Source organism: Erwinia typographi (genome assembly GCF_000773975.1).
GTDB classification, from domain to species: Bacteria; Pseudomonadota; Gammaproteobacteria; order Enterobacterales; family Enterobacteriaceae; genus Erwinia; species Erwinia typographi.
Genome location: NZ_JRUQ01000044.1, coordinates 1 through 115,343, shown reverse-complemented (window position 1 = coordinate 115,343; position 115,343 = coordinate 1). Strand labels below are relative to the sequence as shown.

The window sequence follows — 115,343 nt, the reverse complement described above, 5'->3', positions numbered from 1 at the left end:
GCGGTGGTCACCAGCATTGCGCTCGACCATACCGACTGGCTCGGGCCAGATCGCGAAAGCATTGGGCGTGAGAAAGCTGGCGTGTTTCGGGCCGGTAAACCGGCAGTGGTCGGCGAGCCTGACATGCCGCAAAGCATCGCGGACGTGGCCGATACCCTCGGCGCGCATCTTATCAGGCGCGGCCGGGACTGGTCATACGCCGTGGCCGACAACAGCTGGTCATTTACCGATACGCAGGGTTCGTTGAAAGCCTTACCAATGCCGCAGGTGCCGCTGCCGAATGCCGCTACCGCACTTGCCGCGCTGCGGGCTTCCCCGCTGCACGTTGAAGATGCGATTATCTGTCAGTGGCTGGATAAAGCGATTCTGCCGGGCCGTTTTGAAACGGTCAGCGAGTCGCCAAGGGTGATTCTGGACGTGGCGCATAACCCCCATGCGGCCAGCTATCTGGCTGGGCGTCTCGGCGAGCTGCAAAAAAGCGGCAAAGTTCACGCGGTGGTTGGTATGCTGCATGATAAAGACATCGCCGGTACGCTGGCGTGCCTGGCACCGGAGGTTGATTACTGGTACTGCGCGCCGCTTGAAGGGCCGCGCGGGGCCAGCGCTGAACAGCTGAAGGCGCATTTGCCGCAGGCTCAGACCTTTGCCAGCGTGGCCGATGCTTATCGCCACGCTCTACGGCAGGCGGAAAAGCAGGATATTGTGCTGGTGTGCGGCTCTTTTCACACCGTGGCACACGTAATGGAAACGAGGGAAACGGAGAACGGCAGTGGCCAGTAAGTTTCAAAACCGTTTAGTCGGGACCGTCATTATAGTAGCACTGGGCATTATCATTCTGCCTGGCCTGCTTGATGGTAAGAAAAAACACTACAAAGAAGAATTTGCCGCGATCCCGCTGGTGCCTAAACCGGGCGATCAGCAGGAAAACGATCTGGTGCCGCCGGTTACTCAGCCGCTGCCAGCACAGCCGCCGGAAGGGGCGGGCAGCGCGGTAGAAGGGCAGGACGGCGGCAACAGCTCACAGGCGGAAAGCGGGTCGACTGCGCCTCAGTCCAGTAATCATCCGGGCGTGATTGCGCCGCCGCCGGTAGTGGAGCCGAAGCCCGTTCAGCAGCCGAAGCCGGTAGAGAAGCCGAAACCGAAACCTAAACCGGTTGAGAAACCGGTGGAAAAACCGAAGCCGCAGCCGAAGGCAGAACCCGCGCCAGCGCCGGAGCCAGCCGCACCGGCTAAGCCGGAGAGTGCGCCGGGCGGTCAGGCTTACGTTGTGCAGCTGGGCGCGTTGAAAAACGCCAGCAAGGTGAATGAGGTGGTCGCCCAGCTGCGGCTCTCAGGCTACCGCGCCTTTACCGTGCCTTCCACGCCGGTTCAGGGGCAGATTACCCGTATCTACGTTGGGCCGGACGCGTCGAAAGCGAAGATGCAGGCTGCCGTAGGCGAGCTGAAGAGCATTTCCGGATTGGGCGGCGTAGTGAAGCCGTACGGCGCTAAATAATGCCTGATGCGGGCGGAACGCTTCTGCCCGCATCATGATAGCCTGGCTCTGTTACTGCGAGAGTCAGCTCCTTTTATCCTCTGGACGGTATCGCCTTGCGCAGGGCCGTTACCCGATGGAAATCAAAAGATTGCGGAACAAGGCTGACCGGGTGTCGCGGACAGCCGCCAGCAGGCATGAATGCTGGTTTTTTTGACACAATGGTTTAATTAAACTGGCAAAGGAAAACCCTACGCAAACGTTTTCTTTTTCTGTTAGAATTCGCCCCGAACTGGATGCAGGGGCACAGTCGCTGGAAGAGTTCATGGTCTGGATAGATTACGTCATTATTGCGATTATTGGTTTTTCGGCTCTTGTCAGCCTGATCCGTGGGTTTATTCGGGAAGCCTTATCTCTCGTCACCTGGGGTTGCGCATTTTTTGTCGCCAGTCATTACTACTCCTTCCTTGCCGTCTGGTTTACCGGTTTTGAAGACGAACTGGTTCGAAATGGGATCGCCATTGCGGTGTTGTTCGTTGCCACGCTGTTAGTCGGGGCTATCGTCAACTACGTGATTGGTTCGCTGGTTGAGAAAACCGGCCTGTCGGGTACCGACAGAGTGCTGGGAGTCTGTTTCGGGGCATTACGTGGCGTGCTGATTGTCTCCGCGATACTGTTTTTCCTCGATACCTTCACCGGCTTTTCCAAAAGCGCGGACTGGCAACAGTCTCAGCTGGTTCCCCAGTTCAGTTACATCATCAGGTGGTTTTTTGACTATCTGAAAAGCACGTCGAGTTTTTTGCCCCGGTAATAGAACCGGGGTTGCGGCTTATGAGGAAATAACCACATGTGCGGTATTGTCGGGATCGCCGGTTTCATGCCGGTCAACCAGTCGATTTATGACGCGTTAACGGTGCTCCAGCACCGTGGGCAGGATGCCGCAGGCATCGTCACCATTGATGCATTGAACTGCTTCCGGCTGCGTAAAGCAAACGGCCTGGTGAGCGATGTATTTGAAGCCCGTCATATGCAGCGGATGCAGGGCAACATGGGGATCGGTCACGTCCGCTACCCCACTGCGGGAAGCTCAAGCGCTTCTGAAGCGCAGCCCTTCTATGTGAACTCACCTTACGGCATTACGCTCGCGCACAACGGCAACCTGACCAACGCCCATGAACTGCGCAAGCAGCTGTTCGAAAGCGGTCGTCGTCACGTTAACACCACCTCAGATTCTGAAATCCTGCTCAATATCTTTGCTCAGGAGCTGGACCGTTTTCAGCACTACCCGCTTGAAGCCGATAATATTTTTGCCGCCGTGGCGGCGGTTCATCAGCATGTTCGCGGCGCCTATGCCTGCGTGGCGATGATTATCGGTCATGGGCTGGTCGCCTTCCGCGATCCTAACGGCATCCGTCCGCTGGTGATCGGCAAGCGCGGCATGAAGGACGGCCGCAGCGAATATATGGTGGCTTCGGAAAGCGTGGCGCTGGATACCCTGGGCTTTGAGTTCCTGCGCGACGTCGCGCCGGGTGAAGCGGTTTACGTCACCGAAAAAGGCCAGCTGTTCACACGTCAGTGCGCCGAGAACCCCAAATACAATCCGTGCCTGTTCGAATACGTCTATTTTGCCCGCCCGGACTCGTTCCTGGACAAAATTTCCGTTTACAGCGCCCGGGTGCGTATGGGCACCAAGCTGGGTGAGAAAATTGCCCGCGAGTGGGAAGACCTGGATATTGACGTCGTTATCCCAATTCCGGAAACGTCCTGCGATATCGCGCTGGAGATGGCGCGGATTCTGGATAAGCCTTACCGTCAGGGCTTTGTCAAAAACCGCTACGTTGGCCGCACCTTTATCATGCCGGGCCAGCACCAGCGTCGCAGCGCGGTTCGCCGTAAGCTGAACGCCAACCGTGCGGAGTTTCGCGGCAAGAACGTGCTGCTGGTTGACGATTCCATCGTTCGCGGCACCACCTGCGAACAGATCATCGAAATGGCGCGTGAAGCCGGGGCGAAAAAGGTTTATCTGGCTTCGGCCGCGCCGGAAATTCGCTTCCCGAACGTCTACGGCATCGATATGCCAAGCGCAACGGAGCTGATCGCGCACGGCCGTGAAGTGGAAGAGATCCGCCAGCTGATCGGCGCTGATGCCCTGATCTTCCAGGACCTGAACGATCTGATCGAAGCGGTCAGAGAAGAGAACCCGGATATCGTCCAGTTCGAATGTTCGGTGTTCAACGGCATCTACGTGACCAGGGACGTCGATCAGCAATATCTGGAGTACCTGCAGTCGCTGCGCAATGATGACGCCAAGGCGCTGGCGCGGCAGAATGAAGTGGAAAACCTGGAAATGCACAACGAAGGCTAATATTCTCAGGCGCACTAACTGGTCAGATGGGCCGGAAGAGATTCCGGCCCATTTCTTTTTTTACGCGCCAGATGCCATACTTCACTCTTTAAGCCCGCAGGATAGTTATGAAACGACTCATTATCGGCATCTCTGGTGCCAGCGGCGTCATTTATGGCGTTCGCGCGCTGCAGATTTTGCAGCAGATTAGCGAGGTGGAAACCCATCTGGTAATGAGCCAGGCTGCCCGGCAGACGCTGGCGCTGGAAAGTGACTATTCGCTGCGCGACGTGCAGGCCATGGCCGATGTGGTGCATGACGTGCGCGATATCGCCGCCAGCATCTCCTCCGGCTCGTTCAAAACCGACGGCATGATGATCCTGCCGTGCTCGATGAAAACCCTCTCCGGTATTGTGCACAGCTATACCGACGGTCTGCTAACCCGCGCTGCCGATGTGGTGCTGAAAGAGCGCCGCCGCCTGGTGCTGTGCGTGCGTGAAACCCCGCTTCATCTGGGCCATCTGCGGATGATGACCACCGCCGCCGAACTGGGGGCGATCATTATGCCGCCGGTCCCCGCTTTCTATCATCGCCCGGAAAATATCATGGATATCGTCGATCAAACCGTTAATCGGGTGTTCGACCAGTTTGATATCACGCTCGATAACGATCTGTTTACGCGCTGGCAGGGTGCATAACGGCAGCGGTTGTGCACTTTAATGGTGCAATGATTGGTGCTGAATCGCTTTTTGTGCATTGAGTGCACCAAAATGCAACATTGATGCCCCCTTTATTCTACAAACCTGTTATATATTTCCCCACAATCAAGGCGTTTGCGCCGTCAGAAGGCGCAAAAAGCTGATTGCGCAGCGATGGGGCAGGGCATGGAAAAACTGGCATGAAATCTGCAAATGACAACTGCTCTGACGACGCTAACAACATCACGATTGATATAATAAAAACCATCATTGAGGGTAATTTATGAAAAAGCAGGTCCTGGCTCTTTCTTTGCTGCTGGCTCTCTCAAGCGCGGGTAGCGCGTTTGCTGCGGTACCGAAAACGCTGCGTATCGGCACCGATCCTACCTATGCTCCCTTCGAGTCCAAAAACGCCCAGGGGCAACTGGTAGGCTTCGATATCGATCTGGCGAATGAGATCTGTAAGCGGATGGAGACCAAATGTACCTACGTGGAAAGTGATTTCGATGCGTTGATCCCCTCGCTGAAAGCGAAAAAAATTGATGCCATCATCTCCTCGCTCTCAATTACCGAAAAGCGTCAGCAGGAAATCGCCTTCTCGGAAAAACTGTACGCTGCAAACGCCCGTCTGATTGCGCCGAAAGGCTCTAAGATCCTGCCGACGCTGGATTCGCTGAAAGGCAAAACCATCGGTCTGTTGCAGGGCACCACTCAGGAAACTTACGCTAACGAAAACTGGCGTCCGAAGGGCATCACCGTTACGCCTTACGCTAACCAGGACCTGGTCTATCAGGATCTGACTGCCGGACGTATTGATGCTGCCTTCCAGGATGAAGTGGCCGCCAGTGAAGGCTTCCTGAAGCAGCCAGCGGGCAAAGACTTTGCCTTTGCGGGGCCTGCGGTGAAGGATGAGAAAATCTTCGGCGTGGGGACCGGTATGGGCATGCGTAAAGATGATGCCGATCTGAAAGCCGCTATCGATAAAGCGTTTGATTCCATCCGTAAAGATGGAACCTATGACAAGTTAGCAAAAAAATATTTCGACTTTGACGTGTACGGCGGTTAAGTAAAACCTGTCATGGGGGCCGACAGTCTGCGGACGGCGGCCCCCGTTTTGTACGCCACGGCGGATAAAACGCGAAGTTAATACAAAGGCAGGCCTATGCTGTATGGATATTCTGAAGTTATTTTAAAAGGTGCGCTGGTCACGCTGGAGCTGGCTCTCAGCTCGGTGCTGCTCTCCGTTATCCTTGGGTTGATTGGCGCCGGGGCCAAACTCTCCAACAATCGTCCGCTGCGGATGATCTTCGAAGGCTACACCACCCTGATTCGTGGCGTGCCCGATCTGGTGCTGATGCTGCTGATTTTCTACGGTTTGCAAATCGCCCTGAACCAACTGACCGATGCGCTGGGCGTGGATCAGTTCGATATTGATCCGATGGTTGCCGGTATCATTACCCTTGGCTTTATCTACGGCGCGTACTTCACTGAGACTTTCCGCGGCGCCTATATGGCGGTGCCGAGAGGTCAGATTGAGGCCGCGACGGCGTTCGGCTTTACCTCTTCCCAAACCTTTCGTCGGATCCTGTTCCCAGGCATGATGCGCTATGCGCTGCCGGGCATTGGCAACAACTGGCAGGTTATCCTTAAAGCGACCGCGCTGGTCTCCCTACTGGGACTGGAAGACGTGGTAAAAGCGACCCAGCTGGCCGGAAAAAGTACCTGGCAACCGTTCTATTTCGCGGTGGTGGCCGGGGTGATTTATCTGGTCTTCACCACGCTGTCAAACGGTGTGCTGTTGTGGCTTGAGCGCCGTTATTCGGTGGGTGTAAGAAGGGCAGACTTATGATCGACATTATTCACGACTACTGGAAAGCCCTGCTGTGGACCGACGGTTACCGTTTCTCCGGCGTGGCGATTACCCTCTGGCTGCTGATTATTTCCGTGGTACTGGGGGGATGCCTGGCCGTGCTGCTCTCAATTGCCCGCGTCTCTTCCGTCACCGCGGTACGCTTTCCGGTATGGCTGTTCACCTATGTATTTCGCGGCACGCCGCTCTATGTCCAGCTGCTGATCTTCTATTCCGGCATGTACACGCTGGAAATCGTCAAGGGCAACGATTTGCTGAACGCCTTTTTCCGCAGCGGCCTTAACTGTACTCTGCTGGCGCTGACGCTGAATACCTGTGCCTACACCACCGAAATCTTCGCCGGGGCAATACGTTCGGTGCCACACGGTGAAATTGAGGCGGCGCGCGCCTACGGCTTTTCCACCTTTAAACTTTATCGCTGCATTATCATGCCTTCGGCGCTGCGCACGGCGCTGCCTGCCTACAGCAACGAAGTGATCCTGATGCTGCACTCCACCGCGCTGGCCTTTACCGCCACGGTGCCGGACCTGCTGAAGGTTGCCCGCGATATTAACTCCGCGACCTATCAGCCGTTTGCGGCTTTCGGTATTGCCGCGGTGCTCTATCTCATTATCTCGTATGTGTTGATTAGTCTGTTCCGCAAGGCGGAAAAACGCTGGCTGAAGCACGTCAAACCCTCATCAACTCATTGAGCAGAACTATGGCCGACAATAAATTAAACGTAACTGAACTGCACAAGCGTTATGGCGAGCATGAGGTGCTGAAGGGCGTATCGCTCCAGGCGAATGCCGGGGATGTTATCAGCATCATTGGCTCTTCCGGCTCGGGAAAAAGTACCTTCCTGCGCTGCATAAACTTCCTCGAAAAGCCGAGCGAAGGCACGATTTCCGTCAATAATCAGATGATTAACCTGGTCCGCGACACGGATGGTCAGCTGAAGGTATCGAATAAGGAGCAGCTGCGCGAGCTGCGCACCAGCCTGACGATGGTGTTCCAGCACTTCAACCTGTGGAGCCACATGACGGTGCTACAAAACGTTATGGAAGCGCCAATCCAGGTGCTGGGCCTGAGCAAGGCCGAAGCGCAGGCGCGGGCGATTAAGTACCTCGATAAAGTGGGGATCGATCAGCACGCGCGCGGCAAATACCCGGTTAACCTCTCCGGCGGACAGCAGCAGCGCGTTTCGATTGCCCGCGCGCTGGCGATGGAGCCGGAAGTGCTGCTGTTTGATGAGCCGACGTCGGCGCTCGATCCTGAACTGGTGGGCGAAGTGCTGAAGATCATGCAGAAGCTGGCAGAAGAAGGGAAAACCATGGTGGTGGTTACCCATGAAATGGAGTTCGCCCGCCACGTTTCCAGCCATGTGATCTTCCTGCATCAGGGCAAGATTGAAGAAGAAGGGCCGCCGCAACAGCTGTTCAACAATCCTCAAAGCACCCGCTTACAGCAGTTTCTCTCCGGCGCGCTGAAATAATTCTCTGCGACTGGCCTGGCAGCATGAACCTTCAGAGACTTACGTCAGTAAGCTTCTGAAGGTTCATGCCTTCGCCGCCTGCCGGGAAGCCTGACTTTCTCAGCCCTACAGACGGCAGTTTACAGCACGTCTTCCAGTGCTTCTTCCAGTCGATACCAGCGGAAGGTGAAGCCAGATTCCTCCAGCCTCCTGGGCAGCACATGCTGTCCGCCAAGCACCAGAATCGCCGATTCACCCATGATCAGCTTAATGGCGGCCGCAGGCGTGCGCATAAAGGCTGGGCGGTGCATAGCCTCTCCCAGTGTCGCGGCAAACTGCTCGTTGCGCACGGCATAGGGCGCGACCATATTGAACGGTCCCCGCAACTCAGGGCTGTCCAGTAACCACAGAATGGCGCTCAGCATATCGTCCAGATGGATCCACGACATATACTGTTTGCCGCTGCCAATCGGGCCGCCAACGCCCATCCTGAAGGGCAGCTTCATCTTGCTCAGCGCGCCGCCTTCTTTCGCCAGAATCACGCCGGTTCTTAGCAGGCAGACTCGCGTTTGTTCACTTTCTGCCGCCTGCGCCAGTTTCTCCCAGTGGGCGCAAAGCTGGTGGGTAAACTCATCATGACCGGGGTCGTCCTCGGTGAGCACCAGATCGCCCGTATCGCCGTAAAAGCCGGTGGCGGAACCGGAGATCAGCACCGAGGGCGGCGTTGTGCTGGCATTGATTAACGTCGCCAGCCGCTCGGTGATTTGCCAGCGGCTTTCGCAGAGCAGACGCTTCTGCTGCTCCGTCCAGCGCTTATCGGCAATCGGCTCGCCCGCCAGGTTGATCACCGCATCGACGTCGTTCAAATCGCGCTGCTGATCCAGACCGGACCAGAGGTTAACCGCTTCACCCAGCCTGCTGCGGGCGGCCGCTACGTCGCGGGTTACCACGCTGACCTGCCAGCCCCGCTGTAGCAGAAGAGGGACCAGGTGGCTGCCAATCAGGCCGGTGCCGCCCGTCAGTAAAATATGCATGCTGTCCGTCCTTAAATCAGAGAAGTAAAAAATCCAACAGCCTGCTTTCAGCTTAGGTGAAGTTTGGGGGATTGCCTTTGTGCGAAAAAATGGGTAAACAGGTTGCAGACGCCGCCTTGTAAGGATATCAGGATGAACTACCCAAACGTAACGCTGTGGTCCGATGCCTGTTTTTTCAGCCCCTATGTGATGTCCGCCTTTGTCGCGCTCAGCGAGAAGGGCATTCCGTTCTCCATGCAGCGTATTGACCTCGCCAGCAGCGAGCATCTGCAGGAGGCTTACCGCGCTATTTCCCTGACCCGCCGGGTGCCTACCCTGGAAATTGAGAATTTCCTGCTTTCTGAATCTTCCGCAATTGCCGAATATCTTGAAGAACGTTTTCCGGCACCGGAATATGAGCGCCTCTATCCGCGCGATCGTGAGAAGCGGGCGAAAGCGCGTGAAATCCAGGCCTGGCTGCGCAGCGATTTTCAGCCACTCCGCCAGGAACGACCGACGGAAGTGTTATTTGCCGGAGAAACCTTTCCACCTTTAAGCGAGTCGGCGCAGGCGTCAGCGCAGAAGCTGTTTGACGGCGTTGAGCTGCTGCTAAAAGAGGGCCAGCAGAACCTGTTTGGCGAGTGGTCGATTGCCGATACCGACCTGGCGGTGATGATTAACCGCCTGGCACTGCACGGCGACGCGATGCCGGACCGCGTGGCGGATTACGCGCATTTCCAGTGGCAGCGCGCTTCTGTACAGCTGTGGCTCTCAGAATCGTCCAAGACCGGCTGCTAATCACACTGGTGGATTATAATTTTTCGATGGTCCGTGGCACACTGTGCGGGCAAAAGTAAACGAGCGCTGATGCGCCAGAACTAATAAGGGTTACGGATGGTGGAGCAAGAGAGCGGCACGGAGTGGGTAGACATCGTTAACGAAGATAACGAGGTTGTTGCACAGTCCAGCCGCGCGCAAATGCGGGCACAATGTTTACGCCATCGCGCGACCTACATCGTGGTACACGATGGGATGGGGAAAATTCTGGTACAGCGCCGTACCGAGATCAAAGACTTCATGCCTGGGATGCTGGACGCGACCGCCGGTGGCGTGGTGCAGAGCGGGGAAGAGATGCTTGAATCGGCGCGTCGCGAGGCGGAGGAGGAGCTGGGCATTGCCGACGTTCCGTTTGCGGAACACGGGCTGTTCTACTTTGAGGATCAGAACTGCCGCGTCTGGGGCGGCCTGTTCAGCTGCGTATCGCACGGTCCTTTCGCCATGCAGGAGGAAGAGGTAGATGAAGTCTTCTGGATGACGCCGGAAGAAATCACCGCCCGCTGCGATGAGTTCACCGACGATTCGCTGAAAGCGCTCTCGCTGTGGCTGAGCCGCAACAGTGAATCCGACCGCGTCAATCAGGATGCCAGCCGTTCGGCCTGAGTCGCAATCTGAGCCGCAAAGAAAAGGGGACGATGCTTCGTCCCCTTTTTTGCTTTAGCGTGAAGGTAGGTGCTGGATTTCTCAGTGTCCCGGGCTGGCCTGTCGCATCTTCTCGCCTCGCCTTCTTAGCAGCTCCATAGTGATTAGCAGGATTAAAGAGGCGCCGATCATAATCGATGCGGCAGCGGCGATGGTCGGGTCCAGGTTCTCCCTGATCCCGGCAAACATCTGGATGGGTAAGGTTCGCTGACGCGGGCTGGCAAGGAACAGCGTGACTACCACTTCGTCAAACGAGGCGGCAAAGGCAAAAAGCGCGCCGGAAAATACGCCGGGAGCGATCAGCGGAAGCGTCACCTTACTGAAGGTATAAAGAGGGGAAGCGCCAAGGCTGGCCGCCGCACGGGAAAGTGTGGTGTCATAACTTTTTAATACCGCGACTACAGTTATGACCACAAAAGGTACGCCAAGTAGCGCGTGGGCCAGTACCAGCCCGAGGTAGCTGTTCAGCAGCGAGAGCTTAGCAAAGAAGAAGAACATGCCGACCGCAATGATCACCACCGGCGCGACCATGGGTGAGATAACGATCGCCATCACGATACCTTTGCCCCGAAACTCACCCCGCACCAGTCCCATCGAAGCCAGAACGCCCAGCACGGTCGCCAGCAACGTTGCCATCGGCGCAATAATCAGGCTATTCCCCAACGCATTCAGCCACTCCTGCGAATGGAAGAATGTCTGGTACCAGCGCAGCGAAAAGCCGCTCAGCGGATAGCTCAGGAACGAGCTGGAATTAAATGACAGCGGCACAATCACCAGAATCGGTATTATCAGAAAAAGCAGCGCCGCCGCGCCATAAAAGTTAAAGAAGGCGTTCCACAGGCGCAGCAGCTGGCTTCCATTTTGTCTCATGATTGTCTCCTTAATGGGCTGCCGATTCGGCAGAGGTGCGGGTCACGCGGACATAAACCACGTACAGCAGCATGACAATAATCAGCAGCTGGCTACCCAGCGCGGCGGCCATTCCCCAGTTCATGGTGCTGTTGGTGAAGAAGGCGACGAAGTAGCTAACCATCTGGTCATCTGGCCCGCCTAACAGGGCTGGCGTCACGTAGTAGCCTATGGCCATCATAAAGACCAGCAGCGCGCCAGCGGTAATTCCGGCATAGGTCTGCGGCACGTAGACTCGCCAGAAGGCGAGAAACGGATGCGCGCCCAGGGAAACCGCCGCGCGCACGTAGGTGGGGGAAATTCCTTTCATCACCGCATACAAAGGCAGCACGATAAACGGCAGCAGAATATGGGTCATCGAGATAAAAACCCCGACACGATTGAACACCAGCGTCAGCGGATGATCGATGAGACCAATGCCCATCAGCGCCCGGTTAATCAGGCCGCCAGACTGAAGCAGCACGATCCAACTGGCGGTGCGGACAATCAGCGAGGTCCAGAACGGCAGCAGCACCAGAATCATCAGCAGATTGGCGCGGTTAGCCGGCTGCCTTGCCAGCCAGTAAGCCAGCGGATAGCCGATGCCGACGCACAGCAGCGTCACAACCAGCGCCATCCATAGCGTGCGCAGCAGCACGTTGACATACAGCGCCTGGTCGGCAGGGAGCGGCACAACCTCGCCGGTATTGACGTCCACCTTGCGGTCGAACACGGAAAGCAGGTAATAGCTGGTCAGCGGCTTAGCGGCACGCTGCAGGGTTTGCCAGGTAGAAAGTTCCCCCCACAGCGGCTGGCCGGCGATCATCGCTTCTTTCACCTGTTCGCCCGAGTCGGGAACCAGCCGCGGAGCGCTAACCATCAGGCGGCGGAAACTGGGATCTTCATAGCTCATGCGTTTGGCGACGGCGGCAATCTGGCCCTGCTCGCGTGCGGCCTTCAGCTCTTTACCAAGCGTAGCGTACAGCGCCTCGTCAGGAAGCGCTTTGCCTTACCACTCCGCCAGCGCGGCGCTGGTTGCCGGCAGGGTGTCCCGGAACTCGGGGTTTTCGACGCTTTTACTCAGGATGGAAGCTATCGGAAAGAGAAAACAGACCACGACGAAGATCAGCAAAGGCGCTATCAGCATCAGTGAGCGGTAGGTTTTTGCCCGGTCTATCCTGCGCAGACGCTGGCTGAGAGAGGGTTCGCCTTGCACTGCGTTGGGCATAATGGGCTCCAGAAGCGGATTTTGACTCATTGCTGACTCCTTAATACTGTGGCGGCCAGGCCCGGTAAAAGGCCCGGCCGTCCTGACTTACTTAGCCGCCCAGGCGTTGAAGCGCTGTTCAAGATCCTCGCCGTGTTCCAGCCAGAAATCACTGCTCACCTGCAACGATTTGGCCAGATTATCCGGCGCGGTAGGCAGAGTGCTCAGGCGCTCAGGGGCCAGCATTTTGCCAGCATGGATATTGGTCGGACCGTAAGGGATATTTTCGGCAAAGACTTTCTGGTTCTCGGGCTGGTTGGCGAAGGCGATAAACTGTTCCGCCAGCGCTTTATGCTTAGATCCTTTAACGATGGCCCAGTTATCCAGATCGTAGAGCGCGTTGTCCCAGACGATCTTAAAGTTGTGTCCTTCCGCCTGCGCGGCGCCAATACGGCCGTTATAGGCGGAGCTCATCACCACGTCGCCGGAAACCAGCCATTGCAGAGGCTGCGCGCCGGATTCCCACCACTGAATGTTCGGCTTAATCTGGTCAAGCTTCTTGAACGCGCGGTCGACGCCCGCAGGCGTAGCGAGGACTTTATAGATGTCTTCACGCTTTACGCCGTCGGCCATCAGAGCGATTTCCAGCGTGTATTTGGCGCTCTTACGCAGCGCACGCTTGCCGGGGAAATCTTTGGTGTCCCAGAAGTCAGCCCAGCTGGTTGGCCCTTTTTTCAGCCTGGTCGCGTCATAGGTCAGGACGGTAGACCAGACGAAAATCCCGGCGCCGCATTCGGTAACGGCAGCAGGGATAAAGTCGGCTTTCTTGCCCAGCTTGTTCCAGTCCAGCGTTTCAAACAGACCCTCTTCGCAGCCGCGCTGTAATTCAGGCGTTTCCAGCTCGACCACGTCCCAGCCGATCTGACCGGTTTCAACCATCGCACGGATGCGGGCCATCTCGCCGTTATACTCGCCGGCTTCAATGGTGCCTTTGCCCGCGGCCATAAAAGGTTTGTAGAAAGCCTTATCCTGCGCATCCTTGTTGGTGCCGCCAAAAGAGACTACGGTCAGCGTTTCTGCCTGAGCCTGTACGGCAAAAGCAGCCAGAATGAGTATTGCTAACTTGTTAACCATGCCAAAACTCCCGTCGTTATTGTTATCAGCAGACAAAGCTGCCGGTGCGTTAAATGCAGTATTTATGCCAGAGTGCGAGGTGTTCAGTCCCGCAGCAGCTCAGAGAGCAATGCCAGCGCTTTTTTGAACTGTGCGTCTGGAATGGTCAGCGGATAAAGGAAGCGGATCACGTTGCCGTGAACGCCGCAGGTCAGCAAAATCAGTCCCTGCGCCAGGGCTTTTTGCTGGATAGCTTTGGCGATTTCAGCGGAAGGTTTGCCGCTGGCCGGGTCGTTAAATTCGGCCGCCACCATTGAGCCTCTGGCGCGGACTTCGACCAGCGCCGGGTTGCCGCTGCCGTTCAGGGTTTCCACCAGTTCAGCCCCCAGGCGCAGCGCCCGTTCGCACAGCCTTTCTTCTTCAATCACTTCCAGTACCGCCAGCGACGAGGCAATAGCCAGCGGGTTACCGGCATAGGTTCCGCCGAGCCCGCCCGGGAGAGGGGCATCCATCACCTCAGCCCGGCCAGAGACGGCAGAAATGGGCAGCCCTCCGCCGAGGCTTTTCGCCATGGTTATCAGGTCTGGTTTGGCGTCCGGGTAGTAGTCGCTGGCAAACAGTCTGCCGGTGCGGGCAAAGCCAGTCTGAATTTCATCGGCAATCAGCAGGATGCCGTGCTGGTCGCACAGCTGGCGCAGCTGGCTGACAAACCCGGCCGGGGCGATATTAAAGCCGCCTTCGCCCTGAATGGGTTCGAAGATAATGGCAGCCACTTCCTGTGGGCTGATGTCGCAACGGAAAAGAGTTTCGAGGCTCTCCATCGCATCATCAACGCTGTAGCCATGCAGCTCGTTGGGATAGCGTGCGTGGAATACGGAGCCAGGGAACGGGCCAAAGCCGGTTTTGTAAGGGGCCACTTTGCCGGTCAGGCTCATGGTCATCAGGGTGCGGCCGTGGAAAGCGCCGGTAAAGGCGATAACGCCAGGGCGGCCGGTGGCGGCACGGGCGATTTTCACCGCGTTTTCCACCGCTTCCGCACCGGTGGAGAAAAAGGTCGTTTTGGCCGGACCGGCAACGGGCACCAGCTTGTTCAGACGCTCGGCCAGCAGCAGATAGTTTTCATAGGGGATCACCTGAAAGGCGGTATGCGTGAAGCACTCCAGCTGGCTGCGAACGGCTTCAACCAGCTTTGGATGGCGATGGCCGGTATTCAGTACGGCGATCCCGGCGGTAAAATCGGTATACTCTCGTCCCTGGTGGTCCCACAGCGTGGCGTTTTCCGCGCGAACGGCGTAGAAATCACACATGACGCCTACGCCGCGCGGCGTGGCAGCTAAACGACGCTGTTGCACTTCACTGTTCATGGTTCTACCTCATCAGATGTCATGGCGTGGGAGTGTCCACGCCGAATTGGGCTGACTAGTTTTTAACGTTTTGTGGGTTTTATAATCCAGAGCCAGTTTTTTTTATTTCGAGGTACCAATTTTGCGAACGTTACTTGGCGACCTGCTCGCACACCGCTTAAGCCAGGCTCCCGCAGGCGCGCTGGGCAAGCGCCTGTACGATGTTTTGCAATCGGCCATCCAGCAGGGAGACATCGCGACAGGTAGCCGTCTGCCCGCCTCGCGCGATCTGGCGAAAGAGCTCTCCGTATCGCGAAATACGGTGCTGTCGGCCTACGAGCAGCTCCAGTCGGAAGGCTATCTGCAAACCCGCACCGGCAGCGGCACCTTCGTATGCGAGCGTCTGCCTGAGATAGCGCCCGAAGCCAACGCGCCGGTGGCCGCGGCCGGGAAACCGTTTAACTATATCCGGCTCTCCAGCCGCGGTACGCGCGTGCTGACCCGCAGCGGAGCTGGCGCCTATCAGTGGGGGGCGTTTATGCCCGGCGTGCCGGACGTCAGCCATATGCCCCATGATATCTGGCGTAAAATTCAGCTGCGGCTGAGCCGCCGGATGCCGGTGGAGGCGTTGAGCTACTCCAACCACGGCGGCTGCGTGCAGTTGCAGCAGGCGCTGGCTGACTACCTGCGGGTAATCCGTTCGCTGAACTGTTCGCCGGACCAGATCCTGATTACCGCCGGCACGCATCAGTCGTTGGATCTGCTGGCGAAAATGCTCTGCGATCCTGGCGACAGCGCGTGGATTGAAGAGCCGGGCTACTGGGGATTTCGCAACGTGCTGGCGGTGAACGGCGTGGAACTTTTGCCGACGTCGGTGGATGAGCAGGGGATGGTGTTGCCGAACGTGGCGGATTTCAGCCCGGCAGGTCGCCCGCCAAGGCTGATTTGCGTGACGCCCTCGCATCAGTATCCGCTTGGTTCGGTGATGAGTTTGCAGCGCCGCCAGCAACTGCTGGCGCTGGCGAAAAATGCCGGAAGCTGGGTGGTTGAGGATGATTACGACGGCGAGTTCCGCTTTGGCGACAACCCCATCCCGGCGCTTCAGGGGCTGTCACCAGACGCGCCGGTTATCTATCTCGGCACGTTCAGCAAAACTCTCTATCCCGGCCTGCGCCTGAGCTACATGGTGGTGCCTAAACCGCTGGCCGCCAGAATGAAAATGGCCCATTCCGAGCTGTATCGCGGCGGGAATGGGCTGGTGCAGCTGACGCTGGCGGAGTTTATTCGCGAAGGGCACTATGCGGCCCACGTTCGGCGGATGCGCCAGCTCTACAGCCGACGTCGCGCCGCGCTGGTGGAGGCGATCGTCACCGGGCTTGGCGCTGACTTTCTGGCCCAGCAGAGCAACGCCGGACTGCACCTGATCCTGTCGCTGCCCGACAGCATCGACGATGTCGCCGTGGCGGCAGAGCTGGAGCAACAGGGGGTGCTGACACGTCCGCTGTCGGCCTATTACCTTCGCGGCACCAGCCGACGCGGCCTGCTACTGGGCTATGCCTGCGTCGAGGAGCAAAATATGGCAACCACCTTTGTCCCAGTGCTGCACTGCCTCAAGCGTCGGCTGAAGCCTGGCTGATGCTTTGCATTAAAAAAGGGCGTCTGCACGATTGTGGTGCATAAAAGATTGCCTGATTCTACGGCCTGTTGAATGACCGTAAATTTTAAAATATTTAAATATTATTTAAATTAGTGAGTTAGTTTGTGTTTATTGAGTTTTAGTCGGGGCGGGTTGTCAAATTCTGCTTGTGGAAAGGAAAAATGGTGTGGTAGAGCTAAAAGGGAGCTACCCCTTTGGCTCGCCGGGTTAACCGGACAGCCCTGAGACATTTTTCCTGCCTGGACGAGAGAATGCCATGAGATCACTGGTCAGTTTTAAGAACATCAAAAAGAGCTACGACGGCGAAAAGCTGGTGGTGCGCAATCTCAATCTTGACGTGCAGGAGGGGGAATTTCTCACCCTTTTGGGGCCTTCCGGCTCCGGCAAAACCACCAGCCTGATGATGCTGGCTGGGTTTGAAACGCCGACGGACGGCGAGATTTTCCTGCGGGATAAGCCGCTGCACACCTTGCCTCCGCACCAGCGGGATATCGGCATGGTGTTCCAGAACTATGCGCTGTTTCCCCACATGACGGTAGCGGAAAATCTGGCGTTCCCGCTGTCGATTCGCAAGTTGAGCAAAGCGGACGTAAAGGATCGCGTGGCGCGGATCCTGGATATGATCAAACTTACCTCGCTGGCCGACCGTTACCCGGCACAGATGTCCGGCGGGCAGCAGCAGCGCGTCGCGCTGGCCAGGGCGCTGGTGTTTGAGCCAAAATTGGTGCTGATGGACGAGCCGCTGGGCGCGCTGGATAAGCAGCTGCGCGAGCATATGCAGATGGAAATCAAGCAGCTGCATGAAATGCTCGGCCTGACGATCGTCTATGTTACCCACGATCAGAGCGAGGCGATGACTATGTCGAATCGCGTGGCGGTATTCAACGACGGCATGATCCAGCAAATGGACAGCCCGAGTCGCCTGTATGAGCAGCCTTCCAACGCCTTCGTGGCGCAGTTTATCGGTGAAAATAACAGTTTGCTGGCGACCCAGCTGGCTTCGCAGGGGGATTACTACCAGGTGCGGCTGGATGACGGAACCCAGCTGGACGCGTTAAAAGTCCGGCCCAGCTCGCCGGGAAAAAAAATCCAGCTCAGCATTCGCCCGGAGCGGGTTAACGTTAACGCGCCGGAAGCGGGCGATCAGCAGGTGTGCGCCAGAATTCAACAGTTTATCTATCTCGGCGATCACGTACGGATGCTGACGGAAGTCGGCGGCCAGGGGAACTTTATGGTGAAGTTGACGCCAGCCAAAGTGGACAGCCGCTGGAAGGCCGGAAGCGAGGTTACGCTCTCCTGGCAGCCGCAGCACCTGCGGGCGCTGGATGTAATGATCCAGTAGCGGATTATGCTGCTGAATATAAAAAAGGCCGCATAAGCGGCCTTTGGTTTTTTAGCTAAGCGAGCGGGCTTAGCCTTCAGCCTGCTTAGACTGAATGGCGGTCAGCGCGATAGTGTAGACAATGTCGTCTACCAGCGCGCCGCGTGACAGATCGTTTACCGGTTTACGCATCCCCTGTAGCATTGGCCCGATGGAGATCAGGTCGGCTGAGCGCTGTACGGCTTTATAGGTAGTATTGCCGGTGTTCAGGTCAGGGAAGATGAACACGGTAGCACGGCCCGCGACCGGCGAGTTTGGCGCTTTGGATTTAGCCACGTCGGCCATGATGGCGGCGTCATACTGTAATGGGCCGTCGATCACCAGGTCCGGACGTTTTTCCTGCGCGATGCGCGTAGCCTCACGCACTTTTTCCACGTCGCTACCGGCGCCAGAATCGCCGGTAGAGTAGGAGATCATCGCTACGCGTGGCTCAATGCCGAACGCCAGCGCCGAGTCCGCTGACTGAATGGCGATTTCCGCCAGCTGTTCCGGGTTCGGGTCTGGGTTGATGGCGCAGTCGCCATAAACCAGCACCTGCTCAGGCAGCAGCATGAAGAACACGGAAGAAACCAGCGAGCTGTTCGGCGCCGTTTTGATCAGCTGTAGCGGAGGGCGAATGGTGTTGGCCGTGGTGTGAATGGCCCCAGAAACCAGGCCGTCCACTTCGCCACGCTCCAGCATCATGGTGCCGAGCATGACGTTATCTTCCAGCTGCTCCTGGGCTACCACTTCGGTCATGCCTTTGCTCTTACGCAGCTCAACCAGGCGGGCAACGTAGTTCTCGCGCACCGCTTCCGGGTCGACAATCTCAATACCTTTGCCCAGCTCAACGCCCTGTACCGTGGCGACGCGCTGAATCTCGTCCGGGTTGCCCAACAGGATACAGCTGGCGATGCCGCGCTCGGCACAGATTGACGCCGCTTTAATCGTGCGCGGCTCTTCGCCTTCCGGCAGCACAATGCGTTTGCCTGCCTTACGCGCCAGCTCGGTAAGCTGGTAGCGGAACGCCGGAGGAGAGAGGCGACGGCTGCGCTCTGAAGCCGCGGTCAGCGACTCGATCCAGTCGGAATCGATATGGCTGGCGACATACTCCTGCACGCGCTCAATACGCTGCGTGTCGTCGCTGGGCACTTCCAGGTTAAAGCTTTGCAGGCTCAGCGAGGTCTGCCAGGTGTTGGTTTTCACCATAAACACCGGCAGGCCGGTCGCGAAGGCTCGCTCGCACAGCTTGCGGATTGGCTCATCGATCTGATAGCCGCCGGTCAGCAGGATGGCGCCAATCTCCACGCCGTTCATCGCGGCGAGGCAGGCGGCCACCAGCACGTCAGGGCGGTCTGCTGAGGTGACCAGCAGGGAGCCAGGGCGGAAGTGCTCGAGCATATGCGGAATGCTGCGTGCGCAGAAGGTGACGGATTTTACCCGACGGGTCTGAATATCCCCTTCGTTAATCACCTCGGCATTCAGGTGGCGGCACATATCGATGGCGCGGGTGGCGATCAGATCGAAGCTCCACGGCACGCAGCCCAGCACCGGCAGCGGGCTGTTGGCGAACAGCTGGTGGGGATCGATATTGGCTACGCTGGCTTTGGTCGAGTCGTCGAAAATCTCTGACAGGTCTGGACGGGTGCGGCCCTGATCGTCAACCGGCGCGTTCAGCTTGTTGATGATCACCCCGGTAATGCTTTTATTCTTGCTGCCGCCGAAGCTGCTTTGCGACAGCTCAATGCGCTCTTTCAGCTGGGCTGGCGAATCATTGCCCAGCGACATGACGAAGACGATTTCGGCATTCAGCGTTTTAGCAATTTCATAGTTCAGCGCGGAGGCAAACTGGTGTTTGCGGGTGGGCACCAGGCCTTCGACCAGCACCACTTCGGCATCTTTGGTATTTTCATGATAGCGCGCGATGATCTCTTCCATCAGCACGTCCTGCTGGTTCGAACCCAGCAGCGACTCCACGCGGCTCATTTGCAGCGGTTCGGCGGCGGGGATAGAAGAGCTTTTACGGATAATGGTGGTGGTTTGATCCGGCGTGTTGCCGCCGGAGCGCGGCTGGGCGATCGGCTTGAAGACGCTGAGACGCACGCCTTTACGCTCCATCGCGCGGATAACGCCGAGGCTGATACTGGTTAAACCGACGCTGGTGCCGGTAGGGATTAGCATAATAGTACGAGACACGATAAACCTCTCGAAAAGTTACTGGTGCCAAAAACAACTCCGTCAGCCTGAGCTGACGGAGAGAAGGGCTTATGCAGTCAGACGGCTGGCGTCCTGGGCAATCACCAGCTCTTCGTTGGTTGGGATAACCAGAGCCGGACGCGTACCTTCTTTATTAATAAAGCCGGATTTGCCGAAGCGGGCGGCCAGGTTGCGCTCATGGTCGACGTCAAAGCCGAGCAGAGCCAGTCGGCCCAGCGACAGTTCGCGAACCATCGCCGCGTTTTCACCGATGCCGCCGGTGAAGATGACCGCGTCAAGACGACCATCCATCAGAGCGGTGTAGGAACCGATGTACTTCGCCAGGCGGTGGCAATAAACGTCCATCGCGCGCTTAGCATCTGCTTTACTGGTGTAGTTATCTTCAACGTAGCGGCAGTCGCTGGTGACTTCGGTCAGGCCCAGCAGGCCAGACTCTTTGGTCAGCAGCTTGTTGATGGCATCCACGCTCATACCCAGCGTGTCGTGCAGGAAGAACACTACCGCAGGATCGATATCGCCTGAGCGGGTGCCCATCACCAGGCCTTCAAGCGGGGTCAGACCCATTGAGGTATCCACGCAGACGCCGTTACGGATGGCGGAAACCGATCCCCCGTTGCCGAGGTGGCAGGTGATGATATTCAGCTCTTCAACCGGTTTATTCAGCACTTTGGCCGCTTCCTGCGTGACGTAGAAGTGGCTGGTGCCGTGCGCGCCATAGCGGCGGACGCCGTGCTCGCGGTACAGTTTGTACGGCAGGGCATACAGATATGACTCTTCCGGCATTGTCTGATGGAAAGCCGTGTCGAAAACCGCCACATTCTTATCGGAGAGGTGCGGGAAGTTTTTCATCGCTTCATCAATGCCGATCAGGTGCGCAGGGTTATGCAGTGGGGCAAAGGATGAGGCGTCTTTAATGCCCTGAATCACATTCTGGTCAATAACCACTGACTGGGTCAGTTTTTCGCCGCCGTGAACGATGCGGTGACCAATTGCAGTGATTAGTGCGGATAGCTCTGGTTTTTGTGCCAGAATAGTTTTAACGATGAAGTTGAGGGCTTCGCTGTGCGCAGCGCCGGCACCCAAGGCCTCTTCGTGTTTAGCCCCTTCCATCTTCCACTTAATGCGCGCTTCTGGCAGGTGGAAACATTCAGCTAAACCGGAGAGGAATTCTTCACCATTTGCCGGATCGATGATGGCAAACTTCAGGGAAGAACTGCCGCAGTTCAGAACCAAGACTAACTTACTCGACATGGAAGGTCCTATTGATTAAAAGTGGCGAAAAAAAACTCAATCAGACTATCAGCGTAGCGCATGAAAGCTGGTACATTAATGATGAATGTCATGCTCACGGCAAATTTTGTCCAAAAGCAAAAAAGTTTTATAAATTTTGCGTGTTTTTTTGAATTTTAAGCGATTGATGCTGTTTTTCCATGCAGGGTTATGTTTACCCTGATACAGCCTTACAACAATCGCGCACAGGATAACCAGTGTGCCTGTTAAAGACAAAATATTTTGAAGGATGTAAGGTAAAGTTGTTTAGTTGTGTTTTTTGTTTAATTTTTATCTGTGAAGTTGAGGTCAGCCATGGCTAATGAATCCGGCACCGTCGGTTGGTTTAAACTGTTCCAGCGTGGGCAGCATTATATGAAGACCTGGCCCGTGGATAAGCGCCTGGCTCCTATGTTTCCTGAGAATCGCGTCTCCAGAGCGACGCGGTTTGCGATCCGCTTTATGCCGCCGCTGGCCATTTTCTCCATGACCTGGCAGATTGCGCTCGGCGGTCAGCTTGGTCCGGCCGTCGCCACGGCGCTGTTTGCCTGTAGCCTGCCAATGCAGGGACTGTGGTGGCTCGGCAAGCGTTCGGTGACTCCGCTGCCTCCCGGGCTGCTCAGCTGGTTCCACGAAGTGCGGGAAAAGCTACAGGCCGCTGGTCAGGCGATAGCCCCGATAGAAGGTAAACCGACCTATCAGTCCCTTGCTGACGTATTAAAGCGGGCATTTAAACAGCTTGATAAGACTTTCCTCGACGATCTCTAATTTCCAGACTGGGTTTCGCGCGCATTAATCTGACGAAACCCGGTTTGGATCAAAGAAGCGTCTGCTTGACGTTCCTCACCACGGCCAGTTGTGCGATCCTTAGTCATCACCTTCAGATTTCGTTTTGCCCACCGTGGCACAGGAGTTAATGATGGAAATGACCAATGCCCAGCGCCTGATCCTCTCAAACCAGTACAAAATGATGATCATGCTCGATCCCGATAATGCCGAGCGCTATCGCCGTCAGCAAACCATTATCGAACGGGGATACGGCCTGCAAATGCGCGAGCTGGATCGTGAGTTTGGTGAACTGAGCGAAGACGTTTGCCGCAGCATCATTGATGTGATGGAGCTGCACCACGCGCTGCATGTGTCCTGGACAAATCTGAAAGATCCTTCCTCTATTGAAGAACGCCGCCTTGCTTTCCTCGGTTTTGACGCCGCGACAGAAGCTCGCTACCTCGGTTACGTGCGGTTTATGGTAAATATAGAAGGTCGCTACACGCATTTTGATTCCGGTACTCACGGGTTTAACGCGCAAACGCCGATGTGGGAAAAGTATCAACGTATGCTCACTGTATGGCACACTTGTCCAAGGCAGTACCATTTGAGTGCGAACGAGATCGCGCAAATCATCAACGCATGAGGAAGGAAAAGCGTAGTGAAGTGTAAAGGTTTTCTGTTTGATCTGGATGGCACGCTGGTGGATTCCTTACCGGCAGTCGAACGCGCCTGGGTAAACTGGGCATCGCCGCGCGGCATCGCTGCTGATGAGGTGCTGAACTTTATTCACGGCAAGCAGGCTATCTTCTCACTGCGTCACTTTATGGCCGGCTCTTCGGAAGAGGCCATTCAGCAAGAATTCTTCGCTCTGGAGAAAATTGAGGCTGAAGACATCGACGGCATTATCGCGCTGCCGGGGGCGCTCCAGCTGCTGGCAACGCTGGATGAGCTGGATATTCCGTGGGCGATCGTCACCTCAGGTTCGGTACCCGTTGCTTCGGCCCGCCGCAAAGCGGCGGGGCTGCCCGAACCTGAAGCGTTTGTCACCGCCGAACGCGTGCAGCATGGCAAGCCCGAACCCGATGCTTACCTGCTCGGTGCGCAGCTGCTGGCTCTGGAGCCGGAAGAGTGCGTGGTGGTTGAAGATGCCGCCGCCGGGATCCTCTCTGGTCTGGCCGCGGGCTGCCACGTAGTGGCGGTCAATGCCCCGGAGGGGTCGCCAAGGCTGGAAGACGTTGATATGGTGCTCAACTCGCTGGAAGAGCTGATCATTCATAAAAATCCCGATGGGACGATTGATGTGCACAGAAAGCACTGAGACATGATGTAACCCCGCTATAGCGGGGTTTTTTCTATGCGATGATGGGAACCGTCTCCTTCTTATCGGGATCTTGCGTGAACAAAGAGTTGATTTGGGTCGTCAGCCTGCTGCTTATCACCATTCTGTTATTTATCTCCGGCAGACTTCGCATGGATGCTATCGCGCTGCTGGTGATCGTCGTCTTTGTGCTCAGCGGCACCCTGACGCTGCAGGAAGCCACCCTCGGCTTCAGCGATCCTAACGTTATCCTCATTGCCGCGCTGTTCGTGATTGGCGAAGGGCTGGTGCGCACCGGCGTGGCGCTGAAGATGGGCGAGTGGCTGATCAAAATGGCGGGCAGCAGCGAAACAAAAATGCTGGTGCTGCTGATGCTGACGGTCGCCGGGCTGGGGGCGTTTATGAGCTCGACCGGCGTGGTGGCAATCTTTATTCCTGTGGTGCTCAGCGTGGCGGCGAAAATGGGTAGCTCACCGGGGCGGTTGATGATGCCGCTCAGCTTCGCCGGGCTGATCAGCGGCATGATGACGCTGGTGGCCACGCCGCCTAATCTGGTGGTCAACAGCGAGCTGCTGCGCGAAGGGTTGCCGGGTTTCAAATTCTTTGACGTCACGCCGGTGGGGCTGGTGGCGCTGTTTCTTGGCATTGGCTATATGCTGGTAGCGCGCTTCTGGCTGGTGACGCCGGGCAAGGAGGAGGGCAGCAAACAGCAGTTGAGAAAGACCTTCCGTGACCTGATCCGCGACTACAAGCTAAGCGGCAGAGCCAGGCGTTTGGGCCTGCGCGCCGGTTCGCCGCTGATTGGCCAGCGGCTGGACGATTTACAGCTGCGCGAGCGCTATGGCATTAACGTGGTTGGCCTGGAGCGCTGGCGCAAGTTTCGCCGGGTGATGGTGCCGGTAACGGGAACCACGGAGCTGCGGCCGAGGGATGTACTGCTGATTGATATGTCCGCCGCCGGGATTGACCTGCGCGAATTTTGCAGCGAGCAGCTGCTGGAGCCGATGATCCTGCGCGGTGAATATTTCTCCGATCGCGCTCAGGATGTCGGCATGGCCGAAGCGGTAATTATCCCGGACTCCTCGTTGCAGGGCAAAACCCTGCGGGAAATCGCCTTTCGCAGCCGCTATGATGTCAGCGTGGTAGGTATCCGCCGTCGGGGAGAACTGCTTGACGGCGTGCTGACGGACCGGCCGCTGGAGATGGGCGACACGCTGCTGGTGATTGGTGACTGGAAAAAAGTCCGCGCTATCCGGCAGCAGCGCGAGCTGATCCTGCTGAACCTGCCCGCCGAAGAGGATGACGTGGCGCCTGCGCCCAGTCAGGCGCCGCACGCCATTTTCTGCCTGGTGCTGATGGTGGCGATGATGCTGACCAACGTTATCCCCAACCCGGTTGCTGCGCTGATCGCCTGCCTGCTAATGGGCAAGTTTCGCTGCATTGATATGGAGAGCGCCTACCGCTCCATCCACTGGCCGGGTCTAATCCTGATCGTTGGCATGATGCCGTTTGCGCTGGCTTTGCAGAAGACCGGCGGCGTGGCGCTGGTGGTGGATGGTCTGATGGAAGTGGCGGGAGGGAAAAGCCCGCATGTGATGCTGCTTTGCCTGTTTGTACTCTGCGCCACCATCGGGCTGTTTATTTCCAATACCGCGACGGCGGTGCTGATGGCGCCGATCGGCGTAGCGGCCGCCCAGCAGATGGGCGTTTCCCCCTATCCCTTTACGATGATCGTCGCGGTAGCCGCTTCCGCAGCCTTTATGACGCCGGTATCCTCACCGGTGAATACGCTGGTGCTTGGCCCCGGCGGCTACCGGTTTAGCGATTTCGTCAAAATAGGCGTACCCTTTACCCTGATCGTCATGGTGGTCAGCGTGCTGCTGGTGCCGCTGCTGTTCCCCTTTTAGGGCTACAGTGATTCCTGACTGATTTCGTCCAGCGACAGGTTGAAGCTGGGGACAAATACCTCAACGAAGTAGTCCATTTCCGGGCTGTGGCGCTCGGAGAGGGTCTTCTCCAGACGTGCCTTAGCCAGCTGAAATTCATGATTGCCAGCGGACAGCTCTTCGAGACATTTTACATAGGCGCAGAGGGCATCGGCCTGTTTGACTATCGCCTTCTCGCCTTCGCTATGCTGCTGCTCATCCAGCAGGGGACGATAGGCGCTGCGCAGCTCTTCAGGCAGCATATCAATCAGCTTCAGCTGGGCAATTTTTTCAATCTTCTTATATTCGTGAGCAATCTGCGCATTGTAGTACTTCACCGGAGTAGGTAAATCGCCGGTCAGCACTTCGCTGGCGTCGTGGTACATCGCCATCAGTGCGATGCGTTCCGCGTTGAGGTTGCCATTGAATTTTTGATTTTTAATCACCGCCAGCGCATGGGCGACCATCGCAACTTGCAGGCTGTGCTCAGAGACGTTTTCCGTGCGCACGTTGCGCATCAGGGGCCAGCGGTTGATCAGTTTCAGGCGGGAGAGATGGGCGAAAAAATGGCTCTGGTTCATGTGAGGCTTTCCTGTGGCTTGACCGCGGGGAACGAACGGCTCCGTTCCCTCTGCTGCCAGTATAACGCCTTCCTGCTGGCCGAGTCAGCGCTATACCGTGGCTCTTTTGTCCAGGCTACTGGCGATAGCCCTCAAGGAAGCGGCCAAACTTGCCGATCGCCATTTCGAGCTCATTGACGTAGGGCAGGGTAACGATGCGGACGTGATCAGGGTGCGGCCAGTTAAACGCCGTACCCTGCACCAGCAGGACTTTCTCCTGTAGCAGGAAGTCCAGCACCATCTTCTGATCGTCGTGCAGATTGAATTTTTTCGCATCGATGCGCGGGAACATATACAGCGCCCCCTCCGGCTTCACGCAGCTAACGCCGGGAATGTCATTGATCAGCTCCCAGGCGCGGTTGCGCTGTTCATACAGCCTGCCGCCCGGCGCGATAAATTCACTAATGCTCTGGTAGCCGCCCAGCGCGGTCTGAATAGCGTGCTGAGCCGGGACGTTGGCGCACAGACGCATGGACGCCAGCATTTCCAGCCCTTCAATATAGCCTTTTGCGTGCTTTTTCGGGCCGTTAAGCACCATCCACCCCTGGCGGAAACCGGCTACGCGATAGGTTTTGGACAGGCCGTTGAAGGTAATGGTCAACAGATCCGGCGCGAGGGCGGCGATTGAGTGGTGCTGCGCCGCGTCATAAAGGATCTTGTCGTAGATTTCATCGGCGAAGATGATCAAATTATGCTGACGCGCAATTTCAACCACTTCCAGCAGCAGCTCTTTGCTGTAAACCGCACCGGTTGGGTTATTCGGGTTGATAATCACGATACCGCGCGTGCGGGGGGTGATTTTGCTGCGAATATCGTCCAGGTCCGGGAACCAGCCTGCGGATTCATCGCAAAGGTAGTGCACCGCATTACCGCTGGACAGCGAAACGGCGGCGGTCCAGAGCGGATAGTCAGGCGCGGGAACCAGCATTTCGTCGCCCATGTTCAGCAGCGCCTGCATTGACTGCACGATCAGTTCCGATACGCCGTTGCCGATGTAAACATCTTCCACCGTCATGTCGCGCATATCGCGAGCCTGATAGTGTTGAACAATCGCCTTACGTGCCGGGTAGAGGCCTTTTGAATCGCAATAACCCTGCGCGCTGGGCAGATTGCGGATGACATCCACCAGAATCTCATCAGGGGCTTCAAAACCAAACGGCGCCGGGTTGCCAATGTTGAGCTTGAGAACTTTGTTGCCTTCTTCCTCAAGACGTTTTGCTTCTTTTAACACCGGGCCACGGATGTCGTAACAAACGTTATCCAGCTTGTCTGATTTTTCAATTGGATTCATTTCTCTCGCCTTTGCCTCACAGAACTGCGTTCCAGCCATGGAAAACTAAACCCGCACAATGTACTCCTGTCTGCGGCGCTTTTGAAGGGCATCCTGAGGCTTAGATGCGTTAGCTGAGTAAATCCACCGTAGTCGTCTTTAGTCGCCGGAAGGAGGGCCGGGATGTGGAGGATGAATTGGTATAATCTGCTAATAACTTCCGGGGCGATGGAACTTAAAACTAGTTAACCGGCCTTAATCTGCAAGTCAGAGAAATCTTCAATGGCCAGGATGTTCGTTTTCTGTAAGTATTTGGTAAAAAACGATGGATTGATGAATGCGGTAATTGTCAAAAATAGCTTAATTGAGTGATTATAAAATGACCAGTTTAGCTTTACGCCATTTTCACCGACTTACCTCCCAAGACCGGGGGCGGTTTGTCGATCGGGGGGCGGGTAGCGCACTGAATGGTAAATTTTTCATGCGAAAGGCCGTCTGGACAGGCTTTCGCCAATAAAATGTTGCTTTACTGATAAGAATAATAAGATTGGGGCTTAAAAAGTAATCGACAGTATGTCAGGATGATATTTAGAGGACTTTGCACCTTGTATGCAGGTCTCTGAGGCGAAGTGAAGTAACGGATCGCCACCGATAAGCTTAAGTCTGGCTTATCATTATTCCGCTGTAGCCACAGCGTTCTGGTCGTTCAATTTTGAATGGTTGTTTTACATTAACAGCACCCCGGCCCAATTTTTTTGTCAGGCTGGCGGAGTCAATTGACCATTTTTACGCCACTTTCTGCAACTTATGAGTGAGTGCTGCGTGCATTAATGATGTATCAGACGGAACAAACTGTTATCAGCCCTACCTGCGGCGTAAGCCGGGGATATTCAGGCTGTTGGCGTTTTGACGTCTGCGATGAGAGTAATGTCGCGTGCCGCTGAGCGCCGCACATTCATTATCACTGTATCCTCTTGATACAGATGGTAATAACACCAGGGTAGCTGTTCGTATAAATCTTATAAAGTGAAGAAAACATGACTAGTGCAAATCGTCCGATCCTAAACCTTGACCTCGATCTGCTAAGAACGTTTGTCGCCGTTGCCGATCTGAACACCTTTGCTGCCGCGGCAGTGGCGGTGTCCAGAACGCAGTCGGCCGTGAGCCAGCAGATGCAACGTCTGGAACAACTGGTGGGCAAAGAGCTGTTTGCCAGACATGGACGTAACAAATTACTGACCGAGCACGGCATTCAGCTGCTGGGCTATGCCAGAAAAATTTTGCGCTTCAATGATGAGGCCTGTACTTCATTGATGTACAGCAATATCCAGGGCGTGCTGACCATCGGCGCCTCTGACGATACGTCCGACACCATCTTACCGTTCCTGCTGAACCGCGTCACGTCCGTCTATCCTAAGCTGGCGATTGACGTCCGGGTGAAGCGCAATCCCTTTATGATGGAGATGTTAAATCAGGGGGAAGTGGATCTGGTCGTTACCACCTCCAGCCCGATGAACTTCACCTGGCAGGTATTGCGTACTTCGCCAACGCTTTGGTACTGCGCGGCTGACTACATCTTCCAGCGTGGGGAAGCGATTCCGCTGGTGCTGCTGGATGAGCCAAGCCCGTACCGCGATATGGCGATCGACCACCTGAACGAGGCCGGCATCCCGTGGCGTATCTCTTACGTGGCTTCAACCCTGGCGGCCGTTCGCGCAGCGGTTAAGGCTGGTCTGGGCGTTACCGCTCGTCCTGTAGAGATGATGAGTCCCGAGCTGCGGGTGATGGGGGCGGCTGAGGGGCTGCCGGTTCTGCCAGATACGGAATATCTGCTGTGCCGTAATCCTGACAGTGACAATGAACTGGCGCTGGCCATCTTCAATGCTATGGAGTCGAGCAACGATCCCTACAATCTGACCGTTGCGGGGCAGGGGCAGAACAGCGATTCTTTCTCCGATGAGGAAGAGTAGAACTTACGCGCAATCGATATCGTTAGTTGTTAATTTTCATTAATAAATAAGTGTTATCTGACTAAATTAAGCCTTTCGGTGCAGTGATGCACTGAAAGGCTTATTTATTTTAATTTTCACTGTGTTTTTTGTCCCGTTCCCGCCTGGCAAATTTCCCCTCTGCTGCAAAAACCTTCGCTGCTGGTTTTTTGCCCCCCGACATGACTGATTCACTTTCCGGGCAACGTTACTGAACGCATTTTGCGCAGGCCTGTCCGCTCTGTTTTGCACCATAAAAGACAAAACTGTGTGCTGGATCAAAAAAATAGCCCCAGTAAGGGGAAGGAAAAAGCGGCAAATCCTGCCAAAATAGGCATTGTTAAATCCGCGATCCATGCAGGGAAATACCCGCTACACTTTGACTGAAAGGCAGAACTGACTCGATTTAGCTCATTTTCTGCGCATCGAATGTTAAATAAATGCTATCGGTGTAAATTAATGTGTGGATACTTTTGTCAAAGTTGACAGAAGGTTATAGAAAGGAGTAAAAAACCCCATAAAATCGCTGCCTAATCAAAAAAGACAGCAAAATTTATAAGGTTTTTTATTTTTCCCTTGAATCGATGGGGTGGGTTAACTGCCGATAACAGAGCAGCATACCTGTCACCCCTTGTTGAATTAAGCAGAGCGTATGTCTACAACTACAGAAGTTATCGCCCAGCATTGGGCTTTTGCTGTATTCCTGATCGTCGCCGTGGGCCTTTGCTGCGCAATGCTGGCCGGAGCATGGTTTTTAGGTGGAAAAGCCCGAGGAAGATATACAAACACGCCTTTCGAGTCTGGTGCGCCTGCGGTAGGGACAACTCACCTTCGGATGTCCGCCAAGTTCTATCTGGTTGCCATGTTCTTCGTCATCTTCGACGTTGAAGCCCTCTATTTATACGCCTGGTCGACAGCGATCCGTGAAAGCGGATGGGTCGGCTTTGTGGAAGCCACCATTTTCATTTTGGTACTGCTGGCTGGTTTGGTTTATCTGGTACGTATTCGCGCGCTGGATTGGGCTCCCGCACCTCGTCGTGTGGTGGTCAAGCCAACTACTATCTCGCACTCCAACCGTCATACGCAGTAAAAGCGAGGCTTAAAGATGGACTACACGCTCACCCGCGCGGACCCGAACGGCGAGAATGACCGTTACCCATTACAGAAACAGGAGATCGTCACCGATCCCCTGGAAAAGCACGTTCATCAAAACGTCTATATGGGCAAGTTAGAACATGCTCTGCACGATATGGTGAACTGGGGGCGTAAAAACTCCCTGTGGCCGTTTAACTTCGGCCTTTCCTGCTGTTACGTCGAAATGACTACCTCGTTCACCTCGGTGCACGACGTGGCTCGCTTCGGTTCCGAAGTTATTCGCGCCTCGCCGCGCCAGGCGGATTTCATGGTGGTTGCCGGTACCTGCTTCACCAAGATGGCCCCGGTCGTTCAGCGTCTGTATGACCAGATGCTGGAGCCAAAATGGGTGATCTCAATGGGAGCCTGCGCCAACTCCGGCGGGATGTACGACATTTATTCAGTGGTGCAGGGCGTGGATAAGTTCCTGCCGGTTGACGTCTATATTCCTGGCTGCCCACCGCGCCCGGAAGCCTATATGCAGGCGCTGCTGCTGTTGCAGGAATCCATCGGAAAAGAGCGTCGACCGCTCTCGTGGGTGGTAGGCGATCAGGGTGTTTATCGCGCCAATATGCAGTCGGAACGTGAAAGAAAGCAGGCGGAACGTATTGCCGTCACCAACCTGCGCACGCCAGACGAAATTTAATCGCTACCCGACGGTGACGCTGTGACGGCTCGGCCAGCCAGCGTCAATGTTGCAGGTAGAGCAGTTTATGGATGACCGGCAGCGCATAAAAAACACAACACGCGCACTGCCATCCTGACGTCAACACTGAGTGCCTGCCCGCAGGCCCACAGGGTGAACAACTTATGACAGATTTGACCACGCAAGATCTCGCTCAGCCTGAATGGCAAACCCGCGATCACCAGGACGATCCGGTGATTGGCGAGCTGCGTAACCGTTTTGGGCCTGATGCCTTTACCGTACAGCCTACCCGTACCGGCGTGCCGGTCGTTTGGGTGAAGCGTGAGCAGCTGCTGGAAATTGTAGAGTTCCTGCGCAAACTACCGAAACCTTACGTGATGCTCTATGACCTTCATGGCATGGATGAGCGTCTTCGTACCCACCGCGCCGGTTTACCCGCCGCGGATTTTTCCGTTTTCTACCACTTCATTTCTATTGAACGCAACCGCGACATCATGCTCAAGGTGGCGTTGTCTGAAAAAGATTTGCACCTGCCCACCGTCACCAAAATTTTCCCGAACGCCAACTGGTACGAGCGTGAGACCTGGGAAATGTTTGGCGTCACCTTTGACGGCCACCCGCACCTGACGCGCATTATGATGCCGCAGGACTGGGAAGGGCACCCGCTGCGTAAGGATTATCCGGCGCGCGCCACCGAATTCGATCCGTTCGAGCTGACGAAGCAAACGGAAGATCTGGCGATGGAGCAGATGACCTTCAAGCCGGAAGACTGGGGCATGAAGCGCGGCAACTCGACTGAGGACTTTATGTTCCTCAACCTCGGGCCTAATCACCCGTCGGCGCACGGTGCTTTCCGCATCATCCTGCAACTGGACGGGGAAGAGATCGTCGACTGCGTACCGGACGTGGGCTACCACCATCGCGGTGCGGAGAAGATGGGCGAGCGCCAGTCCTGGCATAGCTACATTCCCTATACCGATCGCATCGAATACCTCGGCGGCTGCGTTAACGAAATGCCGTACGTGCTCGCCGTTGAGAAACTGGCCGGGATCAAGGTGCCTGAGCGGGTCGACGTTATCCGCGTGATGCTTTCAGAGCTGTTCCGTATTAACAGCCACCTGCTGTACATTTCGACGTTTATTCAGGACGTCGGAGCGATGTCTCCGGTGTTCTTTGCCTTTACCGACCGCCAGAAAATTTACGACGTAGTCGAAGCCATTACCGGCTTCCGTATGCACCCGGCCTGGTTCCGCATCGGCGGCGTAGCGCACGATCTGCCGAAAGGCTGGGACGGCCTGCTGCGCGACTTTATCAACTGGTTGCCAAAACGTCTGAAAGCCTACGAGCAGACGGCGCTGAAAAACTCCGTGCTGATTGGCCGCGCCAAAGGCGTTTCTGCTTACAACATGGAAGAAGCGCTGGCGTGGGGCACCACCGGTGCCGGTCTGCGCGCCACCGGGCTGGATTTTGACGTGCGTAAATGGCGTCCCTATTCCGGCTACGAAAACTTCGATTTTGAAGTGCCGATTGGCGATGGCGTCAGCTGCGCCTACACCCGCGTAATGCTGAAGATGGAAGAGATGCGCCAGAGCCTGCGCATTCTCGAACAGTGCCTGAACAATATGCCGGAAGGCCCGTTCAAGGCGGATCATCCGCTGACCACGCCGCCGCCAAAAGAGCGCACGCTACAGCATATCGAAACCCTGATTACTCACTTCCTGCAGGTTTCATGGGGGCCGGTAATGCCTGCCAACGAATCCTTCCAGATGATTGAAGCGACGAAAGGGATTAACAGTTACTACCTGACCAGCGATGGCAGCACCATGAGCTACCGCACCCGCGTGCGTACGCCAAGCTTCCCGCACCTGCAGCAGATCCCTTCGGTGATCAACGGCAGCCTGGTATCCGATCTGATCGTATACCTCGGTAGCATCGATTTTGTTATGTCAGACGTGGACCGCTAATTATGCACGATCAAAGAATTGCGATCGAAACGATCGAAGACAACGGCGCTTTTGTGCTGAGCGCGCTCGAACGCGACGCCATCGAGCATGAGAAGCACCACTATGAAGATGCCCGCGCCGCATCGATTGAAGCACTGAAAATTGTGCAGAAGCAGCGCGGCTGGGTGCCGGACGGCGCTATCTCCGCCATTGCTGAGGTGCTGGGCATCCCGGCCAGCGACGTTGAGGGCGTGGCAACCTTCTATAGCCAGATCTTCCGCCAGCCGGTCGGCCGCCACGTCATTCGCTACTGCGACAGCGTGGTCTGCCATATCACTGGTTTCCAGGGCATTCAGGCTGCTTTAGAAGACAATCTGAAGATCAAGCCAGGCCAGACAACTGCCGACGGCCGCTTCACGCTGCTGCCGACCTGCTGCCTCGGCAACTGTGACAAGGGCCCGACGATGATGGTGGATGAAGATACTCACGTCCATCTGACGCCGGAAAACATCGTCAACTTACTGGAGCAGTATCAATGACATTTAAACAGATCATTCGTACTGCTGAAAGGCATCCGCTGACCTGGCGTCTGCGTGATGATAAGCAGCCCGTCTTCTTTGACGAGTACCGCAGCAAAAATGGCTATGCCGGTGCCGATAAAGCGCTGAAAACCCTGTCGCAGGACGAGATCGTGGCGATAGTAAAAGACTCCGGTCTGAAAGGGCGCGGCGGTGCGGGCTTCTCAACGGGCCTGAAGTGGAGCCTGATGCCGAAAGACGAATCCATGAACATCCGTTACCTGCTGTGTAACGCCGATGAGATGGAGCCGGGCACCTACAAAGACCGCCTGCTGATGGAGCAGATGCCGCACCAGCTGGTGGAAGGCATGCTGATCAGCGCCTTTGCGCTAAAGGCCTACCGTGGCTACATCTTCCTGCGCGGCGAATACATTGAGGCGGCGGCCAATTTACGTCGGGCGATTGCCGAAGCGACCGAAGCGGGTTACCTGGGAAAAAATATCCTCGGAACCGGCTTTGACTTCGAACTGATCGTGCACACCGGCGCGGGTCGCTACATTTGTGGTGAAGAGACCGCGCTGATCAACTCGCTGGAAGGCCGCCGTGCTAACCCGCGTTCGAAACCGCCTTTCCCTGCTTCTGCGGGCGCCTGGGGCAAACCAACCTGCGTGAACAACGTAGAGACGCTTTCCAACGTCCCGGCGATTCTGGCTAACGGCGTTGACTGGTACAAAGGCATTTCGACCAGCGATGACACCGGCACCAAAATGATGGGTTTCTCAGGCCGGGTGAAAAACCCAGGCGTCTGGGAACTGCCGTTTGGCACCACCGCCCGTGAAATCCTTGAGGATTATGCCGGCGGTATGCGCGACGGTCTGAAATTCAAGGCGTGGCAGCCGGGTGGCGCGGGGACTGACTTCCTGACGGAGTCGCATCTCGATCTGCCGATGGAGTTTGCCAGCATCGGTAAAGCCGGGAGTCGTCTGGGTACCGCGCTGGCGATGGCCGTTGACCACGAAATCGGCATGGTGTCGCTGGTGCGCAATCTCGAAGAGTTCTTTGCCCGCGAATCCTGCGGCTGGTGTACGCCGTGCCGCGACGGCCTGCCGTGGAGCGTGAAGATCCTCCGCGCGCTGGAGCGCAAAGAGGGGCAGCCGGGCGATATCGAAACCCTGCTGCAACTTTGCCGCCAGCTTGGTCCGGGCAAAACCTTCTGCGCGCACGCGCCGGGCGCAGTAGAGCCACTGCAAAGCGCTATTAAATATTTTCGCGAGGAGTTTGAGGCGGGTATCGCGCCTCAGGTCTTCAGCAACGCGCACGCGATTGCTGGTATCCAGCCAAACCTGTTAAAGGCTCGCTGGTAAATCCAGATTTGAATTGATTAACGCTCGTCTTACGACGGGCCTTACGGAAGCATGTTCACTATGGCTACAATTCATGTAGACGGTAAAGAATATGATGTCGATGGCGCGGACAACCTGCTGCAGGCTTGCCTCTCCCTCGGCTTAGATATTCCTTATTTTTGCTGGCACCCGGCGCTCGGTAGCGTCGGTGCCTGCCGCCAGTGCGCGGTGAAGCAATTCCAGAATGCCGAAGATACCCGGGGCCGCCTGGTGATGTCCTGTATGACACCGGCGTCCGACGGCACCTTTATCTCAATTGATGACGGCGAAGCGAAAGAGTTTCGTGAAAGCGTGGTGGAGTGGCTGATGACCAACCACCCGCACGATTGTCCGGTCTGTGAAGAGGGCGGTAACTGCCATCTTCAGGATATGACCGTGATGACCGGCCACAGCTTCCGTCGCTACCGCTTCACCAAGCGTACCCACCGCAATCAGGAGCTCGGGCCGTTTATCTCGCATGAGATGAACCGCTGTATCGCCTGCTATCGCTGCGTGCGCTATTACAAAGATTATGCGGACGGCACCGACCTCGGCGTATACGGCGCGCACGACAACGTCTACTTCGGACGCCCGGAAGACGGCACGCTGGAAAGCGAGTTCTCCGGCAACCTGGTCGAAGTCTGCCCAACCGGCGTGTTCACCGACAAAACGCACTCAGAGCGCTATAACCGTAAGTGGGACATGCAGTACGCCCCAAGCGTCTGCCAGCAGTGCAGCATCGGCTGTAACACCAGCCCCGGCGAGCGCTACGGCGAACTGCGCCGCATTGAAAACCGCTACAACGGCGTCATCAATCACTATTTCCTTTGCGACCGCGGCCGTTTCGGCTATGGCTACGTCAACCTGAAGGATCGTCCTCGTCAGCCAATGCAGCGTCGTGGCAATGACTGGATCGCGCTGAATGCCGACCAGGCCATGCAGGGCGCGGCAGACGTACTGCGTCAGGCTAAGAAGGTGATCGGTATCGGCTCACCGCGCGCCAGCGTGGAAAGCAACTTTGCGCTGCGCGAGTTGGTCGGTGCGGAAAACTTCTCTACCGGTATTCCGGCCGCCGAGCAGGCGCGTCTGGAGCTGATGTTAAGCGTGCTGCGCGACAGCGGTGTCCACACCCCGGCGCTACGTGAAATTGAAAGCTACGACGCGGTGCTGGTTCTGGGTGAAGACCTGACTCAGGTTGGCGCGCGCGTGGCGCTCTCCGTCCGCCAGGCGGTAAAAGGCAAATCCCGCGAAATGGCCGCCGCTCAGAAGGTGGCAGACTGGCAGATCGCGGCGATCCTCAACATTGGTCAAAACGCCAAGCACCCGCTGTTTGTAACTAACGTAGATAAAACTCGTCTGGATGATATCGCCGCGTGGAGCTACCTCGCCCCGGTTGAAGACCAGGCGCGGCTGGGCTTTGCCATTGCTAACGCGCTGGATGAAACCGCGCCTGCCGTGATCGGCATTGAGCGTTCGCTGGCCGGGAAAATTGACGTGATCGTTCAGGCGCTGGCCGGCGCTAAAAAGCCGCTGATTATTTCCGGCGTTCACGCGGGTAGCGAAGCCACGATTCAGGCGGCGGCTAACATCGCGAAAGCGTTGAAAGGGCGGGGATCGGACGTCGGTATCACCCTGTTGGCCGGTGCGGCGAACAGCGTGGGCCTCGGTATGATCGGCGGCCATCCGCTGGAAAGCGCGCTGGACGAGCTGGAAAGCGGCGCGGCCGACGCGGTGATCGTGCTGGAAAACGATTTGTACCGCCAGGCGCCGAAAGCGAAAGTCGATGCGGCGCTGAGCAATGTCTCCAACGTGATCGTGGTCGATCACCAGCGTACCGCGACTACCGAAAAAGCTGGGTTGATCCTCTCAACCGCCAGCTTCGCCGAAAGCGACGGCACGCTGGTCAACCAGGAAGGCCGCGCGCAGCGCTTCTTCCAGGTTTATGACCCGGCCTACTATGACGACAAGGTAGAGATGCTGGAAAGCTGGCGCTGGCTGCACTCGCTCTCCAGCACTATTACTAACCGTCAGCCGGACTGGACCCAGCTCGATCATGTGATTGATGCCTGCATCGCGGCGCTGCCGCAGCTTGCCGGGATCAAAGACGCGGCGCCGGATGCCAGCTTCCGTATTCGCGGTCAGAAACTGTCGCGCTCGCCAATCCGCTCCAGCGGCCGTACCGCGATGCGCGCCAACATCAGCGTGCATGAACCGCGCCAGCCGCAGGATAAAGACACCATGTTCGCCTTCTCTATGGAAGGTAACAACCAGCCGTCGGCGGCCCGTTCGCAGATCCCCTTCGCCTGGGCGCCGGGCTGGAACTCGCCACAGGCGTGGAACAAGTTCCAGGACGAAGTGGGCGGCAAGCTGCGCAACGGCGATCCGGGCGTGCGCCTGTTTGAAGCGGGCGACGCGCAGCTGGGCTGGTTCGACGTTGTTCCGGCGGCCTTTGCCGGTCAGGCGGACAGCTGGCGCGTGGCGCCTTACTTCCACCTGTTTGGCAGTGAAGAGATGACCCAGCGCTCAGCGGTGATCCAGCAGCGTATGCCTCAGCCCTACGTGATGGTCAACCCGGCCGATGCGGCGAAGCTGGGCGTGAATGCCGGAACCGAAGTCGAGTTCACCTGTCAGGGCGAAACCCTTCGCCTGCCGGTGCGTTTCTCCGACACGTTGCAGGCAGGGCAGGTGGGGCTGCCGCTCGGTCTTCCGGGCATCCCGCCGTTCCTGCTGGGCGCCAACGTTGACAATCTGCAGGAGGCAGCACAATGAGTTGGCTGACACCGGAAGTTATCGAAGTGCTGATTGCCGTAGGTAAAGCGCTACTGATCCTGTTTGTAGTGGTTGGCTGCGGCGCGTTTATGAGCTTCGGCGAACGTCGTCTGCTGGGTCTGTTCCAGAACCGCTACGGACCAAACCGCGTTGGCTGGGGCGGCTCGCTACAGCTGGTAGCGGACATGATCAAAATGTTCTTTAAAGAGGACTGGACGCCGCCGTTTACCGACCGCGTGATCTTTACCCTCGCACCGATGATCGCCTTTACTTCGCTGCTGCTGGCGATGGCCATCGTGCCTGTGACCTCAACCTGGATGGGGGCAGACCTGAATATCGGCCTGCTGTTCTTCCTGATGATGGCTGGCCTGGCGGTCTACGCGGTGCTGTTTGCCGGCTGGTCCAGTAATAACAAATACTCCCTGCTGGGGGCGATGCGCGCCTCGGCGCAGACGCTGAGCTACGAAGTGTTCCTCGGCCTGTCGCTGATGGGCGTGGTGGCGCAGGCAGGCTCGTTCAACATGGTTGATATTGTCAACAGCCAGCAACACTTGTGGAACATCATTCCGCAGTTCCTCGGCTTTTTGACCTTCGCCATTGCGGGCGTTGCTGTTTGTCACCGCCATCCCTTTGACCAGCCGGAAGCGGAACAGGAACTGGCCGACGGTTACCACATCGAATATGCCGGGATGAAGTTCGGTCTGTTCTTCGTCGGGGAATATGTCGGTATCGTGACCGTCTCTTCGCTGATTGTGACGCTGTTCTTCGGCGGCTGGAACGGCCCGTGGCTGCCACCGATTATCTGGTTCGCGATTAAAACAGCGTTCTTCATGATGATGTTCATTCTGATCCGTGCTGCGTTACCGCGCCCACGCTATGACCAGGTGATGTCGTTCGGCTGGAAAGTTTGTCTGCCGTTGACGCTGCTGAACCTGCTGGCGACTGCCGCAGTGATTCTGTACAACGCGCAGTAAGAGGTTAAGACGATGACGTTAAAAGACATAGTGGTGGGATTTGGCACCACGGTACGCAGTATCTTTCTGATTGGGATGAACGCGTTCGCTAAGCGTGAAACCATGATGTACCCGGAAGAGCCGGTTTATCTGCCGCCGCGCTACCGTGGCCGCATCGTGCTGACGCGCGACCCGGACGGTCAGGAGCGCTGCGTAGCCTGTAACCTGTGCGCGGTCGCCTGCCCGGTTGGCTGCATTTCGCTGCAAAAGGCGGAAATGCAGGATGGCCGCTGGTATCCCGAATTCTTCCGCATCAACTTCTCGCGCTGCATTTTCTGTGGCCTGTGTGAAGAGGCTTGCCCGACCACTGCGATTCAGCTTACTCCAGATTTCGAACTGGGCGAGTTTAAGCGTCAGGATCTGGTGTACGAAAAAGCAGACCTGCTGATTTCCGGCCCCGGGAAATACCCGGAATACAACTTTTACCGGATGGCAGGTATGGCGATTGACGGGAAAGAGAAGGGCTCTGCAGCCAACGAAGCCAAACCTATCGACGTCAAGGGCTTGTTACCTTAAGGAGCCAGGCATGGAATTTGCTTTTTATTTTTGCGGACTGGTGGCGGTGCTGACAACGCTTCGCGTTATCACCCATACCAACCCGGTCCACGCGCTTTTATACCTGATCATCTCCCTGCTGGCGGTTGCCGGGGTGTTTTTCTCGCTGGGCGCTTATTTCGCCGGTGCGCTGGAGATCATCGTCTACGCTGGGGCGATCATGGTGCTGTTCGTGTTTGTGGTGATGATGCTCAACCTTGGCGAGAGCGTCAGGGCACAGGAGCGCGAGTGGCTGAAACCCGCCGTCTGGCTGGGGCCTGGCCTGCTGTCGCTGGTGCTGCTGGTGGTGATGGTTTACGCCATCCTCTCCATCAACGATCAGGGCATTGACGGCGCGATGATCGACGCGAAAGCCGTTGGCATCAGCCTGTTTGGTCCTTACGTTCTGGCGGTTGAGCTGGCCTCAATGCTGCTGCTGGCGGGTCTGGTGGTGGCTTACCACATCGGACGCGAACAGCGTCAGGGTGAAGTCCTGAGCAACCGTCCTGGTGACGCTGCGAAAAGTAACAAGGAGGAACGCGCATGATCCCTCTGCAACATGGCCTTATTCTGGCAGCCATCCTGTTTGTCCTTGGACTGACGGGCGTGGTAATCCGCCGCAACCTGCTGTTTATGTTGATTAGCCTTGAAATCATGATTAACGCTGCGGCGCTGGCGTTCGTGGTAGCGGGGAGCTACTGGGGGCAGGCCGACGGACAGGTGATGTACATCCTCGCCATCAGCCTTGCCGCTGCCGAGGCCAGCATTGGCCTGGCGCTGCTGCTGCAGCTTCATCGCCGCAGCCAGAACCTCAACATTGATAAAGTGAGCGAGATGCGCGGATGAATCTTCTCTATTTAACAGTCCTTTTCCCGCTGATCGGCTTCCTGCTGCTGGCCTTTTCTCGCGGCCGCTGGTCAGAAAATCTTTCCGCCGCCATTGGCATGGGATCCGTCGGTCTGGCGGCTTTGACCACGCTGTATGTGGGAATGGATTTTTTCAGCCAGGGCCAGGCGGTTTATGACCAGGCGCTGTGGACCTGGATGCAGGTTGGCAACTTTAAGATTGACGTTAACCTGACGCTGGACGGCCTGTCGCTGACCATGCTGTCGGTGGTGACCGGCGTCGGCTTCTTCATTCACATGTTCGCCTCCTGGTATATGCGTGGTGAAGAGGGCTACTCGCGCTTCTTTGCCTATACCAACCTGTTTATCGCCAGCATGGTGGTTCTGGTGCTGGCCGATAACCTGATGCTGATGTATCTGGGTTGGGAAGGCGTGGGCCTCTGCTCTTACCTGCTGATTGGCTTCTACTACACCAACCCGAAAAACGGCGCGGCGGCGATGAAAGCCTTCATCATTACCCGCATCGGCGACGTGTTTCTGGCCTTTGCGCTGTTCATTCTGTACAACGAGCTGGGTACGCTGAACTTCCGCGAGCTGGTTGAGCTGGCTCCGGCTCACTTCGCGGCGGATAACCACATGCTACAGTGGGCCACCCTGATGCTGCTGGGCGGCGCCGTGGGTAAATCTGCACAGCTGCCGCTGCAAACCTGGCTGGCGGATGCGATGGCCGGTCCAACGCCTGTTTCCGCGCTGATCCATGCGGCAACGATGGTAACGGCGGGCGTCTACCTGATTGCCCGTAGTCACGGTCTGTTCCTGCTGACGCCTGAAGTGCTGCATCTGGTGGGCATCGTCGGTGCGATTACGCTGGTGCTGGCGGGTTTCGCCGCGCTGGTGCAGAGCGATATCAAGCGCGTGCTCGCCTACTCGACCATGAGTCAGATTGGCTATATGTTCCTCGCGCTGGGCGTTCAGGCCTGGGACGCGGCGATCTTCCACCTGATGACCCATGCATTCTTTAAGGCCTTGCTGTTCCTCTCCTCCGGGTCGGTGATTCTGGCCTGTCACCACGAGCAGAATATTTTCAAAATGGGCGGCCTGCGTAAAAGCATTCCGCTGGTTTATGTCTGCTTCCTGGTGGGTGGCGCGGCGCTGTCAGCACTGCCGCTGATTACCGCTGGCTTCTTCAGTAAGGATGAAATCCTCGCTGGCGCGCTGGCCAATGGGCATCTCACGCTGATGGTGGCCGGCTTAGCCGGGGCCTTTATGACCTCGCTGTACACCTTCAGGATGATCTTTATCGCCTTCCACGGCGAAGAGAAAATTCACGCACATGCCGGCAAGGGGATCACTCATCACCTGCCGCTGATCGTGCTGCTTGTCCTCTCAACCTTTATTGGCGCACTGATCGTGCCTCCGCTGAAGGGCGTTCTGCCGGACACCGCCGAGCTGGCGCACGGTAGCGTGCTGACGCTGGAAATCACCTCTGGCGTGGTAGCGATTATCGGTATCCTGCTGGCGGCTGCCCTGTGGCTTGGCAAGCGTACGCTGGTGACCCGTATCGCCAGCAGCGCGCCAGGACGCTTCTTCGCCAGCTGGTGGTTCGCGGCCTGGGGCTTCGACTGGCTGTATGACAAAGTGTTCGTTAAGCCTTACCTGTTCGTCGCCTGGCTGCTGAAAAGCGATCCGCTGAATAACCTGATGAACCTGCCGGCTCTGTTCTCCCGCCTGGCGAATAAAGGTCTGGTTGTCAGCGAAAACGGCTATCTGCGCTGGTACGTGGCCTCAATGAGCGTGGGTGCCGTGGTGGTGCTGGCGCTGCTGATGACGATTTAAAGGTTAGTGAGCGGGGTAGGGTGGACTGCCTTACCCCAACAAAGAATTATGAAAATATTCCCCTGACCGGGGAACAAGAGAAGGGAAGAACCCGCCATGTTATTACCTTGGCTTATATTAATCCCGTTCATCGGTGGCCTGCTCTGCTGGCAGCTTGAGCGCTTTGGCGCAAAAGTGCCGCGCTGGATCGCGCTGATTTCGATGGGATTGACGCTGGCGCTTTCTCTGCAACTCTGGTTGCAGGGTGGCTATTCGCTGACCCAGGCCGCCGGCATTCCGCAGTGGCAGTCTGAATACCTCGTTTCCTGGATCCCACGCTTTGGCATTAACGTGCACCTGGCGCTGGACGGCCTGTCGCTGCTGATGGTGGTGCTGACCGGCCTGCTGGGCGTGATGGCGATCCTCTGTTCGTGGAACGAGATCGAAAAATGGCAGGGCTTCTTTCACCTGAACCTGCTGTGGATCCTCGGCGGCGTGATCGGTGTGTTCTTGGCCATCGACCTGTTCCTGTTCTTCTTCTTCTGGGAAATGATGCTGGTGCCGATGTACTTCCTGATCGCTTTGTGGGGTCACAAAGCGTCGGACGGTAAAACGCGCATCACCGCAGCGACCAAGTTCTTCATCTATACCCAGGCCAGTGGGCTGATTATGCTGGTCGCGATTCTCGGACTGGTATTTGTGCACTACAACGCCACGGGCGTCTGGACTTTCAACTACGAAGATCTGCTGAAAACCCCGATGTCGCACGGCGTTGAATATCTGCTGATGCTCGGCTTCTTTATCGCCTTCGCGGTTAAAATGCCGGTGGTGCCGCTTCACGGCTGGTTGCCGGATGCGCACAGTCAGGCACCTACCGCAGGTTCCGTTGACCTGGCGGGTATTCTGCTGAAAACGGCAGCTTACGGCCTGCTGCGCTTTTCGCTGCCGCTGTTCCCTAACGCTTCTGCGGAGTTTGCTCCGATTGCGATGTGGCTGGGGATTATCGGCATCTTCTACGGCGCGTGGATGGCCTTCTCGCAGTACGATATCAAGCGTCTGATTGCCTATACCTCAATTTCACATATGGGCTTCGTGCTGATTGCCATCTATACCGGCAGCCAGCTGGCGTTCCAGGGCGCCGTGGTGCAGATGATTGCTCATGGTCTGTCGGCCGCCGCGCTGTTCATCCTGTGCGGTCAGCTGTATGAACGCCTGCATACCCGCGACATGCGCCAGATGGGCGGCCTGTGGTCGCGCATCAAATGGCTGCCGGGGCTGTCGCTGTTCTTCGCCGTCGCCAACCTGGGAATGCCGGGAACCGGTAACTTCGTCGGGGAGTTTATGATCCTGACCGGCAGCTTCCAGTCGGTGCCGGTGATTATCGTCGTCGCGACCTTCGGCCTGGTGTTTGCTTCCGTTTACTCGCTGGTCATGATGCAACGCGCTTACTACGGCGCACCAAAATCTGAATCGCCTCTGCGCGGCATGAACGCCCGTGAGTTCCTGATGATTATGGTGCTGGTGGTTCTGCTGGTGCTGCTGGGCGTTTATCCACAGCCGATTCTGGACACCTCACATGCTGCGATGAGTAATATTCAGCAGTGGTATACCGCTTCAATTTCAACTACAAGGCCGTAATTCGCCATGACAATAACTCCTCAACAATTGATCGCGCTTCTACCGCTGCTGATCGTCGGATTGACGGTGGTAGTTGTGATGCTGTCCATTGCGTGGCGACGCAACCACTTCGTCAATGCTACGCTGGCGGTGATTGGCCTGAACATTGCGCTGTTCTCGCTGTACTTTGTCGGCCAGGCTGGCCCGATGGATGTGACTCCGCTGCTGCGCGTAGATGGCTTTTCGATGCTGTATACCGGGCTGGTTATTCTTGCCAGCCTCGCGACCTGCACCTTCGCCTATCCGTGGCTGGCGGGCTATCCCGATAACCGCGAAGAGTTTTACCTGCTGGTGCTGATTGCGGCGCTTGGCGGCATCGTGCTGGCCAGCGCTAACCATCTGGCCTCGCTCTTTATCGGTATCGAACTGCTCTCTCTGCCGCTGTTTGGCCTGGTGGGCTATGCCTTTCAGCAGAAGCGCTCGCTGGAAGCCAGCATCAAATACACCATCATGTCGGCCGTTGCCTCGTCGTTCCTGCTGTTTGGTATGGCGTTGGTCTACGCGGATTCGGGCAACCTGAGCTTTATCGCGCTGGGCAAAAGTCTGCATGACGGCATCATTCACCAGCCGCTGCTGCTGGCAGGCCTGGGCATGATGATTGTGGGGCTGGGCTTCAAGCTGTCGCTGGTGCCTTTCCAGCTCTGGACGCCGGACGTCTACCAGGGCGCACCGGCTCCGGTATCGGCTTTCCTGGCTACCGCCAGCAAAATCGCGATCTTTGGCGTCGTCATGCGTCTGTTCCTCTATGCCCCGGCGACAGATAGCGAAGCAGTGCGTCTGGTGCTGGCGATTATTGCCATTGCCTCGATTCTGTTTGGTAACCTGATGGCTATCTCGCAGAGCAATATCAAGCGTCTGCTGGGCTACTCCTCCATCGCGCATCTCGGCTACCTGCTGATCGCACTGATTGCCATTCAGACGCATCAGATATCGCTGGAGGCCTCGGGCGTTTATCTGGCCGGTTACCTGTTCAGCAGTCTCGGCGCGTTTGGCGTGGTTAGCCTGATGTCCAGCCCTTACCGTGGCCCGGATGCCGATTCGCTCTACTCCTATCGCGGCCTGTTCTGGCACCGTCCAATTCTGTCGGCGGTGATGACGGTGATGATGCTGTCGCTGGCCGGTATTCCGATGACGCTGGGCTTTGTGGGTAAGTTTTACGTCATGGCCGTTGGTGTGGGCGCACACCTCTGGTGGCTGACCGGTGCCGTGGTGGTGGGGAGTGCGATTGGCCTCTACTACTATCTGCGCGTCACCGTCAGCCTGTACCTGACCCCGCCTGAGCTGTTGCAGCGCGATACCCAGGCCAACTGGGCCTTTACCGCTGGCGGCGTGGTGGTATTGATTTCCGCCATTCTGGTGCTGCTGCTGGGTATTTACCCTCAGCCGCTGATTTCGCTGGTGGAGATGGCTCAGCCGCTGATGTAGCTGTGCAAACTCTGATAAAGCGGGCTCCTCAGGAGCCCGTTTTTTTTGCCTGCGGTCCTTTTCCTGTTCCGGCAGGAGAGTGGCGTAATCAGGCAGCGGCGTTTCTCTGCACAAACGTGTACATTAATGAGACTACGGATTAACGGAGCGGGAAAATGGAAGTGTACTGGCAGGATCTGCACCACAGCGAACTCAGCACGGCTCAGCTTTATCAGCTGCTGGCACTCCGCAATACGGTGTTTGTGGTGGAACAACATTGCCCCTATCAGGATATTGATGGCGCCGATTTACGGGGAGATAACCGCCATTTGCTGGCGATATTCGATAACCAGCTGCTGGCCTATGCCCGCATCCTGGCGCCGGAGTCGGCGGAGAAACCGGTGAAAATTGGCCGGGTGATTGTCGCCAGCGAGGCGCGTGGACTGAGCCTTGGCAACCGCCTGATGGAGCAGGCTATCGCCAGCTGCGAGCACTACTGGCCACAGCATAAAATTTTTCTTTCCGCTCAGGCTCATCTGCAGGCCTTTTACGGCCGCTTCGGTTTCCATGCGGTCAGTGACACCTATCTTGAAGACGACATTCCGCATATCGATATGGAAAACTGACGGCACATGGCTGCCGCCAGTTCTTTCGCTAAGGAAACTGGCAGGTAAAAGATTTTGTGGGGTAATTGGCATAGCCGTTTTGACGTGCAGATCCTTGCTTCGAAGGTGCGGGATTTGAGTCATTACCCTGCTTGTCAGGTGGCTGACTGTATGCATGACAGTAATCTCAGGGACTACTACTGGAAGGATGGCTGAGGGGCGAGCAATAATGACAAAATCAGAAATTTGTCATTTGTTATTTTGTCGCCTAAACTCAGACTTTCCAATTGAAGTAGTAGAAGAGGGTGTATATGGCGTTCACAAAGCGTTCACTCGGACGGAATGGGCCGATTGTTTCAGCAATTGGCCTGGGCTGCATGAGCATGTCGGAGTTTTACGGTCATAGCGATCGCGGTACTTCTTTGAGAACGATTGCTGCTGCACTTGAGGCTGGCGTCACTCTGTTCGATACCGGCGATTTCTATGGCGTGGGTCACAACGAATTGTTGTTAGCTGAGGCGTTGCAGGGTAAGCGCGACAAAGCGTTTATCCAGGTTAAATACGGTGCCCTACGAAGCCCCGATGGATCATTCATTGGCATTGATGCACGACCGGCCGCGGCAAAAAATGCGCTGTCCTATTCGCTTCAGCGTCTCGGAACCGACCACGTCGACCTGTATATGACCGGCCGCGATCCGAACGTCCCGATTGAAGATACGATCGGCGCAATGGGTGAACTTGTCAGACAGGGTTATATCCGTTACCTGGGGCTTACAAACGTTGATACCGAGACGATTAAACGCGCACATGCAGTCCATCCGATTACTGCATTGCAACTTGAATATGGGCTCATCTCACGCGACATAGAACATTCTGTTTTGCCGCTGTGTCGCGAATTGGGTATCGGCGTTACCGCCTATGGCGTCCTGAGTAGGGGGCTTTTAACTGGTAGCAAAGGGAATGGATCTGGCGATGTTCGTAGTACTTATTACCCGCGCTTCCATAAGGAAAATCTCTCCAGGAACGAAGTGCTTGCAGTTGCGCTAGCCAGGGTTGCCAGCAGCGAGGGTATTACTGCAGCACAGGCAGCAATAAGCTGGGTTCTTAGCCAGGGAGAGGATATTATCCCATTAGTTGGTGCGCGTACCGAAGAGCGGTTACGCGAAGCGTTGACTTCTCCTGTTCAACTGTCTGCTGATGCGCTATCGGCAATCGAGGCAGCAGTTCCGCAGGATGCAGTTCATGGCGAACGTTTTATGGTGCGTTGATGATGAGACCGAATGAGCCAAATTTTCATGAAATAAACAGCATAGCGGTTCCAGGCAGTTTGAATACGGATGAGATGCATATGCGTATTCTCGATACTGCCGAATCGCTACTGCGGCGGCATGGTCTTGATAAATTGAACGTGGTTGACGTAGCTCGCGCGATGAATATGAGCCACGGCAACGTCTATCGACATTTTTCGAGTAAGGCTGCGCTGCGTGCAGCGGTGATCCATCGTTGGCTTCATCGTGTCTCCAGTCAAACTAACGCTATTGCCATACAGGACCAGCCTGCTGATGAACGTTTAGTGGAGTGGCTGAAAACCCTGGCAGTCATCAAGCAGCGCAAAGTGGTCGAAGATGCAGAGTTACTGTCAGCGGCCGCAAAAATTGTCCAGGAGACCCCTGAAGTCCTTGATAACCACGCTATGCAGTTGACTACGCAGTTGGAGTATATTCTTGCCGCGGGTCTGGCTGACAAAACGCTTCCAGGCGTGAAGGACCCGCAGGCCACGGTACTTGCGATCTTGAATGCTACGACTCGTTACCATCATCCTGATATGGTGGTTCATGGTGGGCCGCCTGCGGTCCAGATGGAAGGTCTGAATGGGGTTATTTCTCTAATCATGCGCGGTCTGAAGGGATAAGATAATATCCGTTAAGACTCGGCGCAGAAGCCACAGTGAAATAAAAAAAGCCGCTTTCGCGGCCTTGTCAGTGCTCAGATTACCCGGCGGTCATCTGGCGATCGTCGATGTATTTACGCTTGTCGGGCGGCGGTGGGAAGTACTGATACAGCCACGTTTCGCTCAGCGTTTCGTCTTTGGTGCGCAGGAACAGCCGCAGGTTGACCGGCTCGGTTGACGGGCTGTTCGGATACCAGTCAAACAGAATACGATAGCCGTCAATGGGCTCAACGTAGAGGATCTCAACCTGTTTGATAGTACCAGAGGAGGTGGTGATCACTGGCTCAATGCCTTTCGGCGCGGCCGCTTTCAGATCGCCGCCAACGAAGTCCACCGCGAAACGGCGCGCCCAGACATCAGGATAGTGTTCGCCCGGCGCCCAGCCTTCCGGGAATCCGCCCATGCCGGTTCGGGTGGCATTAACGCGTGACAGGCCGCTGCGCACCGGTGGCAGGCCGCTCCAGTAAAGTTTATAGCTGAAGCTGTGCTCGCTACCCGCCTTGATGGCCTCTTCCGGACGCCAGAAGCAGACAATATTATCCAGCGTTTCGCCCGTGGTTGGGATCTCCATCAGATTGATGGCGCCCTTGCCCCACTTGCCAACCGGCTCTACCCACAGGCTTGGCCGCTTGTTGTACCAGCCAATCACATCCTGATAATCCTGGAAGTCATGATTGAGCTGTAGCATCCCGAAGCCGCGCGGGTTTTCATCCTGATAGGCGTTGTAGGTCAGGCGCTGCGGGTTGTTCAGCGGGCGACAAATCCATTCGCCCACGCCGGTCCACATCGCCAGGCGATCGGAGTCGTGAATCTGTGGATGGATGGTATCGCACATCCGGCGTTCATTGTTGCCGCAGCTGAACATGGTGGTCATCGGCGCGATGCCCATCTGCTCGATATCTTTACGGGCATACAGGTGGTTCTCCACCTCCATCACCACGCGTTTCTCTTCACAGTGGATAATGAACTTAAACGCACCGGTGCAGCTTTCGCCATCCAGCAGGGTGTAAACGGTGAAGGTGGTATCGTCCGCCTTCGGCGTTTCAAACCAGAACGCCGTAAAGTCCGGGAACTCTTCGTGGTTGCCGAAAGTGTTGATAGCCACGCCGCGAGCGGAGAGGCCATACTGATAGGTGGCATCCACGGCGCGGAAATAGCTTGCGCCGAGGAAGGAGACGATATCCTTGCTGGCCAGCTCGGGTTTTTTAAACGCACGAAAGCCGGCAAAGCCCAGGTCGGTTTTGCCTTCCAGCTGCTTCATGTCCACGTTGGCGTTATTGTAGTTAAACAATTCGGGGCGGAAATGGATTTCGCGCGCTTCACGGCTAGACGCATCGACGGCAAACATCCGCAGGCGGCGCTTGAAGCCCATACCGACGTGGAAGAATTGCACGTCAAGTTCACGATTGGGGATATCATTCCACAGCGAGTGATTGGCGTCGTACTGAATTTCGTTGTAGGCCTGCGGGGTCATCGTCGCCAGGGTGTCTGGTAGCGGAGCTGGCGCGCCGCCGTAAGGCTGTTTCGCAAGGTTAGCGGCCATTTGTTTGAGCACGTCAAAATCAAATTGCTTCGCAGTGCCGTCGGCGATATCCGTATCCGCCCAGGCAGCCTGAGCAAATAACGTCGATAAACCGGACATGCCGCTTACCGTAGCGAAAGCCATTGACGCTTTCATAAACATTCTTCGATTCATGCCAGAAGTGATTTCCTTTGCTGAACGGAGTTTGTAGAGACTGTCGTGTACTTGCACACTGAGGCTGACGTTCAGCCTTGCCTTACTCGTATGTGACTCAGGTCACAGGGAATTACGACAGCTTGTGGGTTCGAAAATTCAGTTCACCAAAAATTTATCAGATAAATCTAACAAAAGCAGTGTTTTCCGCCAATTGCGGCCGGTTTTAACCGTTAACGTGCGGATGCTGAGGCGGTATGGCCTGCGTTTTTAGTATTCCAGCAATAAATTTATGCAGCGGAGAGTGACGGTTGGCGTGGCGCATCACCATAATCAGCTCGCGGTAAAAAGTCTGCTCGCCAAGCCTGATAATACGTACACCAGCCGCACGTTCCGTCCACAGTCCGGCCAGAGGGACCAGCGCCACGCCCAGCTTCATCTCCACCATTTTCACAATGGCATCAATTTCATCGATTTCCAGCACTAACTGTGGGTCGAGCCGCTGCTCCCGCAGAAACTGGCTGACCATTCTGCCGCCAAATGACGAGCGGTCATAGCGGATAAAGGGCTGCTGGCGGATAATTTCGGCCGCGTTATTCCCACGGATATCGGGGGGGGTAATCAGCACGTAGGGCTCTTTTTGCAGCGTTTCAGCATAGAGGTCTTTAGTCAGCGCAAAGCTGGGCTTAATAATGACCGCCAGATCCAGATTGCCCGCGTCGACCTGGGTGAGCAGGCTGGAGGAGACGCCGGGGATCAGCTTGGTCTCCAGCGCAGGAGCCTGCTGATGCACGCTTACCAGCACGCCCGGCAGCAATCCGGTCTGCACGGAAGAGATGGCGCCAATTTTAATCGCCCCGCGATAGTCGCTGACATTCTCCGGCTGGGCCATGCGGGCAAACAGCGCGAGGATTTCTTCCGCCAGCGGCAGCACCCGCGTGCCGCTGGCATTCAGCGCGATAGCGCGGCCAGAGCGGTCAAACAGCTGCATTCCCAGCGCCTGCTCCAGCGTGCGCATCTGGGCGCTGACGGCGGACTGCGTCAGACCAATCCGCTGCCCTGCGGCGGCAAAGGTGCCGCACTGGTTTACGGCAACAAAGGTTTTCAGTTCACGTAGCATTCGGTTGACTCAGCAAAATAATTGTTGATTCGTTGTGGAAATATTCGCTTTTAATAAAAAATATTATCGTCAAGAATGGGGGAATACAACGACCTTGTCCCATTCTGGAGAGATAATAATGGCCCTCAGCCCGTTTCACCTGGCTATCCCCGTCGATGACCTGGCCGCCGCGCGCCATTTCTACGGTACCGTATTTAATCTTCCCGAAGGACGTTCCAGCGAGAAGTGGGTGGACTTTGACTTCTACGGCCATCAGTTGGTGATCCATGAAGCGCCAAAGAACGCTGCGCCGGACGCGATTCATACCAATCACGTTGACGGCCACGGCGTGCCGGTTCCCCATTTTGGCCTGGTGCTGAGCTGGGAGGAGTGGGAGCAGCTCGCGGCGCGGCTGAGGGATTTTCAGATCAAGTTTGAGATCGAACCCTATGTTCGCTTCAAGGGGCAGGTGGGCGAGCAGGCCACCATGTTCTTCTTCGATCCCTGCGGCAACGCGCTGGAGTTTAAAGCCTTTAAAGATATCGCGACGATGTTTGCCAAATAGGCAGCGCCGGGCGGTATGCTTCTGAGCATCCTTTTAAAAGACCTTATCCGGGTCGCCGGTCTTCATGACCGGCTTTTTTTTGCCTGCGATTTAACGATCCAGGAATCAGGCAATTCCTGGAGGGCTCAGCGGGCAGATTGAGAAAAAGTGTCTATAGTTAGTGGAGTATCTTATTCGCACATGGAGACGTTATGGCTACTACGATTGCACCTGAAGACACCCGTCTGGACGATGACCTGGCGCTGCTGACTGAAACGCTGGAAGAGGTTCTTAAATCTTCTGGAGACCCGGCGGATCAGAAATATGTCGAGCTGAAAGCGAAAGCTGAAAAGTCGCTGAACGACGTCAAGTCACGCGTCAGCCAGGCTACTGATACTTACTATGTTCGGGCAAAACAGGCGGTGTATCGCGCTGATGAATACGTACACGAAAAGCCCTGGCAGGGGATTGGCGTCGGCGCTACCTTGGGGCTGGTGGTCGGATTACTGCTGGCGCGCCGCTAGTCGTTGCGTTGTCGGTTGAATAGAGCGGGCGTCCTTTGGGACGCCCGTTTTGCTTATTGCAGCCTGGCCCAGATCAAACGCCGGGGGGCGTGCGGCTGATAAACTAACCAGACTTTCGTTTGCCTGGACTGTCCGATGCCTTTCTCCTCCGCCCTGCGGCAGCTACAACAGCAGCTCCGGTCCGTGATCGGGACTCATCGCGGCTTTCTGTGCCTTGCCGTGCCGCTACCTGACGAGCCAGACGGCCTGGCGTGGCTGGACGCGCAGCCAGTCTGGCCAAAGTTTTACTGGCAGCAGCGCGAAGGCAAACAGCGGCTGATGGCGCTGGGAGAAGTCCAGCGCGCTGAGACGCTCCGTCAGGCTGCTGAGCTGCTTGATTCGCTGCCTGCGGAAGGGTGCCTGGTAGGAGCCAACGAATTTTCGCTACGGCAAAGCTACCTTTTTCTGCCTCGCCTGATCTGGCACGGCAACACCCTGAAAGTTTTCCTGCACGGCGAGCTGCAGGAGGAAGCCCAGGCGGCACTCGGACTCATAGAACGGCTCCGGCCTGCAAAACCTCTACCGGAGCTTCCCCGCCAGCTGCTTACCCTTCAACATTTTCCTGATGGCGAAGGCTGGCGGCAGCAGGTTGAGGCGGCGCTACGGGCCATTCAGACCGGCTCGCTGGATAAAGTAGTGCTGGCGCGAGCGACCGATTTACGTTTCTCCCAGGCCTTTTCAGCCGCGTCTTTGCTCCAGGCCAGCCGCGAGGTAAACCACGACTGCTACCACTTTTTGCTCTCTCCCGATGCCCGGCAGGCGTTTGTCGGCTCCAGCCCCGAGCGGCTTTTCCATCGTCAGGGGCTGGCGTTCAGTAGCGAGGCGCTGGCGGGCACCTGCGCCAGCTCCAGCGATCCTCAGCGGGCGCAGCAGTTGGCAGACGCGCTGCTGAAAGATGAAAAGAATCGCCGGGAAAATCGCCTGGTGGTGGAGGATATTTGCCAGCGCCTGCGGCCGATCGCTCGCGAGGTGGACGTTTGCCCGGCAGCCGTGGTACGGCTGCGCAAGGTTCAGCATCTGAGGTGCGATATCCAGGGGCTGCTGCATAAGAGGGACGACAGGCTGCTGATCAGGCGACTTCAGCCGACGGCCGCGGTAGCCGGTTTGCCCCGTCAACAGGCTCAGCTATTTATTCAGCAGCATGAACCTTTCTCGCGCGGCTGGTATGCGGGGTCGGTAGGCTGGCTCTCGGCGTCGGAAAGCGAGTTCACCGTGGCGCTGCGCTGTGGGCTGGTGGAAGAGGATAGCGTGCGGTTATACGCAGGCGCTGGGATTGTCGCCGGGTCCGAAGCGCCGCTCGAATGGCAGGAGATTAACCACAAAGCCTCAGGGCTGGCTACTTTATTAGGAGTAGAAATAGCGAGCGAATCCTGCCCCAAATCAAGTTAAGCCATTTTTGCCTCTTTTATACTGCTCTCTGCTTTGATCAGGAGTGGGTTATGTCACACAGTTCCTTCAACCGTCGCTGGGCAGCCGTTATCCTTGAAGCGTTAACCCGTCACCGGGTGCAGCATCTCTGCATTGCTCCCGGCTCGCGCTCCGCGCCGTTGACCCTGCTGGCGGCCAGCCATCCCCGGCTGATTTGCCATACCCACTTCGACGAACGCGGGCTGGGACATCTGGCGCTGGGGCTGGCTAAATCCACCGGCCAGCCGGTTGCGATCGTGGTCACTTCCGGTACCGCCGTTGCCAATCTCTATCCTGCCATTATTGAAGCACGCCTGACCGGCGAGCGTCTGATTGTGCTCAGCGCAGACCGCCCCGTCGAACTGCTTGACTGCGGCGCGAACCAGGCGATCGAGCAAACGGGGCTGTTTGCCCACCACGCCGCCGCGCTGAATCTTCCCCGACCTACGCCCGATGTCTCCGCCCGCTGGCTGGTTTCCGCTATCGATTCGCTGCTGGGACAGCAGGTTTTCGGCGCGGTGCAGATTAACTGCCCGTTTGCCGAGCCGCTGTATGGCGACGATCCCGATGCTTTCCGCAGCTGGCGTGACGATCTGGGCAAGTGGTGGCAGGACGATCGTCCCTGGCTGCGGCAGGTTGCAGCCAGGGCCACACCGGTTAACCCTGAGTGGGGATTCTGGCGGCAACAGCGCGGCGTGGTGATTGCCGGGAAAATGACTGCGGAGGAGGGGATCGCGGTCGCCCGCTGGGCTGCTGAACTGGGCTGGCCGCTGATTGCCGACGTTCAATCGCAGAGCGGTCAGCCGCTGCCTTCTGCCTCAATCTGGTTGCAGCATCCGCAGGCGCTTGCCACGCTGGCCAGCGCGCAGCTGATCGTCCAGTTTGGCAGCCATCTGACCGGGAAAACGCTCGGCGGCTGGCTGGCGGACTGCCAGCCTGAGGATTTCTGGCTGATTGAAGCGATGCCGGAGAGACGCGATCCGGCTCACCATCGCGGCAGCCGCATCGTGGCTGAGATTGTGCCCTGGCTGGCTGCGCATCCGGCCCTTGCTCAGCCGGCATGGTGTCCTGAACTGACTCGGTTAGTGGCTGACATCACGTCTGCCATCCGTCAGCCCGCGTTTAGCGAGGCCGGGCTGGCGCAACACCTCCCGTCATTATTACCGGCCCAGGGCGCGCTGTTTCTCGGTAACAGCCTGACCATCCGCCTGGTGGATACTTTCGCCCAGCTACCGGCGGGCTACCCGGTGTTTGCTAATCGCGGGGCGAGCGGTATCGATGGGCTAATCGCGACGGCGGCAGGGGTGCAGCGGGGCAGCCATCGCCCGCTGCTGGCGATCGTTGGCGATATCTCTGCCCTGTATGATGTGAACAGCCTGGCGCTGCTCGGGCAGTCGCAGGCACCGGTGGTGCTGATCGTGGTCAACAACGACGGCGGGCAGATTTTTTCCATGCTGCCGACGCCAGCATCGGAAAGGCAGCGCTTCTTTGCAATGCCGCAGCAGGTGGATTTCGCCGCCGCCGCGCGGCTGTTCGGCCTTCAGTTCCATCGCCCTGATGACTGGCAGGCGCTGGTAACGGCCGTTGAGCGAGGATGGCAGGAGGAGGGCGCCACGCTGATCGAACTGCGGGTGGCGGCCGAAGAGGGTGCGCAGAGCCTGGCCGTGGCCGGGAAGGTTAGACAGGAATGATCCTTCACGCTTGCCGACAGGGCGATCGTCACAGCGGCAAACCCGTTCTGGTCTGGCTGCACGGGCTGCTGGGCAGCGCCGCAGACTGGCTGCCGGTGCAGTCTTTGCTGGCCGACTGGCCGCACCTCGGCATCGATCTTCCCGGACACGGTGGTTCGCAGGCGCATCATACCAGCGGGTTTGACTCACTCTCAGACAGCATCGACCAGACGCTGCGCTATCACGGCATTCACCGCTACTGGCTGATTGGCTACTCTCTTGGCGGCCGGGTTGCGCTGTTCCACGCCTGCCGCCATGCGGGACCGGAGCTGGAGGGGCTGCTGGTGGAAGGCGGCCATTACGGCCTTGAGCTGCCTGAACTGCGCCAGCAGCGGCAAAGACAGGATGCTGGCTGGGCCGAACGGTTCCGCTCACAGCCGCTGGCGCAAACGCTTCAGGCCTGGTATCAGCAGCCCGTATTTGCCGATATGACCGGGTCGCAGCGGGCGCGCCTGATTGAGCTGCGCCTGTCCAACCGCGCCGCTGCCGTGGCAGACATGCTGCTGGCAACCTCTTTGTCCCGGCAGCCGTACCTGCTGCCCGAACTGGCCCGGCTGACTCTCCCGTTCAGCACTCTCTGTGGCGAGCGGGACGGTAAATTTCTGCAACTCGCGCGACAGGCCTCTCTCTCCTGCGATGTTATTCCTGCGGCCGGTCACAATGCCCACCGTGAAAATCCTGCCGCTTATGCCTCCTGCGTGGCGCAGCGGCTCACTCACTCCTGAGGAAATCAGATGATTTATCCCGACGAAAGCCAGCTTACAGCCCCGGTCGAATGGCAGGATTCTGGCCTGCCCTTCAGCGATATTCGCTACCACAAGTCCTGTGACGGCATTGCCAAAATCACCCTGAACCGACCGGATGTACGCAATGCCTTCCGGCCGCAAACGGTAAAAGAGCTGCTGGCGGCGCTGAACGATGCCCGCCACGATGAGCACATTGGCGTGATCGTGCTGACCGGAGAGGGAGAACAGGCCTTCTGCGCCGGAGGCGACCAGAAAGTTCGCGGAGATTATGGCGGCTATCAGGATGAGTCCGGCGTTCACCACCTCAACGTGCTGGATTTCCAGCGTCAGATACGCACCTGTCCTAAACCGGTGGTGGCGATGGTTGCAGGTTATGCGGTTGGCGGCGGCCACGTACTGCATATGCTCTGCGATCTGACGATTGCAGCGGATAATGCGCAGTTCGGCCAGACCGGGCCAAAGGTAGGCTCGTTTGACGGCGGCTGGGGGGCTGCTTATATGGCGCGGATTGTCGGGCAGAAGAAGGCCCGGGAGATCTGGTTTCTGTGCCGGATGTATAGCGCACAGCAGGCGCTGGAGATGGGGCTGGTCAATACCGTGGTGCCGTTAGCCGAGCTGGAGCGGGAAACGGTGCGCTGGTGTCGCGAAATGCTGCAAAACAGCCCGATGGCGCTGCGCTGCCTGAAGGCGGCGCTGAACGCCGACTGCGACGGGCAGGCGGGGCTACAGGAGCTGGCTGGCAACGCGACCATGCTGTTTTACATGACTGAAGAAGGACAGGAAGGGCGCAACGCGTTTAATCAGAAGCGCCAGCCGGACTTCAGCAAATTTAAGCGAAATCCCTGATGCGCCGCGCAACGGTCTTTGCCTGGGACATTCCTCTTGAGGCTGGCGTAGTTCTGCGCGATCGGCGGCTGAAAACGCGTAGCGGGCTGCTGGTGAGGCTGACAGCGTCGGGGAGGGAAGGCTGGGGAGAAATTGCGCCGCTGCCTGGATTCAGTCAGGAGACGCTGGCCGAAGCGCAACCTGAAGCCCTGAGCTGGCTGAAGGCGTGGTGCGAAGGGAAAGAACCGGCGGAAAGCCGCCTGCCTTCGGTTGCTTTTGGCCTGAGCTGCGCCGCTGCGGAACTGGCGGGCGAGCTGCCGGAAGAGGGCTGCTATCGCAGCGCGCTGCTCTGTACGGGCGACCCTGACGCGCTACTTCTTCGGTTACAGCAGCAGGCTGAGCCGCTGGCAAAAATGAAGGTTGGGCTGTATGAGCCGGTGCGGGACGGCATGATGGTCAGCCTGCTGCTTGAAGCGCTGCCTGAACTGACGCTGAGGCTCGATGCGAACCGGAGCTGGAGCCTGGAGCGGGCGCGGCGTTTCGCTCGTTTTATTGACCCGGCTCTCCGTTCACGCATTGTTTTTCTCGAAGAGCCCTGCCGCAGCCAGCGCGAAGCGAGAGACTTTGCCAGCGAAACCGGCATCGCCATTGCCTGGGACGAAAGCGCCAGGGACGTGGGTTTTCGGCCGCTGGCGGAGCCGAACGTCAGTGCCGTGGTGATTAAACCCACGCTGACCGGCAGCCTGGCACAGGTGTCGGCGCTGGTGGCGCGGGTAAACAAGGCCGGGATGCAGGCTGTGATTAGCTCGTCGCTGGAGTCCAGCTTCGGGCTGACCCAGCTGGCGCGCATTGCCCACTGGCTAACGCCCGGCGTCACGCCGGGCCTCGACACGCTGGATTTGATGGCGCATCAGCTGGTGCGCAGCTGGCCCGCTAGCGAACTGCCGCTGATTTCTCCGCAAACGCTGGAGGTACTATGGCAGCGCTGAGCGACTGGCCCTGGCGGCATTGGCAAAACGTTCAGCCGCACCGCACCGCGGTCTTTACCCCGCAGGAAAACCTGAGCTGGGCACAGCTGGCCACGCGGGTTGACCGGCTGGCCGCCGGGCTGATGCAGCAGGGCGTTCATGCTGGCTGTGGCGTGGCGCTAAAAGCCCGTAACGGCCTGCCTGCGCTGCTGGCTTACCTTGCCCTGCTGCAATGCGGAGCGCGGGTGCTGCCGCTGAATCCGCAGCTTCCGCCATCCCTGCTGGCGGCGCTGCTGCCCTCGTTAAACTGTGATTTTTCCCTGTCGCTGGACGGGGAAGCTCTACCGGCGCTGCCTGCGCTAAGCCTGACGTTTATCTCTGGCCGCTCGCATCGCGGCTGGGACCAGCGGCAGATTGCCACGCTGACGCTGACCTCCGGCTCAGGCGGTCAGCCGAAAGCGGCTGCCCATACCTTCGCCGCCCATCTCGCCAGCGCGGCGGGCGTGGTAACGGCAATGGGTTTTGGATCTGACGATTGCTGGCTGCTGTCGCTGCCGCTGTTCCACGTTTCCGGCCAGGGTATTCTCTGGCGCTGGCTACTAAGGGGCGCAGGGCTGGCGCTGCCGGGCGATCGTCCGCTGCATCAGGCGCTTGCAGACTGTAGCTTTGCTTCGCTGGTGCCAACCCAGCTCTGGCGACTGCTGCATCACGCCTGTCTGCCCGCTAACCTGCGCAGCGTGCTGCTGGGCGGCTCGGCGATTCCAGCGCCGTTAACCCAGCAGGCTGAGGCGGCCGGTATCGCCTGCTGGTGTGGCTACGGCATGACCGAAACCGCATCGACCGTGACGGCAAAGCGGGCTGACGGGCGAAGCGGCGTCGGGCAGGCGCTGGCAGGGCATCAGGTCCGGGTGGTGGCAGGAGAGGTTCAGCTGCGCTCTGCGGCGCTGGCCTGTGGCTACTGGCGAGAGGGGGAACTGCTGACGCTGACGGATGCGCAAGGTTGGTTTGCTACCCGCGACGGCGGGCAGATTCATCAGGGCGAGCTGCTGTTGAGCGGGCGTCTGGATAATCAGTTTTTCTCGGCCGGAGAGGGGATTCAGCCGGAGCAGATCGAATCTGTACTGCTGTCGCACCCTGACGTGTCCGAAGCGTTTGTGGTGCCCAGAGAGGACGAGGAGTTTGGTCATCGTCCGGTCGCGCTGGTTTCTTTACGGACAGAGCTGTCGCTGGCGGCGTTGGCGGAATGGGCGAAGCCGCTGCTGGCCGGGTTTCAGCATCCGGTAAGCTGGCATCTTCTGCCTGAGCTGAACGCGGGGGGGATTAAAATTTCACGGCAGAGCTTAACGCAGTGGGTCGCCAGGCAGGAAAAAGGGCGGCACTAAGCCACCCTTTGCAGGCTGATCGCCTTCCCCCTTCCAACAGGCCGGGGTGTGGCCTATTTCAGCTCTTTAAGCGCCTGCTCAACGCCGGTGCCGTAGGCAGGGTCCACCTGATGGAACAGCGCAATCTGCCGCTGCTGAATAAATTCAGGTACCTGAACCAGCTCTCCGGCAATGCGCTTGAACATTCTCTGGTGTTCCTCTTCGCTAATCAAATGGAACAGCGCGCGCGGCTGGCTGAAATAATCCTCATCCTCACGGTGATTCCAGTGGTCGGCAGCGCCTTCCAGCGACAGCGGCGGCTCGCTGAAGTCCGGCTGCTCCTGGAAGACGTTAAAGCTGTTAGGCTCATAGGTCGCCCCGTTGCCGCTGTTGCCGTCCACGCGCATTGCGCCGTCGCGATGGTAACTGTGGAACGGGCATTTTGGCGCGTTCACCGGGATCTGGTGATGGTTAACGCCGAGGCGATAGCGGTGGGCATCGCCGTAAGAGAACAGGCGTCCCTGCAACATGCGGTCAGGAGAGAAGCCAATGCCGGGCACCACGTTAGCCGGGCTCATCGCTACCTGTTCCACCTCGGCAAAATAGTTATCCGGGTTACGGTTCAGCTCGAACTCTCCCACTTCAATCAGCGGGTAGTCGCCGTGCGGCCAGACTTTAGTCAGGTCGAACGGGTTATACGGCGTCTGCGAGGCTTCAGCTTCCGGCATGATCTGCACGAAGAATTTCCAGCGTGGGAAGTCCCCTTTTTCAATAGCTTCAAACAGATCGCGCTGTGAGCTTTCACGATCCTGACCAATCAGCAGCGCGGCTTCGTCATCCATCAGGTTGGCAATCCCCTGCTCGCAGCGCATATGGAATTTCACCCAGAAACGTTCCTGCTGGTCGTTGATAAAGCTGTAGGTGTGGCTGCCGAAACCGTGGATATGGCGATAGGAGTCTGGCAGGCCGCGGTCGCTAAAATCGATGGTCAGCTGGTGCAGTGATTCCGGCAGCTGCGAGAAAAAGTCCCACTTATAGGTTGGATTACGCAGGTTAGTACGCGGGTCGCGCTTCACAACGTGGTTGAGATCGGGAAACTTAAGCGGATCGCGCAGATAGAATACCGGCGTGTTATTGCCGACCAGATCCCAGTTGCCCTCTTCGGTATAAAACTTGAGCGAGAATCCACGGATATCACGCTCGGCATCGGCTCCGCCGCGCTCGCCCGCTACGGTAGAGAAGCGGATAAACAGTTCGGTTTTTTTACCCACTCCGGCGAAGATTTTTGCCCGGGTGAAGCGGGTGATATCCTGGGTTACGGTAAAGGTGCCGTAAGCGCCTGAGCCTTTAGCGTGCATCCTGCGCTCTGGGATCACTTCCCGGTCGAAATGCGCCAGCTTCTCTAAAAACCAGACATCCTGCAACAGCATGGGGCCGCGGCGACCTGCGGTCATCACATTATTATTGTGGGCAACGGGTGCGCCAGCAGCGGTGGTCAGTCCTTTTTTGCTCATCATGCGTCTCTCTCTGCTAAATTAAGGTTTGAACTTCGAAATAATTTTTATCAATCGGGTTAACCTATTATCAACGCCATTGTGCGCGACACCTTGATTCCCGGCAATCAGGCTCTGTCTATCGCTGCTATCTCTGAAACAAAACGTCCGTTGCTGCATTTTGTTAACAAAATTTTGTTAAAAATGACATTGTGTTTATCAGGGGGGCTTCATACAGTTAATCCACGCTGCCCGAACCGGAGAAAAAAATGATAAGAGTGGAAATGCTCGCAACTGGCGATGAAGTGCTGCACGGTCAGATTGTCGATACCAACGCCGCGTGGCTGGCCGGGGTGCTGTTCGAGAACGGCCTGCCGATGACCAGCCGTCAGACCGTCGGTGACAACATTGATGAGTTGGTCAGGGTGCTGACCGAACGCAGCAAAGTGGCCGACGTGCTTATTGTTAACGGCGGCCTTGGGCCAACCAGTGATGACCTTAGCGCGCTGGCCGCCGCCAGAGCCGCTGGCGTAGAGCTGGTGATGCAGGAGGAGTGGCTGGCGAAGATGGAGGCTTTCTTCGCCGGACGCGGTCGCAGCATGGCCGCCAGCAACCGTAAGCAGGCAGAGATCCCCGCCGGTGCCGAAATGCTGGATAACCCGGTTGGCACCGCCTGCGGTTTTGCTCTGCAGCTAAACCGCTGCTGGATTTTCTTCACCCCGGGCGTCCCTTCAGAATACAAGGTGATGGTCGAGCAGCAGATTTTGCCACGGCTCAAAGCCCGCTTCAGGCTGCCGGAACCGCCTGTCTGTCTGCGGATGACCACCTTCGGCCGGGGAGAGAGCGACCTCGCCGCCGAAATCGAGCCGCTGCCGATCCCCGACGGCGTGGTGATGGGCTATCGCGCCTCGATGCCGATTATTGAGCTGAAGCTGAACGGCCCGGCTTCAAAGCTGCCGGAGATGGAGCAGTTCTGGCAGCAGGTGCGGGAAATCGCCGGTGAAAGCACTATCTTCGAAGGGACTGAAGGGCTTCCGGCTCAGCTCTCGCGTCGTCTGAAGGAGAAGGGCCTCACGCTTGCCGTCAGTGAACAGTTCACCGCCGGGCTGCTGCAATGGCAGCTGGCCTCGGAGGAGGCGCCGCTGGCGGCGGGCAACGTCCTGCCGACGCGCGAAGAGTCTCTGCGGACGTTGCTCGACCGTAGCAAACAGCTTGCCGCAGAATCCGGGGCTTCGCTGGCGCTGATCGTTGGCGGCCTCCAGCAGGAACAGCTGGGATTCGCGCTGTCTACGCCAGAAGGCAGCTGGGCGCAGGGCGTGAAGTTTAACGTCAACCGTCACGGTCTGAAATCCCGCCAGGAGGTGGTGGCAATGATGGCGCTGAATATGCTGCGACGCTGGCTTAACGGCATGGAAGTGTCAACCGGGCACGGCTGGATTGATGTAGTGGAAACGTTGAAAGGCTGAGCGAGGGAAAGAATCTGTAGGGATATAAGCTCCCTACAGTAAAGTCAGCGGAGGATGTTACCCCTACATTTCAAGTTCGATATCGCCGTTGGCTTTGCAGCAGCAGGGGAGGATCTCATCTTCCTGAACGAAAGCCAGCGGCGTGGCGATATAGCACACTTCACCTTTCAGCAGCCGGGTGCGGCAGGAGCCGCAGTAGCCTTCCCGACACTGATACTCCACGCAAATCTTATGGGACTCAAGCGCGTCCAGCAGCGAGCGGTGCTCGTTCTGGCAGTGAAGCTGCGTGCCGGAGGCACGCAGGGTAATCCTCGAACCGGCCATATTACAGCTGGAAATCGCTGAAATCGTCGCCGTTGACTTCAGAGTCGATCTGGCCGACGAGATAAGAGCTGACCTCCACTTCCTGCGGCGCAACCTGAACGTTGTCAGACACCAGCCAGGCGTTGATCCACGGGATCGGGTTCGAACGGGTCTGGAACGGCAGATCCAGACCCACCGCGTGCATACGAATGTTGGTGATGTATTCAATGTACTGGCAAAGGATGTCTTTGTTCAGGCCGATCATCGAGCCGTCGCGGAACAGATATTCAGCCCACTCTTTCTCCTGCTGGGCCGCCATCACAAACAGGTCATAGCATTCCTGACGACATTCGCGGGCGATCTCTGCCATTTCAGGATCGTCCTCGCCGCTGCGCAGCAGGTTCAGCATATGCTGAGTGCCGGTCAGGTGTAGCGCTTCGTCACGGGCGATCAGCTTGATAATTTTGGCGTTGCCTTCCATCAGTTCGCGCTCGGCGAAGGCGAAGGAGCAGGCGAAACTGACGTAGAAGCGAATGGCTTCCAGCGCGTTAACGCTCATCAGGCAGATATAGAGCTGTTTTTTCAGCTCGCGCAGGTTGATGGTGACGGTTTTGCCGTTAACCTGGTGGGTGCCTTCGCCCAGCAGATGCCAGTAGCTGGTCATTTCGATCAGATCGTCGTAGTAGCCAGAAATATCCCTGGCGCGTGACAGGATCTGCTCATTGGTGACGATATCGTCGAACACAATGGCCGGATCGTTAACGATATTACGAATAATGTGGGTGTAAGAACGCGAGTGGATAGTCTCGGAAAACGCCCAGGTTTCTACCCAGGTTTCCAGTTCCGGGATGGAGATCAGCGGCAGCAGCGCCACGTTCGGGCTACGTCCCTGAATCGAGTCCAGCAGCGTCTGATATTTCAGGTTGCTGATAAAAATGTGTTTTTCATGCTCCGGCAGCCCCTGATAGTCGATACGGTCGCGGGAGACGTCGACCTCTTCCGGACGCCAGAAGAAGGAGAGCTGCTTTTCAATCAGCTTTTCAAAAATGTCATATTTCTGCTGATCGAAGCGGGCGACGTTAACCGGCTGGCCGAAGAACATCGGTTCGTTCAGCTGGTCGTTTTTATTTTGCGAGAACGTTGTGTAAGCCATGAATAGTAATCCAGTGAGAGCGGGCCGCGCGGGGCGGCCCTGACACATGATTGTTGCGGGCGAAAGGATAGGGTATCGCCCTGCCGCTGTTGCTTAAATCTTGCAGGCGCCGCTTTCGCAGCCGTCGTCCTGAATGGACGGCACCAGATCTTCCTGCGAATCTTCCGCACCGTCACGGGTGTTCTGGTAGTACAGCGTTTTCACGCCGAACTTGTACGCGGTCAGCAAATCTTTCAGCAACTGCTTCATCGGCACGCGGCCTTTGTCGAAGCGCGTTGGATCGTAGTTGGTGTTGGACGAAATGGCCTGGTCGATAAACTTCTGCATCAGGCCGACCAGCTGCAAATAGCCGTCGTTGTTTGGCATGTCCCACAGCAGCTCGTAATTGTCTTTCAGGCGCTCATACTCAGGAACAACCTGGCGCAGGATGCCGTCTTTAGACGCTTTGATGCTGATGTGGCCGCGCGGCGGCTCAATGCCGTTGGTGGCGTTAGAAATCTGCGAAGAGGTTTCTGACGGCATCAGGGCAGACAGCGTGGAGTTGCGCAGGCCGTGGGTTTTGATCTGCTCGCGCAGGCCTTCCCAGTCCAGGTGCAGCGGCTCGTCGCTGATCGCGTCCAAATCTTTCTTATAGGTGTCGACCGGCAGGATGCCCTGCGCATAGGTGGTTTCGTTAAACCACGGGCAGGCGCCTTGTTCTTTCGCCAGCTCGTTCGAGGCCTTCAGCAGATAGAACTGGATGGCTTCAAAGGTTTTGTGGGTCAGATTGTTAGCGCTGCCGTCGGAATAGCGCACGCCATGCTTCGCCAGGTAGTAGGCGAAGTTAATTACGCCGATGCCCAGGGTACGGCGACCCATTGCGCCGCGTTTGGCCGCTGGGATGGGGTAGTCCTGATAGTCCAGCAGCGCATCCAGCGCGCGTACCGCCAGGGTCGCCAGCTCTTGCAAATCGTCCAGGCTGTCGATAGCGCCAAGGTTGAATGCCGACAGCGTACAAAGCGCGATTTCGCCATTTTCATCGTTGACGTCCATCAGCGGTTTGGTTGGCAACGCAATTTCCAGGCACAGGTTAGACTGGCGCACTGGTGCAATAGCCGGATCGAACGGGCTGTGCGTGTTGCAGTGGTCAACGTTCTGGATGTAGATACGACCGGTAGAAGCTCGCTCCTGCATCATCAGCGAGAACAGGTCAACCGCCTTGACGCGCTGCTTGCGGATGCCTTCTTCCTGCTCATATTTAACGTACAGACGCTCAAACTCGTCCTGGTCAGCGAAGAAAGCGTCGTACAGGCCCGGCACGTCGGAAGGGCTGAACAGCGTGATGTCGCCCCCTTTCAACAGGCGGGTGTACATCAGTTTGTTGATCTGCACGCCGTAGTCCATATGACGAACGCGGTTTCCTTCCACGCCGCGGTTGTTTTTCAACACCAGCAGGCTTTCCACTTCCAGGTGCCACATTGGGTAGAACAGGGTGGCTGCTCCTCCGCGTACGCCGCCCTGAGAGCAGGACTTCACCGCCGTCTGGAAATGCTTGTAGAAAGGAATGCAGCCGGTGTGGAAGGCTTCGCCCCCGCGGATTGGGCTACCCAGCGCACGAATGCGGCCAGCGTTAATACCGATACCGGCACGCTGAGAAACGTATTTTACGATAGCGCTGGAGGTCGCATTGATCGAGTCCAGGCTGTCGCCGCATTCGATCAGCACGCAGGAGCTGAACTGGCGGGTAGGGGTGCGCACGCCGGACATAATTGGCGTAGGCAGCGAAATTTTAAAGGTTGAGATAGCGTCGTAGAAGCGCTTGACGTAATCAAGACGCGTTTCGCGCGGGTAACCCGAGAACAGGCACGCGGCTACCAGAATATAGAGGAACTGGGCGCTTTCGTAGATCTCGCCGCTGACGCGGTTCTGCGCAAGATATTTACCTTCCAGCTGTTTCACGGCGGCATAAGAGAAGTTCATGTCGCGCCAGTGATCGATAAACCCGTCCATCAGCTCGAACTCTTCGGTGCTGTAGTCCTCCAGCAGATGGCTGTCGTACTTGCCCATATCGACCATACGCTTCACCTGATCGTACAGCTTAGGCGGTTCAAACTGGCCATAGGCTTTTTTACGCAGGTGGAAGATAGCCAGACGCGCGGCCATGTACTGGTAGTCAGGCGCATCGCGGGAGATCAGATCGGCAGCGGATTTGATAATGGTTTCGTGAATATCGGAGGTTTTGATGCCTTCATAAAACTGGATATGTGAACGAAGCTCCACCTGGGACACCGAGACGTTTTGCAGACCTTCCGCAGCCCAGTCCAGCACGCGGTGAATTTTATCGAGGTTAATGCGTTCGGTGCGGCCATCGCGTTTGGTGACAAGCAAGCTCTGATTCATGTCGCGTAATATCCTGTCCGTGAGGGGTGAAAACCAATCTATCCCCCGTTTATACACAGAATGCTCAGATGTGAGTAACTCTGTGGATAAACACTATATATAGGGGGTAAGGGAAGTATGGGTAACAATATGGTGAGTATTTTAGTAATTTCTGCCGTCTTAACAAGGCTTGATTTTCCGACGGAATTACGGATCGAACGCTGGATTTAATGCTAAGCCCACGTTTCTCAAGGCCCAGGGGCGATGTCAACCACTTAAGAAAATATTTAGAAATTTGATCAAGCGCGGGTTTCTTGTTCATCGGTGAAAAGTTGCCCTTTTTTTTGCGCAAAAAAAGCCCTGAAGAGGCGAATTTTTGTCTCTTCATACCAGAGGAAAATAAAGTTTCCCTGTTTCAGGTTTATCCTGCCGTTGCAGTCCGCCCTCTGTCTAAGAGGAAAACGATCTGACCGCGGCGCTAAGCTAAGGGATTCTTATGACAATCAGGTGAAGGCCAGGCAGGGATTTCCCTTACTGATTAAACATGCAGGGTGCCCGGAAACGCACCCTGCACCAGGCCGGGAAGGGCGGGTCAGGCTTCAGCAGCGCGGGTGTGAACCATGTAATTAACGTCCACGCCCGGCGCCAGCTTGAAGCTGTTGGTCAGCGGATTGTAATGCAGGCCGATCATGTGGCGCTCGCGCAGCGGCGTTTCATCCACCCAGTTCAGCAACTCGGCAGGGCGAATAAACTTTTTGATGTCATGCGTGCCGCGCGGCACCATGCGCAGGAGATACTCCGCACCGACGATCGCCATCAGCCAGGACTTACTGTTGCGGTTAAGCGTGGAGAAAAATACTTCGCCGCCCGGCTTAACCAGCCTCGCGCAGGCATGGACCACCGATCGCGGATCTGGAACGTGCTCCAGCATCTCCATACAGGTCACCACGTCATACTGGCCCGCAAACTGCTCCGCATGTTCTTCCACGGTCTGCTGCACATAATCTACCTTCACGCCGCTTTCCAGCGCGTGCAGGCGGGCGATTTGCAACGGCTCCGCGCCCATATCCAGCCCGGTTACGTTGGCGCCTTCGCGGGCCATGCTCTCGGCCAGAATGCCGCCGCCGCAGCCGACGTCCAGCACTTTCTTGTCAAACAGGCCGTTGCTGTGCTGGGCGATATATCCCAGACGAAGAGGGTTAATCCGGTGCAGAGGCTTAAACTCCCCTTCCAGATCCCACCAGCGGGATGCGACCGCTTCAAATTTGGCAATTTCGTTATGATCCACGTTTGCCGTGGTGGCGTTTTGCTCAGCCTTCATAGGTGTCTCGCTCGCTAAAAGTCTGCCGGCAGTATACCTGTTTCCTTGAGGGAATGTGCAGCACCCGGCATTCTGCCAAATTAGCGTGCATTAAAGCGGTCAAAACGACGCTTTCCATTCACCACCAGGCCTAAAGGTGATATACTTTCGCACCTTTGAATCCGGGTAAAATTAAAAGGAAAGTGCCTCCATGAGTGACCTGGCCAGAGAAATCACACCGGTCAATATTGAAGAAGAGTTAAAAAACTCCTACCTCGATTATGCCATGTCGGTCATCGTTGGCCGTGCGTTGCCAGACGTTCGCGATGGCCTGAAACCAGTACACCGTCGCGTGCTCTACGCCATGAACGTGTTGGGTAATGACTGGAACAAACCTTATAAAAAATCCGCCCGTGTAGTCGGCGATGTGATCGGTAAATATCACCCTCACGGCGACAGTGCCGTGTACGACACCATTGTCCGTATGGCGCAGCCGTTCTCGCTGCGCTACATGCTGGTAGATGGTCAGGGTAACTTCGGTTCCGTTGATGGCGACTCCGCCGCCGCAATGCGTTATACCGAAGTACGCATGGCCAAAATTGCTCACGAGCTGCTGGCGGATCTGGAAAAAGAAACTGTCGACTTCGTGCCTAACTATGACGGCACCGAGCAGATCCCTGAAGTGATGCCAACCCGCATCCCGAACCTGCTGATCAACGGCGCGTCCGGTATTGCCGTGGGCATGGCGACCAACATTCCTCCGCACAACCTGACTGAAGTGATCAGCGGCTGCCTTGCCTACATTGACGATGAGAACATCAGCGTTGAAGGGCTGATGGAGCACATACCGGGACCGGATTTCCCAACCGCCGCCATCATCAACGGTCGCCGGGGGATTGAAGAGGCCTACCGTACCGGCCGTGGAAAAATTTACATCCGCGCCCGTGGCGAAGTGGAAACCGACGCCAAAACCGGCCGTGAGACCATCGTCATTCACGAAATTCCTTATCAGGTGAACAAAGCCCGCCTGATCGAGAAAATCGCGGAGCTGGTGAAAGAGAAGCGTCTGGAAGGGATCAGCGCGCTGCGCGACGAATCTGACAAGGACGGTATGCGTATCGTCGTTGAGGTCAAGCGCGATGCGGTTGGCGAAGTGGTGCTGAACAACCTCTACTCGCTGACTCAGCTGCAAACGTCTTTCGGTATTAACATGGTTGCCCTGCATCAGGGACAGCCAAAAATTATGCCGCTGAAGGACATTCTGGAAGCCTTCGTGCGCCACCGTCGCGAAGTGGTGACGCGCCGTACTATCTTTGAACTGCGCAAAGCGCGCGACCGTGCGCATATCCTGGAAGCGCTGGCAATTGCGCTGGCGAACATCGACCCCATTATCGAGCTGATTCGCCATGCCGCTACTCCGGCCGAAGCTAAAGCTGGGCTGGTCGCACGTCCGTGGGAGCTGGGTAATGTTTCGGCTATGCTGGAACGTGCGGGCGATAATGCCGCGCGCCCTGAGTGGCTGGAAGAAGAGTTCGGTATCCGCGACGGCCAGTACTACCTGACCGAGCCGCAGGCTCAGGCGATTCTGGATCTGCGTTTGCAGAAGCTGACCGGCCTTGAGCATGAGAAGCTGCTGGACGAGTACAAAGAGTTGCTGGAGCAGATTGCCGAGCTGATTCGCATTCTGGAAAGCGCAGAGCGCCTGATGGAAGTGATTCGCGAAGAGCTTGAGCTGATTCGCGATCAGTTTGGCGACAAGCGCCGTACTGAAATCACCGCCAACAGCGCCGATATCAACATCGAAGACCTGATCAACGAGGAAGACGTTGTTGTTACCCTGTCTCACCAGGGCTACGTGAAGTATCAGCCTCTGACCGACTACGAAGCACAGCGTCGTGGTGGTAAAGGCAAGTCTGCGGCACGTATTAAAGAAGAAGACTTTATTGACCGCCTGCTGGTGGCCAACACCCACGACACCATCCTCTGCTTCTCAAGCCGTGGCCGCCTGTACTGGATGAAGGTTTATCAGCTGCCTGAAGCGAGCCGCGGCGCGCGTGGGCGTCCAATCGTCAACCTGCTGCCGCTGGAAGCGAACGAACGTATCACCGCGATCCTGCCGGTGCGTGAATATGCGGAAGGGTGGAACATCTTTATGGCTACCGCTTGCGGTACCGTGAAGAAAACTGCGCTGACCGAGTTCAGCCGTCCGCGCAGCGCCGGGATTATCGCCGTCAATCTGCGTGACGACGACGAACTGATTGGCGTGTCGCTGACTAACGGCGGCGACGAGGCGATGCTGTTCTCTGCGGCGGGTAAAGTGGTGCGCTTCGCGGAAACCGCCGTACGCGCCATGGGCCGTACCGCTTCCGGCGTGCGGGGTATCAGGCTGGCGGAAGGCGATCGCGTTGTGTCCCTGATCGTCCCTCGTGATGATGGCGCGATCCTTACCGTCACTCAGAACGGTTACGGCAAGCGTACCAGTAACACCGAGTACCCAACCAAATCACGCGCAACCCAGGGCGTTATCTCGATCAAAGTGACTGAGCGTAACGGACCGGTGATTGGTGCGGTTCAGGTTGTCGACAGCGATCAGATCATGATGATCACCGATGCTGGCACGCTGGTTCGTACCCGCGTTTCTGAGGTGAGTGTGGTTGGGCGTAACACCCAGGGTGTTATTCTGATCCGCACCGCGGAAGATGAAAACGTGGTTGGCCTGCAGCGCGTGGCCGAACCGGTAGCAGAAGAAGAGCTCGATGCTATCGATGGCAGCGTTGCGGAAGGGGATGAGGATATCGCCCCTGAGGTCGAAAATGACGACGACGCAGCGGAACTGGACAGTGAAGATGAAGCGCCAGGCGACGAGGACGAGTAATCCTCAGTGCTGGTAGCGCCAGAGGCCGGTTCCCTGAACCGGCCTTTTTTTATGCCTGAATCCCGGAAAATAAAATCTGGAAAAGGGTGCGCAAAACAAAAATCGTAATCTGACAACCAAAAAGCGACCGGGTATACCAGGGGCTCACTAAGGAGAGTGGCTCATGGATATTAAGGTTAACAGTTCGACTCTATCGCTTTTACGAGAAGGAAAAGGATACCTGGTCAGCGTAAGAAAAAAGCGTTACGCAACGAGAGAATACATAGTGGAGATCGGTCCACTACACCTCGCTATGTATTCGCTTTTCACTTATCACTGGCCAAAAAAATATCTTGAATACTCAGCATGGATGGTTAGTTTTTATCCGCTGGATGCGGTATTCTCAGCTAGTCGAACGGATCTGTTCAGGGCGGACAGCAGTATGATGTACACCCGAAAAGAGCTGGAGCAGCTGATGGTAGAAGGTATTGGCGCAGCTATGCAGGATTTCATGGCGAAGCAATCCAGTGGGATTCTGGTTGCTGTAGCGGTGAGAGAAAATCTGGGCAAGCTCTACCACCGTTTACTTCTCCGACATGCCGAAGACGTAGGTTATTATTATCATCAAACATACAGGCAGGAGGCACTTTATGTTATCGAAAAAAAATGGACTCATCCCAATCCCCTCAGCGTCACCTTCAAACGAAGCCCGAGACAAAGTCATCGCGCTTGCGTTGGCTTGCATGCAGGAGAACGCCGAAGCGCTCTTGCTACAGGTGCGTAAGCAGGGCGGGTTCGGAGATCTACAGCCGGTTAAGCCGTTTCCCACTGGCTGCTGAGCGACATTCGCTTTTGCAAAACTGGTTTGCGTAACGGGTCTTTTTTGTGCGTCACGCAAACCGTGGCAACTGGCTTTTTTCCCAGTCTGACGGTACTGTAGCGGGATAAAATTTATCACTCTGTCCCGTCGCCACTATAGGTTTCGCTTGAAATATCTTGTCTCGTTCAGAACCACGCTAAGGATCTCCCGCTATCTGTTCAGGGCGCTGGCGCTTATGCTGTGGTCATTAGGAGCGTTGCTGACGACGTTTTATATTATTAACGTGCTGCACGAGAAGGAATCTCAGGTACGCCAGGAACTTGGCGCTAACTTTGAGCAGGCTCAGTGGTATGTTCGCCACTCCGCGGACGTTACCCGCGAATTGAAATATATTGCGGAAAACCGGCTCAACGCCTCGGCTAACGGCCTTGACGTGCTGAACGGGGTGTTTCCCGGTAAAACCACGCTGCCGCAGTTCTATCCTCTCTATTCCGATTCAGACTGTAGCTCAATGAGTAATGCCTGGCGTAACTCGCTGGAGTCGCTGAGCTATTTTCTGCACTACTGGAAAGAGAACTTTGCTTCTGCCTACGAGCTGAACCGCGTTTTCTTCGTCGGCGGAGAAAGCCTGTGCCTGGCGGACTTCGGCGTGGGGAATGCTTCGGCTAACCGCGAGCGGGCGCTGAAATCCCTGCACGAGCGGATCCTCAAATACCGTAACGGCAACGATGAAGAGCGCAAAAGCAGCATCGTTTGGGTCTCTCCTTCAGCCCAGCAGGGCGTTGGCTACTACTACCTGATTACGCCGATCTATGTCGCTAATAAAATGGCGGCACTGCTGGGAATAGAGCAAACCATTCGCATGGACGATTTCGTCACGCCGGGCAGTTACCCGGTGACCACTACGATTATTGATGCCAATAACCAGCGGCTGATGTCCTCTTCCCGTGGCAGCGGGGGAATTTCGCTGGATGACCTGCCGGACGAAAACAGCTGGTTTGGCTATATGAACGGCTACAAACAGCTGGTGCTAAAGAAAACGTTGATGCCTTCCGGTCTTAGCGTGGTCTATTCGGTTGCCACGGGCGAGCTGATTGCCAAGCTCAAGGTACTGATCATCAATGCCATTCTGCTGAACACGATCAGTGCGATAATCCTCTTTACCCTGGCCTGGCTATTCGAGCGCCGCATGTTTTTGCCTGCGGAGGACAACGCTCATCGCCTCGAAGAGCACGAACAGTTTAACCGTAAAATCGTCGCTTCTGCGCCGGTGGGCATTTGCATTCTGCGCACCAGCGACGGTACTAACATTCTCAGTAATGAGCTGGCGCACAATTATCTGACGATGCTGACGCAGGAGGACCGGCAGAGGCTGACGGAAATTATCTGCGGCCAGCAGGTGAATTTTGTCGACGTGCTGACCGGCAGCAACACCAACCTGCAAATCAGCTTTGTCCATTCGCGTTACCGTAATGAGAACGTGGCGATCTGTGTTCTGGTGGATGTCAGCGCCCGCGTGAAGATGGAGGAGTCGCTCCAGGAAATGGCTCACGCCGCCGAACAGGCCAGCCAGTCGAAGTCGATGTTCCTCGCTACCGTCAGCCACGAACTGCGCACGCCGCTGTACGGCATCATCGGCAACCTTGACCTGCTGCAAACCAAATCCTTACCGCAGGGCGTGGAGTCGCTGGTGACGGCAATGAATAACTCCTCCAGCCTGCTGCTGAAGATCATCAGCGATATTCTTGATTTCTCAAAAATCGAATCAGAGCAGCTGCGCATCGAGCCAAGGGAATTTTCTCCGCGCGAGGTGATCGCGCATATTTCCTCCAACTATCTGGCGATGGTGGTGAAGAAACGGCTGACGCTCTGGTGCTTTATTGACAGCGACGTCCCGGTGACGCTGGACGGCGATCCGCTACGCCTTCAGCAGGTCATCTCTAACCTGCTAAATAACGCCATCAAATTTACCCATACCGGCGGCATTATCCTGCATGTTTTTGTCAAAGATGGCTATCTGGCTTTCAGGGTGCGCGATACCGGCGTGGGCATTCCGGCGAAGGAAATTACCCGCCTGTTCGATCCTTTCTTCCAGGTGGGTTCGGGCGTGCAGCGTAATTTCCAGGGCACGGGACTCGGGCTGGCTATCTGTGAAAAGCTGATCAATATGATGGATGGCGATATTGAGGTCGATTCCGAGCCGGGAATGGGCAGCCAGTTTGTGGTGCGTATTCCGCTGTACAACAGCCAGGTGATGGCGCCGGTCCTGCACGAGGGATTACAGGACAAACGCTGCTGGCTGGAGCTGCGAAATGACGGGCTGGCCAGTTTCCTGGAGAAACTCCTTCAGGAGCACGGGATTAGCGTGCAGCGTTTCCAGGAAGGATGCTGCGGCCCTGATGATGTTGTGGTAACGGATTATGATTATCAGCCCCAACATGCGCTGCGGGCGGCAATCCGCTTCGATGGGAGCCATAACGGCGGCCCACAGGAGTTGGCATCAGGCCGCTGGGTTTACGGCACTACCACGCCGCATGAGCTGCCTGCGTTACTGGGGCGGATTTATCGCGTCGAGGTGGAGATGCCGGATGCGCTGACCGGCGTACCTGAAACCGACGAGAACCGCGCAAGCAACGAGGATATCCTGATCCTCGTGGTGGACGATCACCCGATCAACCGTATGCTGCTGTCCGATCAGCTGGGATCCCTCGGCTACAGGGTGAAGACGGCGCAGGATGGCGTTGATGCGCTGAACGTGCTGAGCCGCAGTGACATCGATATTGTGCTGACCGACGTGAACATGCCGAATATGGATGGCTATCGCCTTACGCAGCGTCTGCGCCAGCTTGGGCTGACGTTCCCGGTGGTCGGCGTAACCGCCAACGCGCTGGCGGAAGAGAAACAGCGCTGTATGGAATCGGGTATGGATAATTGTCTGTCGAAACCGGTGACGATGGATACGCTACAGCAGGCGCTGGCATTCTATGCTGAGCGGGTCAGGAAGGGCAGGGAATAGCGCGCGGCAATAAAAAAGGCGGAACAGGGTTCCGCCTTTAGCTGTCTGAATGTTGCTTAATCTTTTTCGACCGGCATACTGCTGACCGAAGAGAGATAGTTCAGCAGAGCGATATCGTTCTCCACGCCCAGCTTCATCATCGCTGATTTCTTCTGGCTGCTGATGGTTTTGATGCTGCGGTTAAGCTTCTTGGCAATTTCGGTGACCAGGAAACCTTCGGCAAACAGGCGCAGAACTTCGCTCTCTTTTGGCGAAAGGCGCTTGTCGCCGTAGCCACCCGCACTGATTTTCTCCAGCAGTTTTGCTACGCTGTCCGGCGTATACTTTTTGCCTTTCTGCAGGGCAGCCAGCGCTTTTGGCAGATCGGTAGGCGCGCCCTGTTTCAGCACAATCCCTTCGATATCCAGATCCAGCACCGCGCTCAGAATGGCCGGGTTGTTGTTCATGGTCAGAACGATAATCGACAAATCTGGATAGTGGCGCTTAATGTACTTAATCAGCGTAATGCCGTCGCCATACTTTTCGCCCGGCATTGACAGGTCGGTGATCAAGACGTTCGCATCCAGTTTTGACAGGCTGTTGATCAGTGCTGTGGAATCTTCGAACTCACCCACTACGTTGACCCATTCGATCTGTTCGAGAGACTTACGAATACCGAACAGGACAATCGGATGGTCATCGGCAATAATTACGTTCAAGTTGTTCATTTTATTGGTTACCTTGCAGCAGCAGTTTATTGACGTAGTGGTCAATTTCACCGGTGGTATTTTTGATGTTTGAATCGTCACACTCAGTAATGTGTTGTTCTAACGTTTCACAAAGCTGCTTGCCTGGCGTCAGGTTGAGCATGGCAAACACGCCTTTCAGGCGATGTGCAGTCTGAGCAAGAGAACTCATATCCCCTTCCGCAGCCTCATTATACAATCTCTTTACATCATCTGGTACTGTATCAACAAAGAGCTGGAAGTAGCCAGGGGCAAAAAGCTGTGCACTATCCTGATCTTCCTCTGGCTCTTCTGCCGATTCATCCTGGGCCAGCTGTTGTTCAATCAGCTGCATCAACGCATCCTGCATCGCGCTGCTGATGTTGAAGTTGACCCTGTAACGATCGTGGGACAGCGCGCTGAATCCCGTTTCATCATCCGTAAGCAGTAACGACCATGGTCTTAAGCGCACCGGGTCGTCAGTCACCAGAACATCATGATCCTGGCCCGAAAAGCGTTCATCAGGGGTCATACAGCTTGCTCCCCAATTCTCCAGTTGATGAACCACTATTTTTCTTACCTCATCCACGGTGATATCTATCAGCGTGGTCAGGCCTTCCAGCAGCTTCTCTTCCTGAACGTGCTGCTGCTCCTGCGGAGCATGAATCTGAATGCTGTAGCGGGTACCGATATCCGGTCGTGAGACAATGTCCAACTGCCCGCCGAGCTGTTTACACAGCTGTTTGCAAAGGAAAAACGCCAGCCCGGAGGCCTGACCAAAGCGATCCTGGCTGGTTTCGCCAAGGAACGGGAAGTCGGTATTGCCCATCTCATCAACCAGCAATCCCGCGCCGGTATCAACAATCTCAATAAACAGGAGATCCGGACGATCGGCCGGATGAGAGGCTTCAACGCTGATCCTCCCCCAACTGGTGCTGGTGATGGAGTAGTGCAGCAGCGTGGTCAAAATTTTATAGATCGCCCGGCGGTCGCCGTAGCGGCTCTCATCGCTGTTCAGACGGTTGCTGACTACCAGCTTCAGCCCCTTGCGGCGTAGCGAAGGGAGCGCTTCCATCACCAGATCGTCGAGCACGCTTTGCAGCGTAAAGGAGCCTGCATCTGGCGCCCAGTCATGGGTTTCAAGGCGGTTCAGCAGCACGATATCGTCAACCAGTCGGCTCAGCGCCTGTGACTCTGTCAGTATCTCGCTGATATCTTCAGCCGGGTGCGTTTCGCCAATTGCCTGAAGGCGCGCAATAACGTTATCCAGCGGACGGTTCAGCGCATGCCCCAGGTTGTGAAGCAGCTGCTGGCGCGTCTGATGGCTCTTATCCAATACCTGCTGAGCTTTTTGCAGCTTCTTGTTCACCAGCAGCTCACGATCCTGGTCGCGCATCATAAAGATCTGCGTGCCGGGAGAGAGGACGCTGCGCGCGTGACGAATTTCATACACTTCGTTATTGACGGTGGCTTGCAGTACGCCCTGATGCTGATCCGACATATTGATGATCTTCTGCAGATTAAGATGCGGCAGAAGATGTTCGGCAATCTTGTTGCTGATGATAGTACGGTTATTGGCAAAGTCGTAAACCAGCAGGCCAACCGGCAGGCTGCTGACAATTTCATCGTTAAGCACTCTGAGTGAATCCAGCTCGGCGCTTTGGTTTTCGCTCGGACGCAGCGACTGCTGGCGCAGCAGGAACAGACCGGCCAGAGAGAGTAGCAGCAGCGCGAGGTTCGCCAGCAGCGGCCACATCAGATTGCGAAGCGTATCAACAATCAGCCCGACCACCGGCACCTGATAAACCAGTTGTAGCGGGGTGCTGGTTAGCGAGGCGGCAATGTTTATATTCGGATTAGCCAGCGTCACGCTGGTGCTGCTGGCCTGATCTTCCGGATCGCTGCTGCCCGGCGTGCCGTTTGCATCCTGCCTGAGCTGGAAGTACTCCAGCGGCATATTCTGCGGGATCAGATCGTTAATCGGCAGATCGAAAGCCACCACGGTAGCCAGATGCCCCGGCTGGTTAAAGGTCGTTCGCACGGTAAAATAGTGATCGTTCTGCCAGGTGAAGCGACGCAGAGGCGAGAAGCTTTCACGTTCATCAAGGGCGTTGGCCTGCTGCAGCATTTCGGCGCGGCGGGCGTCGACAATATTGCTGATGGCACTCTCTTTATAGCGGGTCGCCATATCTTTCAGCGGCAGGGTAGAGACCAGAATCAGGCTGTTATCCTGACCGTTCAGAAAGTACATCGACCAGGTGCTGTTTTCCGCCCCCCAAAGCGTATCGAGATAGTTGGACATGCGCAGCGTCATATCCAGCGTGCTGCTGTCGTGCGATCCGAAGATTAAAGATTCGGTTTTACGCCGCGTTTTTTCAAGATAATAGACGTCCGGGCGCAGGCGGGTCTCCTGCAGGCTATTAGGTGGGGTCCCGGCGGCATTGGCAGCCAGGTTTTCATAAATCTGCCAGGTCGCAAAGCGATAGGTATCAATCCGTTTTTGCATCGTATGCGCAATATCCACCATCGCATAGCGCTTGTCGGTCAACCAGGCATTGACCGCGTTGTGGATCATAAATCCGGACGCCAGCAGCAGCACCAGGATAAACATCACAAAAAATCGCGTGACGTTACCTGATGTCAGAGGAAATTTATATGGCAACATAGCGTAGCGTAATACCCCAGTTAACGTGTTATCCGCCTGGCACTTGCGGCCACGGCTAGCAGCAATACGGCAATGGCGCTAAACGTCGTCGCCAGGCTGTACCACTGTGAGATAAATCCGATCAGTGCAGGACCAGCCAGAATACCTGCATAACCAATGGTTGTCATGGAAGAAATCGCCAGGTTGACCGGCATGGTTTTCTGATTACCGGCGGCGCTGAACATAATGGGAACCGCATTTGAGCTGCCAAAGCCGACCAGCAAAAATCCGGCCAGCGCGGCAAGGGTGCTGGGAACAAATACCGCCAGCAAAATTCCAAGCGATGCGCACAACGTGCCGCAAAAAAGCGTCAGGAAGCGGCCAAAGTAGTTGACGATTCGATCGCCGGTCAGCCTGCCAACCGTCATCGCAACGGAAAACAATGCGTAACCCAGTCCTGCCTGAGAATGGGGCAGTTCACGCGTCTGGGCAAGGAACAGCGCTCCCCAGTCCAGCACGGCCCCCTCAGTCAGAAACAGAATAAAGCACAGCACGCCGAGAAACAGCACCCAGCCCCTCGGCATCACAAACAGCGGGGCATCATCCTGATGGAGGCGCTCATTCAGCAAGTGGCGCTGGCTGAAGAGCCAGAGGACGACGATGGTCAGAGCGACCACGCCTACCGCCAGCAGCGGAGAGAGGCCCAGCGCCAGGCCCATGCTGACGGCGCCGGCGCCGGCGATGCCGCCGACGCTGAAAAAGCCATGAAAGCCGGACATCATTGCCTTGCCGGACGCTTTTTCAACTTCTACCGCCTGAATATTCATGGCGACGTCGACAAGACCAATTGACGCGCCGAATACCATCAGCGTCGCACCCAGCGCAAAGGGAGTGGAGAGCGTAGCCAGCAGCGGTAGCGAAACGAGAATGAAGACGCTGCCGAGGGCCATCACGCGCTTACAGCCAAAACGCCCCACCAGCATACCGGTTAATGGCATTGCGACCAGCGAACCCAGCCCCAGGAACAGCAGTAGCGTCCCCAACGCGCCGTCGCTCAGGTGCGCACGATCTTTCGCGTAAGGCACCAGCGGTGCCCAGGCGGCCATACCAATCCCAGCAATTAAGAAGATTGCCCGCGTAGCGTGCTGCGTTGCGATCGTGCTGGCCCTTGCTGGTTGAGCATCCAATGTCGTCATCATATCCATTAAAAATCTGCTGCAATTAGCGCTACTTTTTACCACAAATAGCCACGGTAAAGAAGATTCATCCCCTGTAAAGAGGGGAGGCTACCCGCGTGGCAAGCCACGTACGAGGTAGGGGTACGGATTAATAACCTGAATAAATAGCCGTGTGAATCAGATTTATCGCCTAAAAGGAGGTTTACAGACAGCGGATACCTGTCTGGTGGTCCGTATCGCGCTAACTCAAATTATTGGCGTAATGCGAAGATGACGTTTCTGGCACTTCTGGATCGCCACGTCTGGCCGATATGGCGTTTCAGACGACAAGATGACGGCAACACTCAGGGGGATGCGGATTGGGATCCGAAGCCAACAGGCCAGTCGACCAGCAAAGCGGGCTGGAACAATCTGGTAAAGCCGGGAATGGGTGCCAATGCAGGGATTCAAACGGATCGAAATTGTTGATGGATAATCTTATTAAGCTGCTGAATAAAGTTAAAGAATCTCTGTGTGAGCGCTAAAAAAAGAATGCCGCTGAACCGGTGATGGCGGATAATTTCGAAAAATAATTAACATTTTATTTTGCCGTGCTTTTTTTGATTATTTGTGCTGTATTGCAAGGGGAATGGGCTGGTCAGGCAGGGTTAATATGGCGAGACAAATATCTTTACTTAAATTGACGATGTGACGACAAAACAGAATAAAAAAAAGCCGAACACAAGGTTCGGCGGGAAATAGGGTAAAACAACTCATTCGGGGTGAATGAAGGTAATTTTGAAATAAAATGATGATAGCGGAATCATTGTATAACTTGATGACCGGTTTTTTTTATCATTCAGTGCTCAGCAACGTAGCTTTACATAAATTTATGAAAAATAAGGATATGGTAATTTTTTAGCAATTGATGCTATATTTTTTATCGATATGTGCTGCTTGAAAGTTCCCCTTAATTTACATTTTGTAATATATACTTTGCAATTTGAAACATATTCGGAAATTTAGTATCATTTTCTTTATAGATTATTACGGCTGTCGCACTAGTATGAGGTTGCCGGCTGAAAATTCGACGTTCAGCAAGCAGTGGCAAATAAGGCACATAACTAGAGGGTATAAAAATGAAACTTCGAGTTCTTTCCCTGATGGTCCCAGCGATGCTGATCGCCGGTTCAGCGGGTGCGGCAGAAATTTACAATAAAGACGGTAATAAACTTGACCTTTTCGGTAAAGTAGACGGCCTGCACTATTTCTCCGACGACAGCAGTGCAGATGGCGATCAGTCATATGTTCGCTTCGGTTTTAAAGGTGAAACCCAGATCAGCGACCAGCTGACCGGCTACGGCCAGTGGGAGTATCAGGCAGCGCTGAACAACGCTGAGTCAGAAGGTACGGCTAACAGCTTTACCCGTGTTGGCTTTGCGGGTGTGAAGTTCGGCGATGCCGGTTCCTTCGACTATGGTCGTAACTACGGCGTTGCTTACGACATCGGCGCATGGACTGACGTGCTGCCAGAGTTCGGTGGCGATACCTACGGCGCTGACAACTTCATGTTCCAGCGTTCAAACGGCCTGGCGACCTACCGTAACAACAACTTCTTTGGTCTGGTCGACGGCTGGAACTTTGCCATCCAGTATCAGGGCAAAAACAGCAGCGCGACCGAATCCGCTAATGGCCGTGACGTTCTTGGCCAGAATGGTGACGGCTATGGCCTGTCCACCACTTACGATCTGGGTGAAGGCTTCGGCATCGGTGCCGCAATGTTCAGCTCTGACCGTACTACTGAGCAGAACGGCGGCACGGCAGGAACTTCTGGCATCCTGGGGCGTGGCGACAAAGCAACGGCCTACACCGGTGGTCTGAAATATGATGCGAATAACATCTATCTGGCCGCGATGTACACCCGCTCACTGAACGCGACTCGCTTTGGTTCCAGCGATGCAAGCGCTTACGGTTATGCCAACACCGCGGACAACTGGGAAGTGGTTGCACAGTACCAGTTTGACTTTGGTCTGCGTCCTTCCCTGGCGTTTGTCAGCTCACGCGGCAGCGACATCGAGGGTTACGGTTCTCAGAACCTGAAAAAATATGTTGATGTCGGCGCGACTTACTACTTCAACAAAAACATGTCTACCTACGTTGACTACCAAATCAACCTGTTGGATGACAACAACTTCACCGACGCAGCCGGTATCAATACCGATGACGTCGTAGCGCTGGGTCTGGTTTACCAGTTCTAAGCCTTTGGGGAGCGCAGGCCTCTGCGCTCCCTTGTTTATCGCTGTTCCTTCCTGCTCGTTCCTGTTGCCCAATGCCTGTTAATTATTCACGCACCTGCTGACGGTGACGTGGACGATTGAGCTGTTTGGTGTTCGTCTGCTTGTAATGCTTGATGCCTGAAAAGATAATCAGCGCCAGGCTTACGGCAAGGAGTACGAAATAGATCATGCGGAATCTCCTTCAAATCCATACATTGGCAGCCGTTTAAGGCGTGCGTTCGGGTACTATCCTGCTTACCCTTACTGGTAAGATCAAGTCGGTTTCTCCGGAGATAACAGCGCATTAAGTCAAATTTCGGTCCAATATTAACTACAGGTGACGTCGGTAAAATGAAGAGGAATTGGCTGTATTGTACTGGCATGGCAGCATTTATGTTGCTTTCTGGCTGTGACGATCATAACCAGAGTCGGGGCAATTCGGCGATGATTCTGGAAGGACGCACAATGGGAACATTCTGGCGAATTAGTCTCGCTGGCGTGGCGTCTGAGCGGAAAGAGAGCCTGCAAAAGGCGGCGCAGCAGCAGCTTGATCAGGACGATCGCGAGCTTTCGACCTGGAAAAAAGACTCCGTTTTGTCTCGCTTTAATGCCTATCGCGGCGTTGATCCTCAGCCTGTCAGCGATAATATGGCAGATATCGTTAGCTGGTCGCTGCGAATTGGTAAAGCCACCGGCGGTGCCATGGATATCACCGTCGGGCCGCTGGTCAATCTGTGGGGATTCGGCCCAGATAAGCAGCCCGTTAAGATCCCTGACCAGGCGCAAATTGACGCCGCAAGAGCGCTGACCGGCCTGTCGCATCTACGGGTGATCCAGCGTGCTGAAGGGGCTTATCTGCAAAAAGATTTGCCAGGTCTGTATGTCGACCTCTCGACAGTGGGCGAGGGGTTTGCCACCGATCATCTGGCAAGGCTGATGGAGAAAGAGGGAATTAACAGCTATCTTGTCTCCGTTGGCGGAGCGGTGCTGACCCGGGGTAAAAACGCCCAGGGCGAACCCTGGAAAGTGGCGATCCAGAAGCCGACGGACCGGGAAAATGCGGTTCAGGCAGTGGTCGATCTCCAGGGGCACGGCATCAGCACCTCCGGCAGCTACCGCAACTACTATGAGCTGGACGGCCAGCGGCTGTCACACGTTATCGATCCGACGACCGGACGGCCTATTCAGCACAAGCTGGTCTCCGCCACGGTGATCGCCACCACCGCGCTGGAAGCCGACGGCTGGGACACCGGGCTGATGGTGCTGGGGGCGGAGAAGGCCAAAGCGCTGGCGCTGCGTGAAAACCTGGCGGTCTACCTGATTGAGAAGCAGGGGAACGGCTTCAGCAGCTGGATGTCTCCGCAGTTTAAAGCGTTTATCTTGTCAAACCAGGGCACAACGCCCTGAGGAGCTCTGATGCTGGATTTGTTTAGTGAAGAGGCGCCGTGGGCTGAACCGCTGGCCGACGGCGCGGTAATCCTGCGGCGATGGGCCAGAGAAGAGGCCGGCAACCTGATGCGGCTGGTTGAAGAGGTGTCCAGCCAAAATCCATTTCATCACCGGATCACGCCCGGTGGTCATCGTATGTCGGTGGCGATGACCAACTGCGGCGATTTTGGCTGGTCCTCTGACGCGCGAGGCTATCAGTACAGCGAGCGGGATAGCGCCACGGGACACCGCTGGCCGGCAATGCCCGACCTTTTTCGTCGTTTTGCCAGCCAGTGCGCTGGCGAAGCGGGATTCCCTCAGTTCACCCCCGATGCCTGTCTGATTAACCGCTATGAGCCGGGCGCCAAACTGACGCTGCATCAGGATAAAGATGAGCAGGATCTGAAACAGCCTATCGTTTCGGTTTCGCTTGGCCTGCCTGCGGTATTTCAGTTTGGCGGATTTGAGCGCGGCGATGCGGCGCAGCGTGTGCTGCTCGAACATGGTGATGTGGTGGTCTGGGGCGGGCCGTCACGCCTGCGTTTTCACGGTATTCTGCCGCTGAAGCCCGGCATTCACCCGCTGACCGGCGCTTTTCGCTTCAATCTGACCTTCCGGCGCGCTTTTCGCTAGCGGTTTTCGCCTCAGATGAGAATTATTATTGATATCGTCCTGCTACTCATTAAACTGCACACTGCCTTATCGTTATCTGGATGGTGTCATGGAGTTGCTTCGCGTTGTTTACCGGCAGTATCGCTGGCCTTTTATTCTGGTTATTGCTCTCAGCCTGCTCAGCGCGGCGTTGGGAATAGGGCTGATCGCCTTTATCAACCGGGAGCTGATTGTCGCACTGAACGCCTCGCTGCTGGTGCTACCCGAATTTCTGGGCCTGCTGCTGCTGCTGATGGCCGTCACGCTGGCTTCACAGCTGGCGTTAACCCTGCTGGGCCACCATTTTGTTTACCGCCTGCGCGGTGAATTTATCAAGCGCATCCTGGATACTAAGGTCGAGCGCATAGAGCAAATCGGCAGCGCGCAGCTGCTGGCGGGGCTGACCAGCGACGTGCGTAATATCACCATCGCCTTTGTTCGACTGCCTGAGCTTATCCAGGGCATTATCCTGACGCTGGGGTCGGCGGCTTACCTCGCCTGGCTCTCGCCACAGATGCTGCTGGTCACCGCCGTTTGGGTTGCGATCACCATCATTGGCGGCTGGCTGCTGGTGTCAAAGGTATACCGCCATATGGCCAGCCTGCGTGATATAGAGGATAGCCTCTATGCGGATTACCAGACCATCATTGAAGGGCGTAAAGAGCTGGCCTTGAATCGTCAGCGCGCCAGGCTGATTTTCGAAACGGTGTATCAGGAAGATGCCCGTAACTATCGTCACCACATTGTACGAGCTGACACCTTCCATCTCAGCGCCGTCAACTGGTCGAACATTATGATGCTGGGCGCGATTGGCCTGGTGTTCTTTATGGCTAACAGCCTCGGCTGGGCAAATACCGCCGTGGCCGCAACCTACTCGCTGACGCTGCTGTTTCTGCGCACGCCGCTGCTCTCTGCCGTGGGGGCTTTACCTACGCTGCTAACGGCTCAGGTAGCCTTCAATAAACTGAACACGTTCAAACTGGCCGACTATCAGCCTGATTTTACCGTGCCGCCTGTCGCCAGTAACTGGAAGACGCTGGAGCTGCGGGATCTGGTGTTCCACTATGGTGATCATTGGTTTGAAGTCGGTCCGATCTCTATGACCCTGAAGCGCGGGGAGCTGGTGTTTCTGATTGGTGGGAACGGCAGCGGAAAATCGACGCTGGCGATGCTGCTTACCGGGCTTTATCAGCCGGTATCAGGGCAGATCCTGCTGGATGGCAAAGCGATCGATGCTGATAATCTGGAAAGCTATCGCAGCCTGTTCTCGGCGGTCTTTACCGATGTTCATCTCTTCGATCGTCTGATCGACAACCAGGGCGAACCGGCCGATCCGGCCTGCGTGCAGGCCTGGCTGGAACGCCTGAAAATGCAGGATAAAATCAAGTTGGCGGGCAACAAGGTGTTGAACCTGAAGCTGTCGAAAGGGCAGAGCAAACGCCTTGCCCTGCTGCTGGCAACGGCGGAACAGCGCGATATTCTGCTGCTGGATGAGTGGGCAGCCGATCAGGACCCGCACTTCCGTCGAATCTTCTACCGCGAGCTGCTGCCGTGGCTCCAGGAGATGGGAAAAACCATCTTTGCTATCAGCCATGACGATCACTATTTCCTCCACGCGGATCGCCTGCTGGAGATGCGTGAGGGCAAGCTTGGCGAACTGACCGGCGCTGAACGGGAACTGGCTACGCTGGATGCCGTTAAACGTACCGATGTTGTCAGCTAACCTTTCGACTCTCCCGGCGGGCTGTCGATAACCCAGCTCAGAATCTCCTCCCCATTAACCGCTGCCCAGCCGGTGAATTCCCTGCCGGCTGGAAATTCCGGGGAAAAGGCAGCGGTAAGGCGCAGGCGAATCTTTTCAGCGCCTGCCGAGCAGTAAACGATTTCAGCCGCGCTGAAGTCCATATACTGGCGAAGCTTAGGATAAAGGGCCTTGTAGAGACTCTCTTTTATTGAGAAAGCTACGGTCAGCGCGGCAGCTAAGGGCAGGCCGCTGCCAACGATTCTTTCCTTCTCATTGCTGGTGACGATCGCCTCCTCTATTTCCACGGCCGTTTGCGGCTGCAGAATGTTTTCGCAATCCACCCCGGTAAGCGTGCCGCTTGCCGAGTTTGTCAGCAGCAGCGCAACCCGCCGGTTGCTGTGCGAAAGCGAACCTGAGAACCCTTCAGGCCAGACGGGCACTCGATCGGCGTCGTTGTCTAACACCAACGGCGCGGCACCCAGGCGGCAAAGCGCATGGCGCGTCAGCAATCTGCTGGCGAGATATTCTCCCCGGCGCTTTTTTACGGCTTTGGCTAAATGCTCAGGCGCGGGCAGATCGCAGCTGGAAAATAAACTTTCTTGAAAGCAGGAGAGGTCATAACGCGCCTGGACCAGACAAATCCTGGGGTGCCCGGAAGGGGAGGAAAACTGGATATCGTTAAGGAAGCCCTGGGTCTCAGGAAGCGGTAACGGGCGCAACCTGTGGCCATAAGGCTGTAGCGGGGAGAAGGGCTGTATGTTTCCGGACACCGTGTACCTAACCTGCTTATTTTTATAAAACGTAATTTAAGCAGGTTAGATTCACGATAGCAAAAGGGGGGATTACTCGTTAGACGGAATAGCGAAGTTTTTCAGGGACACCACGAAATGGTCGTTGCCGCGGGAGATTTTAGCTCCCCGATCGCACCAGTGGCTGGCAAGCCTGAAAAAATCATCACTATCAATATCATACGCCAGTTCTACTTTACTGATCCCGGCGTGTAACATCTCATCTGCATCCTTGAAATTTTTAGCTTTTCTTATCGCCATTTGGGTCACCTGGGTTGATGGTGCTGGTTTTGCCCTAAAATCTTAGCGACAGCGTATGTTATTTGTATGACATTTTTGTTTCAGTGCAGAGGTTTGAGACTTTCGCTACGATTTTGTAGTGAGGCTGGGGCGGGCGCCTGATCGTCTGCTGTGGGATACGGGGCTTACTACCATTGATGTGCCGAACCGCTGCTTTAAAGAGTCGGCACTCTTGCCCAGCGAGTTGGTTGCGTTAATTACAGATATTGGGTCTTTAATCAGCGCCATGCTAAGAGTTGTCGTCAGTTCTTCTTATGCTCAGCGTCGAAGATATCACCAATAATGTCAATTGGAATAGCTGAAACAGTCACTGTAACGCAGGTTTCGCTCTGGCGACCTCTTGGGCGATAGAAATAACTGCTGCGGCTAACTCTCCCTCGTCGCAGGCTACGCGTACATGGCTTTGGGGAAGTTCAGGTAATCCGGCAGTTTGTGGCACCTGCATCAATTCACTGTCCTCCATAGAGACCGGTAACGCTGCCACAGCAAGATCTGCACGCAAAGCCGCTGCCTGTCCAGAGGGAGCATCACTGCTGTAAGCGATCCGGTATGACCGACCCGCTGCGTTTAATGCGCCCAGCGCAGCCTCACGCCAGGCGCAGCCCGATGCAGCAACAGCCAGCGGCAATGGATTGCAAAAAAGTGCCCTGCCTCCACGGGCCATAAGCCAGACCAGTGGTTCTGACCATACCTTCAGGGAGGGGATGGCTGGTGGGTCACTATCGTTAAAAAACAGGATGTTACTCTGCCCGGCAGAGAAAGCTTTCAGCATTGCCGAAGATACACCAAGGCGCACATCAATGCAGATACGCGGATAGCGCTCAGCCATTCGTCGCAATAATTCGGGCACAAACACCATGCCTAAATCATAAGGTGCAGCCAGCACCAGCCTCCCTTCCAGTGACGATCCGCAAAACATTGCCAGCGTTTCTTCATTAAGTGTCAGCAGGCTTTGTGCCTGTTGCAACAACACATCGCCATGCACTGTCAGCGTCACCTTTCGTGCGTTCCGCTCAAGAAGCCTGTGTCCCAGCATCTCCTCAAGCTTAGCAATCTGCAGACTGACAGCCGAAGGGGAGAGGCTGACCCTTGCCGCGGCACGCCGGAATGAACCCGTTTCGCGAATCGCCACGAAGGTTCGTAATGCTTCCAGGCTCAGTGTCCGGGTGGGTGTCTGAACGTGTGAGGTTGATTTTTCCTGATTCATTGGTGCAGTTAATTTCGTTTTTCTAAACAGTATAAGCACCATAACATTTCGACAACCTATTTTTCAATCGATGGAAAGCCAATGATTTTTTCTTCGCGCCGTGGTGTTACCGGTATGTTCTGGGCCTTCATAGCCATTCTTGTCTGGTCGAGCTCATTGATTATGCTCCGCTCCGGCGTCAATTCCGGTCTGTCCGCTTACGACCTGACTGCGTTACGGTACAGTGTGGCTGCCATCCTGTTGCTTCCCGTACTGTTTCGGCGCGGGACTCGGGCTAACTGGCCTGGTCTGATTAACACGCTAATTATGATCGCTTTATTCGGTGCTCCTTTTGTTATGTTGCTGTCTCTGGCAGTAAAAACAGCGCCGGCTGCCGCTGCTGGTGCGCTTAATCCTGGGGTAATGGCCATTGCCTCGGTTTTTATCTCCCGCCTGATTTACGGTCAGAAACTGACCCGGATGATGTTGCTGGGAATCGCCATCGCAATAGCCGGGATTTTAGGGTTCGCCTGGGCGGGAGGCGGATTTGCTCCCGGCTATCTGGTGCTGTTGGCTACGGGATTTATGTGGGCAGGCTATGCTGCTTTTGTCCGTTCAAAAGCCATCCCGGCAATCTATGCAACAACGTTTACTACTGTGGGCTCGGCAATCGTGTATTTGCCGGTTTATATCCTGGCGTTACCCACCCAGATTATGCACGTCGCGCTTTCTGACATTGTCATTCAGGGTATTTTTCAGGGCGTTATGGTGACCGCGATCGCCGTGTATGCCTTCAGCCGCTCAGTAGAATTACTGGGACCGGTTGCCGGAACCAGCTTACCCGCTTTGATCCCTGTGGTGACGCTAATCCTGGCGATACCACTACTGCAGGAAATCCCACAAATAAGTGAGGTGGTATCTGCCTGCCTGGAGACCATTGGCATTGCCCTGATCCTCATAAAAGGCGGAGTCGCTTCATCGGCTTCTCAGAAGAGCACAACCGTGCATTAAAGCCTGGCAGGTGGGCGTCATCTGCATTTATGAAATCCAGTAGAGGTAATAAAAAATGGCAACATTCGTTCTGGTCCATGGGGCTTATCAGGGGAGTTGGGTTTATTCGCGTCTGGCTCAGAAGCTGCGTGCGGCGGGGCATCAGGTTTATACTCCCACATTAACCGGACTTGGGGAGCGCTCTCATCTGGCCGATCGTGCGATCAATCTGGACACGCATATTCAGGATATCGTCAATGTGTTTGAATTTGAGAATATCCGGGAAGCTATTTTGTGTGGACATTCCTATGGCGGGATGGTCATTACCGGTGTTGCCGGTGAAATTGCTGATAGGATCAGTGCGTTATTTTATCTCGACGCTTACGCGCCTACAGATGGGCAGTCCCTTATTGATATTACGGACCCGGAGATAACGCTGGCTTTTCTTGAGCTGGCCAAAGCTAATGGTGGCATGCTGCCGCCTATTTCCTCAGCATTATTCAATGTTAATGAACATGATGCTGACTGGGTGGATTCGTTGTGTGTCTCGCAGCCGCTGGCGACCTTTATTCAGGGGGTTAGGAGTGGCGTGGATAATGTTGCTGTGGCGAGACGTATTTTCCTGTTTGCAGCAAAAAATGGCGGGAACTGGTTCGTTTCGACTTACGAACGTCTGAAAAATGATCCAGCGTGGAAAGTTCACAGCTTATCCTGTGGACACGCTGTGATGCTCGACCGTACAGAGGAATTAGCGGAGCTGTTACTGGCCGAAGCGGTGCAGTGAATGAATACCATTCAGTGGTAAGACTAAATTCAGGAGGGACTACAACGGAAGCGCTAAAGTTTAGAGCCAGCTGGATTAATCTGGATCTCAAGCCCCTCTCCTTCATAGAGAACGATGGCACGTTCCGAACACTTAGCGTTTTTTGATCTCAGTATTGGTTAGAGGCCTGGTCTGTCTTGCCACTGTAGCTCTCCACAGAGTCCTGAAAAGAGTTGGGCATATCGATGAACACGTCATTGTATGACTATGCCTGGAGATATGCCTGTAAATTGCGGATTTCAATGTAAGACTATGGACGTCGCCAGACAATAGAAAACACAGTGGATTGATTTAACCACTGTATTTTCTATTTTTATAGTCTTGTCTGGACTTCACCGGACAAAACATTGGGGAAATTGGTCGGCACGAGAGGATTTGAACCTCCGACCCCGGACACCCCATGACCGTGCGCTACCAGGCTGCGCTACGTGCCGACACCAGGCTGCTAATACTACGCAAAACCGCGTTGATTGCAAGAGGCTAACGTGTTGACTGCTATGAATTTAAACAATGTCATTCGCCAATCGGCCAGCGGTCAGGCAATTCAGGTCTCCCTGTCGCCGGACGTTTGGCGCGGCGGCGCGGTTAGTTAGCGATGAAGCGCTTCTCTTCGGTCAGCACCTGAAGCAGCAGGCCCAGCTGCGGCTTGTGATCCTTCAGACGGCGGCCGTGCTGGTCCCAGGCGGTATAGCTGCCGCTGTTATCCAGCACCAGCGTCACCGTTGGCGTAGTAATCACCAGCCGACGTTCGTTGATGCTGGCAACCCAGTCGTGCCTGCGCTGCGCTGCGAAAAGATCCTCGCCCTGCGAATAGTCCGCCGGGGCGGTGCTAACGTGCAGCAGCCGCTGCATTAGCGTAGTCATCACGTCCTGATGATCGGTGAGCTTATTGACCTGCTGAGCTGGCGTATTCGGCCAGTGAACAATCAGCGGCACCTGAAGATTCGCGCGGTTACCCATGCTGTGGTCACCATCCAGCGCTACGCCGTGTTCGGCGGTGATCACCACCACCGTTTTCTCCAGCAGCCCTTTCTCCTGCAGCGTGGTCAGCACGTCCTGAATCTGCTTATCCACGTCGGCAGCGGTACGGTTATAGCGGCGGGTAAGGGTTTTTGTGCTGCCGTCAGACGTATCGTTTCCACCCAGGGAGAGATAGGAGAACCAGGGTGAGCTTTGTAACCTCTGACCTTCCAGCCAGCGCTGCCACTGCGCGGTGGTCTGCGAGTTGCTCTGCGTCTGCGAAGGCGGCAGGGAATAGTCCGCCAGCAGCGCCTGACGATAGAGCGGTGAAGCGAAGCCGTCGGAGGCAAACAGACCAAACTGGTAACCCTGCTTGCCCAGTGAATCAATCAGCACTGAGGGAACGCGGGCAGAGAGCACGCCGTCCATATAGCCTGGCGAGATGCCGTAAAACAGGCCAAACAGCCCGCTGTCAGCGCTGTTGCCGGCGCTGAAATGCTGGGTAAAGCTGACGTTCTGTCCGGCAAACTGCGCCAGATGCGGCAGCGACTTCGCCAGGGTGGCCTCATTCAGGCCGTCGACGGTGATAATCAGTAAATTATTGCGCGTGCCCTTGTCGCTGAAGGTAATGTCATTCAGCGGATAGGCAACGGAAACCGCCTCAGGATTTCCCTGTTCCACCAGGCGCCGCTGGTACTCCTGCGCATCCAGAAGCCCATGCTTTTCAAGAAAGCGGCGTGCGGTCATCGGATAGGAGAGCGGCAGATTCGAACGCTGCATGGTTATCGGGCGATAGAAGTTGGCGTCAGCCCAGATATACAGCAGATGGCTGGTAAAGAACGCCACGATAAACAGCACCGCAAGAGGTTTGCCGAAGCTGCGCCGGTTGAGGCTGCGCAGCTTCTGCCAGCTCCAGGTGGCAAACAGCATCTCGACCAGGAAAATGGCTGGCAAACTGATAAACATCAGCTGCCAGTCGCGGGCCATTTCCGACTGGTCCGGGTTAACCACCAGCTCCCAGACTACCGGATTCAGGTGCAGGTGGAAGCGGTCAAAGACCGCGCTGTCGATCAGGATCAGCGTCAGCCCTGCGGTGGCGATAATCGCCGAAAGGAAGCGCAGCAGCCTCTGCGACATCACCACGAAGGTTAACGGGAAAATGATCAGCAGATAAGCGGCAAAAACAATAAAGCTGAAATGGCCGATCCAACTGGTGAACGCATAGATACGTCCGGCCAGCGAGGAGGGCCAGTCGGAGACAAACAGATAACGGCTACCCAGAATAAAAGCCAGGATGATATTAAAGAGGGCGAACCAGTGCCCCCAGCCAATCATCTGGGAGACTTTTTCACGGTAGCGCTGCCGATTTGTTACCATAACAGGGTCAGGATCATCACATTAATGGGCTTTATCATCCCGCACGGAAGCCTGTAAGGCCTCGGCGAACGAGCGCGCCAGCGAACGGCGTTGAGCCGGTGCTACGCTGGTATTGAGCAAATTGGTCACCATATTTCCCAACACCATCAGGGAAAGATCGGTGGGGGCCTGGTCTTTTTCAAGCACACTGGCCATTTCAGCGAGGAGTTTCTCCACGCGGTCGTCACTGTAACGGGATGATTGTGGCATAACGTCGAATTTATTGAGTATTAAAGGGCGGCATCTTACCGTAAAACCGGGATTTTTTCTGCACTTTTATCGTCAGCAACAGGTTAATGTTGTTGCCTGTTGATCGCAGAGACGCTCGGTGATTGAATACGCGCCTACGTCAAAAGGAGAGTCTACCATGAGTCTGGATATCGAGCAGATTGCCCTCCATCAGCTGATTAAGCGTGATGAACAGACGCTGGAGCTGGTGCTGCGCGAATCGCTGCTGCCTGCCAACGCGCCCGTCACCGCCATGATGGAAGAGTTGCACCGTGTTTACAGCGCCAAGAGCAAGGCTTATGGCCTGTTTAATGAGGGGAGCGAGCTGGCGGATGCGCTGCGCAACTGCCGCAAAGGCGAGGATGATTTTCTGGCGTTCAGCCGGGCCGCAACCGGAAGGCTGCGCGATGAGCTGGCGAAATACCCATTCGCCGAGGGGGGCATTGTCCTTTTCGGCCACTATCGCTATCTGGCGGTAGAATATTTACTGGTTGCGGTGCTGAACAGCCAGAACAGCATGCGCGTTAACGAAGAGCTGGATATCAGCAGCACCCATTATCTGGACATTAATCATGCCGACATCGTGGCGCGCATCGATCTGACCGAATGGGAAACTAACCCTGAATCCACCCGCTATCTGACCTTCCTGCGCGGCCGCGTGGGTCGCAAGGTTGCCGACTTCTTTATGGATTTCCTCGGCGCAAGCGTGGGGCTGGATACTAAAGCACAGAACCGTGGACTGCTTCAGGCCGTTGATGACTACTGTTCCGAAGCCAGCCTCGATAAAAATGAGCGGCAGAACTACCGTCAGCAGGTCTACAGCTACTGCAACGAGCAGTTACAGTCCGGCGAGGAAATTGAGCTGGAAGGGCTGTCGAATGAACTGGCTCCGCTGGGGGAGAAAACCTTCCAGGCCTTCACCCAGGAGCAGGGCTATGAGCTGGAAGAGAGCTTCCCGGCCGATCGCGGCACACTCCGCCAGCTGACCAAGTTTGCCGGCAGCGGGGGAGGGCTGACGCTCAACTTTGACGCGCTACTGCTGGGGGAACGCATTTTCTGGGACCCCGCGACCGATACCCTGACGATCAAGGGCACGCCGCCTAATTTACGCGATCAGTTACAGCGTCGCAGCAGCGGCAATTAATTCTGGCTCGCGAGAGGCGATCTCGCGAATCGTCTTGCCGGGAAAGCCCCCAAAAAAAAACGCCGCATTAAGCGGCGTTTTCTTCACACTAAAATCGGTCAGGCTGTTAAGCGCGAACGAAGTCGATGTGGTGCAGTTTTGGTTTGAACGGGTGACGCTGAACGTCCTGCACTTTTACTTTTTCTTCTTTACCGTTAACAACCAGAGTCAGAACGTCAGTGTAGAAGCCAGGCTTAGCCTGCAGGTTCATCACTGAGTCGTGGTCCAGTTCGATAGCGACAGCTGCATCTTTACCGCCATAAATGATGGCCGGGAATTTGTTAGCTATACGCAGGCGGCGGCTCGCACCCTTGCCCTGCTCTTTACGTTCTTCTGCATTGATAGTGAACATTGTTCAATCTCTTTATCTGATTATCCTGCTACAGGCGACCCAGCAGCAGGTTGGAGTGTTCAACTTTTGCGTTAGCAAAAGCGGGGCGCATTATAGCCCAACTCAGGCCGTTCGGGCAACGGATTAAAATATGTCGTTTAGCGCAGCTCGTTGGCCCGGCGGTAGCGGCCCTGGTAATCGAACATTTTTTCCCGGATTTGCCAGTAATGGCGCTGCCTGCGGGCTACCACAAAATCGGGCTGGCGCAGCAGCGGCTGTAAGGCGACAATGTCGGCGGCGCTTTGCCAGACCAGCGGAACGCCGGGCGCTCGCTGATGAGGGCGCATAAAAATCTGTTCAAAAGCGGTGCGCTGTGCGGGGGTGCTGAGCCTGAATCTCTCGCTGACCTCGGTCGCTTCCTCATCAAAATAGCGCACTTTGAGCCACTCTCCCTTCCGATCCGCGCCGTTCTCCAGCACCATGGCGGCACAGCGCAGCACCAGCGCATCCTTCAGCTTCAACGCGGCCTTTAGCATATCGTCCGCATCTACCAGCAACTCGTCGCACTGATGGCATTTTCGCGCGGCAATATCGTTTTCGGCATTACAGTGCGGGCAGTTTTTAAAGCGAAAGCGGAAGTCACACTGCTGGCGTTCGCCGTCATCATTTTCCATCACGCCCTGACAGCGTCGGCCAAAATGTTCGATGAGGGTGCCGTCTTCGGTGGTTTTTCCCCAGAAGGTATTGGCAAAACCGCAGGCGGGGCAGAAGACCTGGACCGGCTGGTTATCGCTTTTACCCCTGGGCGAGCCGACTTCGGGGGTAAAAATATCATGAGGATTGCCTGCATAGTCGAGAATCAGGCAGTCGGTTTTTCCCGGCGAGAGCCGCAGTCCGCGTCCGACAATCTGTTGATAAAGGCTGACGGACTCGGTAGGCCGCAGGATGGCGATCAGATCGACGTGTGGAGCGTCGAAGCCAGTTGTCAGGACCGCAACGTTCACCATATAGCGCAGTTCACGCGCCTTAAAGGCGGCAATCAGCGCATCGCGCTCCGGCCCCGGCGTTCCGGCGCTGATCAGCGCTTTGCTGTCAGGCAGCAGGCCCAGCACTTCCTGAGCATGTTCCACCGTAGCGGCGAAGATCATCACGCCCTGGCGGTCCTGCGCAAACTCAACGATTTGCTGAATGATATGCGGCGTAATGCGCTGCTGCTGCTTCAGCTCGCGGTTGAGGTCGGCTTCGCTGAACAGGCCCCCCTCATTCGCCGTCAGGCGGCTGAAGTCATACTGCACTACCGGCATGTCCAGCCTTTCGGGCGGCACCAGAAAACCGTGTTTAATCATATAGCGCAGCGGCAGCTCATAAATACAGTCGCGGAACAGCGCCTGCTCGCTGCCGCGCACCATCCCGTGATAGTGGAACTGATAAATCCAGCCCTTGCCAAGGCGGTAGGGCGTGGCGGTCAGGCCAAGCAGGCGCAGCCGCGGATTACGCTGGCGCAGGTGGCTGAGCACCTGCTGATACTGGCTGTCGTCGGCATCGCTGATGCGATGGCATTCATCAACAATCAGCAGGGTAAATTCGCCGTCGAACTGGGCGAGGTTTCGTGCGACGGACTGCACGCTGCCGAAGACTACCTTGCTGTGGCTCTCTTTGCGCTGCAAGCCGGCAGCAAAGATATCCGCTTCCAGGCCAAAGGCCAGGTATTTGCTGTGATTTTGCGCAACCAGCTCTTTTACGTGCGCCAGCACCAGCACCCGACCTTTTGCCAGGCGAGCGAGCTCGGCGATCACCAGGCTTTTGCCCGCGCCGGTAGGCAGCACGATGACGGCGGGCTGGTGGGAGCGGCGGAAATAGCCGAGCGTGGCATCAACCGCTTCCTGTTGATAAGGACGAAGCGTAAACGACATGAGTTAGCAATCTGAGAGCAAAACCGCATTATGCCACGAAAGCGGCAATCGTGCGTGTCACCCACTGTGCGCGAGGAACAACTCCCGATATACTGTAGGCTCATATCGAAACTCTTGCTTAAACGTACCGGTTCGCGGTGCGTCGGTTTCTTTTTCACTCAAACAGGCAGTACGGATTTAATGCGACTTGATAAATTTTTATCTCAGCAGCTGGAAGTCAGCCGGGCGATAGCCCTTCGTGAGCTACGGGCTCGTAAAGTCACCGTTGACGGGGAAGTGGTTCGCGATGGCGCCTTTAAGCTTAGCCCGGAAAGCCAGGTTGACTATGACGGGAATCAGCTGCAATTGCAGCTGGGTCCTCGCTACTTTATGCTGAATAAGCCGCAAGGCTACGTCTGCTCAACGGATGACCCGGATCATCCCACCATCCTTTACTTCCTTGAAGAACCTACCGCTTACAAGCTCCATGCGGCAGGGCGGCTGGATATCGACACCACCGGGTTGGTACTGATGACTGACGATGGCCAGTGGTCTCACCGCATCACCTCGCCACGCCACCACTGCGAGAAAACCTATCTGGTGACGCTGGAATCTCCGCTGGCGGACGATACGGCCGCGCAGTTTACTGCTGGGGTGCAGCTGCATAACGAGAAGGATCTGACCAAACCTGCCGCGCTGGAACTGGTCAGCGAACGTCAGGTGCGTCTGACCATCAGCGAAGGTCGTTACCACCAGGTGAAGCGAATGTTTGCCGCCGTGGGCAACCATGTGGTCGCCCTGCACCGCGAGCGTATTGGCGGCATCGTTATGGACGAAGATCTGGCGCCAGGGGAATATCGCCCGCTGACGGAAGAAGAAATTGCCAGCGTGGGCGTTCCCCGCTAATTGCAAACTAATAAAAAGCAGAAGTGAGGAGCAATGAGGGTGCGTAAGGACAAGAACTCATCGGTGGGACTGGTGGTGATCCTCGGCCTGTTGGCCATGTTAATGCCGTTGTCGATTGATATGTATTTGCCTGCGCTGCCGGAAATTGCTCGTGAGTTCGGCGTGTCCGCTGGCAGCGTGCAGATGACGCTGAACATCTACATTCTGGGGTTTGCGCTGGGCCAGCTGGTTTATGGCCCGCTCGCTGACAGCTTTGGCCGCAAGCCGGTTATTGCGGCAGGGACGCTGATCTTTGCCGTAGCCGCCGCTGCCTGCGCTATGTCGCAAACCATCGATCACCTGATTTATATGCGTTTGCTGCACGGGCTCTCTGCGGCTGCCGGAAGCGTGGTGATCAGTGCGCTGATGCGTGATACCTACTCGAAAGAGGAGTTTTCACGCATGATGTCTTTTGTGATGCTGGTCACCACTATTGCGCCGCTGATGGCGCCGATCGTTGGCGGCTGGCTGCTGCTGATCTGGAGCTGGCACGCCATTTTCTGGACGATTTCAGGCGCGGCGGTGGTGACCACGGTGCTGGTGGTCACGCAAATTAAAGAAACGCTGCCCAAAGATAAGCGCCAGAAGTTTCATCTGCGCACCACGATGGGTAATTTCCTTTCGCTATTCCGCCACAAGCGGGTGTTCAGCTATATGCTGGCCAGCGGCTTCTCGTTCGCCGGACTCTTCTCGTTCCTTAACGCCGGGCCGTTTGTTTACATTGAGCTGAACCACATCACGCCGCAGGATTTCGGCTATTACTTTGCGCTTAACGTGGTATTTCTGTTCCTGATGACGCTGCTGAACAGCCGTTCGGTGCGCCGCTTTGGTCCGCTGGCGATGTTTCGCTTCGGCCTGCTGATACAGTTCAGCATGGGCGTCTGGATGGTGCTGGTCAGCGCATTTAACCTGGGCTTCCTGCCGCTGGTGTTTGGCGTGGCGATGTTTATCGGCTGCGTGGCGATGGTTTCGTCGAACGCGATGGCGGTGATCCTGGAAGAGTTTCCGCATATGGCCGGTACGGCCTCTTCACTGGCCGGAACGCTGCGCTTTGGCGTGGGGGCGCTGGTCGGCGCCTTACTGTCGACGCTGTCATTTAACAGCGCCTGGCCGATGGTGGGGTCTATTTTTATCTGCGCAACGCTCTCCATCCTGTTGTTTATCTATGCGACCCGCCCGCGCAAAGATGCGTCGGCCTGACAGCCCGCCGTGCGCCTGAATGGCGCGCGGCTCCTGCCCGTTTTTGCCCACCATTTTTCACTTCTTTTCACTTAATCCTGCTCTGACCGCTTTATGTCTGCTGATGTTATGTATATGTAAAATTAATCCATTAAAAAAGTTACCGCTGTGCAACAAAAGTGGTTGTTATCGCGCCGCTAACGCGGTAAATATAGCGTTAAAATGAGAGTTACTTCTCAAAAAAATATTAACAGGAGCAGGGCTGCTGCATTAGCCCATTAATGGTCCCGTTTTTTGCCAGAGAAAAAGCGCGCGAAGAGAGCTGTTAAAAATGGCTGATACCGGTCTGGGGAGTCAGGGTGAATACGTTACAGCATTCCGTAGTACATCGTTTACCGCAAAGTTACCGTTGGGGAGCGGGGCCAATGGGCACCTGCGTGGAGCCGCTGATCCTCAACAGCCATAAGGCGGATGACGATCTGATCGGCCTTACGCTGCTTAGCCAGAGCGGCAAGCAGGCGTGGGAGATCATGCAAATGATTAAAGACGCGCTGACGGAAATTCAGCTCAACTGCGCCGTGGTGGAGTGGGCGGGCGAACCTTGCCTGTTTGTTGCCCGCCATGATGAGTGTGCTGCCACCTGCCGCCTGAAAAACTTTGGCGTCGGCATTGCCGAAACTTTCCGGGGCGGCTCTTCCTGACCGCTCAGGCTAGCGAGAGTAGCTGGCGGGTATAGTCCGCCGCTGGCGAAGCAAAGATCTGCTCACACTCGCCCTGTTCCACGACTTCCCCCTCGCGCAGCACCACAACCTGATGGCATAAAGAGCGGACTACCCGTAAATCGTGGCTGATAAAGATGTAGGCGAGCCGGTGGGTTTGCTGCAATTTATTCAGCAGCGTCAGAATCTGTTTCTGCACCGAGCGGTCCAGTGACGAGGTTGGTTCATCAAGAATAATCAGTTTGGGCTGAAGGATTAACGCCCGGGCGATGGCGATGCGCTGGCGCTGACCGCCGGAAAATTCTGCCGGATAGCGATGGCGTGTCTCAGCCTCCAGCCCCACCTCCTGCATTGCCTCTATCACTTTTTCCTCGCGCTCCGCCGTGCTCAGATCGGGGTGATGCACCTGAAGACCCTCGGCAATAATTTGCAGCACGCTGAGGCGCGGGTTGAGCGAGGAGTTTGGGTCCTGGAAAACAACCTGCATCTGGCGGCGAACCGGCAGCATTTTCTGCCGATCCCACTCATGCAGCGGCCGCTCGTTGAGCCAGATCTCTCCCTGAGACTGAATCAGGCGCAGTAAAGCCAGCCCGGTGGTGCTTTTCCCCGAGCCGGATTCGCCGACCAGCCCCAGGCTTTCGCCTGGCCTCAGGGTAAAACTCAGCGACTTAAGCGCGTGATGGTAGCCGGTAATCCTCCGCAATAAGCCCTGTTTTATCGGGAAGGCCACGCGGAGGTTTTCCACGCGCAGCAGAAGTGGCGCGTCTTTATCAACAGGATCTGGGCGGCCTTCCGGCTCTGCGTTCAGCAGTGCCTGGGTATAAGGATGCTGCGGGGCGCTGAACAGCTGCGAGGTACTATTTTTTTCCACAGCCTGACCGTTGCGCATCACCACCACGCTATCCGCCAGCTGGCGCACAATGTTAAGATTATGGGTAATAAACAGCAGTCCCATATTCATCTCCTGCTTCAACTCCCGCAGCAGTACGAGGATTTGCGCCTGTACCGTGACGTCCAGTGCGGTCGTCGGCTCGTCGGCAATCAGCAGCTCAGGCTGCGTCAGCAGCGCCATGGCGATCATCACCCGCTGGCGCTCGCCGCCGGACAGCTGATGCGGAAAGTCGTTCAGGCGTTTCGCTGCCTGACGGATCCCGACGCGATCGAGGCAGCTGAGCATCTCCGCTCTGGCGGACTCTTTGCGCATCCCTCGGTGCAGCGACAGCACTTCATACAGCTGCTTTTCAATGTTGTGCAGCGGGTTGAGCGACACCATGGGTTCCTGAAAAATCATTGCCATCCGGTTGCCGCGCAGGCCGCGCATCTGGCGCTCATCGGCTTTCAGTACGTCCTGGCCGGCGAACAGGATCTCACCCTGTGGATAAACCACCGGCGGCCCAGGCAGCAGACGCATCATCGACAAGGCCGTGACGCTTTTCCCCGAGCCGGACTCGCCGACCAGCGCCAGCGTCTCCCCGGCATCCACCGACAGCGACAGATCGCTGACGACCTGGCGATCGATGCCAGCCTGACGAAAGGCAATGCTTAAATTTTTGACGGTCAGTAGCGACATCAGTACACCTTACTGGGATCGAAGGCGTCACGAACAGCCTCACCGATAAAAATCAACAGCGACAGCAGGATCGCCAGTGAAAAGAAGGCGGCCATCCCCAGCCAGGGCGCCTGTAAATTGTTTTTCCCCTGCAGCAGCAGTTCGCCGAGCGAGGGCGACCCCATCGGCAGGCCAAAGCCCAGAAAATCCAGCGAGGTCAGCGTGGTGATCGAGCCGCACAGAATAAAAGGCAAATAGGTGAGGGTGGCTACCATGGCGTTAGGCAGCATATGGCGCGACATGATTTTGCCATCGCTAACGCCGAGGGCCTGCGCCGCACGGATATAGTCAAAGTTACGGGTGCGCAGAAACTCAGCTCTGACCACGCCGACTAACTGCATCCAGCCAAACGCCACGGTGATCGCCAGTAGCCACCAGAAGCCCGGCTGGATTACGCTCGACAGCAGAATAATCAGAAACAGCGTTGGCATCCCGGACCACACTTCAATAAAGCGCTGGCCCCACAAGTCTACCCTGCCGCCGTAATAGCCCTGCGAAGCGCCAACCACAATGCCGATAACGCTGGAAATCAGCGTCAGCATCAGGCCAAACAGCAGCGAGATCCGCGTGCCGTACAGGATGCGGGCCAGCACGTCGCCGCCGTTGGCATCGGTTCCCAGCCAGTTCTGTGCGGAAGGCGGCGAAGGGAAGGGCGCCGTGGTGGCAAAATTGATCGTCCCGTCGCCAAAGCGAATGGGCGCCCAGATTGCCCAACCTTGTTGAGCGATGCGCGATTGCAGCCACGGGTCCTGATAATCCGCCGGGGTGGCCAACTGGCCGCCGAAATCCGTCTCGTTGTAATCCACCAGCAGCGGGAACCAGATGCGGTCATGGTAATGCACCAGCAGCGGCTTATCGTTAGCCAACAGCTCGGCGCCCAGGCAGAGTACAAACAGGATGGCAAAGATCCACAGCGACCAGTATCCGCGGCGGTTGTGGCGGAATCGCGCCCAGCGCGCCTGATTAACGGGGCTTAAGCGGCTCATTATCGTCCCTCAAAATCAATGCGGGGATCGACCAGCGTGTAGGTCATATCGCTAAGGATATTCAGCAGCAGGCCAATCAGCGTGAAAATATACAGCGTGCCAAACATCAGCGGATAATCGCGCTGGATGGTAGCGTCATAGCCCAGCAGACCGAGGCCATTCAGCGAGAACATCACCTCAATTAACAGCGAACCGGTGAAAAACATGCTGATAAAGGTGGCCGGGAAACCGGCAATGACCAGCAGCATGGCGTTGCGGAATACGTGGCGATAAAGAATTTTTTTCTCATCCAGCCCTTTCGCCCGCGCGGTGACCACGTACTGCTTGCGGATTTCATCCATAAACGAATTTTTGGTCAGCATGGTCAGCGTGGCGAAGCCGCCAATCACCGTAGCAATCACCGGCAGAGTAATGTGCCAGAGATAATCGGTGATTTTACCGTACCAGGGCAGCGCGTCGAACTGGGCGGAAACCAGCCCTCGCAGCGGGAACCAGTCCAGATAGCTGCCGCCGGCGAACAGCACAATCAGTAAAATACCGAACAGGAAAGAGGGGATCGCATAGCCGATAATAATCAGCGCGCTGCTCCAGATATCAAACGCGCTGCCGTTACGTACCGCTTTCTTAATGCCAAGTGGGATCGACACCAGATAGATAATCAGCGTGCTCCACAGCCCGAGGGTGATCGACACCGGCAGACTTTCTTTAATCAGTTGCAGGACCGAGTTGCTGCGAAACAGACTGTCGCCGAAATCAAAACGCACGTAGTTCCACAGCATAGTGAAGTAACGCTGATAAAGCGGTTTATCGAAGCCGTAGCGTTTGGTTATCTCAGCAATCACCTCAGGGTCCAGGCCGCGGGAGCCGCGATACTGGCTGTCGCCGGGGTTGGCGCTCAGGTTAACGCGCGAATGGCTTTCACTCGCGCCGCCGCCCGGCAGACCGGTAGTCTGGCCGAACTCGATATTCGCCAGCGCCTGATCGACCGGACCGCCGGGGGCGATCTGCACAATAAAGAAGTTGATGGTGATAATCGCCCAAAGCGTGGGGATCACCAGCAGCAGTCGGCGTAATAAATAAGCGGCCAAACTTTTACCCCTTAGCGACGTTGGGCCGGCAGCTGCGCGGCTTTGTTAGCATCATACCACCAGCTGTCAAAGCCCAGAGAATAAGTCGGGCGGATAGTCGGCATTGAAAACTTGCTCCAGTACGCATAGCGATTGTTGGCGTTATACCACATGGGGATCATGTAATAATTCCAGGTGAGAACCCGGTCCAGCGCTCGGCCGAGCGGCAGCAGCGCGACCTTGTCTCCCTGATGCTGATTGATCTGCGCGATCAGCCCATCCAGCACCGGACTCATGACGTGCGGGCGGTTATAGCTTGAATTAACAAAGCTGGAGGCCCAGTAGATCTGCAAATTGCTGTCCGGGAACGGCATTGCCGGGTAGGGAGAAGGCAGCATATCAAAATCGCTTTTGCGCAGGCGAGCCAGATACTGGGAGCTGTCCACCTGGCGGATAGTCAGGGTGATGCCCAACCGGCTAAGCGTATGCTGGAAAGGCAGCACCCACTGATCGTTGCCGCCGCTGCGCAGCAGCAGCTCAAATCCGAAGCTTTGGCCCGTTTTGACGTTGGTTAATTTTTGGTTTTTTAACGTCCAGCCTGCCTGCTTAAGCAGGTCCAGCGCCTTGAGCAAATTAGCTCGATCGTAGCCGCTGCCGTCCGTATGGGGAGGTTGATAAATCTGCGAGAAGACCCGATCAGGAATTTTGCCTTTTAGCGGCCCGAGAATTTCCAGCTCTTTGGCATCAGGATAGTTGCGCGCCGCATATTCGGTATTCTGGAAATAGCTGTTGCTGCGATGATAGGCGTGATAGAACAGCGCCTTGTTCATCCATTCAAAATCAAAGGCAAGGGAAATCGCCTCGCGAACCCGACGGTCGCTGAACAGGGGTTTTTGGACGTTAAAGGCCAGCCAGCTGCTGGCCGTAGCCACATCATTAGGCTGTTCGTCTTTGGTAATAAAATGATTGTCGAAATTTTTACCGCGATATTGCGTCGCCCACTTTTTCGCCGAGCTTTCGTTACGAAAATCAAACGCGCCCGCTTTAAACGCCTCAAAGGCGACATTATCATCCAGATAATAATCGTAGCGCAGCGTATCAAAATTAAAACGGCCTTTATTGACCGGCAGATTTGCCGCCCAGTAATTCTTTACTCTGGAATAGCTAATGTACTGACCCACTTTATAGGAGGAGACGCGATAAGGGCCGCTGGATAAGGGCGGCGCGGAAAGGGGCTCGCCAAGATTGTGGTCTTTCCAGAATTTTTCCGGGAACACCGGGGTGGAGAGTAGCGACAGCATTTTATCGCGATCGCTTTCCGGCAGCTCAAAACGTACGGTCAGCTCTGAAATAACTTTTGCCGTGACGCCTTTATAATACACGCGATACTGCGGTACGCCCTCGGTCATAAATTTATGAAAGGTAAAGGCCACGTCCGTTGCCGTGATGGCCGAACCGTCCTGAAAACGGGCCTGCGGATTCAGCGTGACTTCAATCCAGCGGCTGCTGTCGGGATAGCGGGCGGACTCAGCAATCAACGGGTAATAGCTGCCCGTTTCATCGTCAGAGGTGGTGAACAGCGGGTCGTAAAGCGTATCCGTACCGGCGCCGGGGTTGCCGCGCATCGCAAAGCGGTTGAAGTTGTCATAGGTACCGATAGCGGAAAGGGTCACGCTGCCGCCTTTCGGCGCGGTCGGGTTGGCATAATCGTAGTGGGTGAAATCAGCGGCATATTTAGGTTCACCGAGCTGGGCGAAGGCGTAGCTCACCTTAATATTTTCAGCCTGAGCGGATGCAGCGGTAACGCTGAAAAGTAAGAAAGTAAACCAGCGCAATATCATGGTGTTATTCAGCTCCAGGAGAAAAAAATGCACCCGGCAAGGGTAGCAGCAGGGCCACGGGCGAGGCAATGCGTAAATTTATTCCCCGGTAGATAAAAAAAACGCTGCCGAAGCAGCGTTTCTTATCTCGTTTTTCGCAGACTTCAGGGACCTGAAGTCAACTCTGGGAGTTTTTCAGAACCCGTCGAGCTTCACGGTAACGATACTTCCAGTAGCTGTCGTTCAGATTAGAAATCATCACGCCATTGCTGGTAGAGGCGTGAACGAAGTTATCGTTGCCAAGATAGATGCCGACGTGGCGACCGGTAGAACCGGCGCGGAACAGCACTAAATCACCTGGACGTAACTTGCCACGGTTGATGCTTTTCCCGGTATCTTCCTGCTCATAGGTGGAGCGGGGGAGATCCAGGCCAAACTGTTCACGGAACGTAGTTTGTACAAATCCCGAACAATCAATGCCGCGTTTGCTGGTACCGCCAAGACGGTAACGAACGCCTTTCCAGTCTGCATACTGATCCATCAGGCGTGATTTGATATCCACGTTCTGGACCATCTGTTCGAATTCATCCTGAGACGCTTGAAGTAAAAAACCGTTCTGGTTCTTAACTGCATGCGTATCAGTTTGTGCATTATTGCCGGTATTCGTCGAGCTACATGCTGATAGTGTCGTCGCCAGAGCGACCGCGGGTAAAATCCGCCAGATATATCTCAGAATTGGTTGAGACTTGACCATTATGTTTGTGATCCCTTGAAGTCCTTAACGACGAAGTCGTTAGAAAAATTGCGAGACGGAACGAGATTAATTAGCGCAACAGGGTAAGACAATTCCTGAAACCCTAAAATGTGCAAGGGAGCACAATTTTTAGTGTAAATCTGGAAATAGTTTACTTAAGTAGCCTAATCGAAATCGAGGTTACCCGATTACCAGCCCCATGGCGAGGGGTTTTAGCGACTTTTTTATAGGTTTTAATGATATGAAACAAGAATCTGTTATCACGGCTACAATATCGGCAATCAGGGAGAAAACTTGAGGAGAAAAGGGTAAAAAAGCGCAAAAAAAAGACGACTCTTTAAATTTAAGAGTCATCAGGCTGGACAATCGCGTTAAGTCACCGTTTTTGCCTGCCCGCAGCCATAATGAAATCTTTTAACGGAAATTTAATCAAGATGCTAATTACAGGCCTGGCCGTTTACAAAAGGGACCTTTTTGCAAACGGCAAGCGGCTGGTTACTTCGCAGGCTTATATTTTCCTGGCAGATGGCGATACAGCGCGTTAACGATCGCATCGCTGAGCGGCGTCATTAAGCACCAGCTCATGCCTACCAGCACGATAGAGAGCGAACCCACCACCACATCGGTAAACCAGTGAGCGCCAATCATAATGCGCGGCGAGGCGAAAATCAGCACGATAGCCACGGCAAGCAGAAAGGCGCGCCGGGTAAAATACCGCAGCATAAAGCAGGCAAACACCATCAGCATCATGCCGTGATCGCCGGGGAAGCTGTCTGTCGAAGCGTCCTTCGCCGGAATACCGGTTAATTCTGAGACGTGATTAACCTCCGGGAAGAATTTAGTTGGGCTGGGATGGGAAACCGGAATGAGGTGACCCAACTGGTTGAGCACCACGGCGCAAATTAACATAGCAATACCAATTGCCAGCAAACGACGACGGCCGGGCGGCGTTTCGCGACGCCAGAAATGGAGATAGAGCGCGCCCATTGCTAACAGCGAAATGCCATCAAATGCCCTGAAGTTGGTAATAGCCAGCAGCCAAAGCAGCGGCTTGCTGGTCAACAGCCGATCGTTAAACCAGTAAAAAAGACCTTTATCGATCGGGAACCAGAAGCCGTGGTTAGCCGGAAGATACCAGGAAAAGAATAGCGCTAAGCCCAGCACATTAAGTACCAGGATAGTCAGTAAACGGTTAATGGTCATTTCAGGTTAAGGATTAATTAAGAAATAGTAACGGAGCAGATTATACCTCTGGAGTTAAACGAAGTTTCAACAAAGATGTTTGCAAAATGTTCCAGTCAGCCTCCGACTCGTGGATCATCTCTATCCGGCTGTCTGGCGGCGCGGATTGCCGGGTTTCAATATGAAAATCTTCTCCCTGGCGGTTGACGCTGACTAACCCTTCCTGAATGCGCATCACTCCCTTTACGCGGGAAACCGGAGCAAGCCGCACCCATTCCAGCAGGCCGATGGTGTCGAACACCGTATCGGCATCGAAAATCCAGCCGCAGGCATAATAACCCTGTCCCTGATTTAACGAGCGGCGCCAGCGGGTTCCCGAGGTGAGCGACAGCGCGGCCAGTCCTGACTGGGGCTTCGCGTGCGCGTGATTATGCCCCTCCGGCAGCGTCCGCAGGTTAGTACGCGGCCGATCAAGCAAAGCATTCTCAATTTTGCCAAAGCTGGCGATGACCACCGGGCGCTGCTGCTCGTCGCTGGCCTGCCACTGCGCCAGCGCCTGTTTATCCGCCTCCTGCCAGCGGTCAGCTTTATTCGCCACGATAATATCGGCGGCGGCAAGCTGGTCGCGGAAGTTTTCGTTCTCCACCACGCGCCGATCCGCCAGCTGGCGAGGGTCCAGCAGACATAAAGAAGCCTCCAGCGTCAGCCACGGGGTATAAACTTCCGCTGTCAGCATCTCCAGGATCTGTTTGGGATGCCCGAGGCCGGTGGGTTCGATCAGCAGGCGATCGGGTTTAGCCTGCTTAAGCAGCATATTGAGCCCGACCTGCATCGGCAGCCCATTCACGCAGCACATGCAGCCGCCGGGGATCTCTTTCAGGATCGCGCCGCTTTCAGCCAGCAGCGCGCCATCAATCCCCACTTCACCAAACTCGTTGACCAAAACGGCCCAGCGTTCGTTCTCCGGTTTGTTAGCCAGCAGATGCAGCAGGGTGGTGGTTTTGCCGCTGCCTAAAAAGCCGGTAATCAGATTTACCCGGGTCATCTTTCTCTCCTTATTGGATGAATCATGCGCTGGCAATATGGCAAAAATAGCGTGCAGACCTCAACGCTAACCGCAAACAGGGCGTTGCCAGAAGGGGGAAGCTCGACGTTTCGCTGACTGGATGGTGAGCACAGGCTGAGATGCTGTCCGTCTGCGCGCTGATTTTTTGTTATAACATAACAATTGCGGCGATGCACGGGTCATCGCCGGGCTACCCTGCTAGTCTGCACGGCTCATATAGCGACGCTCAGGAATATGAATGCGAATTTTGTCGCCGTTGCTCAGGTATTCGGGCACCTGAATCACCAGACCGGTGCTCATGCTGGCCGGTTTGGTTCTGGCGCTGGCGGAAGCCCCTTTGATGCCGGGCGTGGTGTCCACAATCTCCATATCAACCGTCTGCGGCAGCTCAAGTGCCAGCACCTGCCCATCCATCGTTAATACCTGAATGCCGGGAATGCCGCCTTCTGGCAGGAACAGCAGCTCTTCTTCGATCTGCTCCCTCTTAAAGACGTAAGGGGTATAGTCCTCATCATCCATAAAGACGTATTCATCACCGTCTATATAAGAGAAGGTGACCTGGCGGCGGCTTAAGGAGATAGTGTCGATAATCTCATCGCCCTTGAAGCGCTCTTCAACCTTCAGGCCGGTGCGGATATCGGTAAAGCGCATTTTATACAGGGTTGAAGCGCCGCGCGCGCTGGGGCTCTGTACATCAATGTCCTTCACTAACAGCAGCTTGCCGTTAAGGCTAACCGCCATCCCTTTTTTTATTTCATTTGCTCTTGGCATTCTAAGATCTCGATAACAGGCCCGTGGAAAATTCTCGCGTCAACTTACTCCGGCTGACGGATTCAGGCAAGTGCTGACCCCATCTGCTCGCAAAGAAAGCCCGGATGAATTGCGTGATAACCCGCTTTCATTAAAGAATAGCCTTCTCCGGCGGCGACTGCTATTGTCGCGCAATATCACCCTGGGGAAAGAAGAAAGATGGAGTGCCGTGCCGCCTGTGGGGCCTGTTGTACCGCGCCTTCAATTTCCAGCCCCTTGCCTGGGATGCCCAACGGCAAGCCTGCCAACACACCCTGCGTTCAGTTGGATGAACAGCAGCGCTGCAAAATATTCAATTCGCCGCTAAGGCCAGCCGTTTGCACCGGGCTGAAGCCCGGACTTGAAATGTGCAAAAGCAACCGGCAGGAGGCGATGATTTATTTGCTCGATCTGGAGCGGCAAACCGCGCCTTAGCTTGCGTATCTTCTGCTTTTACCTCTTTTAAATGCCGGATTCCGGCACCGCACAAGTCGTTTTATTTCTCCAGTGCGCCTGCTGCGCAAGGCTCATTTTTCACCAGCACTACCGGCGTTCAGCAACCGTCAGCTAACGGGGGGCAGAAACCTGTTTTTTCTGAATCTCGTCAGCAAAGTGTGCGTGGTATCAAAAATCTGCTACGCCGTAAGCGGTAAAACTTGCAACCCATGATCGAACGGGACCAAACTCCTTGAAACGTTTCAGCGTTGTCTGTTCAGCTTGTTACTCAACAGACGGCGCTTTTTTTCTCAAAGTAGCTGAAACGATTCAAATTCAGCAGAGAGGAGAACTATGTTCCAGCTAGCACTGAACGCAATTCACCCCGGCGCGACCGCCGGAGATAAAGAACAGGCCATTCGTCAGGTTGCCGCCGCGCTGACTTCAGCCGGTAACGTCGGGGAAGGGTACGTCGACGGGATGCTCGCTCGCGAGCAGCAAACCTCAACCTATCTGGGTAACGGCATTGCTATCCCTCACGGCACGACCGAGACCCGCGATCTGGTACTACAGACCGGCGTGCAGGTCTTTCAGTTCCCGCAGGGGATCGCCTGGGGCGACGATCAGACCGTATATGTGGTGATCGGCATTGCCGCAAAATCCGACGAGCACCTTGCGCTGCTGCGTCAGCTGACCCATGTGCTCAGCGATGACAGCGTAGCCGAAAAGCTGAAAAGTACTGACTCCGCTGAAACCCTGCGCGGCCTGCTGATGGGCGAAAAGCAGGGCGCGGAATTCAAATTCGATACTTCTCTGATCGCGACGGAAGTCGCCGCCAGCGATTTAATGACTTTACAGGCGCTGAACGCCGGTCGGCTACAGCAGGCTGGCTCCGTGGACGCCAGCTTCGTCAGCAGCGTAATCTCCGGCAGGCCGCTTAACCTGGGGCAGGGCATCTGGCTGAGCGACAGCACTGAAGGCAACCTCGGCAGCGCCGTGGCCGTCAGCCGTGCGGCAAATGCCTTTGAGGCAGAAGGCGAGAAAGTGGCGCTGCTGCTGACCGTAGCCGTAGCCGACGACCAGCCGATGAGCGTCCTTAACTATCTGAGTGACCTGCTGGTTCAGCAAAAAGCTGAACGGCTGCTGACTGCGGATGCGGCGGGGATTCTGGCGTTGCTCACCAGCGACGTGTCGGAACAGGCCGACGTGCTGACCGAAGAGTTCACCATTCGCAACGAGCATGGCCTCCATGCACGTCCGGGAACCGCCCTGGTTAGCGTCATCAAACAGTATAATTGCGAGGTTACCGTGACCAATCTTGACGGCAGCGGGAAACCGGCCAACGGCCGTAGCCTGATGAAGGTGGTGGCGCTGGGGGTGAAAAAAGGCCATCGCCTGCGCTTTACCGCCAGCGGACAGGATGCGCGCGCCGCGCTGGATGCCATTGGTGAAGCCATTTCAGCCGGACTGGGCGAGGGGGCAGCATGAGTCGTCGCGTCGCAACAATTACTCTGAATCCCGCCTATGACCTGGTCGGCTACACGCCGGAGATTGAGCGCGGTGAGGTGAACCTGGTGAAAACAACCGGACTTCATGCCGCGGGCAAAGGCATCAACGTCGCTAAGGTTCTCAAGGATCTTGGCATTGACGTCACGGTGGGGGGATTCCTCGGCAAAGAGAATCAGGATGGTTTTCAGCACCTGTTCAGCGAGCTGGGGATCGCTAACCGCTTTCAGGTGGTGGAAGGCCGCACCCGTATTAACGTCAAGCTGACCGAGAAGCAGGGCGACGTGACCGACCTGAACTTTTCTGGTTTTGACGTCACGCCGCAGGACTGGGAGCGCTTTACCGCGGATTCTCTGAGCTGGCTGGGGCAGTTCGATATGGTTTGCGTCAGCGGCAGTCTGCCCGCCGGCGTGGAGCCGGAGGCGTTTACCGCGTGGATGACCGCGCTGCGTACCCACTGCCCGTGCATCATTTTCGACAGCAGCCGTGAAGCGCTGGTGGCAGGGCTGAAAGCCGCTCCATGGCTGGTGAAACCCAATCGCCGCGAGCTGGAAATCTGGGCCGGACGCCCGCTTCCCACCTTGCAGGACGTGATTGAAGCGGCTCATGCGCTGCGCGAGCAGGGCATTGCCCATGTGGTGATCTCACTGGGTGCCGAAGGCGCGCTGTGGGTGAATGCTTCAGGTGAATGGATCGCCAAACCACCGGCTTGTGAAGTCGTCAGCACCGTCGGTGCCGGGGACTCGATGGTCGGGGGGCTGATTTACGGCCTGCTGATGCGTGAATCCAGCGAACATACGCTGCGTCTTGCTACCGCCGTGGCGGCTATGGCCGTCAGTCAGAGCAACGTGGGCGTTAAAGACCGTACCCAGTTGGCCGCGATGATGGCGCGCGTCGACCTACAACCTTTTAACTAACAGCAGGAGAGCGATAATGAAAACGCTGCTGATAATTGATGCTTCGCTGGGGCTTGCTACAGGCTATCTGGCAAAAAATATCACCACGGCCGCCGCGGCCAGCAAGGGGCTGACGCTCACCGATAGCCTGGCCGACGCTGACCAGGTGATCGTTGCCGGGAAAAACATTCCTTCCGACGCTTCGCTTGACGGCAAGGCGGTCTATCTGGCGGACATTGAACAGCTTCTGCGTCAGCCAGACGCGGTGCTGGCAAAAGCCCAGGCCGAAGCCAAACCCTGGCACGCGCCAGCGGTTGCCTCGCCAGTTGCCGCAACGGCTGGCAGGGCGAAGCGTATCGTGGCGGTTACCGCCTGCCCAACCGGCGTGGCGCACACCTTTATGGCGGCAGAAGCCATCGACACCGAAGCGAAAAAACGCGGCTGGTGGGTGAAGGTGGAAACCCGTGGTTCGGTGGGAGCGGGCAATGCCATTACCCCTGAAGAGGTAGCGGAAGCCGATCTGGTGATCGTGGCGGCGGATATTGACGTAGACCTGGCGAAGTTCGCCGGTAAGCCAATGTACCGCACTTCTACCGGCCTGGCGCTGAAGAAAACCGCGCAGGAGTTGGATAAAGCCGTAGCGGAGGCGAAGCCTTATCAACCTAAGGGGGGCGCGCAGTCTTCCCAGGGCGAAGAGAAAAAAGAGAGCGCAGGCGCCTACCGTCACCTGTTGACCGGGGTTTCCTACATGCTGCCGATGGTGGTGGCGGGCGGTCTGAGCATCGCACTCTCCTTCGCCTTCGGTATTACGGCGTTTAAAGAGCAGGGCACGCTGGCCGCCGCGCTGATGCAAATTGGCGGCGGCAGCGCCTTCGCGCTGATGGTGCCGGTGCTGGCGGGCTTTATTGCCTTCTCTATCGCCGACCGTCCGGGCCTGACGCCGGGGCTGATTGGCGGCATGCTGGCCACCAGTATCAACGCAGGCTTCCTCGGCGGGATTATCGCCGGTTTCATTGCCGGTTACGCCGCGAAGTTTATCAGCACCAGGCTTAAGCTGCCGCAGAGTATGGAAGCGCTGAAGCCTATCCTGATCATTCCGCTGGTCGCCAGCCTGATTACCGGCCTGCTGATGATTTACGTGGTGGGAACGCCGGTCGCAAAAATCATGGAAGGGCTGACCCACTGGCTGGCTAACATGGGTACGGCGAACGCGATTCTGCTGGGCGCTATTCTCGGCGGGATGATGTGTACCGACATGGGCGGCCCGGTGAACAAAGTGGCTTATGCCTTCGGCGTTGGCTTACTGAGTTCCCAGACCTACGCGCCAATGGCAGCCATTATGGCGGCCGGTATGGTGCCGCCGCTGGCAATGGGCCTGGCAACGCTGGTTGCCCGTAAGAAATTTAATAAAGGTCAGCAGGAAGGGGGCAAGGCGGCGCTGGTGCTGGGGCTGTGCTTTATCTCTGAAGGCGCGATTCCGTTCGCTGCCCGTGACCCGATGCGCGTATTGCCCTGCTGCATCATCGGCGGCGCGCTGACCGGAGCGATTTCGATGGCGGTGGGAGCCAAACTGATGGCGCCACACGGCGGGCTGTTCGTACTGCTGATCCCTGGCGCTATTACGCCGGTGATCGGGTATCTGATGGCGATTATCATCGGCACCGTGGTGGCTGGTCTCTCATATGCCGTGCTGAAACGCCCGGAGACAGAGTTAGCCAAAGCCTGATCCTGACGGTGACGGCAATAAAAACAAGCGCGGGTGACCGCGCTTGTTTTATGCTGAGTGATGAAGCGTGAGCGTGCTGACTCTTATTCAGCCGGGCGGCTTTATTGCGCCACCTGTTCGGATTTCAGCCAGGCAATCTCATCTTTCCAGATATCCGGGTTGACGGTCTCCAGAATCATTGGGATGCCGTCGAAACGCGGATCTTTCATCAGCCAGCTAAACACCGTTTTACCAATGTTGCCTTCGCCCAGGCTGTGATGGCGGTCAACGCGGCTGGCAAACTCGCTTTTCGCATCGTTCAGGTGCATACCGCGCAGATACTGGAAGCCGACGATGCGCTCAAACTCTTCAAACGTCTTCACGCACTCTTCTTCCGTCCGCAGATCGTAGCCGCCTGCGAAGGCGTGGCAGGTATCAATACAGACGCCGACGCGGGATTTATCCTCAACGCCGTCGATAATTGCCGCCAGATGCTCAAAGCGGAAGCCAAGGTTGCTGCCCTGTCCGGCGGTATTCTCAATCACGGCGGTTACGCCGGTGGTTTTATCGAGCGCAATATTGATCGATTCGGCAATGCGCTTCAGGCAGGCATCTTCTTCAATCTGGTGCAGGTGGCTGCCCGGATGAAAATTCAGCAGCGACAGGCCGAGTTGCTCGCAGCGCTGTAGCTCATCCAGAAAGGCCTCGCGGGATTTCTCCAGCGCTTCGGAAACGGGGTGACCAAGGTTAATCAGGTAGCTGTCGTGCGGCAGGATCTGCGCGGCGGCGTACTGGTATTTTTCACAGGCCGCACGAAAGGCGGTAATGACTTCATCAGTCAGCGGCGCTGCCCGCCACTGGCGCTGGTTTTTGGTAAACAGCGCAAAGGCAGTGGCTTCGAGTTCATGTGCGCGCAGCACCGCTTGATCCACGCCGCCTGCTGCGCTGACGTGGGCACCGATATATTTCATGCCGTTTCTCCTGTTAGGTGGCCTGCATTCCAGACACAATCAGGCAATGATAACCGGAAACGGCCTGAAGTCATGACAACAAATGCTGGATCAGCAGGTTAATCGCGCCGCCGCCCACGATCAGCCAGACAAACAGCAGCAGCCCAAGCAGCAGAGGCTTCAGCCCGGCCTTTTTCAGCGAGCTGAGATGGGTAGTCAGCCCCAGCGCCGCCATTGCGGTAGCCAGCACAATATTATCCAGCTGGTTCAGCCTGCTGACCACCGATTCCGGCAGCACATGCAGCGAGTTAAATAGCGCCACCGCGATAAACACCAGCGCAAACCACGGGAAGCGCAGCGTCGTCTGACTGCTCGTAGCAGATGGAGCAAGCTGACGAATCCTGGCGCTGAGCAGCAGCAGGAAGGGGGCCAGCATCATGACCCGCAGCATTTTAGCAATCACCGCCGTATTTTCCGTTTCCGGGCCGACGGCGTGACCGGCTGCCACCACCTGCGCCACTTCGTGCATCGTTGAGCCGGTAAACACGCCCCAGCTGCCGGGGGTGACGGAGGGGAAGAGGGCTGAGGCCAGCGGGTAGAGCAGTGGGTAAATGAAAATCGCCAGCGTGCCAAAAATCACCACGGTAGCGATGGCCACCGCGACTTTAGACGCTTGCGCCTTGAGAACCGGTTCGGTAGCCAGCACCGCCGCCGCGCCGCAGATGCTGCTGCCGGCGCCAATCAGCCAGACGGTGTCACGATCCAGCCCAAGCACCCGACGGCCCAGCCAGCAGGCGAGCAGAAACGTCGAGCTGAGCGTCAGCGCATCAATCAGCACGCCGCTTATGCCAACCTCGGCGATCTGCTGAAAGGTCAGTCGAAAGCCATAAAGAATAATGCCAAGGCGCAGCAGCTGCTGTTTCGCCAGCATCACGCCCGGATCGCATCTTTCAGCCAGGGGTGGGTAAATAGTGTTGCCAGCGACAATTCCGGCGACGATAGCCAGCGTCAGGGCGCCCAGCCCCAGCGCGGCAACGGCGGGAAAACTCCCCAGCCAGTTGGCCGCGGTGGCGAGCAGCAGGGCAAGCAGGACTCCGGCAACGTAGCGGGCAGGCTGGTGTTGGGGGTGGTGCAGAGTCAGTGTGGTCATAGCCTTCTCCTTTTCAATACTGACAGCATGGAGAAATCTGGCTTAAAAGAGAAATTGATTATATATTTATAATTAACCGGAATAAGTGGTAGAACAATGGGGCGAGCAGAATGATCGCGACTGAGGAGCAGCGATGCATATTACATTAAGGCAGCTGGAAGTTTTTGCTGAAGTGCTGAAGAGCGGTTCGACAACCCAGGCCTCGCAGATACTGGCGCTGTCGCAATCGGCCGTCAGCGCCGCGCTGGCGGATCTTGAAAGCCAGCTTAGCGTGCAGCTTTTCGACCGCGTCGGCAAGCGGCTGGTGGTCAACGAGCACGGGCGCTTACTCTATCCGCGCACGGTTGCGCTGCTGGAGCAGGCGATGGAAATCGAACAGCTGTTTCGTGAAGACAATGGGGCGCTGCGGGTCTATGCCAGCAGCACCATCGGCAACTACCTGCTGCCGGGGATGCTGGCAGGCTGGCGCAAGGACTATCCCGACCTGCCGCTGGAGCTTAGCGTCGGCAACAGTCAGGACGTGATTACCGCCGTGGCGGATTTTCGCGTTGATATCGGCCTGATCGAAGGCCCGTGCCATATGCCTGAAATTCTCAGCGAACCCTGGCTGGAAGATGAGCTGGTGGTGTTTGCCGCGCCGGATGCGGAGATTTTCACGCGGCCGGTCAGCCTGGAAACGCTGGCTTCCGCCCCCTGGATTCTGCGCGAGCACGGTTCCGGCACCCGCGAAATCGTAGACTATCTACTGCTGTCACATTTGCCGCAGTTCAGGCTGGCGCTGGAGCTGGGCAACTCTGAAGCGATCAAACATGCCGTCCGCCACGGTATGGGGATTAGCTGCCTGTCGCGCCGGGTGATCGCCGAGCAGCTGGCCGTTGGCACCCTCAGGGAGGTGAATGTTCCTCTGCCTAAGCTGAAACGCACGCTGTATCGCATTCATCACCGGCAGAAGCATCTCTCCAAGTCTTTGCTGCGCTTTTTAAGCTACTGTACGGAATAACGCCCGTCAGAACAGGCCCCGCCCAGTCGGGGCCAGCAAAAATCCCCGCTACTTCTCCGGTAAAATACGCTCAAACTAATAATTCTGAGCCGATCATGAAGCTATCTTATAACATGGCGTAATCACTATGCGTGCCGGGTCAGTTTGCTACAATCGCGCCTTATTTTTTCAAGGACGCAGCATTTAAAGATGGTTCAGGACACAAAAACAACACAACAGCCTGCGCTACGGCGTGAGCTTAAGGCGCGTCATCTGACGATGATCGCCATTGGCGGTTCGATTGGCACCGGTTTATTCGTGGCCTCCGGCGCCACTATCTCGCAGGCCGGTCCGGGCGGCGCGCTGCTCTCCTATATGCTGATCGGGCTGATGGTTTATTTCCTGATGACCAGCCTCGGCGAGCTGGCAGCCTTTATGCCGGTTTCAGGCTCGTTCTCCACCTACGGCGCTAACTATGTGGAAGAGGGCTTCGGTTTCGCGCTGGGCTGGAACTATTGGTACAACTGGGCGGTAACCATCGCCGTTGACCTGGTGGCCTCACAGCTGGTGATGACCTACTGGTTCCCCGATACTCCCGGCTGGCTGTGGAGCGCGCTGTTCCTGTGCGTGATCTTCCTGCTGAACTACATCTCGGTAAAAGGCTTCGGCGAAGCGGAATACTGGTTCTCGCTGATCAAAGTGGTGACGGTGATCGTCTTCATCGCGGTGGGCGTGCTGATGATTGTGGGCATTCTCAGAGGCGGCGAAGCGGCTGGCTGGCAGAACTGGAAAATTGGCGATGCGCCCTTTGCCGGTGGCTTCTCGGCGATGATTGGCGTGGCGATGATCGTTGGCTTCTCCTTCCAGGGAACTGAGCTGATCGGTATCGCGGCCGGGGAGTCAAAAGATCCGGCTAAAAACATCCCTCGCGCCGTGCGTCAGGTGTTCTGGCGCATCCTGCTGTTCTATGTATTTGCGATACTGGTGATCAGCCTGATTATCCCTTACACCGATCCAAACCTGCTGCGTAACGACGTGACCGATATCAGCGTCAGTCCGTTTACGCTGGTGTTCAAACATGCCGGGCTGCTTTCAGCGGCGGCGGTCATGAATGCCGTGATCCTGACCGCCGTGCTCTCCGCCGGGAACTCAGGAATGTATGCGTCAACGCGGATGCTGTTCACCCTGGCTCGCGAAGGCAAAGCGCCGCGTATGTTTGGCAAACTGTCCAAAGGCGGCGTGCCGCGCAACGCGCTGTATGCCACTACCGCGGTGGCGGGGCTGTGCTTCCTGACCTCAATGTTCGGCAATCAGAGCGTCTACCTGTGGCTGCTTAATACCTCTGGCATGACCGGCTTTATCGCCTGGCTCGGCATCGCGATCAGCCATTACCGTTTTCGTCGTGGCTATGTGGCTCAGGGGCTGGACCCGGCGGACCTGCCGTATCGCTCCGGTTTCTTCCCGCTGGGGCCGATCTTTGCCTTTGTCCTCTGCCTGATCATTACCCTGGGACAGAACTATCAGGCGTTCCTGGCCGATCGCATCGACTGGTACGGCGTGACCGCAACCTATATCGGCATTCCGCTATTTCTGATTATCTGGTTTGGCTTTAAACTGACCCGGAAAACGCGCTTTGTAAAATACAGCGAGATGCAGTTCCCGAAATTTGAATCGCGGGATTAGCAGAACCATTGACTAGTCCTGATATAGG

99 protein-coding genes, 1 tRNA gene and 1 pseudogene (1 of these 101 running past the window's edge) are annotated in these 115,343 nt (G+C 56.2%); 63 read left to right on the top strand and 38 right to left on the bottom strand.

The window, feature by feature from the left end:
• The 9 genes from folC to hisP all read left to right on the top strand — a co-directional run.
• Nucleotides 1-780, top strand: the 3' portion of a protein-coding gene (folC, locus tag NG99_RS15795) for a bifunctional tetrahydrofolate synthase/dihydrofolate synthase (protein ID WP_034894951.1). 483 nt of this gene lie to the left of the window's left edge; 780 of the gene's 1,263 nt are visible here — the last part of the coding sequence; its start codon lies off the left edge, out of view; its stop codon occupies nucleotides 778-780.
• The gene (gene dedD / locus NG99_RS15790) at nucleotides 770-1,495 is read left to right on the top strand and encodes a cell division protein DedD (RefSeq protein WP_034894948.1); all 726 of its coding nucleotides are present in this window, start codon (nucleotides 770-772) and stop codon (nucleotides 1,493-1,495) included. Before folC ends, dedD begins: the two co-directional genes overlap by 11 nt.
• Before the next feature lie 304 nt (nucleotides 1,496-1,799).
• A complete protein-coding gene (gene cvpA, locus NG99_RS15785; protein ID WP_034894945.1) occupies nucleotides 1,800-2,285 on the top strand; it encodes a colicin V production protein in 486 nt (161 codons plus the stop codon).
• A 36-nt stretch (nucleotides 2,286-2,321) separates the two neighbouring features.
• Nucleotides 2,322-3,839, top strand: a complete 1,518-nt coding sequence (purF, locus tag NG99_RS15780) for an amidophosphoribosyltransferase (RefSeq protein WP_034894942.1) — start codon at nucleotides 2,322-2,324, stop codon at nucleotides 3,837-3,839.
• 107 nt (nucleotides 3,840-3,946) lie between these two features.
• The gene (locus tag NG99_RS15775) at nucleotides 3,947-4,516 is read left to right on the top strand and encodes a UbiX family flavin prenyltransferase (protein ID WP_034894939.1); all 570 of its coding nucleotides are present in this window, start codon (nucleotides 3,947-3,949) and stop codon (nucleotides 4,514-4,516) included.
• Nucleotides 4,517-4,799: 283 nt separating this feature from the next.
• A complete protein-coding gene (gene argT / locus NG99_RS15770) occupies nucleotides 4,800-5,582 on the top strand; it encodes a lysine/arginine/ornithine ABC transporter substrate-binding protein ArgT (protein WP_034894937.1) in 783 nt (260 codons plus the stop codon).
• 96 nt (nucleotides 5,583-5,678) lie between these two features.
• Nucleotides 5,679-6,365: a histidine ABC transporter permease HisQ gene (locus tag NG99_RS15765; protein WP_034894934.1), complete on the top strand. Its 687-nt coding sequence runs from the start codon at nucleotides 5,679-5,681 to the stop codon at nucleotides 6,363-6,365.
• On the top strand, nucleotides 6,362-7,078 hold the full coding sequence (locus tag NG99_RS15760; protein WP_034894931.1) for an ABC transporter permease: 717 nt from the start codon (nucleotides 6,362-6,364) through the stop codon (nucleotides 7,076-7,078). Before NG99_RS15765 ends, NG99_RS15760 begins: the two co-directional genes overlap by 4 nt.
• Nucleotides 7,079-7,086: 8 nt before the next feature.
• Nucleotides 7,087-7,860 (top strand): histidine ABC transporter ATP-binding protein HisP, encoded by a 774-nt coding sequence (gene hisP, locus NG99_RS15755; protein WP_034894928.1) that lies wholly within the window; start codon nucleotides 7,087-7,089, stop codon nucleotides 7,858-7,860.
• Nucleotides 7,861-7,979: 119 nt separating this feature from the next.
• Here the strand turns inward: hisP and NG99_RS15750 are convergent, their stop codons facing one another.
• On the bottom strand, nucleotides 7,980-8,873 hold the full coding sequence (locus tag NG99_RS15750; RefSeq protein ID WP_034894925.1) for a TIGR01777 family oxidoreductase: 894 nt from the start codon (nucleotides 8,871-8,873) through the stop codon (nucleotides 7,980-7,982).
• Nucleotides 8,874-9,005: 132 nt separating this feature from the next.
• Between NG99_RS15750 and yfcF the strand changes: the two genes are divergently transcribed.
• Nucleotides 9,006-9,650, top strand: coding sequence for a glutathione transferase (gene yfcF, locus NG99_RS15745; RefSeq protein WP_034894923.1), 645 nt, complete (start codon nucleotides 9,006-9,008; stop codon nucleotides 9,648-9,650).
• 96 nt (nucleotides 9,651-9,746) lie between these two features.
• Nucleotides 9,747-10,292, top strand: coding sequence for an NUDIX hydrolase YfcD (yfcD, locus tag NG99_RS15740; RefSeq protein WP_034894920.1), 546 nt, complete (start codon nucleotides 9,747-9,749; stop codon nucleotides 10,290-10,292).
• An 81-nt stretch (nucleotides 10,293-10,373) separates the two neighbouring features.
• Here the strand turns inward: yfcD and NG99_RS15735 are convergent, their stop codons facing one another.
• From NG99_RS15735 to NG99_RS15720, 4 genes and pseudogenes are all read right to left on the bottom strand, one after another.
• A complete protein-coding gene (locus tag NG99_RS15735; protein ID WP_034894917.1) occupies nucleotides 10,374-11,201 on the bottom strand; it encodes an ABC transporter permease in 828 nt (275 codons plus the stop codon).
• Nucleotides 11,202-11,211: 10 nt separating this feature from the next.
• Nucleotides 11,212-12,477: pseudogene (locus tag NG99_RS15730) on the bottom strand (ABC transporter permease).
• A 57-nt stretch (nucleotides 12,478-12,534) separates the two neighbouring features.
• Nucleotides 12,535-13,560 (bottom strand): ABC transporter substrate-binding protein, encoded by a 1,026-nt coding sequence (locus tag NG99_RS15725; protein WP_034894914.1) that lies wholly within the window; start codon nucleotides 13,558-13,560, stop codon nucleotides 12,535-12,537.
• An 83-nt stretch (nucleotides 13,561-13,643) separates the two neighbouring features.
• Nucleotides 13,644-14,903: a 4-aminobutyrate--2-oxoglutarate transaminase gene (locus NG99_RS15720; RefSeq protein WP_034894911.1), complete on the bottom strand. Its 1,260-nt coding sequence runs from the start codon at nucleotides 14,901-14,903 to the stop codon at nucleotides 13,644-13,646.
• Nucleotides 14,904-15,024: 121 nt separating this feature from the next.
• Here NG99_RS15720 and pdxR point away from each other — a divergent pair, with 121 nt between their 5' ends.
• Together pdxR and NG99_RS15710 are read left to right on the top strand one after the other, a co-directional pair.
• Nucleotides 15,025-16,518 (top strand): MocR-like pyridoxine biosynthesis transcription factor PdxR, encoded by a 1,494-nt coding sequence (gene pdxR, locus NG99_RS15715; protein WP_034894908.1) that lies wholly within the window; start codon nucleotides 15,025-15,027, stop codon nucleotides 16,516-16,518.
• Between the two features lie 277 nt (nucleotides 16,519-16,795).
• On the top strand, nucleotides 16,796-17,881 hold the full coding sequence (locus tag NG99_RS15710) for an ABC transporter ATP-binding protein (protein ID WP_034894906.1): 1,086 nt from the start codon (nucleotides 16,796-16,798) through the stop codon (nucleotides 17,879-17,881).
• Between the two features lie 69 nt (nucleotides 17,882-17,950).
• On the opposite strand, the gene pta is transcribed toward NG99_RS15710, so the two are convergent.
• Nucleotides 17,951-20,095: a phosphate acetyltransferase gene (gene pta / locus NG99_RS15705; protein WP_456297741.1), complete on the bottom strand. Its 2,145-nt coding sequence runs from the start codon at nucleotides 20,093-20,095 to the stop codon at nucleotides 17,951-17,953.
• A 69-nt stretch (nucleotides 20,096-20,164) separates the two neighbouring features.
• Nucleotides 20,165-21,367 carry an acetate kinase gene (ackA, locus tag NG99_RS15700; RefSeq protein WP_034894900.1) on the bottom strand — a complete coding sequence of 401 codons (1,203 nt, stop codon included), beginning with the start codon at nucleotides 21,365-21,367 and terminating at the stop codon, nucleotides 20,165-20,167.
• Nucleotides 21,368-21,700: 333 nt separating this feature from the next.
• Between ackA and yfbV the strand changes: the two genes are divergently transcribed.
• The 4 genes from yfbV to NG99_RS15680 all read left to right on the top strand — a co-directional run bounded on the left by yfbV (nucleotide 21,701) and on the right by NG99_RS15680 (nucleotide 25,381).
• Nucleotides 21,701-22,153 (top strand): terminus macrodomain insulation protein YfbV, encoded by a 453-nt coding sequence (yfbV, locus tag NG99_RS15695; RefSeq protein WP_034894897.1) that lies wholly within the window; start codon nucleotides 21,701-21,703, stop codon nucleotides 22,151-22,153.
• 151 nt (nucleotides 22,154-22,304) lie between these two features.
• Nucleotides 22,305-22,799, top strand: coding sequence for a YfbU family protein (locus NG99_RS15690; protein WP_034894894.1), 495 nt, complete (start codon nucleotides 22,305-22,307; stop codon nucleotides 22,797-22,799).
• Between the two features lie 15 nt (nucleotides 22,800-22,814).
• Nucleotides 22,815-23,474 (top strand): sugar phosphatase, encoded by a 660-nt coding sequence (locus tag NG99_RS15685; protein ID WP_034894891.1) that lies wholly within the window; start codon nucleotides 22,815-22,817, stop codon nucleotides 23,472-23,474.
• A gap of 77 nt (nucleotides 23,475-23,551) precedes the next feature.
• A complete protein-coding gene (locus tag NG99_RS15680) occupies nucleotides 23,552-25,381 on the top strand; it encodes an SLC13 family permease (RefSeq protein WP_034894888.1) in 1,830 nt (609 codons plus the stop codon).
• A 2-nt stretch (nucleotides 25,382-25,383) separates the two neighbouring features.
• Here the strand turns inward: NG99_RS15680 and yfbR are convergent, their stop codons facing one another.
• Nucleotides 25,384-25,980 (bottom strand): 5'-deoxynucleotidase, encoded by a 597-nt coding sequence (yfbR, locus tag NG99_RS15675; RefSeq protein ID WP_034894885.1) that lies wholly within the window; start codon nucleotides 25,978-25,980, stop codon nucleotides 25,384-25,386.
• A 115-nt stretch (nucleotides 25,981-26,095) separates the two neighbouring features.
• Nucleotides 26,096-27,310, bottom strand: a complete 1,215-nt coding sequence (locus tag NG99_RS15670) for a pyridoxal phosphate-dependent aminotransferase (protein ID WP_034894882.1) — start codon at nucleotides 27,308-27,310, stop codon at nucleotides 26,096-26,098.
• A 1,016-nt stretch (nucleotides 27,311-28,326) separates the two neighbouring features.
• Between NG99_RS15670 and lrhA the strand changes: the two genes are divergently transcribed.
• The 17 genes from lrhA (at nucleotide 28,327) to NG99_RS15585 (ending at nucleotide 47,474) form a co-directional block, all read left to right on the top strand.
• On the top strand, nucleotides 28,327-29,259 hold the full coding sequence (gene lrhA / locus NG99_RS15665; protein WP_034894879.1) for a transcriptional regulator LrhA: 933 nt from the start codon (nucleotides 28,327-28,329) through the stop codon (nucleotides 29,257-29,259).
• A 670-nt stretch (nucleotides 29,260-29,929) separates the two neighbouring features.
• A complete protein-coding gene (locus NG99_RS15660; protein ID WP_034894875.1) occupies nucleotides 29,930-30,367 on the top strand; it encodes an NADH-quinone oxidoreductase subunit A in 438 nt (145 codons plus the stop codon).
• A gap of 15 nt (nucleotides 30,368-30,382) precedes the next feature.
• Nucleotides 30,383-31,057 carry a NuoB/complex I 20 kDa subunit family protein gene (locus NG99_RS15655; protein ID WP_034894873.1) on the top strand — a complete coding sequence of 225 codons (675 nt, stop codon included), beginning with the start codon at nucleotides 30,383-30,385 and terminating at the stop codon, nucleotides 31,055-31,057.
• 164 nt (nucleotides 31,058-31,221) lie between these two features.
• Complete coding sequence (gene nuoC / locus NG99_RS15650; protein ID WP_034894871.1) at nucleotides 31,222-33,021, top strand: NADH-quinone oxidoreductase subunit C/D; 1,800 nt, start codon at nucleotides 31,222-31,224, stop codon at nucleotides 33,019-33,021.
• Nucleotides 33,022-33,023: 2 nt separating this feature from the next.
• Complete coding sequence (gene nuoE / locus NG99_RS15645; protein ID WP_034894868.1) at nucleotides 33,024-33,539, top strand: NADH-quinone oxidoreductase subunit NuoE; 516 nt, start codon at nucleotides 33,024-33,026, stop codon at nucleotides 33,537-33,539.
• Nucleotides 33,536-34,882, top strand: coding sequence for an NADH-quinone oxidoreductase subunit NuoF (gene nuoF, locus NG99_RS15640; RefSeq protein ID WP_034894866.1), 1,347 nt, complete (start codon nucleotides 33,536-33,538; stop codon nucleotides 34,880-34,882). The genes nuoE and nuoF overlap by 4 nt, the downstream gene beginning before the upstream one ends.
• Nucleotides 34,883-34,942: 60 nt before the next feature.
• A complete protein-coding gene (nuoG, locus tag NG99_RS15635) occupies nucleotides 34,943-37,669 on the top strand; it encodes an NADH-quinone oxidoreductase subunit NuoG (protein ID WP_034894864.1) in 2,727 nt (908 codons plus the stop codon).
• Complete coding sequence (gene nuoH, locus NG99_RS15630; RefSeq protein WP_034894861.1) at nucleotides 37,666-38,643, top strand: NADH-quinone oxidoreductase subunit NuoH; 978 nt, start codon at nucleotides 37,666-37,668, stop codon at nucleotides 38,641-38,643. Before nuoG ends, nuoH begins: the two co-directional genes overlap by 4 nt.
• Before the next feature lie 12 nt (nucleotides 38,644-38,655).
• Nucleotides 38,656-39,198, top strand: a complete 543-nt coding sequence (gene nuoI / locus NG99_RS15625) for an NADH-quinone oxidoreductase subunit NuoI (RefSeq protein WP_034894859.1) — start codon at nucleotides 38,656-38,658, stop codon at nucleotides 39,196-39,198.
• Nucleotides 39,199-39,208: 10 nt separating this feature from the next.
• Nucleotides 39,209-39,763, top strand: coding sequence for an NADH-quinone oxidoreductase subunit J (gene nuoJ, locus NG99_RS15620; protein ID WP_034894857.1), 555 nt, complete (start codon nucleotides 39,209-39,211; stop codon nucleotides 39,761-39,763).
• Complete coding sequence (gene nuoK / locus NG99_RS15615) at nucleotides 39,760-40,062, top strand: NADH-quinone oxidoreductase subunit NuoK (RefSeq protein WP_034894855.1); 303 nt, start codon at nucleotides 39,760-39,762, stop codon at nucleotides 40,060-40,062. Before nuoJ ends, nuoK begins: the two co-directional genes overlap by 4 nt.
• Nucleotides 40,059-41,897: an NADH-quinone oxidoreductase subunit L gene (gene nuoL / locus NG99_RS15610; protein ID WP_034894853.1), complete on the top strand. Its 1,839-nt coding sequence runs from the start codon at nucleotides 40,059-40,061 to the stop codon at nucleotides 41,895-41,897. The genes nuoK and nuoL overlap by 4 nt, the downstream gene beginning before the upstream one ends.
• 96 nt (nucleotides 41,898-41,993) lie before the next feature.
• Complete coding sequence (gene nuoM / locus NG99_RS15605; protein WP_034894852.1) at nucleotides 41,994-43,514, top strand: NADH-quinone oxidoreductase subunit M; 1,521 nt, start codon at nucleotides 41,994-41,996, stop codon at nucleotides 43,512-43,514.
• Nucleotides 43,515-43,520: 6 nt separating this feature from the next.
• Nucleotides 43,521-44,978, top strand: a complete 1,458-nt coding sequence (gene nuoN / locus NG99_RS15600) for an NADH-quinone oxidoreductase subunit NuoN (RefSeq protein WP_034894850.1) — start codon at nucleotides 43,521-43,523, stop codon at nucleotides 44,976-44,978.
• Nucleotides 44,979-45,133: 155 nt separating this feature from the next.
• Complete coding sequence (locus tag NG99_RS15595) at nucleotides 45,134-45,583, top strand: GNAT family N-acetyltransferase (RefSeq protein WP_034894848.1); 450 nt, start codon at nucleotides 45,134-45,136, stop codon at nucleotides 45,581-45,583.
• Between the two features lie 290 nt (nucleotides 45,584-45,873).
• A complete protein-coding gene (locus NG99_RS15590; RefSeq protein ID WP_034894846.1) occupies nucleotides 45,874-46,830 on the top strand; it encodes an aldo/keto reductase in 957 nt (318 codons plus the stop codon).
• A gap of 80 nt (nucleotides 46,831-46,910) precedes the next feature.
• A complete protein-coding gene (locus NG99_RS15585) occupies nucleotides 46,911-47,474 on the top strand; it encodes a TetR/AcrR family transcriptional regulator (RefSeq protein ID WP_198138797.1) in 564 nt (187 codons plus the stop codon).
• A gap of 79 nt (nucleotides 47,475-47,553) precedes the next feature.
• Here the strand turns inward: NG99_RS15585 and NG99_RS15580 are convergent, their stop codons facing one another.
• Together NG99_RS15580 and NG99_RS15575 are read right to left on the bottom strand one after the other, a co-directional pair.
• The gene (locus NG99_RS15580) at nucleotides 47,554-49,209 is read right to left on the bottom strand and encodes a glucan biosynthesis protein D (RefSeq protein WP_034894844.1); all 1,656 of its coding nucleotides are present in this window, start codon (nucleotides 49,207-49,209) and stop codon (nucleotides 47,554-47,556) included.
• A gap of 205 nt (nucleotides 49,210-49,414) precedes the next feature.
• Nucleotides 49,415-50,308, bottom strand: a complete 894-nt coding sequence (locus NG99_RS15575) for a LysR family transcriptional regulator (protein ID WP_034894842.1) — start codon at nucleotides 50,306-50,308, stop codon at nucleotides 49,415-49,417.
• 118 nt (nucleotides 50,309-50,426) lie between these two features.
• On the opposite strand from NG99_RS15575, the gene NG99_RS15570 reads away from it, so the two are divergent.
• The 8 genes from NG99_RS15570 (at nucleotide 50,427) to menE (ending at nucleotide 58,452) form a co-directional block, all read left to right on the top strand.
• Nucleotides 50,427-50,852, top strand: a complete 426-nt coding sequence (locus tag NG99_RS15570) for a VOC family protein (protein ID WP_034894840.1) — start codon at nucleotides 50,427-50,429, stop codon at nucleotides 50,850-50,852.
• Nucleotides 50,853-51,043: 191 nt separating this feature from the next.
• Complete coding sequence (gene elaB, locus NG99_RS15565; protein ID WP_034894837.1) at nucleotides 51,044-51,355, top strand: stress response protein ElaB; 312 nt, start codon at nucleotides 51,044-51,046, stop codon at nucleotides 51,353-51,355.
• 135 nt (nucleotides 51,356-51,490) lie between these two features.
• On the top strand, nucleotides 51,491-52,783 hold the full coding sequence (locus NG99_RS15560; RefSeq protein ID WP_034894835.1) for an isochorismate synthase: 1,293 nt from the start codon (nucleotides 51,491-51,493) through the stop codon (nucleotides 52,781-52,783).
• A 50-nt stretch (nucleotides 52,784-52,833) separates the two neighbouring features.
• Nucleotides 52,834-54,492 (top strand): 2-succinyl-5-enolpyruvyl-6-hydroxy-3-cyclohexene-1-carboxylic-acid synthase, encoded by a 1,659-nt coding sequence (gene menD / locus NG99_RS15555; RefSeq protein ID WP_034894832.1) that lies wholly within the window; start codon nucleotides 52,834-52,836, stop codon nucleotides 54,490-54,492.
• Nucleotides 54,489-55,256 (top strand): 2-succinyl-6-hydroxy-2,4-cyclohexadiene-1-carboxylate synthase, encoded by a 768-nt coding sequence (menH, locus tag NG99_RS15550; protein WP_034894829.1) that lies wholly within the window; start codon nucleotides 54,489-54,491, stop codon nucleotides 55,254-55,256. Before menD ends, menH begins: the two co-directional genes overlap by 4 nt.
• Nucleotides 55,257-55,265: 9 nt before the next feature.
• On the top strand, nucleotides 55,266-56,123 hold the full coding sequence (menB, locus tag NG99_RS15545; protein WP_034894826.1) for a 1,4-dihydroxy-2-naphthoyl-CoA synthase: 858 nt from the start codon (nucleotides 55,266-55,268) through the stop codon (nucleotides 56,121-56,123).
• A complete protein-coding gene (gene menC, locus NG99_RS15540; protein WP_034894824.1) occupies nucleotides 56,123-57,091 on the top strand; it encodes an o-succinylbenzoate synthase in 969 nt (322 codons plus the stop codon). Before menB ends, menC begins: the two co-directional genes overlap by 1 nt.
• Complete coding sequence (menE, locus tag NG99_RS15535; protein ID WP_034894821.1) at nucleotides 57,079-58,452, top strand: o-succinylbenzoate--CoA ligase; 1,374 nt, start codon at nucleotides 57,079-57,081, stop codon at nucleotides 58,450-58,452. Before menC ends, menE begins: the two co-directional genes overlap by 13 nt.
• 53 nt (nucleotides 58,453-58,505) lie before the next feature.
• Here menE and katA read toward each other — a convergent pair whose 3' ends face one another.
• Nucleotides 58,506-59,948, bottom strand: coding sequence for a catalase KatA (katA, locus tag NG99_RS15530; protein WP_198138796.1), 1,443 nt, complete (start codon nucleotides 59,946-59,948; stop codon nucleotides 58,506-58,508).
• Between the two features lie 245 nt (nucleotides 59,949-60,193).
• Here katA and NG99_RS15525 point away from each other — a divergent pair, with 245 nt between their 5' ends.
• A complete protein-coding gene (locus NG99_RS15525) occupies nucleotides 60,194-61,390 on the top strand; it encodes a nicotinamide mononucleotide deamidase-related protein YfaY (protein ID WP_034894818.1) in 1,197 nt (398 codons plus the stop codon).
• Nucleotides 61,391-61,453: 63 nt separating this feature from the next.
• On the opposite strand, the gene yfaE is transcribed toward NG99_RS15525, so the two are convergent.
• The 4 genes from yfaE to ubiG form a co-directional block, all read right to left on the bottom strand.
• Complete coding sequence (yfaE, locus tag NG99_RS15520; RefSeq protein ID WP_034894815.1) at nucleotides 61,454-61,714, bottom strand: class I ribonucleotide reductase maintenance protein YfaE; 261 nt, start codon at nucleotides 61,712-61,714, stop codon at nucleotides 61,454-61,456.
• Between the two features lies 1 nt (nucleotide 61,715).
• Nucleotides 61,716-62,846, bottom strand: coding sequence for a class Ia ribonucleoside-diphosphate reductase subunit beta (gene nrdB / locus NG99_RS15515; protein ID WP_034894812.1), 1,131 nt, complete (start codon nucleotides 62,844-62,846; stop codon nucleotides 61,716-61,718).
• 93 nt (nucleotides 62,847-62,939) lie between these two features.
• Nucleotides 62,940-65,225 carry a class 1a ribonucleoside-diphosphate reductase subunit alpha gene (gene nrdA / locus NG99_RS15510; protein ID WP_034894809.1) on the bottom strand — a complete coding sequence of 762 codons (2,286 nt, stop codon included), beginning with the start codon at nucleotides 65,223-65,225 and terminating at the stop codon, nucleotides 62,940-62,942.
• Between the two features lie 571 nt (nucleotides 65,226-65,796).
• Nucleotides 65,797-66,525 carry a bifunctional 2-polyprenyl-6-hydroxyphenol methylase/3-demethylubiquinol 3-O-methyltransferase UbiG gene (gene ubiG / locus NG99_RS15505; RefSeq protein WP_034894807.1) on the bottom strand — a complete coding sequence of 243 codons (729 nt, stop codon included), beginning with the start codon at nucleotides 66,523-66,525 and terminating at the stop codon, nucleotides 65,797-65,799.
• 190 nt (nucleotides 66,526-66,715) lie between these two features.
• Between ubiG and gyrA the strand changes: the two genes are divergently transcribed.
• The 3 genes from gyrA to rcsC all read left to right on the top strand — a co-directional run bounded on the left by gyrA (nucleotide 66,716) and on the right by rcsC (nucleotide 73,194).
• Nucleotides 66,716-69,379 (top strand): DNA topoisomerase (ATP-hydrolyzing) subunit A, encoded by a 2,664-nt coding sequence (gene gyrA / locus NG99_RS15500; protein ID WP_034894804.1) that lies wholly within the window; start codon nucleotides 66,716-66,718, stop codon nucleotides 69,377-69,379.
• Between the two features lie 163 nt (nucleotides 69,380-69,542).
• Nucleotides 69,543-70,142, top strand: a complete 600-nt coding sequence (locus NG99_RS15495; protein ID WP_034894800.1) for a hypothetical protein — start codon at nucleotides 69,543-69,545, stop codon at nucleotides 70,140-70,142.
• Between the two features lie 202 nt (nucleotides 70,143-70,344).
• Complete coding sequence (gene rcsC / locus NG99_RS15490; protein ID WP_034894797.1) at nucleotides 70,345-73,194, top strand: two-component system sensor histidine kinase RcsC; 2,850 nt, start codon at nucleotides 70,345-70,347, stop codon at nucleotides 73,192-73,194.
• A 56-nt stretch (nucleotides 73,195-73,250) separates the two neighbouring features.
• Here rcsC and rcsB read toward each other — a convergent pair whose 3' ends face one another.
• From rcsB to NG99_RS15475, 3 genes are read right to left on the bottom strand one after another with little or no spacing between them, the layout of a single operon-like run.
• Entirely contained in the window at nucleotides 73,251-73,901 is a 651-nt protein-coding gene (gene rcsB, locus NG99_RS15485) for a response regulator transcription factor RcsB (RefSeq protein WP_034894794.1), read from the bottom strand.
• 1 nt (nucleotide 73,902) lies between these two features.
• A complete protein-coding gene (rcsD, locus tag NG99_RS15480; RefSeq protein WP_034894791.1) occupies nucleotides 73,903-76,563 on the bottom strand; it encodes a phosphotransferase RcsD in 2,661 nt (886 codons plus the stop codon).
• 20 nt (nucleotides 76,564-76,583) lie between these two features.
• The gene (locus NG99_RS15475) at nucleotides 76,584-77,738 is read right to left on the bottom strand and encodes an MFS transporter (protein ID WP_034895079.1); all 1,155 of its coding nucleotides are present in this window, start codon (nucleotides 77,736-77,738) and stop codon (nucleotides 76,584-76,586) included.
• Between the two features lie 1,100 nt (nucleotides 77,739-78,838).
• Here NG99_RS15475 and ompC point away from each other — a divergent pair.
• Entirely contained in the window at nucleotides 78,839-79,957 is a 1,119-nt protein-coding gene (gene ompC, locus NG99_RS15470; RefSeq protein ID WP_034894788.1) for a porin OmpC, read from the top strand.
• Nucleotides 79,958-80,039: 82 nt separating this feature from the next.
• Here the strand turns inward: ompC and NG99_RS30230 are convergent, their stop codons facing one another.
• Nucleotides 80,040-80,165 (bottom strand): hypothetical protein, encoded by a 126-nt coding sequence (locus NG99_RS30230; RefSeq protein ID WP_269745687.1) that lies wholly within the window; start codon nucleotides 80,163-80,165, stop codon nucleotides 80,040-80,042.
• Between the two features lie 161 nt (nucleotides 80,166-80,326).
• Between NG99_RS30230 and apbE the strand changes: the two genes are divergently transcribed.
• The 3 genes from apbE to NG99_RS15455 all read left to right on the top strand — a co-directional run bounded on the left by apbE (nucleotide 80,327) and on the right by NG99_RS15455 (nucleotide 83,777).
• The gene (gene apbE, locus NG99_RS15465; RefSeq protein WP_034894786.1) at nucleotides 80,327-81,382 is read left to right on the top strand and encodes an FAD:protein FMN transferase ApbE; all 1,056 of its coding nucleotides are present in this window, start codon (nucleotides 80,327-80,329) and stop codon (nucleotides 81,380-81,382) included.
• 9 nt (nucleotides 81,383-81,391) lie between these two features.
• Nucleotides 81,392-82,036, top strand: a complete 645-nt coding sequence (gene alkB, locus NG99_RS15460) for a DNA oxidative demethylase AlkB (RefSeq protein WP_034894782.1) — start codon at nucleotides 81,392-81,394, stop codon at nucleotides 82,034-82,036.
• Nucleotides 82,037-82,124: 88 nt separating this feature from the next.
• Complete coding sequence (locus NG99_RS15455; protein ID WP_034894778.1) at nucleotides 82,125-83,777, top strand: multidrug ABC transporter permease/ATP-binding protein; 1,653 nt, start codon at nucleotides 82,125-82,127, stop codon at nucleotides 83,775-83,777.
• On the opposite strand, the gene NG99_RS15450 is transcribed toward NG99_RS15455, so the two are convergent.
• The 3 genes from NG99_RS15450 to NG99_RS15440 form a co-directional block, all read right to left on the bottom strand.
• On the bottom strand, nucleotides 83,774-84,568 hold the full coding sequence (locus NG99_RS15450) for a 4'-phosphopantetheinyl transferase family protein (protein WP_198138795.1): 795 nt from the start codon (nucleotides 84,566-84,568) through the stop codon (nucleotides 83,774-83,776). The genes NG99_RS15455 and NG99_RS15450 overlap by 4 nt on opposite strands.
• Before the next feature lie 72 nt (nucleotides 84,569-84,640).
• Nucleotides 84,641-84,847, bottom strand: coding sequence for a hypothetical protein (locus NG99_RS15445; RefSeq protein WP_034894773.1), 207 nt, complete (start codon nucleotides 84,845-84,847; stop codon nucleotides 84,641-84,643).
• Between the two features lie 346 nt (nucleotides 84,848-85,193).
• The gene (locus NG99_RS15440; RefSeq protein ID WP_198138794.1) at nucleotides 85,194-86,135 is read right to left on the bottom strand and encodes a LysR family transcriptional regulator; all 942 of its coding nucleotides are present in this window, start codon (nucleotides 86,133-86,135) and stop codon (nucleotides 85,194-85,196) included.
• Nucleotides 86,136-86,174: 39 nt separating this feature from the next.
• Here NG99_RS15440 and NG99_RS15435 point away from each other — a divergent pair, with 39 nt between their 5' ends.
• Both NG99_RS15435 and NG99_RS15430 read left to right on the top strand, forming a co-directional pair.
• On the top strand, nucleotides 86,175-87,083 hold the full coding sequence (locus tag NG99_RS15435; RefSeq protein WP_052130739.1) for a DMT family transporter: 909 nt from the start codon (nucleotides 86,175-86,177) through the stop codon (nucleotides 87,081-87,083).
• A gap of 55 nt (nucleotides 87,084-87,138) precedes the next feature.
• The gene (locus NG99_RS15430; protein ID WP_034894770.1) at nucleotides 87,139-87,846 is read left to right on the top strand and encodes an alpha/beta fold hydrolase; all 708 of its coding nucleotides are present in this window, start codon (nucleotides 87,139-87,141) and stop codon (nucleotides 87,844-87,846) included.
• Between the two features lie 396 nt (nucleotides 87,847-88,242).
• Here NG99_RS15430 and NG99_RS15425 read toward each other — a convergent pair.
• The 3 genes from NG99_RS15425 to NG99_RS15415 form a co-directional block, all read right to left on the bottom strand.
• Nucleotides 88,243-88,319, bottom strand: a tRNA-Pro gene (locus NG99_RS15425).
• A 151-nt stretch (nucleotides 88,320-88,470) separates the two neighbouring features.
• Nucleotides 88,471-90,222, bottom strand: a complete 1,752-nt coding sequence (gene yejM / locus NG99_RS15420; protein ID WP_034894766.1) for an LPS biosynthesis-modulating metalloenzyme YejM — start codon at nucleotides 90,220-90,222, stop codon at nucleotides 88,471-88,473.
• Between the two features lie 21 nt (nucleotides 90,223-90,243).
• The gene (locus NG99_RS15415) at nucleotides 90,244-90,471 is read right to left on the bottom strand and encodes a YejL family protein (RefSeq protein ID WP_034894763.1); all 228 of its coding nucleotides are present in this window, start codon (nucleotides 90,469-90,471) and stop codon (nucleotides 90,244-90,246) included.
• Between the two features lie 157 nt (nucleotides 90,472-90,628).
• On the opposite strand from NG99_RS15415, the gene yejK reads away from it, so the two are divergent.
• Nucleotides 90,629-91,633 carry a nucleoid-associated protein YejK gene (yejK, locus tag NG99_RS15410; protein ID WP_034894761.1) on the top strand — a complete coding sequence of 335 codons (1,005 nt, stop codon included), beginning with the start codon at nucleotides 90,629-90,631 and terminating at the stop codon, nucleotides 91,631-91,633.
• Between the two features lie 106 nt (nucleotides 91,634-91,739).
• Here the strand turns inward: yejK and rplY are convergent, their stop codons facing one another.
• Together rplY and NG99_RS15400 are read right to left on the bottom strand one after the other, a co-directional pair.
• On the bottom strand, nucleotides 91,740-92,024 hold the full coding sequence (rplY, locus tag NG99_RS15405) for a 50S ribosomal protein L25 (protein WP_034894758.1): 285 nt from the start codon (nucleotides 92,022-92,024) through the stop codon (nucleotides 91,740-91,742).
• 137 nt (nucleotides 92,025-92,161) lie between these two features.
• Nucleotides 92,162-93,916, bottom strand: a complete 1,755-nt coding sequence (locus NG99_RS15400; protein WP_034894755.1) for a DEAD/DEAH box helicase — start codon at nucleotides 93,914-93,916, stop codon at nucleotides 92,162-92,164.
• A 180-nt stretch (nucleotides 93,917-94,096) separates the two neighbouring features.
• Here NG99_RS15400 and rsuA point away from each other — a divergent pair, with 180 nt between their 5' ends.
• From rsuA to NG99_RS15385, 3 genes are all read left to right on the top strand, one after another.
• Nucleotides 94,097-94,801: a 16S rRNA pseudouridine(516) synthase RsuA gene (rsuA, locus tag NG99_RS15395; protein WP_034894753.1), complete on the top strand. Its 705-nt coding sequence runs from the start codon at nucleotides 94,097-94,099 to the stop codon at nucleotides 94,799-94,801.
• Nucleotides 94,802-94,840: 39 nt separating this feature from the next.
• On the top strand, nucleotides 94,841-96,040 hold the full coding sequence (locus NG99_RS15390; RefSeq protein ID WP_157032635.1) for a Bcr/CflA family multidrug efflux MFS transporter: 1,200 nt from the start codon (nucleotides 94,841-94,843) through the stop codon (nucleotides 96,038-96,040).
• Between the two features lie 338 nt (nucleotides 96,041-96,378).
• On the top strand, nucleotides 96,379-96,720 hold the full coding sequence (locus NG99_RS15385; protein WP_034894747.1) for a YejG family protein: 342 nt from the start codon (nucleotides 96,379-96,381) through the stop codon (nucleotides 96,718-96,720).
• Between the two features lie 4 nt (nucleotides 96,721-96,724).
• Here the strand turns inward: NG99_RS15385 and yejF are convergent, their stop codons facing one another.
• The 8 genes from yejF to yeiP form a co-directional block, all read right to left on the bottom strand.
• On the bottom strand, nucleotides 96,725-98,308 hold the full coding sequence (gene yejF / locus NG99_RS15380) for a microcin C ABC transporter ATP-binding protein YejF (RefSeq protein ID WP_034894743.1): 1,584 nt from the start codon (nucleotides 98,306-98,308) through the stop codon (nucleotides 96,725-96,727).
• Nucleotides 98,308-99,333: a microcin C ABC transporter permease gene (locus tag NG99_RS15375; protein WP_034894741.1), complete on the bottom strand. Its 1,026-nt coding sequence runs from the start codon at nucleotides 99,331-99,333 to the stop codon at nucleotides 98,308-98,310. The genes yejF and NG99_RS15375 overlap by 1 nt, the downstream gene beginning before the upstream one ends.
• Nucleotides 99,333-100,421 carry a microcin C ABC transporter permease YejB gene (locus tag NG99_RS15370; RefSeq protein ID WP_034894738.1) on the bottom strand — a complete coding sequence of 363 codons (1,089 nt, stop codon included), beginning with the start codon at nucleotides 100,419-100,421 and terminating at the stop codon, nucleotides 99,333-99,335. Before NG99_RS15370 ends, NG99_RS15375 begins: the two co-directional genes overlap by 1 nt.
• Nucleotides 100,422-100,432: 11 nt before the next feature.
• Nucleotides 100,433-102,241 (bottom strand): extracellular solute-binding protein, encoded by a 1,809-nt coding sequence (locus NG99_RS15365; RefSeq protein ID WP_034894736.1) that lies wholly within the window; start codon nucleotides 102,239-102,241, stop codon nucleotides 100,433-100,435.
• Between the two features lie 157 nt (nucleotides 102,242-102,398).
• A complete protein-coding gene (gene mepS, locus NG99_RS15360; RefSeq protein WP_034894733.1) occupies nucleotides 102,399-102,974 on the bottom strand; it encodes a bifunctional murein DD-endopeptidase/murein LD-carboxypeptidase in 576 nt (191 codons plus the stop codon).
• Between the two features lie 495 nt (nucleotides 102,975-103,469).
• Complete coding sequence (locus NG99_RS15355; protein WP_034894730.1) at nucleotides 103,470-104,177, bottom strand: phosphatase PAP2 family protein; 708 nt, start codon at nucleotides 104,175-104,177, stop codon at nucleotides 103,470-103,472.
• A gap of 40 nt (nucleotides 104,178-104,217) precedes the next feature.
• Nucleotides 104,218-105,201: a CobW family GTP-binding protein gene (locus NG99_RS15350; RefSeq protein WP_034894727.1), complete on the bottom strand. Its 984-nt coding sequence runs from the start codon at nucleotides 105,199-105,201 to the stop codon at nucleotides 104,218-104,220.
• A gap of 219 nt (nucleotides 105,202-105,420) precedes the next feature.
• Complete coding sequence (yeiP, locus tag NG99_RS15345) at nucleotides 105,421-105,993, bottom strand: elongation factor P-like protein YeiP (protein WP_034894724.1); 573 nt, start codon at nucleotides 105,991-105,993, stop codon at nucleotides 105,421-105,423.
• A gap of 198 nt (nucleotides 105,994-106,191) precedes the next feature.
• On the opposite strand from yeiP, the gene NG99_RS28320 reads away from it, so the two are divergent.
• The 5 genes from NG99_RS28320 (at nucleotide 106,192) to fruA (ending at nucleotide 110,574) form a co-directional block, all read left to right on the top strand.
• Nucleotides 106,192-106,446, top strand: coding sequence for a YkgJ family cysteine cluster protein (locus NG99_RS28320; RefSeq protein WP_072017606.1), 255 nt, complete (start codon nucleotides 106,192-106,194; stop codon nucleotides 106,444-106,446).
• Complete coding sequence (locus tag NG99_RS29715; protein ID WP_198138798.1) at nucleotides 106,380-106,664, top strand: hypothetical protein; 285 nt, start codon at nucleotides 106,380-106,382, stop codon at nucleotides 106,662-106,664. The genes NG99_RS28320 and NG99_RS29715 overlap by 67 nt, the downstream gene beginning before the upstream one ends.
• A gap of 136 nt (nucleotides 106,665-106,800) precedes the next feature.
• Nucleotides 106,801-107,934, top strand: a complete 1,134-nt coding sequence (gene fruB / locus NG99_RS15340) for a fused PTS fructose transporter subunit IIA/HPr protein (protein WP_034894721.1) — start codon at nucleotides 106,801-106,803, stop codon at nucleotides 107,932-107,934.
• The gene (fruK, locus tag NG99_RS15335; protein ID WP_034894718.1) at nucleotides 107,931-108,869 is read left to right on the top strand and encodes a 1-phosphofructokinase; all 939 of its coding nucleotides are present in this window, start codon (nucleotides 107,931-107,933) and stop codon (nucleotides 108,867-108,869) included. Before fruB ends, fruK begins: the two co-directional genes overlap by 4 nt.
• Nucleotides 108,870-108,885: 16 nt before the next feature.
• Entirely contained in the window at nucleotides 108,886-110,574 is a 1,689-nt protein-coding gene (gene fruA / locus NG99_RS15330) for a PTS fructose transporter subunit IIBC (RefSeq protein ID WP_034894715.1), read from the top strand.
• A gap of 101 nt (nucleotides 110,575-110,675) precedes the next feature.
• Here the strand turns inward: fruA and nfo are convergent, their stop codons facing one another.
• On the bottom strand, nucleotides 110,676-111,524 hold the full coding sequence (nfo, locus tag NG99_RS15325) for a deoxyribonuclease IV (RefSeq protein ID WP_034894712.1): 849 nt from the start codon (nucleotides 111,522-111,524) through the stop codon (nucleotides 110,676-110,678).
• Between the two features lie 70 nt (nucleotides 111,525-111,594).
• Nucleotides 111,595-112,653: a YeiH family putative sulfate export transporter gene (locus tag NG99_RS15320; protein WP_034894710.1), complete on the bottom strand. Its 1,059-nt coding sequence runs from the start codon at nucleotides 112,651-112,653 to the stop codon at nucleotides 111,595-111,597.
• A gap of 133 nt (nucleotides 112,654-112,786) precedes the next feature.
• On the opposite strand from NG99_RS15320, the gene yieE reads away from it, so the two are divergent.
• The gene (gene yieE / locus NG99_RS15315; RefSeq protein WP_034894708.1) at nucleotides 112,787-113,653 is read left to right on the top strand and encodes a DNA-binding transcriptional regulator YeiE; all 867 of its coding nucleotides are present in this window, start codon (nucleotides 112,787-112,789) and stop codon (nucleotides 113,651-113,653) included.
• Nucleotides 113,654-113,842: 189 nt separating this feature from the next.
• Nucleotides 113,843-115,315, top strand: a complete 1,473-nt coding sequence (locus NG99_RS15310) for an amino acid permease (RefSeq protein WP_034894705.1) — start codon at nucleotides 113,843-113,845, stop codon at nucleotides 115,313-115,315.
• Nucleotides 115,316-115,343 lie beyond the last annotated feature (28 nt).

Coding starts and splice junctions, on each gene's coding strand:
- menE (WP_034894821.1), top strand. CDS start 57,079: ATGGCAGCGCTGAGCGACTGGCCCTGGCGGCATTGGCAAAACGTTCAG.
- elaB (WP_034894837.1), top strand. CDS start 51,044: ATGGCTACTACGATTGCACCTGAAGACACCCGTCTGGACGATGACCTG.
- fruA (WP_034894715.1), top strand. CDS start 108,886: ATGAAAACGCTGCTGATAATTGATGCTTCGCTGGGGCTTGCTACAGGC.
- NG99_RS15320 (WP_034894710.1), bottom strand. CDS start 112,653: ATGACCACACTGACTCTGCACCACCCCCAACACCAGCCTGCCCGCTAC.
- lrhA (WP_034894879.1), top strand. CDS start 28,327: ATGACTAGTGCAAATCGTCCGATCCTAAACCTTGACCTCGATCTGCTA.
- menB (WP_034894826.1), top strand. CDS start 55,266: ATGATTTATCCCGACGAAAGCCAGCTTACAGCCCCGGTCGAATGGCAG.
- nuoI (WP_034894859.1), top strand. CDS start 38,656: ATGACGTTAAAAGACATAGTGGTGGGATTTGGCACCACGGTACGCAGT.
- NG99_RS15670 (WP_034894882.1), bottom strand. CDS start 27,310: ATGAATCCAATTGAAAAATCAGACAAGCTGGATAACGTTTGTTACGAC.
- menC (WP_034894824.1), top strand. CDS start 56,123: ATGCGCCGCGCAACGGTCTTTGCCTGGGACATTCCTCTTGAGGCTGGC.
- yfcD (WP_034894920.1), top strand. CDS start 9,747: ATGGTGGAGCAAGAGAGCGGCACGGAGTGGGTAGACATCGTTAACGAA.
- NG99_RS15590 (WP_034894846.1), top strand. CDS start 45,874: ATGGCGTTCACAAAGCGTTCACTCGGACGGAATGGGCCGATTGTTTCA.
- NG99_RS15575 (WP_034894842.1), bottom strand. CDS start 50,308: ATGCTACGTGAACTGAAAACCTTTGTTGCCGTAAACCAGTGCGGCACC.
- NG99_RS15525 (WP_034894818.1), top strand. CDS start 60,194: ATGATAAGAGTGGAAATGCTCGCAACTGGCGATGAAGTGCTGCACGGT.
- nfo (WP_034894712.1), bottom strand. CDS start 111,524: ATGAAATATATCGGTGCCCACGTCAGCGCAGCAGGCGGCGTGGATCAA.
- NG99_RS15760 (WP_034894931.1), top strand. CDS start 6,362: ATGATCGACATTATTCACGACTACTGGAAAGCCCTGCTGTGGACCGAC.
- nrdB (WP_034894812.1), bottom strand. CDS start 62,846: ATGGCTTACACAACGTTCTCGCAAAATAAAAACGACCAGCTGAACGAA.
- NG99_RS30230 (WP_269745687.1), bottom strand. CDS start 80,165: ATGATCTATTTCGTACTCCTTGCCGTAAGCCTGGCGCTGATTATCTTT.
- NG99_RS15495 (WP_034894800.1), top strand. CDS start 69,543: ATGGATATTAAGGTTAACAGTTCGACTCTATCGCTTTTACGAGAAGGA.
- katA (WP_198138796.1), bottom strand. CDS start 59,948: ATGATGAGCAAAAAAGGACTGACCACCGCTGCTGGCGCACCCGTTGCC.
- yieE (WP_034894708.1), top strand. CDS start 112,787: ATGCATATTACATTAAGGCAGCTGGAAGTTTTTGCTGAAGTGCTGAAG.
- NG99_RS15375 (WP_034894741.1), bottom strand. CDS start 99,333: ATGAGCCGCTTAAGCCCCGTTAATCAGGCGCGCTGGGCGCGATTCCGC.
- NG99_RS15660 (WP_034894875.1), top strand. CDS start 29,930: ATGTCTACAACTACAGAAGTTATCGCCCAGCATTGGGCTTTTGCTGTA.
- nuoE (WP_034894868.1), top strand. CDS start 33,024: ATGCACGATCAAAGAATTGCGATCGAAACGATCGAAGACAACGGCGCT.
- rplY (WP_034894758.1), bottom strand. CDS start 92,024: ATGTTCACTATCAATGCAGAAGAACGTAAAGAGCAGGGCAAGGGTGCG.
- NG99_RS15455 (WP_034894778.1), top strand. CDS start 82,125: ATGGAGTTGCTTCGCGTTGTTTACCGGCAGTATCGCTGGCCTTTTATT.
- rcsB (WP_034894794.1), bottom strand. CDS start 73,901: ATGAACAACTTGAACGTAATTATTGCCGATGACCATCCGATTGTCCTG.
- NG99_RS15430 (WP_034894770.1), top strand. CDS start 87,139: ATGGCAACATTCGTTCTGGTCCATGGGGCTTATCAGGGGAGTTGGGTT.
- NG99_RS15350 (WP_034894727.1), bottom strand. CDS start 105,201: ATGACCCGGGTAAATCTGATTACCGGCTTTTTAGGCAGCGGCAAAACC.
- ompC (WP_034894788.1), top strand. CDS start 78,839: ATGAAACTTCGAGTTCTTTCCCTGATGGTCCCAGCGATGCTGATCGCC.
- nuoH (WP_034894861.1), top strand. CDS start 37,666: ATGAGTTGGCTGACACCGGAAGTTATCGAAGTGCTGATTGCCGTAGGT.
- yfcF (WP_034894923.1), top strand. CDS start 9,006: ATGAACTACCCAAACGTAACGCTGTGGTCCGATGCCTGTTTTTTCAGC.
- NG99_RS15720 (WP_034894911.1), bottom strand. CDS start 14,903: ATGAACAGTGAAGTGCAACAGCGTCGTTTAGCTGCCACGCCGCGCGGC.
- NG99_RS15475 (WP_034895079.1), bottom strand. CDS start 77,738: ATGACGACATTGGATGCTCAACCAGCAAGGGCCAGCACGATCGCAACG.
- gyrA (WP_034894804.1), top strand. CDS start 66,716: ATGAGTGACCTGGCCAGAGAAATCACACCGGTCAATATTGAAGAAGAG.
- fruB (WP_034894721.1), top strand. CDS start 106,801: ATGTTCCAGCTAGCACTGAACGCAATTCACCCCGGCGCGACCGCCGGA.
- nrdA (WP_034894809.1), bottom strand. CDS start 65,225: ATGAATCAGAGCTTGCTTGTCACCAAACGCGATGGCCGCACCGAACGC.
- nuoC (WP_034894871.1), top strand. CDS start 31,222: ATGACAGATTTGACCACGCAAGATCTCGCTCAGCCTGAATGGCAAACC.
- NG99_RS15570 (WP_034894840.1), top strand. CDS start 50,427: ATGGCCCTCAGCCCGTTTCACCTGGCTATCCCCGTCGATGACCTGGCC.
- NG99_RS15580 (WP_034894844.1), bottom strand. CDS start 49,209: ATGAATCGAAGAATGTTTATGAAAGCGTCAATGGCTTTCGCTACGGTA.
- NG99_RS15355 (WP_034894730.1), bottom strand. CDS start 104,177: ATGACCATTAACCGTTTACTGACTATCCTGGTACTTAATGTGCTGGGC.
- NG99_RS28320 (WP_072017606.1), top strand. CDS start 106,192: ATGGAGTGCCGTGCCGCCTGTGGGGCCTGTTGTACCGCGCCTTCAATT.
- NG99_RS15775 (WP_034894939.1), top strand. CDS start 3,947: ATGAAACGACTCATTATCGGCATCTCTGGTGCCAGCGGCGTCATTTAT.
- rcsD (WP_034894791.1), bottom strand. CDS start 76,563: ATGTTGCCATATAAATTTCCTCTGACATCAGGTAACGTCACGCGATTT.
- NG99_RS15725 (WP_034894914.1), bottom strand. CDS start 13,560: ATGGTTAACAAGTTAGCAATACTCATTCTGGCTGCTTTTGCCGTACAG.
- fruK (WP_034894718.1), top strand. CDS start 107,931: ATGAGTCGTCGCGTCGCAACAATTACTCTGAATCCCGCCTATGACCTG.
- purF (WP_034894942.1), top strand. CDS start 2,322: ATGTGCGGTATTGTCGGGATCGCCGGTTTCATGCCGGTCAACCAGTCG.
- NG99_RS15445 (WP_034894773.1), bottom strand. CDS start 84,847: ATGGCGATAAGAAAAGCTAAAAATTTCAAGGATGCAGATGAGATGTTA.
- NG99_RS15440 (WP_198138794.1), bottom strand. CDS start 86,135: ATGGTGCTTATACTGTTTAGAAAAACGAAATTAACTGCACCAATGAAT.
- NG99_RS15655 (WP_034894873.1), top strand. CDS start 30,383: ATGGACTACACGCTCACCCGCGCGGACCCGAACGGCGAGAATGACCGT.
- yfbR (WP_034894885.1), bottom strand. CDS start 25,980: ATGAACCAGAGCCATTTTTTCGCCCATCTCTCCCGCCTGAAACTGATC.
- alkB (WP_034894782.1), top strand. CDS start 81,392: ATGCTGGATTTGTTTAGTGAAGAGGCGCCGTGGGCTGAACCGCTGGCC.
- NG99_RS15310 (WP_034894705.1), top strand. CDS start 113,843: ATGGTTCAGGACACAAAAACAACACAACAGCCTGCGCTACGGCGTGAG.
- nuoL (WP_034894853.1), top strand. CDS start 40,059: ATGAATCTTCTCTATTTAACAGTCCTTTTCCCGCTGATCGGCTTCCTG.
- NG99_RS15415 (WP_034894763.1), bottom strand. CDS start 90,471: ATGCCACAATCATCCCGTTACAGTGACGACCGCGTGGAGAAACTCCTC.
- NG99_RS15400 (WP_034894755.1), bottom strand. CDS start 93,916: ATGTCGTTTACGCTTCGTCCTTATCAACAGGAAGCGGTTGATGCCACG.
- yejK (WP_034894761.1), top strand. CDS start 90,629: ATGAGTCTGGATATCGAGCAGATTGCCCTCCATCAGCTGATTAAGCGT.
- NG99_RS15435 (WP_052130739.1), top strand. CDS start 86,175: ATGATTTTTTCTTCGCGCCGTGGTGTTACCGGTATGTTCTGGGCCTTC.
- NG99_RS15595 (WP_034894848.1), top strand. CDS start 45,134: ATGGAAGTGTACTGGCAGGATCTGCACCACAGCGAACTCAGCACGGCT.
- yejF (WP_034894743.1), bottom strand. CDS start 98,308: ATGTCGCTACTGACCGTCAAAAATTTAAGCATTGCCTTTCGTCAGGCT.
- NG99_RS15560 (WP_034894835.1), top strand. CDS start 51,491: ATGCCTTTCTCCTCCGCCCTGCGGCAGCTACAACAGCAGCTCCGGTCC.
- nuoF (WP_034894866.1), top strand. CDS start 33,536: ATGACATTTAAACAGATCATTCGTACTGCTGAAAGGCATCCGCTGACC.
- NG99_RS15690 (WP_034894894.1), top strand. CDS start 22,305: ATGGAAATGACCAATGCCCAGCGCCTGATCCTCTCAAACCAGTACAAA.
- NG99_RS15750 (WP_034894925.1), bottom strand. CDS start 8,873: ATGCATATTTTACTGACGGGCGGCACCGGCCTGATTGGCAGCCACCTG.
- yeiP (WP_034894724.1), bottom strand. CDS start 105,993: ATGCCAAGAGCAAATGAAATAAAAAAAGGGATGGCGGTTAGCCTTAAC.
- NG99_RS15365 (WP_034894736.1), bottom strand. CDS start 102,241: ATGATATTGCGCTGGTTTACTTTCTTACTTTTCAGCGTTACCGCTGCA.
- yfbV (WP_034894897.1), top strand. CDS start 21,701: ATGGCTAATGAATCCGGCACCGTCGGTTGGTTTAAACTGTTCCAGCGT.
- ubiG (WP_034894807.1), bottom strand. CDS start 66,525: ATGAAGGCTGAGCAAAACGCCACCACGGCAAACGTGGATCATAACGAA.
- NG99_RS15765 (WP_034894934.1), top strand. CDS start 5,679: ATGCTGTATGGATATTCTGAAGTTATTTTAAAAGGTGCGCTGGTCACG.
- nuoM (WP_034894852.1), top strand. CDS start 41,994: ATGTTATTACCTTGGCTTATATTAATCCCGTTCATCGGTGGCCTGCTC.
- hisP (WP_034894928.1), top strand. CDS start 7,087: ATGGCCGACAATAAATTAAACGTAACTGAACTGCACAAGCGTTATGGC.
- apbE (WP_034894786.1), top strand. CDS start 80,327: ATGAAGAGGAATTGGCTGTATTGTACTGGCATGGCAGCATTTATGTTG.
- nuoG (WP_034894864.1), top strand. CDS start 34,943: ATGGCTACAATTCATGTAGACGGTAAAGAATATGATGTCGATGGCGCG.
- rsuA (WP_034894753.1), top strand. CDS start 94,097: ATGCGACTTGATAAATTTTTATCTCAGCAGCTGGAAGTCAGCCGGGCG.
- NG99_RS15710 (WP_034894906.1), top strand. CDS start 16,796: ATGAGATCACTGGTCAGTTTTAAGAACATCAAAAAGAGCTACGACGGC.
- menH (WP_034894829.1), top strand. CDS start 54,489: ATGATCCTTCACGCTTGCCGACAGGGCGATCGTCACAGCGGCAAACCC.
- yfaE (WP_034894815.1), bottom strand. CDS start 61,714: ATGGCCGGTTCGAGGATTACCCTGCGTGCCTCCGGCACGCAGCTTCAC.
- nuoN (WP_034894850.1), top strand. CDS start 43,521: ATGACAATAACTCCTCAACAATTGATCGCGCTTCTACCGCTGCTGATC.
- NG99_RS15585 (WP_198138797.1), top strand. CDS start 46,911: ATGCGTATTCTCGATACTGCCGAATCGCTACTGCGGCGGCATGGTCTT.
- menD (WP_034894832.1), top strand. CDS start 52,834: ATGTCACACAGTTCCTTCAACCGTCGCTGGGCAGCCGTTATCCTTGAA.
- NG99_RS15735 (WP_034894917.1), bottom strand. CDS start 11,201: ATGAGACAAAATGGAAGCCAGCTGCTGCGCCTGTGGAACGCCTTCTTT.
- yejM (WP_034894766.1), bottom strand. CDS start 90,222: ATGGTAACAAATCGGCAGCGCTACCGTGAAAAAGTCTCCCAGATGATT.
- nuoK (WP_034894855.1), top strand. CDS start 39,760: ATGATCCCTCTGCAACATGGCCTTATTCTGGCAGCCATCCTGTTTGTC.
- argT (WP_034894937.1), top strand. CDS start 4,800: ATGAAAAAGCAGGTCCTGGCTCTTTCTTTGCTGCTGGCTCTCTCAAGC.
- mepS (WP_034894733.1), bottom strand. CDS start 102,974: ATGGTCAAGTCTCAACCAATTCTGAGATATATCTGGCGGATTTTACCC.
- ackA (WP_034894900.1), bottom strand. CDS start 21,367: ATGTCGAGTAAGTTAGTCTTGGTTCTGAACTGCGGCAGTTCTTCCCTG.
- nuoJ (WP_034894857.1), top strand. CDS start 39,209: ATGGAATTTGCTTTTTATTTTTGCGGACTGGTGGCGGTGCTGACAACG.
- cvpA (WP_034894945.1), top strand. CDS start 1,800: ATGGTCTGGATAGATTACGTCATTATTGCGATTATTGGTTTTTCGGCT.